Source organism: Candidatus Methanogranum gryphiswaldense, assembly GCA_019262145.1.
Classification (GTDB): domain Archaea; phylum Thermoplasmatota; class Thermoplasmata; order Methanomassiliicoccales; family Methanomethylophilaceae; genus Methanogranum; species Methanogranum gryphiswaldense.
Genome location: CP076745.1, coordinates 114,081 through 228,376 on the forward strand (window position 1 = coordinate 114,081; position 114,296 = coordinate 228,376).

At 43.8% G+C, this 114,296-nt stretch carries 128 protein-coding genes and 1 tRNA gene (2 of these 129 cut by a window edge); 93 read left to right on the forward strand and 36 right to left on the reverse strand.

Annotated features, from left to right (window positions below; all coding sequences use genetic code 11):
* The 4 genes from KRP56_00620 to KRP56_00635 all read left to right on the forward strand — a co-directional run.
* Positions 1-617: the 3' portion of an NDP-sugar synthase gene (locus tag KRP56_00620; protein ID UAL07805.1), read on the forward strand. Its footprint begins 421 nt before the window's first position; the window shows 617 of its 1,038 coding nt (coding positions 422-1,038); its start codon lies off the left edge, out of view; it ends in the stop codon at positions 615-617.
* A complete protein-coding gene (locus KRP56_00625) occupies positions 617-1,627 on the forward strand; it encodes a kinase (protein UAL07806.1) in 1,011 nt (336 codons plus the stop codon). Before KRP56_00620 ends, KRP56_00625 begins: the two co-directional genes overlap by 1 nt.
* A complete protein-coding gene (locus KRP56_00630) occupies positions 1,620-2,651 on the forward strand; it encodes an HAD-IIIA family hydrolase (GenBank protein ID UAL07807.1) in 1,032 nt (343 codons plus the stop codon). The genes KRP56_00625 and KRP56_00630 overlap by 8 nt, the downstream gene beginning before the upstream one ends.
* Positions 2,652-2,721: 70 nt before the next feature.
* On the forward strand, positions 2,722-3,456 hold the full coding sequence (locus tag KRP56_00635; GenBank protein ID UAL07808.1) for a glycosyltransferase: 735 nt from the start codon (positions 2,722-2,724) through the stop codon (positions 3,454-3,456).
* Positions 3,457-3,458: 2 nt separating this feature from the next.
* On the opposite strand, the gene KRP56_00640 is transcribed toward KRP56_00635, so the two are convergent.
* Positions 3,459-4,493, reverse strand: a complete 1,035-nt coding sequence (locus KRP56_00640) for a kinase (protein UAL07809.1) — start codon at positions 4,491-4,493, stop codon at positions 3,459-3,461.
* Positions 4,494-4,707: 214 nt separating this feature from the next.
* Here KRP56_00640 and KRP56_00645 point away from each other — a divergent pair, with 214 nt between their 5' ends.
* Together KRP56_00645 and KRP56_00650 are read left to right on the forward strand one after the other, a co-directional pair.
* Positions 4,708-5,070, forward strand: a complete 363-nt coding sequence (locus KRP56_00645) for an acetolactate synthase (protein UAL07810.1) — start codon at positions 4,708-4,710, stop codon at positions 5,068-5,070.
* A gap of 34 nt (positions 5,071-5,104) precedes the next feature.
* Positions 5,105-6,031 (forward strand): branched-chain amino acid transaminase, encoded by a 927-nt coding sequence (locus KRP56_00650; GenBank protein UAL07811.1) that lies wholly within the window; start codon positions 5,105-5,107, stop codon positions 6,029-6,031.
* A gap of 39 nt (positions 6,032-6,070) precedes the next feature.
* Here KRP56_00650 and KRP56_00655 read toward each other — a convergent pair whose 3' ends face one another.
* Complete coding sequence (locus KRP56_00655; protein UAL07812.1) at positions 6,071-6,517, reverse strand: GtrA family protein; 447 nt, start codon at positions 6,515-6,517, stop codon at positions 6,071-6,073.
* Between the two features lie 106 nt (positions 6,518-6,623).
* On the opposite strand from KRP56_00655, the gene KRP56_00660 reads away from it, so the two are divergent.
* On the forward strand, positions 6,624-7,211 hold the full coding sequence (locus tag KRP56_00660) for a hypothetical protein (protein UAL07813.1): 588 nt from the start codon (positions 6,624-6,626) through the stop codon (positions 7,209-7,211).
* On the forward strand, positions 7,211-7,888 hold the full coding sequence (locus KRP56_00665) for a hypothetical protein (protein ID UAL07814.1): 678 nt from the start codon (positions 7,211-7,213) through the stop codon (positions 7,886-7,888). The genes KRP56_00660 and KRP56_00665 overlap by 1 nt, the downstream gene beginning before the upstream one ends.
* Here the strand turns inward: KRP56_00665 and KRP56_00670 are convergent, their stop codons facing one another.
* Positions 7,889-9,001 (reverse strand): glycosyltransferase family 4 protein, encoded by a 1,113-nt coding sequence (locus KRP56_00670; GenBank protein UAL07815.1) that lies wholly within the window; start codon positions 8,999-9,001, stop codon positions 7,889-7,891. It lies immediately after the preceding gene.
* Positions 8,998-9,582: a hypothetical protein gene (locus tag KRP56_00675; protein UAL07816.1), complete on the reverse strand. Its 585-nt coding sequence runs from the start codon at positions 9,580-9,582 to the stop codon at positions 8,998-9,000. The genes KRP56_00670 and KRP56_00675 overlap by 4 nt, the downstream gene beginning before the upstream one ends.
* A gap of 112 nt (positions 9,583-9,694) precedes the next feature.
* Between KRP56_00675 and KRP56_00680 the strand changes: the two genes are divergently transcribed.
* From KRP56_00680 to KRP56_00730, 11 genes are all read left to right on the forward strand, one after another.
* Positions 9,695-11,062, forward strand: a complete 1,368-nt coding sequence (locus KRP56_00680; protein UAL07817.1) for a hypothetical protein — start codon at positions 9,695-9,697, stop codon at positions 11,060-11,062.
* Positions 11,052-12,098: a hypothetical protein gene (locus KRP56_00685; protein ID UAL07818.1), complete on the forward strand. Its 1,047-nt coding sequence runs from the start codon at positions 11,052-11,054 to the stop codon at positions 12,096-12,098. Before KRP56_00680 ends, KRP56_00685 begins: the two co-directional genes overlap by 11 nt.
* Positions 12,099-12,106: 8 nt before the next feature.
* Positions 12,107-13,504 (forward strand): glycosyltransferase 87 family protein, encoded by a 1,398-nt coding sequence (locus KRP56_00690; GenBank protein UAL07819.1) that lies wholly within the window; start codon positions 12,107-12,109, stop codon positions 13,502-13,504.
* 103 nt (positions 13,505-13,607) lie between these two features.
* Positions 13,608-13,973 (forward strand): 50S ribosomal protein L7Ae, encoded by a 366-nt coding sequence (gene rpl7ae, locus KRP56_00695; GenBank protein ID UAL07820.1) that lies wholly within the window; start codon positions 13,608-13,610, stop codon positions 13,971-13,973.
* 11 nt (positions 13,974-13,984) lie between these two features.
* Positions 13,985-14,200, forward strand: coding sequence for a 30S ribosomal protein S28e (locus KRP56_00700; protein UAL07821.1), 216 nt, complete (start codon positions 13,985-13,987; stop codon positions 14,198-14,200).
* A gap of 5 nt (positions 14,201-14,205) precedes the next feature.
* Entirely contained in the window at positions 14,206-14,424 is a 219-nt protein-coding gene (locus tag KRP56_00705; protein ID UAL07822.1) for a 50S ribosomal protein L24e, read from the forward strand.
* Positions 14,425-14,435: 11 nt separating this feature from the next.
* Complete coding sequence (gene ndk, locus KRP56_00710) at positions 14,436-14,885, forward strand: nucleoside-diphosphate kinase (GenBank protein ID UAL08404.1); 450 nt, start codon at positions 14,436-14,438, stop codon at positions 14,883-14,885.
* 41 nt (positions 14,886-14,926) lie between these two features.
* Positions 14,927-16,672, forward strand: a complete 1,746-nt coding sequence (gene infB / locus KRP56_00715; protein UAL08405.1) for a translation initiation factor IF-2 — start codon at positions 14,927-14,929, stop codon at positions 16,670-16,672.
* 100 nt (positions 16,673-16,772) lie between these two features.
* The gene (locus KRP56_00720) at positions 16,773-17,180 is read left to right on the forward strand and encodes a 30S ribosomal protein S6e (protein ID UAL07823.1); all 408 of its coding nucleotides are present in this window, start codon (positions 16,773-16,775) and stop codon (positions 17,178-17,180) included.
* Positions 17,177-18,415, forward strand: coding sequence for a translation initiation factor IF-2 subunit gamma (locus KRP56_00725; GenBank protein UAL07824.1), 1,239 nt, complete (start codon positions 17,177-17,179; stop codon positions 18,413-18,415). The genes KRP56_00720 and KRP56_00725 overlap by 4 nt, the downstream gene beginning before the upstream one ends.
* A 5-nt stretch (positions 18,416-18,420) precedes the next feature.
* Complete coding sequence (locus tag KRP56_00730) at positions 18,421-18,780, forward strand: twitching motility protein PilT (protein UAL07825.1); 360 nt, start codon at positions 18,421-18,423, stop codon at positions 18,778-18,780.
* 1 nt (position 18,781) lies between these two features.
* On the opposite strand, the gene KRP56_00735 is transcribed toward KRP56_00730, so the two are convergent.
* The 3 genes from KRP56_00735 to KRP56_00745 all read right to left on the reverse strand — a co-directional run bounded on the left by KRP56_00735 (position 18,782) and on the right by KRP56_00745 (position 20,937).
* The gene (locus KRP56_00735) at positions 18,782-19,261 is read right to left on the reverse strand and encodes a peptidylprolyl isomerase (GenBank protein ID UAL07826.1); all 480 of its coding nucleotides are present in this window, start codon (positions 19,259-19,261) and stop codon (positions 18,782-18,784) included.
* Positions 19,262-19,340: 79 nt separating this feature from the next.
* Positions 19,341-19,841, reverse strand: a complete 501-nt coding sequence (locus KRP56_00740) for a hypothetical protein (protein UAL07827.1) — start codon at positions 19,839-19,841, stop codon at positions 19,341-19,343.
* Between the two features lie 172 nt (positions 19,842-20,013).
* Positions 20,014-20,937, reverse strand: a complete 924-nt coding sequence (locus KRP56_00745) for a magnesium transporter CorA family protein (protein UAL07828.1) — start codon at positions 20,935-20,937, stop codon at positions 20,014-20,016.
* 415 nt (positions 20,938-21,352) lie between these two features.
* Here KRP56_00745 and mfnA point away from each other — a divergent pair, with 415 nt between their 5' ends.
* Together mfnA and KRP56_00755 are read left to right on the forward strand one after the other, a co-directional pair.
* Positions 21,353-22,504, forward strand: a complete 1,152-nt coding sequence (mfnA, locus tag KRP56_00750) for a tyrosine decarboxylase MfnA (protein UAL07829.1) — start codon at positions 21,353-21,355, stop codon at positions 22,502-22,504.
* 44 nt (positions 22,505-22,548) lie between these two features.
* Positions 22,549-23,769, forward strand: coding sequence for an ATP-grasp domain-containing protein (locus KRP56_00755; GenBank protein ID UAL07830.1), 1,221 nt, complete (start codon positions 22,549-22,551; stop codon positions 23,767-23,769).
* A 6-nt stretch (positions 23,770-23,775) separates the two neighbouring features.
* On the opposite strand, the gene msrB is transcribed toward KRP56_00755, so the two are convergent.
* A complete protein-coding gene (msrB, locus tag KRP56_00760; GenBank protein ID UAL07831.1) occupies positions 23,776-24,765 on the reverse strand; it encodes a peptide-methionine (R)-S-oxide reductase MsrB in 990 nt (329 codons plus the stop codon).
* A gap of 199 nt (positions 24,766-24,964) precedes the next feature.
* Positions 24,965-25,038: transfer RNA gene (locus KRP56_00765), tRNA-Lys, on the reverse strand.
* 276 nt (positions 25,039-25,314) lie between these two features.
* On the opposite strand from KRP56_00765, the gene KRP56_00770 reads away from it, so the two are divergent.
* The gene (locus KRP56_00770; GenBank protein UAL08406.1) at positions 25,315-25,770 is read left to right on the forward strand and encodes a CBS domain-containing protein; all 456 of its coding nucleotides are present in this window, start codon (positions 25,315-25,317) and stop codon (positions 25,768-25,770) included.
* 7 nt (positions 25,771-25,777) lie between these two features.
* Positions 25,778-26,533 (forward strand): MBL fold metallo-hydrolase, encoded by a 756-nt coding sequence (locus KRP56_00775; GenBank protein UAL07832.1) that lies wholly within the window; start codon positions 25,778-25,780, stop codon positions 26,531-26,533.
* On the opposite strand, the gene KRP56_00780 is transcribed toward KRP56_00775, so the two are convergent.
* A complete protein-coding gene (locus KRP56_00780; GenBank protein UAL07833.1) occupies positions 26,534-27,409 on the reverse strand; it encodes a hypothetical protein in 876 nt (291 codons plus the stop codon).
* A gap of 77 nt (positions 27,410-27,486) precedes the next feature.
* Here KRP56_00780 and KRP56_00785 point away from each other — a divergent pair, with 77 nt between their 5' ends.
* The 6 genes from KRP56_00785 to KRP56_00810 all read left to right on the forward strand — a co-directional run bounded on the left by KRP56_00785 (position 27,487) and on the right by KRP56_00810 (position 31,335).
* The gene (locus KRP56_00785; GenBank protein UAL07834.1) at positions 27,487-27,783 is read left to right on the forward strand and encodes a DUF167 family protein; all 297 of its coding nucleotides are present in this window, start codon (positions 27,487-27,489) and stop codon (positions 27,781-27,783) included.
* Positions 27,780-28,166, forward strand: a complete 387-nt coding sequence (locus KRP56_00790) for a Toprim subdomain protein (protein ID UAL07835.1) — start codon at positions 27,780-27,782, stop codon at positions 28,164-28,166. Before KRP56_00785 ends, KRP56_00790 begins: the two co-directional genes overlap by 4 nt.
* A gap of 54 nt (positions 28,167-28,220) precedes the next feature.
* Positions 28,221-28,583 (forward strand): hypothetical protein, encoded by a 363-nt coding sequence (locus KRP56_00795; GenBank protein UAL07836.1) that lies wholly within the window; start codon positions 28,221-28,223, stop codon positions 28,581-28,583.
* A gap of 117 nt (positions 28,584-28,700) precedes the next feature.
* Entirely contained in the window at positions 28,701-29,294 is a 594-nt protein-coding gene (gene tmk, locus KRP56_00800) for a dTMP kinase (protein UAL07837.1), read from the forward strand.
* Positions 29,294-30,478, forward strand: a complete 1,185-nt coding sequence (gene coaBC, locus KRP56_00805; GenBank protein ID UAL07838.1) for a bifunctional phosphopantothenoylcysteine decarboxylase/phosphopantothenate--cysteine ligase CoaBC — start codon at positions 29,294-29,296, stop codon at positions 30,476-30,478. The genes tmk and coaBC overlap by 1 nt, the downstream gene beginning before the upstream one ends.
* Positions 30,475-31,335 (forward strand): pantothenate kinase, encoded by an 861-nt coding sequence (locus tag KRP56_00810; GenBank protein UAL07839.1) that lies wholly within the window; start codon positions 30,475-30,477, stop codon positions 31,333-31,335. The genes coaBC and KRP56_00810 overlap by 4 nt, the downstream gene beginning before the upstream one ends.
* On the opposite strand, the gene KRP56_00815 is transcribed toward KRP56_00810, so the two are convergent.
* Positions 31,319-31,624 carry a DUF357 domain-containing protein gene (locus KRP56_00815; GenBank protein ID UAL08407.1) on the reverse strand — a complete coding sequence of 102 codons (306 nt, stop codon included), beginning with the start codon at positions 31,622-31,624 and terminating at the stop codon, positions 31,319-31,321. The two genes, KRP56_00810 and KRP56_00815, sit on opposite strands and share 17 nt — an antisense overlap.
* A gap of 79 nt (positions 31,625-31,703) precedes the next feature.
* Between KRP56_00815 and KRP56_00820 the strand changes: the two genes are divergently transcribed.
* Genes KRP56_00820 through purQ form a run of 6 tightly spaced genes read left to right on the forward strand, consistent with a single transcriptional unit; the run spans position 31,704 to position 38,182 of the window.
* Complete coding sequence (locus KRP56_00820; GenBank protein UAL07840.1) at positions 31,704-32,564, forward strand: ribose-phosphate diphosphokinase; 861 nt, start codon at positions 31,704-31,706, stop codon at positions 32,562-32,564.
* A 2-nt stretch (positions 32,565-32,566) separates the two neighbouring features.
* Complete coding sequence (gene proS / locus KRP56_00825) at positions 32,567-33,970, forward strand: proline--tRNA ligase (GenBank protein ID UAL08408.1); 1,404 nt, start codon at positions 32,567-32,569, stop codon at positions 33,968-33,970.
* A 5-nt stretch (positions 33,971-33,975) separates the two neighbouring features.
* Positions 33,976-34,746: a tRNA (adenine-N1)-methyltransferase gene (locus tag KRP56_00830; GenBank protein ID UAL07841.1), complete on the forward strand. Its 771-nt coding sequence runs from the start codon at positions 33,976-33,978 to the stop codon at positions 34,744-34,746.
* A gap of 52 nt (positions 34,747-34,798) precedes the next feature.
* Positions 34,799-35,038: a phosphoribosylformylglycinamidine synthase subunit PurS gene (gene purS / locus KRP56_00835; protein ID UAL07842.1), complete on the forward strand. Its 240-nt coding sequence runs from the start codon at positions 34,799-34,801 to the stop codon at positions 35,036-35,038.
* A 4-nt stretch (positions 35,039-35,042) separates the two neighbouring features.
* The gene (purL, locus tag KRP56_00840) at positions 35,043-37,376 is read left to right on the forward strand and encodes a phosphoribosylformylglycinamidine synthase subunit PurL (protein UAL07843.1); all 2,334 of its coding nucleotides are present in this window, start codon (positions 35,043-35,045) and stop codon (positions 37,374-37,376) included.
* Positions 37,373-38,182: a phosphoribosylformylglycinamidine synthase subunit PurQ gene (purQ, locus tag KRP56_00845; GenBank protein UAL07844.1), complete on the forward strand. Its 810-nt coding sequence runs from the start codon at positions 37,373-37,375 to the stop codon at positions 38,180-38,182. The genes purL and purQ overlap by 4 nt, the downstream gene beginning before the upstream one ends.
* 51 nt (positions 38,183-38,233) lie before the next feature.
* Here purQ and KRP56_00850 read toward each other — a convergent pair whose 3' ends face one another.
* The 3 genes from KRP56_00850 to KRP56_00860 all read right to left on the reverse strand — a co-directional run bounded on the left by KRP56_00850 (position 38,234) and on the right by KRP56_00860 (position 39,960).
* Positions 38,234-38,890, reverse strand: a complete 657-nt coding sequence (locus tag KRP56_00850; GenBank protein UAL07845.1) for a DUF120 domain-containing protein — start codon at positions 38,888-38,890, stop codon at positions 38,234-38,236.
* Between the two features lie 97 nt (positions 38,891-38,987).
* Positions 38,988-39,356: a hypothetical protein gene (locus KRP56_00855; protein ID UAL07846.1), complete on the reverse strand. Its 369-nt coding sequence runs from the start codon at positions 39,354-39,356 to the stop codon at positions 38,988-38,990.
* 7 nt (positions 39,357-39,363) lie between these two features.
* On the reverse strand, positions 39,364-39,960 hold the full coding sequence (locus tag KRP56_00860; GenBank protein ID UAL07847.1) for a DUF998 domain-containing protein: 597 nt from the start codon (positions 39,958-39,960) through the stop codon (positions 39,364-39,366).
* Positions 39,961-40,055: 95 nt separating this feature from the next.
* Between KRP56_00860 and KRP56_00865 the strand changes: the two genes are divergently transcribed.
* Positions 40,056-40,820 carry an ATP/GTP-binding protein gene (locus tag KRP56_00865; protein UAL08409.1) on the forward strand — a complete coding sequence of 255 codons (765 nt, stop codon included), beginning with the start codon at positions 40,056-40,058 and terminating at the stop codon, positions 40,818-40,820.
* Between the two features lie 46 nt (positions 40,821-40,866).
* Here KRP56_00865 and KRP56_00870 read toward each other — a convergent pair whose 3' ends face one another.
* Positions 40,867-42,069 (reverse strand): proteasome-activating nucleotidase, encoded by a 1,203-nt coding sequence (locus tag KRP56_00870; protein ID UAL07848.1) that lies wholly within the window; start codon positions 42,067-42,069, stop codon positions 40,867-40,869.
* A 105-nt stretch (positions 42,070-42,174) separates the two neighbouring features.
* Between KRP56_00870 and KRP56_00875 the strand changes: the two genes are divergently transcribed.
* Positions 42,175-42,669 carry a multiprotein bridging factor aMBF1 gene (locus tag KRP56_00875; GenBank protein UAL07849.1) on the forward strand — a complete coding sequence of 165 codons (495 nt, stop codon included), beginning with the start codon at positions 42,175-42,177 and terminating at the stop codon, positions 42,667-42,669.
* Here KRP56_00875 and KRP56_00880 read toward each other — a convergent pair whose 3' ends face one another.
* The gene (locus KRP56_00880; GenBank protein ID UAL07850.1) at positions 42,670-43,206 is read right to left on the reverse strand and encodes a DUF2240 family protein; all 537 of its coding nucleotides are present in this window, start codon (positions 43,204-43,206) and stop codon (positions 42,670-42,672) included. It abuts the gene before it with no gap.
* A gap of 146 nt (positions 43,207-43,352) precedes the next feature.
* Between KRP56_00880 and KRP56_00885 the strand changes: the two genes are divergently transcribed.
* Genes KRP56_00885 through KRP56_00900 form a run of 4 tightly spaced genes read left to right on the forward strand, consistent with a single transcriptional unit; the run spans position 43,353 to position 45,637 of the window.
* Positions 43,353-43,523, forward strand: a complete 171-nt coding sequence (locus KRP56_00885; GenBank protein ID UAL07851.1) for a DNA-directed RNA polymerase subunit K — start codon at positions 43,353-43,355, stop codon at positions 43,521-43,523.
* Between the two features lie 13 nt (positions 43,524-43,536).
* On the forward strand, positions 43,537-44,160 hold the full coding sequence (gene rpsB, locus KRP56_00890) for a 30S ribosomal protein S2 (protein UAL07852.1): 624 nt from the start codon (positions 43,537-43,539) through the stop codon (positions 44,158-44,160).
* A gap of 48 nt (positions 44,161-44,208) precedes the next feature.
* The gene (gene amrB, locus KRP56_00895; GenBank protein UAL07853.1) at positions 44,209-45,024 is read left to right on the forward strand and encodes an AmmeMemoRadiSam system protein B; all 816 of its coding nucleotides are present in this window, start codon (positions 44,209-44,211) and stop codon (positions 45,022-45,024) included.
* A 46-nt stretch (positions 45,025-45,070) separates the two neighbouring features.
* The gene (locus tag KRP56_00900; GenBank protein UAL07854.1) at positions 45,071-45,637 is read left to right on the forward strand and encodes a hypothetical protein; all 567 of its coding nucleotides are present in this window, start codon (positions 45,071-45,073) and stop codon (positions 45,635-45,637) included.
* A 60-nt stretch (positions 45,638-45,697) separates the two neighbouring features.
* On the opposite strand, the gene KRP56_00905 is transcribed toward KRP56_00900, so the two are convergent.
* The 3 genes from KRP56_00905 to KRP56_00915 all read right to left on the reverse strand — a co-directional run bounded on the left by KRP56_00905 (position 45,698) and on the right by KRP56_00915 (position 49,120).
* Positions 45,698-46,600 carry a glycerol dehydrogenase gene (locus KRP56_00905; protein UAL07855.1) on the reverse strand — a complete coding sequence of 301 codons (903 nt, stop codon included), beginning with the start codon at positions 46,598-46,600 and terminating at the stop codon, positions 45,698-45,700.
* Positions 46,597-47,925, reverse strand: coding sequence for a single-stranded DNA-binding protein (locus KRP56_00910; protein UAL07856.1), 1,329 nt, complete (start codon positions 47,923-47,925; stop codon positions 46,597-46,599). The genes KRP56_00905 and KRP56_00910 overlap by 4 nt, the downstream gene beginning before the upstream one ends.
* Before the next feature lie 100 nt (positions 47,926-48,025).
* Positions 48,026-49,120 carry a hypothetical protein gene (locus KRP56_00915; GenBank protein ID UAL07857.1) on the reverse strand — a complete coding sequence of 365 codons (1,095 nt, stop codon included), beginning with the start codon at positions 49,118-49,120 and terminating at the stop codon, positions 48,026-48,028.
* A 95-nt stretch (positions 49,121-49,215) separates the two neighbouring features.
* Between KRP56_00915 and KRP56_00920 the strand changes: the two genes are divergently transcribed.
* The 7 genes from KRP56_00920 (at position 49,216) to KRP56_00950 (ending at position 56,870) form a co-directional block, all read left to right on the forward strand.
* Positions 49,216-50,289: a formate--phosphoribosylaminoimidazolecarboxamide ligase gene (locus tag KRP56_00920; protein ID UAL07858.1), complete on the forward strand. Its 1,074-nt coding sequence runs from the start codon at positions 49,216-49,218 to the stop codon at positions 50,287-50,289.
* Positions 50,290-50,333: 44 nt separating this feature from the next.
* Positions 50,334-51,491, forward strand: a complete 1,158-nt coding sequence (locus KRP56_00925; GenBank protein ID UAL07859.1) for a pyridoxal phosphate-dependent aminotransferase — start codon at positions 50,334-50,336, stop codon at positions 51,489-51,491.
* A 121-nt stretch (positions 51,492-51,612) separates the two neighbouring features.
* Positions 51,613-52,680, forward strand: a complete 1,068-nt coding sequence (locus KRP56_00930; GenBank protein ID UAL07860.1) for an alanine--glyoxylate aminotransferase family protein — start codon at positions 51,613-51,615, stop codon at positions 52,678-52,680.
* Position 52,681: 1 nt separating this feature from the next.
* A complete protein-coding gene (gene serA / locus KRP56_00935; protein UAL07861.1) occupies positions 52,682-54,274 on the forward strand; it encodes a phosphoglycerate dehydrogenase in 1,593 nt (530 codons plus the stop codon).
* Positions 54,275-54,278: 4 nt separating this feature from the next.
* Entirely contained in the window at positions 54,279-54,680 is a 402-nt protein-coding gene (locus KRP56_00940) for a hypothetical protein (GenBank protein ID UAL07862.1), read from the forward strand.
* A 7-nt stretch (positions 54,681-54,687) separates the two neighbouring features.
* A complete protein-coding gene (locus KRP56_00945; GenBank protein ID UAL08410.1) occupies positions 54,688-56,565 on the forward strand; it encodes an ATP-dependent DNA helicase in 1,878 nt (625 codons plus the stop codon).
* A gap of 41 nt (positions 56,566-56,606) precedes the next feature.
* Positions 56,607-56,870, forward strand: coding sequence for a hypothetical protein (locus tag KRP56_00950; GenBank protein ID UAL07863.1), 264 nt, complete (start codon positions 56,607-56,609; stop codon positions 56,868-56,870).
* Here the strand turns inward: KRP56_00950 and KRP56_00955 are convergent, their stop codons facing one another.
* The 5 genes from KRP56_00955 to gdhA form a co-directional block, all read right to left on the reverse strand.
* Positions 56,871-57,494: a tRNA 4-thiouridine(8) synthase ThiI gene (locus KRP56_00955; protein UAL07864.1), complete on the reverse strand. Its 624-nt coding sequence runs from the start codon at positions 57,492-57,494 to the stop codon at positions 56,871-56,873.
* Positions 57,491-57,667 (reverse strand): hypothetical protein, encoded by a 177-nt coding sequence (locus KRP56_00960; GenBank protein ID UAL07865.1) that lies wholly within the window; start codon positions 57,665-57,667, stop codon positions 57,491-57,493. Before KRP56_00960 ends, KRP56_00955 begins: the two co-directional genes overlap by 4 nt.
* Positions 57,664-58,224 carry an exosome complex RNA-binding protein Csl4 gene (locus tag KRP56_00965; protein ID UAL07866.1) on the reverse strand — a complete coding sequence of 187 codons (561 nt, stop codon included), beginning with the start codon at positions 58,222-58,224 and terminating at the stop codon, positions 57,664-57,666. The genes KRP56_00960 and KRP56_00965 overlap by 4 nt, the downstream gene beginning before the upstream one ends.
* Before the next feature lie 6 nt (positions 58,225-58,230).
* Positions 58,231-58,827, reverse strand: a complete 597-nt coding sequence (locus tag KRP56_00970; GenBank protein ID UAL07867.1) for an METTL5 family protein — start codon at positions 58,825-58,827, stop codon at positions 58,231-58,233.
* A 78-nt stretch (positions 58,828-58,905) separates the two neighbouring features.
* Positions 58,906-60,255 (reverse strand): NADP-specific glutamate dehydrogenase, encoded by a 1,350-nt coding sequence (gene gdhA, locus KRP56_00975; GenBank protein UAL07868.1) that lies wholly within the window; start codon positions 60,253-60,255, stop codon positions 58,906-58,908.
* 291 nt (positions 60,256-60,546) lie between these two features.
* Here gdhA and purH point away from each other — a divergent pair, with 291 nt between their 5' ends.
* Positions 60,547-62,097, forward strand: coding sequence for a bifunctional phosphoribosylaminoimidazolecarboxamide formyltransferase/IMP cyclohydrolase (gene purH, locus KRP56_00980; GenBank protein ID UAL07869.1), 1,551 nt, complete (start codon positions 60,547-60,549; stop codon positions 62,095-62,097).
* 62 nt (positions 62,098-62,159) lie between these two features.
* Here the strand turns inward: purH and KRP56_00985 are convergent, their stop codons facing one another.
* The 3 genes from KRP56_00985 to KRP56_00995 are packed head-to-tail and all read right to left on the reverse strand — an operon-like array spanning position 62,160 to position 64,441.
* Entirely contained in the window at positions 62,160-62,357 is a 198-nt protein-coding gene (locus KRP56_00985) for a hypothetical protein (protein UAL07870.1), read from the reverse strand.
* Between the two features lie 24 nt (positions 62,358-62,381).
* Positions 62,382-63,209: a carboxylating nicotinate-nucleotide diphosphorylase gene (gene nadC, locus KRP56_00990; protein UAL07871.1), complete on the reverse strand. Its 828-nt coding sequence runs from the start codon at positions 63,207-63,209 to the stop codon at positions 62,382-62,384.
* The gene (locus KRP56_00995; protein ID UAL07872.1) at positions 63,206-64,441 is read right to left on the reverse strand and encodes an MBL fold metallo-hydrolase; all 1,236 of its coding nucleotides are present in this window, start codon (positions 64,439-64,441) and stop codon (positions 63,206-63,208) included. The genes nadC and KRP56_00995 overlap by 4 nt, the downstream gene beginning before the upstream one ends.
* A gap of 235 nt (positions 64,442-64,676) precedes the next feature.
* Between KRP56_00995 and KRP56_01000 the strand changes: the two genes are divergently transcribed.
* The 8 genes from KRP56_01000 to KRP56_01035 all read left to right on the forward strand — a co-directional run bounded on the left by KRP56_01000 (position 64,677) and on the right by KRP56_01035 (position 71,531).
* The gene (locus KRP56_01000) at positions 64,677-66,062 is read left to right on the forward strand and encodes a hypothetical protein (GenBank protein ID UAL07873.1); all 1,386 of its coding nucleotides are present in this window, start codon (positions 64,677-64,679) and stop codon (positions 66,060-66,062) included.
* Positions 66,063-66,217: 155 nt separating this feature from the next.
* Positions 66,218-66,922, forward strand: a complete 705-nt coding sequence (locus KRP56_01005) for a hypothetical protein (GenBank protein ID UAL07874.1) — start codon at positions 66,218-66,220, stop codon at positions 66,920-66,922.
* On the forward strand, positions 66,909-67,286 hold the full coding sequence (locus KRP56_01010) for a transcription factor S (protein ID UAL07875.1): 378 nt from the start codon (positions 66,909-66,911) through the stop codon (positions 67,284-67,286). Before KRP56_01005 ends, KRP56_01010 begins: the two co-directional genes overlap by 14 nt.
* Before the next feature lie 23 nt (positions 67,287-67,309).
* The gene (gene pcn / locus KRP56_01015) at positions 67,310-68,047 is read left to right on the forward strand and encodes a proliferating cell nuclear antigen (pcna) (protein ID UAL07876.1); all 738 of its coding nucleotides are present in this window, start codon (positions 67,310-67,312) and stop codon (positions 68,045-68,047) included.
* Between the two features lie 10 nt (positions 68,048-68,057).
* Positions 68,058-68,885 (forward strand): transketolase, encoded by an 828-nt coding sequence (locus tag KRP56_01020; GenBank protein UAL07877.1) that lies wholly within the window; start codon positions 68,058-68,060, stop codon positions 68,883-68,885.
* Positions 68,828-69,841: a transketolase family protein gene (locus KRP56_01025; protein UAL07878.1), complete on the forward strand. Its 1,014-nt coding sequence runs from the start codon at positions 68,828-68,830 to the stop codon at positions 69,839-69,841. Before KRP56_01020 ends, KRP56_01025 begins: the two co-directional genes overlap by 58 nt.
* Positions 69,838-70,482: a fructose-6-phosphate aldolase gene (gene fsa / locus KRP56_01030; protein UAL07879.1), complete on the forward strand. Its 645-nt coding sequence runs from the start codon at positions 69,838-69,840 to the stop codon at positions 70,480-70,482. The genes KRP56_01025 and fsa overlap by 4 nt, the downstream gene beginning before the upstream one ends.
* 23 nt (positions 70,483-70,505) lie before the next feature.
* Positions 70,506-71,531, forward strand: coding sequence for a class I SAM-dependent methyltransferase family protein (locus tag KRP56_01035; protein ID UAL07880.1), 1,026 nt, complete (start codon positions 70,506-70,508; stop codon positions 71,529-71,531).
* Here the strand turns inward: KRP56_01035 and KRP56_01040 are convergent.
* Positions 71,528-73,033 (reverse strand): hypothetical protein, encoded by a 1,506-nt coding sequence (locus KRP56_01040; GenBank protein UAL07881.1) that lies wholly within the window; start codon positions 73,031-73,033, stop codon positions 71,528-71,530. The two genes, KRP56_01035 and KRP56_01040, sit on opposite strands and share 4 nt — an antisense overlap.
* Positions 73,034-73,117: 84 nt before the next feature.
* Here KRP56_01040 and KRP56_01045 point away from each other — a divergent pair, with 84 nt between their 5' ends.
* The 9 genes from KRP56_01045 (at position 73,118) to KRP56_01085 (ending at position 82,699) form a co-directional block, all read left to right on the forward strand.
* Positions 73,118-74,050, forward strand: a complete 933-nt coding sequence (locus tag KRP56_01045; GenBank protein ID UAL07882.1) for a ribose 1,5-bisphosphate isomerase — start codon at positions 73,118-73,120, stop codon at positions 74,048-74,050.
* A gap of 1 nt (position 74,051) precedes the next feature.
* Positions 74,052-75,290: a ribulose 1,5-bisphosphate carboxylase large subunit gene (locus KRP56_01050; protein UAL07883.1), complete on the forward strand. Its 1,239-nt coding sequence runs from the start codon at positions 74,052-74,054 to the stop codon at positions 75,288-75,290.
* A complete protein-coding gene (locus KRP56_01055; protein UAL07884.1) occupies positions 75,287-76,804 on the forward strand; it encodes an AMP phosphorylase in 1,518 nt (505 codons plus the stop codon). Before KRP56_01050 ends, KRP56_01055 begins: the two co-directional genes overlap by 4 nt.
* On the forward strand, positions 76,801-77,625 hold the full coding sequence (locus KRP56_01060) for a polysaccharide deacetylase family protein (protein UAL07885.1): 825 nt from the start codon (positions 76,801-76,803) through the stop codon (positions 77,623-77,625). Before KRP56_01055 ends, KRP56_01060 begins: the two co-directional genes overlap by 4 nt.
* 34 nt (positions 77,626-77,659) lie before the next feature.
* Positions 77,660-78,547, forward strand: a complete 888-nt coding sequence (locus tag KRP56_01065) for a bifunctional 5,10-methylene-tetrahydrofolate dehydrogenase/5,10-methylene-tetrahydrofolate cyclohydrolase (GenBank protein UAL07886.1) — start codon at positions 77,660-77,662, stop codon at positions 78,545-78,547.
* A gap of 4 nt (positions 78,548-78,551) precedes the next feature.
* Positions 78,552-79,235 (forward strand): RNA 2'-phosphotransferase, encoded by a 684-nt coding sequence (locus KRP56_01070; protein UAL07887.1) that lies wholly within the window; start codon positions 78,552-78,554, stop codon positions 79,233-79,235.
* A 1-nt stretch (position 79,236) separates the two neighbouring features.
* On the forward strand, positions 79,237-80,187 hold the full coding sequence (locus KRP56_01075) for a DUF1743 domain-containing protein (protein UAL08412.1): 951 nt from the start codon (positions 79,237-79,239) through the stop codon (positions 80,185-80,187).
* Between the two features lie 75 nt (positions 80,188-80,262).
* Positions 80,263-80,976, forward strand: coding sequence for a di-trans,poly-cis-decaprenylcistransferase (uppS, locus tag KRP56_01080; protein ID UAL08411.1), 714 nt, complete (start codon positions 80,263-80,265; stop codon positions 80,974-80,976).
* Positions 80,977-80,992: 16 nt separating this feature from the next.
* Positions 80,993-82,699, forward strand: coding sequence for a TIGR04190 family B12-binding domain/radical SAM domain protein (locus tag KRP56_01085; protein ID UAL08413.1), 1,707 nt, complete (start codon positions 80,993-80,995; stop codon positions 82,697-82,699).
* Between the two features lie 46 nt (positions 82,700-82,745).
* Here the strand turns inward: KRP56_01085 and proC are convergent, their stop codons facing one another.
* Positions 82,746-83,555: a pyrroline-5-carboxylate reductase gene (proC, locus tag KRP56_01090; GenBank protein ID UAL07888.1), complete on the reverse strand. Its 810-nt coding sequence runs from the start codon at positions 83,553-83,555 to the stop codon at positions 82,746-82,748.
* Between the two features lie 117 nt (positions 83,556-83,672).
* Between proC and KRP56_01095 the strand changes: the two genes are divergently transcribed.
* The 14 genes from KRP56_01095 (at position 83,673) to KRP56_01160 (ending at position 96,322) form a co-directional block, all read left to right on the forward strand.
* The gene (locus KRP56_01095) at positions 83,673-84,035 is read left to right on the forward strand and encodes an NADH-quinone oxidoreductase subunit A (protein ID UAL07889.1); all 363 of its coding nucleotides are present in this window, start codon (positions 83,673-83,675) and stop codon (positions 84,033-84,035) included.
* Complete coding sequence (gene nuoB, locus KRP56_01100) at positions 84,026-84,589, forward strand: NADH-quinone oxidoreductase subunit NuoB (GenBank protein UAL07890.1); 564 nt, start codon at positions 84,026-84,028, stop codon at positions 84,587-84,589. Before KRP56_01095 ends, nuoB begins: the two co-directional genes overlap by 10 nt.
* Before the next feature lie 4 nt (positions 84,590-84,593).
* On the forward strand, positions 84,594-85,067 hold the full coding sequence (locus KRP56_01105) for an NADH-quinone oxidoreductase subunit C (GenBank protein UAL07891.1): 474 nt from the start codon (positions 84,594-84,596) through the stop codon (positions 85,065-85,067).
* Positions 85,064-86,209 carry an NADH-quinone oxidoreductase subunit D gene (locus KRP56_01110; protein ID UAL07892.1) on the forward strand — a complete coding sequence of 382 codons (1,146 nt, stop codon included), beginning with the start codon at positions 85,064-85,066 and terminating at the stop codon, positions 86,207-86,209. Before KRP56_01105 ends, KRP56_01110 begins: the two co-directional genes overlap by 4 nt.
* Positions 86,210-86,213: 4 nt before the next feature.
* Positions 86,214-87,386 (forward strand): NADH-quinone oxidoreductase subunit H, encoded by a 1,173-nt coding sequence (locus KRP56_01115; protein ID UAL07893.1) that lies wholly within the window; start codon positions 86,214-86,216, stop codon positions 87,384-87,386.
* A 62-nt stretch (positions 87,387-87,448) separates the two neighbouring features.
* Entirely contained in the window at positions 87,449-88,183 is a 735-nt protein-coding gene (locus KRP56_01120) for a 4Fe-4S binding protein (protein UAL08414.1), read from the forward strand.
* On the forward strand, positions 88,183-88,512 hold the full coding sequence (locus KRP56_01125; GenBank protein UAL07894.1) for an NADH-quinone oxidoreductase subunit J: 330 nt from the start codon (positions 88,183-88,185) through the stop codon (positions 88,510-88,512). Before KRP56_01120 ends, KRP56_01125 begins: the two co-directional genes overlap by 1 nt.
* Positions 88,505-88,804 carry a hypothetical protein gene (locus KRP56_01130; GenBank protein UAL07895.1) on the forward strand — a complete coding sequence of 100 codons (300 nt, stop codon included), beginning with the start codon at positions 88,505-88,507 and terminating at the stop codon, positions 88,802-88,804. The genes KRP56_01125 and KRP56_01130 overlap by 8 nt, the downstream gene beginning before the upstream one ends.
* On the forward strand, positions 88,791-89,093 hold the full coding sequence (nuoK, locus tag KRP56_01135) for an NADH-quinone oxidoreductase subunit NuoK (protein ID UAL07896.1): 303 nt from the start codon (positions 88,791-88,793) through the stop codon (positions 89,091-89,093). Before KRP56_01130 ends, nuoK begins: the two co-directional genes overlap by 14 nt.
* A 2-nt stretch (positions 89,094-89,095) precedes the next feature.
* A complete protein-coding gene (locus KRP56_01140) occupies positions 89,096-91,144 on the forward strand; it encodes an NADH-quinone oxidoreductase subunit L (protein ID UAL07897.1) in 2,049 nt (682 codons plus the stop codon).
* A 1-nt stretch (position 91,145) separates the two neighbouring features.
* Positions 91,146-92,657: an NADH-quinone oxidoreductase subunit M gene (locus KRP56_01145; GenBank protein UAL07898.1), complete on the forward strand. Its 1,512-nt coding sequence runs from the start codon at positions 91,146-91,148 to the stop codon at positions 92,655-92,657.
* 1 nt (position 92,658) lies between these two features.
* Positions 92,659-94,155, forward strand: coding sequence for an NADH-quinone oxidoreductase subunit N (locus KRP56_01150; protein UAL07899.1), 1,497 nt, complete (start codon positions 92,659-92,661; stop codon positions 94,153-94,155).
* Positions 94,156-94,311: 156 nt separating this feature from the next.
* Positions 94,312-95,220 carry a polyprenyl synthetase family protein gene (locus KRP56_01155; GenBank protein ID UAL08415.1) on the forward strand — a complete coding sequence of 303 codons (909 nt, stop codon included), beginning with the start codon at positions 94,312-94,314 and terminating at the stop codon, positions 95,218-95,220.
* A 4-nt stretch (positions 95,221-95,224) separates the two neighbouring features.
* A complete protein-coding gene (locus KRP56_01160) occupies positions 95,225-96,322 on the forward strand; it encodes an NAD(P)/FAD-dependent oxidoreductase (GenBank protein ID UAL07900.1) in 1,098 nt (365 codons plus the stop codon).
* Here the strand turns inward: KRP56_01160 and KRP56_01165 are convergent, their stop codons facing one another.
* Positions 96,323-96,781, reverse strand: coding sequence for a nucleic acid-binding protein (locus KRP56_01165; protein UAL07901.1), 459 nt, complete (start codon positions 96,779-96,781; stop codon positions 96,323-96,325).
* A gap of 77 nt (positions 96,782-96,858) precedes the next feature.
* Here KRP56_01165 and KRP56_01170 point away from each other — a divergent pair, with 77 nt between their 5' ends.
* Genes KRP56_01170 through KRP56_01185 form a run of 4 tightly spaced genes read left to right on the forward strand, consistent with a single transcriptional unit; the run spans position 96,859 to position 99,283 of the window.
* Positions 96,859-97,431, forward strand: a complete 573-nt coding sequence (locus KRP56_01170; GenBank protein UAL07902.1) for a CDP-2,3-bis-(O-geranylgeranyl)-sn-glycerol synthase — start codon at positions 96,859-96,861, stop codon at positions 97,429-97,431.
* A 4-nt stretch (positions 97,432-97,435) separates the two neighbouring features.
* Entirely contained in the window at positions 97,436-97,972 is a 537-nt protein-coding gene (pyrE, locus tag KRP56_01175; GenBank protein ID UAL07903.1) for an orotate phosphoribosyltransferase, read from the forward strand.
* Positions 97,969-98,502, forward strand: coding sequence for a uracil-DNA glycosylase (locus KRP56_01180; protein UAL07904.1), 534 nt, complete (start codon positions 97,969-97,971; stop codon positions 98,500-98,502). The genes pyrE and KRP56_01180 overlap by 4 nt, the downstream gene beginning before the upstream one ends.
* A 22-nt stretch (positions 98,503-98,524) precedes the next feature.
* Positions 98,525-99,283, forward strand: a complete 759-nt coding sequence (locus KRP56_01185) for an HAD-IIA family hydrolase (protein ID UAL07905.1) — start codon at positions 98,525-98,527, stop codon at positions 99,281-99,283.
* 6 nt (positions 99,284-99,289) lie between these two features.
* On the opposite strand, the gene KRP56_01190 is transcribed toward KRP56_01185, so the two are convergent.
* On the reverse strand, positions 99,290-99,703 hold the full coding sequence (locus KRP56_01190) for a universal stress protein (GenBank protein UAL07906.1): 414 nt from the start codon (positions 99,701-99,703) through the stop codon (positions 99,290-99,292).
* A 216-nt stretch (positions 99,704-99,919) separates the two neighbouring features.
* On the opposite strand from KRP56_01190, the gene smc reads away from it, so the two are divergent.
* From smc to glmM, 9 genes are all read left to right on the forward strand, one after another.
* On the forward strand, positions 99,920-103,504 hold the full coding sequence (gene smc / locus KRP56_01195) for a chromosome segregation protein SMC (protein ID UAL07907.1): 3,585 nt from the start codon (positions 99,920-99,922) through the stop codon (positions 103,502-103,504).
* 14 nt (positions 103,505-103,518) lie between these two features.
* Entirely contained in the window at positions 103,519-104,376 is an 858-nt protein-coding gene (locus tag KRP56_01200) for a chromosome segregation protein ScpA (GenBank protein UAL07908.1), read from the forward strand.
* The gene (gene scpB, locus KRP56_01205; GenBank protein ID UAL07909.1) at positions 104,377-104,877 is read left to right on the forward strand and encodes an SMC-Scp complex subunit ScpB; all 501 of its coding nucleotides are present in this window, start codon (positions 104,377-104,379) and stop codon (positions 104,875-104,877) included. It abuts the gene before it with no gap.
* Positions 104,878-104,983: 106 nt separating this feature from the next.
* Entirely contained in the window at positions 104,984-105,205 is a 222-nt protein-coding gene (locus KRP56_01210; GenBank protein ID UAL07910.1) for an RNA-binding protein, read from the forward strand.
* 54 nt (positions 105,206-105,259) lie between these two features.
* Positions 105,260-106,891 (forward strand): iron ABC transporter permease, encoded by a 1,632-nt coding sequence (locus tag KRP56_01215; GenBank protein ID UAL07911.1) that lies wholly within the window; start codon positions 105,260-105,262, stop codon positions 106,889-106,891.
* The gene (locus KRP56_01220; protein UAL07912.1) at positions 106,884-108,014 is read left to right on the forward strand and encodes an ABC transporter ATP-binding protein; all 1,131 of its coding nucleotides are present in this window, start codon (positions 106,884-106,886) and stop codon (positions 108,012-108,014) included. The genes KRP56_01215 and KRP56_01220 overlap by 8 nt, the downstream gene beginning before the upstream one ends.
* Positions 108,014-109,099, forward strand: a complete 1,086-nt coding sequence (locus KRP56_01225) for an ABC transporter ATP-binding protein (GenBank protein ID UAL07913.1) — start codon at positions 108,014-108,016, stop codon at positions 109,097-109,099. Before KRP56_01220 ends, KRP56_01225 begins: the two co-directional genes overlap by 1 nt.
* The gene (locus tag KRP56_01230; GenBank protein UAL07914.1) at positions 109,092-109,766 is read left to right on the forward strand and encodes a DUF47 family protein; all 675 of its coding nucleotides are present in this window, start codon (positions 109,092-109,094) and stop codon (positions 109,764-109,766) included. Before KRP56_01225 ends, KRP56_01230 begins: the two co-directional genes overlap by 8 nt.
* A gap of 2 nt (positions 109,767-109,768) precedes the next feature.
* Positions 109,769-111,178, forward strand: a complete 1,410-nt coding sequence (glmM, locus tag KRP56_01235) for a phosphoglucosamine mutase (GenBank protein UAL07915.1) — start codon at positions 109,769-109,771, stop codon at positions 111,176-111,178.
* 8 nt (positions 111,179-111,186) lie between these two features.
* Here the strand turns inward: glmM and speB are convergent, their stop codons facing one another.
* The 5 genes from speB to mtnA form a co-directional block, all read right to left on the reverse strand.
* Positions 111,187-112,050 (reverse strand): agmatinase, encoded by an 864-nt coding sequence (speB, locus tag KRP56_01240; GenBank protein ID UAL07916.1) that lies wholly within the window; start codon positions 112,048-112,050, stop codon positions 111,187-111,189.
* 10 nt (positions 112,051-112,060) lie between these two features.
* The gene (locus tag KRP56_01245) at positions 112,061-112,444 is read right to left on the reverse strand and encodes a translation initiation factor IF-5A (GenBank protein ID UAL08416.1); all 384 of its coding nucleotides are present in this window, start codon (positions 112,442-112,444) and stop codon (positions 112,061-112,063) included.
* Positions 112,445-112,581: 137 nt separating this feature from the next.
* A complete protein-coding gene (locus KRP56_01250; protein ID UAL07917.1) occupies positions 112,582-113,676 on the reverse strand; it encodes a ribosomal biogenesis protein in 1,095 nt (364 codons plus the stop codon).
* A 4-nt stretch (positions 113,677-113,680) separates the two neighbouring features.
* Positions 113,681-114,286: a class II aldolase/adducin family protein gene (locus KRP56_01255; GenBank protein UAL07918.1), complete on the reverse strand. Its 606-nt coding sequence runs from the start codon at positions 114,284-114,286 to the stop codon at positions 113,681-113,683.
* Positions 114,283-114,296, reverse strand: the final stretch of a protein-coding gene (gene mtnA / locus KRP56_01260) for an S-methyl-5-thioribose-1-phosphate isomerase (protein UAL07919.1). 985 nt of this gene lie beyond the right edge of the window; 14 of the gene's 999 nt are visible here — the last part of the coding sequence; its start codon lies beyond the right edge, outside the window; the stop codon is at positions 114,283-114,285. Before mtnA ends, KRP56_01255 begins: the two co-directional genes overlap by 4 nt.

A 114,296-nucleotide genomic window follows, 5' to 3' on the forward strand; every position in this document is an offset into this window, starting at 1 on the left:
ACCCATCTGAATTTGGTATAGCTAGATTAGATGAAACAGAACGTATAATTGAATTCAAGGAAAAGCCTAAACCTGAAGAAGTTTTTTCCAATCTTGTTAATGCTGGGGTGTATGTGATCAACAAAAAGGTCGTCGCGGACATCCCTAAAAATCAATTTTATGATTTTTCAAAGGACCTTTTGCCGAAACTCATGGCAAGAGGAGACAGGATACAAGGTTATGTCATCAATGGCATATGGAGGGACGTAGGTCGTCCCTCAGATTTATTGGGTGCAAATTTGGCGATGGCCTCTCTCAAATATGGTGAATATCTATGGGGGGGCAAGAATATTCAAAGGTGTGATATTAGAAAACCATTCTATCTTGGCAAAGGTTCTCAGATGACAGATACTAATATCACAGCATCTGTGATTTTGGCAGGATGCACCATTAAGAATAGCAAGGTGACAAATTCTATGATGATGGATAATTGTAAAGTGGATAGTGCCAAGATAGACAACAGTATTCTTGGAGAAGGGTGCATTGTAAAAGCAGGTGCAACACTTTCAAATTGCGTTCTCGGGGACGGGGTAATCATCAAGGAGAATGAGGTCGTCACAGAAACCAAGGTGGCTTAATGGTCGAGTATATAAGGGCGAGGGCGCCCCTCAGAATTGGATTCGCAGGGGACGGTACTGACCTGGAACATTATACAATTGAAAATAAGGGATGTGTTGTAGGTGCTACAATCGATAAGTTCGTTTATTGTACACTGATGTCTCGCAATGACCATACAATGTCTGTTCATTCTACTTGTTATGGCAGATATAAGGCACCTTTGAATGGTCATTTGGAACTTGATGGAAAAAATGATCTGATAAAAGCTGTTGCCAACCATTTTGATATCAGGAATGGTTTTCAGATAATATTACATACAGATGTGCCTGCAGGATCTGGGCTTGGAGGTTCTTCTGCAGCACTGACGGCGGTCATTGCTGCCGTCTCCAATTGGATAGAATCAGATATTACAAAAAATGATATGGCCAAATTAGTGTACGATCTTGAGAAGGAAGTAATAGGGGTAGCTGGAGGAGAGCAAGATCAGTTCGAATCAGTATTCGGAGGATTTAATATGCTCGAATTTGAGAATCATCACGTCGACGTGGAGCCGTTGGGAATGGACCCCGATATCCTTAACGAATTGCAATGCAGGTCGGTTCTTTGTTATGTAGGTAGACCTAAGCAGTCCGAAGAGATAATAAAGGCTCAGGTGAACGATTATGTCAACGGCATCAATGTTGAAGCTCTTGCCCATTCGAAGCAACTCGCAGTACAACTGGCAAATGCAGTCAAAGTAGGTGATTTTGATAAAACTGGCGAGTTGATCGATAAATCCTGGGAGTGTAAGAAAAAGCTTTCTAGGAATGTTACCAATCACGATGTTGATAAAATGATAAGGGTCGCAAAAATGAACGGTGCCATCGGAGGAAAACTTACAGGCACTGGTGGAGGTGGATTCATGTACCTTCTTTGCGAATATGATTTAAAGGTGCAAGTCGTGGAGGCATTGAAGTCCAAAGGCGCGATGGTAACAGACTTCATGTTCGAGCCGAATGGGGTAAATAGTTGGAGAAGTAGAAATGAATGATCTTATTTTAGCCGAATTAAAAAGAAGTTCAGAAGTAATTGCTAACATAGATCCCGTCCATATCAGAAAAGCAGCTGATATGGTACTAGATTCGGTAAGACAGGGAGGTCAGATAATATTCATGGGCAATGGTGGATCATCTGCTGATGCTCAGCATATCGCGGCCGAATTCTCTGGTAAATATGCTTTTGACAGACCGGCAATGGCAGGGGTATGTCTTTCAAATATCGCGCCCGTGACAGCAATAGGTAACGATTATTCATACGATCTTGTTTTTAAGCGTCAGATAGAGGCCATATGTAGGAAAGGCGACATCGTTGTTGGGTTATCCACTTCAGGTAATTCTAAGAATGTGATACTGGCAATGGAAGCAGCTAAGAAAAAGGGTGCCAAGACGATTTCTTTTACAGGAGACCAAGGTAAGATGAGAGAGATGGCAGATTTGGCCGTAATCATCCCAACAAAGGAAACTCCCAGGGTCCAGGAAGGATATCTTGTCGCTTGTCATACCATGTGCGGCATTGTTGAACGTGAGATGTATGGCGAAAAGACGGTGTTAGTGGATCGAGACGGCACCATCGTCATGGATGTTCCATATTGCGCCGATCCAGATAAGATTCAACTTTTACCGGGTTCAGCTAAGGGCATTAAACAGCTTAACGATGCTGGATACAAAGTCATTGTTGTGACAAATCAGTCAGGCATAGGAAGGGGCTTGGTAACTCATGAGGATTTGGCAAAGGTCCACGAGAGACTTTGTCAGCTCATAGAGGCCGAGGGAGGGCATCTTGATGGCATATATTATTGTCCGCACCATCCTGATGATAATTGTGGATGTCGTAAGCCTGCCATAGGGATGGGAGAAAAAGTTTTCATAGAACATCCTATCAATCCAACTGCATCATACATGATTGGAGATTTTGATCGTGATGTTCAATTTGGAATGAAATTGGGTTTAAAAACATTCTTAGTGGATGAAAAATTCACATTTGTAGAGGCTGTAAAAGAAATCCTTAAAGATTAATTCTCGATCGAGGAATTTTTTTTATCGCAGATATAAAATAATGGTTCCATGTTCCTACATTCGGTATTTTATGGTCGGAACATGTACAGTGGTCATTCCAACATATAACGAAGAGAAGAACATCGTTAATATGGCTAAATGTCTCAGGGAACAATATCCTGATTTTTATATAACATTCATGGATGACAATTCCACTGATCTTTCCAAGCAATTGATAGAGGAATTGGCGGATCCGAAAACCAAACTTGTGACCAGAAAGCCCGAGGAAAGAGGATTGGCCGCAAGTGTATTGCAGGGTATTGTTGAATCGGATACAGATTATTTTATGACGATCGATTGTGATTTTCAGCACCCTCCGAGTGCATTAGGGGAAATGTTCCAGAAGATGGAATGCGGATGTGATCTCTGCATCGGTGTAAGGGAAGACAGATTTGCACTGGGATTTGTTCGTTGGGCTGGTTCCTGGGGATTTAACATCTTTGCAGATCTATATCTGTTGTGTCACAGAAAGAAGATTTCCAGGGATGTTATGAGCGGGCTTATCGCAGGCAGGACGGATATTTTTATTCCCGTCATAAAAGAGAATTGGGGAGAATTAGAGATGCAGGGGTGGAAAGTACTTCTGGATCTTCTTAAGTTTGGGCCTCGTGATTTGAAAATTTCAAAAATATATTATAAGTTTGGTAAAAGAGTAGAGGGAGAATCTCATATAAGCCCTCGCGTTGTAGCCACCACTTTTCATCAATGTGGTGTGTTTGGGAGATTCTGTTCAAAGGTGTATTGTAAGATCAAAAAGATAAAATGAAATCATAATGTCGATTCTGGGGGTTTATGATCTTTTCCCCTCCAGGACCTGACACCATCTGGATCGAACATAAAGTCTGTAAGTTCGGCTCCTGCTTTCTTCAGGGCTTCTGCGACTATTGGTTTTTTATCGTATTTACAAATGAAGTACATGAATCCACCACCGCCGGCACCTGATACTTTCCCTCCGATGGCTCCGTTATTTTTTGCTATGTTATAGAGCTTATCGATATGCTTATTCGATACATTGCTGGAAAATTGTTTTTTATATCCCCAAGATTCGTCGAGCAATTTTCCTGTTTTCTCAATGTCTCCGCTTCTTAGGGTCTCGCCTATATCAACGGCTAATGCTTTTGAATGGTCAAGGGCATCGATATTGGATCCTTTTATTGACGATTCGACCTGTGTATTGATAATGTCTGCCGATTCTCTGGAAATCTTTGTATAACAGAGTACCGAACGGCATTGGAGTTCATTTACTATGTTTCTCTCTATGTGAACAGGTCTGACCTTTACACAGTTCCTATCAATGTCTATAAAATTGAATCCTCCGAAAGCGGCCGCATATTGATCTTGTTTGCCGCCTTTGAGTCCGATCACTTCTCTTTCTAGATGATAAGACAAGCCAGCTATCTCATCTTTGGTCATATCTTTGTCAATCCAATTGGCAATCGCGGAGATCATGGCCACCATCATGGTGGATGAGCCACCTAAACCAGAGCCAGCCGGTACATCAGAGTGGATAAGCATTTTAAAACCATGATCAAGTTCAAAATAGTTAGCGACGGCCTTTATAAGATCCATATTTCCATCTAGTTTAAGTGGTCCGTTCTTTAACGAGGCTTTGTATCTGCCATAATAGCGAGATTCAACCGTCATTTCTTTACCGCTGACCGGTGTTAAGGTGCAATACGCATACTTGTTGATAGTGGTATTAAAAACGCATCCTCCTTTTTCTGATGCGTAAGGATCGACATCCGTCCCCCCTCCTGCAAGACCTATCCTGAGTGGTGCTTTTGACCTTATGTATTCCGTCATCTGATTCCCATCCAAATTAGGAGGCGGCGTCTGAATGCGAGGGCCTCCATGCATCCCATTTATTGTGCCTGTATGGCTAAAGGTAATAAAGATTATTGCTCAAAATATTCTTTTAATTATGTCCGTTTTTCAATGATATTATAATTTTAAGATTCCTAGAAGAACGACTATATCAAATACGGGCACGAATATTCGCGTCTAGGAGAGTGTGAATATGCACGTAATTTCCTTGATAGTCAAGAATGAGTTCGGCGTTATGCAGAGAGTAATGGGTGAGTTCACCCGCAACAAAATCAACGTCGAGACCATAGTAGTTGGAAAATGTGAACTTTCCGGAAAATCAAGGATGGTGCTCTCTGTGATAGGTAAAGAGGCAGCAGAGACCGCAATCGGTAGGCTTCAGAAACTTCAGGATGTTTATGAGGCTGAACTGATCCCCGAGTCGGGGCAGTCAGCATATGCCCTTATTTCCACTTCCAATGGCAACGTAGGTGTTGTTGGAGGTTCAGCACAGGTTGAGGAGATAATCGATCGTAGTAAGCCTGAAAAATACGTTAAGGCTTTGAATGCACTTTAATTTAGGTTAATATAGTAATCACGGAGGAATAGTAATGGATAAAACAGAGTTTATCTGGTTAGATGGAAATCTTGTTAAATGGGAGGATGCGCGCGTCCACGTTCTTGCTCATGCTTTGAATTATGGAACTGGGGTCTTTGAGGGGATAAGGGTCTATCAGACACCAAAAGGTCCTGCCATATTTAGATTAAAGGACCATGTTAGAAGACTTATGGATGGTTGCAAGGTCATGGGTATAGATCTTGAATTCGGAGGTAAGACATATGGGTTCGAAGATCTTATGGAAGTTATAAAGAACACAGTTAAGGCGAACAAGAATGTCGATTATGTTAAGCCTTGTGTTTTCCTTTGCGGGGAAGAGGTTGGACTTAATCCGGTCGGTGTTCCTGCTAGTCTTGCGATCACTTGCATCCATATGGGTGCCTATTTGGGTAAGGCAGGAAGCGATGGAGCGAAGGTTATAACATCCTCATGGCAAAGGCCCGACAATCTTTGTGGTCCTGCAGGAGCCAAGGTCAATGGCGCCTATGTCACATCATGTCTTGCAAAAAGAGAGGCCGTTCGTCAGGGAGCCAATGAAGCAGTCATGCTGAACTCGGTTGGTCATGTTGCAGAGTGTACGGGTGAGAACATTTTCATCTACAAATATGGCAAGATCCTAACTCCCTCTTCTGCAGAATGTATATTGGAAGGAATAACCAGGAAGTCGATAATAGAGGTCGCGCGCGACATCGGCTATGAGGTTCAGGAGACAGAGGTCACAAGAACCCAGCTTAACACAGCTGATGAAGTTTGGATGACCGGAACCGCAGCGGAGGTCGTTCCCGTGACAATGGTCGATGGAAGGATCGTTGGAGATGGAAAGGTCGGAGATGTTGCAAAGAAGATCCATTCAAAGTTTCACGACATTGCTACAGGCAAGGCTCCCGAGTATGCCGACTGGTTAGACTACATAAATTGAAATTTAACTAAACCACTTAATTTTTTTGATTTAATTATCTCATGAGATCATGTCTTTAGGATTACGTTTGAAAACATAATATTTACTAAAGATCCAATTCAATGCTATCTCGAGTATGCTGGTGGTAATCTTTGCCATGAATCCTGCAGTTCCAAACAGACTTTGATCAAGTCCGAGATCGTACAGTATCGGGAATAGGATTATAGCTATGACACCAGTAAAGATTCTTGCTCCGCAAAATGAACAGAATTCCTTTGCCAATACTGTTTTTTCTGTACATCTGCTACAGAAAACAATCCATTTGTTAACTGCAAAAGCGAAAAAGAGTCCGCAAATCCAAGAAAGTATGTTACTGACGTTCAGTTCCATACCGAGCCATACAAACAATGCGTAGGTCAGCCATGCTACAAGTGTGGTAAATCCCCCACATATTATGTAGAGTATGGCTTCTCTATGTTTTTCCATAAGACCGCCTGTATAGTTCATTCAGTGGCACCGCCTTAGGTAGCAGATACAGTCAACCAATAAAAGACATACGTTCACATGTCAAGACGGAATATATTAATCGGATGTCGTCATGACACGAGACAGTATGGACAGAAAAATCGGCCTGGTAGTAGCTCTGGTGATTTCGGCGATAATGGTCATCTTCGGAGTGATCAATGTGTTGCCAATTATTTCCACAGTTGCATTAATAGCAGCGATATGCATGGTTTTTCTTTTGTCCTCCCGTGATGTTGTTGTGGATCCGACTATTGCATTATTGGCGGTAGCAATGATCGTAGTAGTATCGATAATCTCTTTTGCATATCCATATGTTCCAGATACAGTTAATCGGACTATATGGGGCCATGTAATGGGCATATTTTATTGGATGGCGGCATATCCGGTCTCTTTCCTTATACTCGAGGTATTGGTTGTAAAAACTGGAGCAAGGTATAATTTCCCGCTGCTTGCAGGATTACCTATATTCCTTACTTGTGCTCAGGAGGCAATAGCTTGGGTCATAGTATCTTTCCTTTGTCATTCACAAATTGATGCTGGGCAGTTCTCAGCTATCGAACTCATAACATCAATGTTCATGAGCATTGTTTTGTCGGCCTTAGCAGCGATTGTTGTTTGGAAAGTTGTAAGGAAGAAACATTTTGTTCTGAATGATGAGACCATTGGGGTGAAATAATGAAAGTTTATACTGAAGAAGATGGTAAAAAAGCAAGTCTTCTGATGTTATTGATGATAATTTTATCGTTTGGATTTTTCCTCATAATGGTAAAACTTGGGTTAGCTCCAGGATTGGAGGCAGGGCATCCTCCAGAGTACCTTACGGCGACATTCATCGCAGTAGGGTTTGTCCTTTCCGCTCTTCCGATTATGTGGTATTTTGACATAGTAAGGATGCCACTTTGGTTCACGGTATTACTTACGGCTAATTTGTATTATTATGCAGTGTCGATGTTTTTTGGAATGTATCTGCGTATTGTATGGTGGGGAGATGTGGCACATTGCATATCATCGGTATGTGTATGTGCTTTGGTGTTTTTGTCTCTCTGCATATTGCAGGCAAATTCTCCCAAGCATGTGACCCTGGGATCAACAAAAGGTATTCTTGTTTTAGTTCTTTTGATTGGAATATGTTTCGGTGGTCTGTGGGAGGTCATGGAAGGATATGTTGATATAATAACGGGTACAAGTTATATGGTGTACGGTATCTGGGACAGTCTAATGGACATCAGGGCAGACACAGGTGGTGCAATAATAATGGCCATTATTGGTTATGTGTTGCTCAAGAAGCATACTCCTGAGGAGATCGCTTCGACGACTAAGGTACGTTTTGCACGCAAAAAGAAATTGAACTGATCATTTGATATTGTGTGAATTTCTTTTGTCATATTCCCCGGACAATACTTTTGAATAGACACATTCTATTTTTGGAATAAGGTCATCCCATCTGTATATTTGAGATTGTTCAGCGGCCATTTTTCCCATTATTTTGCGTTTGTTTTCATCTGAAAGTAAGGAATTAATGGCATTTGCAAGGGCTTTCGGATCCTTAGGTGGGACCGGAATCCCGCAATTCTTTACAGTATCCGGAAGTCCATTCACGGTTGTGTACACTATTGGTTTTCCATATGAGATAAGTTCAATAGCAGCAAGTCCAAGGGATTCGAATATAGAGGGCATTATAAAAAATTTACAAGATCTCATCAATCTTTCTTTTTCCTCATCGCTCACCCATCCTTTCATTTCAATTTTATTTTCAAGACCCAGCTTTTTGATCTGTTTGAAAAGTCTGTCTGACTCAGGTCCTTTTCCACACATGATAAGCTTACAGTTCACATCCTTCATCGCCGTGACGAGGTATTCTAAGCCTTTGGTTTTGACCTGTCTTCCTAGGGATAGGATGAAATCACTTTCTGAGCTATCATCAAGTTCTGGATATTTGGATAATCCAGTTTGTATTGTAGTAACGTGTTCCTGTGAATATCCGCGAGAGACAAGATCGTTTCTCACGAAATCACTAACAGCGATAATATGATCGAATGTGTCAAGACACGACTTGAATCTATTATCATTTATTTTTGAAAGGTTTGCCTGAAATCCAATTCCTTCTCCCCAGACATTATGATATGTAAATACCTTTTTTCCGTCATATTTTTTCAAGTCATTCGTGTAGCTGGGGGCCCATCTGTAATTAAAGTTTACAATGTCTGGATCTATCGTATTTATGGCTTCTAAGATTCCTTTTGATGTAACAAAAGGTGGATTGTATATGTTGACATATCTTGATTTTAGACGAACTATCCTGTAACCGTCTGCGGTCTTCTCTTCATCTGGTGTATTTGGAAGTTTGCTTGTTAGAATTGTGACATCATGACCGTTTTTTGCAAGTAATCTGCTTGTATCATGCATTCTATGTTCAATTCCTCCTTCGAATGGGTAGAAAAAGGGGTTGATGTCAATTATCTTCATGTATCTAAGCCTTCTTTTTTCTTATAAATCATTGAAATGATGAAACTAACGGCTATGACCATAAATATGAAGACCAAAGTAATGGTGGATGCCATTTCACTACTGAAATATTTGTAGAATATATTGCTCATCAACATTATCAGTCCGTATTTGACCACGCATCCTATTATGATGTATGCCAATGATTTTTTTAGATTCCATTTCATTATTGCAATAAATGCTCCAGCAAACGGTATCATTGGGGCTACACGGTTCAGAAGTAGAAGTCTTTCATCTCCAAGTACAAGAAATCCAGTATATTTGGTCGCAATCTTTTCTATTTTTGCTGGTATCCTTATATTGCTGACAATTATGTAAAGCACCATTATGCCAATTACTTCAGCCAGAACAGCAACGCCCAAAAGTTCTAAACCATAGGTCAGAGTAGGCCTGTACATACAGCCCATGGCAAAGAATAGTTCCGGCAATGTGGGGAATACTAGTGCGTCAAATAAGAATATTAGGAATATACAAAGGAGCATTCCCCATTCGTTATTCCCGAACAAATCATAGAGCCATTCGCCGATATTGATCATTTTCATTCCTTTGAGATCGACTATAGGTAGGTGAGAGAAGAAGAGCTGTTATAAAGGTTGTCAAAGACTCTTTCCTTACAAGATAAATAATAGAATACCATTCTTAAATACGATCAAGTTGAACATGAACCTTCAGTCGATATCATCTTTTTTCAGGAGGCCTCTTGTTCTTATTGTATTTGTGGGGTTGATAGTAAGATTTGTATTGATGCCTTTGGTGACGTATGATTTTGACATATACCATTGGGCACTTATTATTGAGAATATAAACAGTGGAAACAACCTCTATGACTTAGATGGTTATTATTACACTCCCGTTTGGGGATATATACTCGGAGCGCTGTCAGCTTTGGCCAATGGTATCCTAAGTATCGATATCATGGGAATAACTTTCACCGATATGCTTCCGATCGAAGATCTCACATATCGTTTTCATATAGCTACCATAACCAGCATTCAGTTCAACCTATTCATGAAAGTCCCATTGGTAATATGTGATATTATCGTAGGATATATCATATACAAACTTGTTCTCGAACGTACTGGGGATAAAAAGAAGGCAACGTATGGATTTGCACTTTGGTTCCTTTGTCCAATAATAATATACATGTCAGCAGTACAGGCAATGTTTGATACCCTCTCTGCTCTCTTTTTGTTATTGACAGTGTTCATGGTTTACAAAGATAAATGTTTTTTAGCGGGTATGCTTTTTTCAGCTGCGATCCTTCTTAAATTCTTCCCTGCATTCTGTATCTTGGTTTTTATCGGATATATACTTGTTAAACACAAAGAAGACGGTCTTGCAAAAAGGAAATTGTTCGAGGCCATCCTTGGAGCAGCTATCATGCTTGTCGTATTGATAGTGCCACAGATAATAAACGGCCAGGTGGATGATGCATTATCATTCGTTATCGGAAGAGCGTCCAATTCGACGATATCTTCGATGTTATTCACTTTATTCGGTACTACGATCGCAATCTTGGGGATGTTCTATTTCGGATACAGGATGTTCAAAACAAGGACCGAGGATGCGGACAAGGCGCTTTTCCAGAACATATTCATGTCAATATCTTGTGCAATGTTAATATCGATAACACCTCAGTATGTGATCGTCATGATCCCATTCCTTATACTCTACATACTGACCACCGATATACACTATCGTAAGTGTTGGATATTGATCAGCGTGGGTGCAGTCGTTGGAGCGTTCATATTGAACAATTATTCTCTTCTCTGTTCACTTTCCGAATATACTTCCATCGTGGCACCTGATTGGATAATATCCTCGATGCGTGCATTGGAGGGAACTTTATTCGGTGTTACGTATATGAATATCATGAACTCAATTGCGAATATGACACAATATATCGGAATATTGCTAATACTCGTATTCTATTTCTCTGATAAAATTTATGAAAAATACCCTAGAATCGGGTCTATTATCCTCAGATTCAAGAATATGGGAGTGAAGAAAAGTGAGATTTGACAGAGTCATGGAGGTCATTGCGGTCATCGTATTGGCGATGATCCTTATCGGCGAAGTAGTGGTATACACTACAGGTCAGGATAAATATTCGTCAGGTGCTGAATTAGAGAGTAATTCAATATCTTATTCTGTATCTGCTGATGGTTCTGAAACATATTCCATTCTCATTATGGATAATGGTTCAATGGATGCAATGACTGAGATATACATCTATTATGACGAGAGCTACAAGTCGAACTATGAAGAGGTCGAAGTGGCAATAGGTGCGAAGGCTTTGGACCAAGAATATTACATAGAACAATTGATCAAGCAGCTCGAGTATAGAGGTGCAGTCAAGATCACCGTTCTGAACGCAGAAGAGCTCGAAGCAGCGCTGAAGGCGGACATAGCTGTTGGCGATTATACAAAAGGACTGGTAGTAATATCAGGTGCTTTGCCTGACACAGTATACACAGGGAACGAGAGTGACACGATCTTCGAATGGATGGAGAACGGCGGTAGGTTGTATTGGCTTGGAAACCTTATCGGTTCTTGTTATGCGACCGAAGATGCACTTTATGATGTGGATGATTATCAGAATCTCTTCTTTGGTACCGAGTGTCTCAATACAGATGGAACGGACAATGCATTTTCTGACGTCTCTGATAATGATCTCAGGTATGCACTTTCTTTGAGTAACAATTCTGTGAAATACGGTATCGATGTAGATGCACTCATAAGTGTAAAGGGTGCTGAAAATGTCCTTGCTATTGGATATTCTGAGGATGGTTATGCAAGTATTGTAATGACCAGTTTTGGTAGCGGGATGATATGTGTTATCGGGGGAGATTATTCCAACGATCAACGCGGTGATCTGGCACAAATTCTTTCTTCGCAGGTGTGTTATAGTACGGATCTGATCGAGAACATAACAGGGTCTGTAACAAGGGAAACAGTATCAGGAAGTTATGAGCTTGAGGGAACGGCCGACAATATTGCAGTTTACATCTATTTGGGTGGTTATTTCCCTGTTTATGGTGATTTCTTTTCATTTTGAGGTAACAAATGACCGAGAACGTCGTTATAGTTGATGGATCAAAGGAAAGATCGCCAATTGTAAGGGGATTTCTTAAACACCCTTTGTTCTGGGCAACGATAATCGGCATGTCTGTAAGGATCATCTTGGGAGTTTTATTAACATATAATTTTGACGTCACTCATTGGGCGCAGGTAATCGAGAATATAAGATCTGGAAACGGACTCTATGAGTTAGACGGTTACTATTACACTCCGCCCTGGGGATATATGCTCGCATTCATATCCTCTGTCGGGGATTTCATCGGTATCGGTGATTTTGGAGCAAGGATACTTGATGCTCTTTCTGTTGAGCAGTACACAGATTGGCATATAACAGCGACACTTACGACCATTTCTTTCAACATGCTCGTAAAGATTCCACTTTTTCTATGTGATATTGCGGTTGCGTATGTAATTCGCTGGATAGTACTCCAGAGAACTAATGACAAGAAAAAGGCGAATTATGCGTACATATTGTGGTTCCTTTGCCCTCTTGTGATCGTGATCAGTTCTGTTAACGGTATGTTCGATACTTTTTCTGTTCTAATGGTTTTGCTATGTGTTGTTTTTTTGATGAAAGATAAATGTTTCATGGCAGGAACGATGTTCGGTTTGGCAGCTCTGACTAAATTTTTTCCTATATTTTTCGTATTTATCCTCGTTGCTTATATCATGGTTCGGCACAAGGAAGACGGTACCGCGCTTCGTAAATTGGGCATGGCGATATCTGGTGCTCTTTTGATTTCTTTCATAATATTGTTACCGAATATCATCGAGGGTACTGTAGCAGATGCATTTTCATTCCTTATCAACAGGGCAGATTCAGGATTGGGTGCAGGATTGGGTGCCATAGAGACGTATGGAACCATGCTGGTCTATGTTGTTTTCATCATCATATCGATTCTCATATCCATTCGTCTTTATAGAGGAAGAAAGAAAGATGAGTCTTTGGATCACAGATTCATGTTCCTTTTGTTCTTGAATACAGCTGTTCTTTTCCTTTATCCTTCTACTCCTCAGTATGTCTTGTTGCTTCTTCCATTTTTGATATATGCAGCAATCACAGTAGATCGTAGATTCAGGTGGCCTTTCATCCTTCTTTCAATAGGATCGACCATCTTCGCCCTTTCATGCAATTTCATGCTTCTTCTGTCGGCCGGAGCATTCACGGATATTACGACAGTTGACGCGCTCATTCCATTGATAGATATGTTCCAGCAACCTATACTATTTGGAATGAACGGTATGGACATATTGTATTACTTTGGAGGAATTGTTCAGTATTTAGCTACGGTTTACATATTCTATTTATTGTACAAGATCAGAAAAGAAAAACAATCTGATGGACAATCGAAATCACATATCAATCGTATTTTAGAGCCGTGAATCCTCCAGACCTCAAATAATATATACTAACAGGAATTAGCTTGAATGCTCTTTAAGAGCCGATGAATGATGACGGTGCTAGCACCGGAAAGAGGTAATTAAAATGTCCGTATTTGTTAAATTTGAGACACCCAAGGCACTTTCCGATAAAGCCTACTCTCTCGCAGAGATTGCAAGAGATGGCGGAAAGATCAAGAAAGGAACTAATGAAGTTACAAAAGCAGTAGAGCGCGGAGCCGCTGCGATTGTTATCATGGCTGTCGATGTAGATCCTCAGGAGATACTTGCACACATGCCTGCTCTTTGTGAAGAGAGGAACATTCCTTACGTCTATGTTCCCAGCAAAGCAGAGCTTGGAAATGCAATCGGACTTGAGAAGCCGACCGCTTCTATCGCGATTGTTGATGTTGGAAAAGGCAAACCCCTCTGTGATGAGATCGCCCAGGCAGTCAAAGCCCTTAAGAAATGAAGGTGAACTGAATGGTTGACACTGACAGCATTCCCTCTGAGGTGGTCGAGATTATCGGCCGCACAGGGATGACCGGTGAGGCTACCCAGGTCAAAGTCCGTGTTCTTGACGGCCGCGACAAGGGAAGGATCATCACAAGAAATATAATGGGTCCAGTTAGAATGGGTGACATACTCATGCTCAGAGAGACTTCCAGAGAAGCAAGGAAGCTTGGAATGGGAAGGTGATTTGGATGGTAGAGGAGAAGAAATGCTCGTTCTGCGGTCAGATCATTGAGCCTGGAACAGGCAAAATGTACGTTAAGAAGGATGGAACAGTCTATAACTTTGATAACAACAAATGTTTCAAAAACATGATTGTTCTGAAGAGAGTCGCAAGGAAAACAACCTGGACCGAGAAAGCGGCAATCGAAAAGGAAGCTCACAAGAAGGCAATGGAAAAGAAGGAGTGATCCCCATGACCATGGAGAGAACCTATCTTATGATCAAACCCGACGGAGTACAGCGTGGACTCTGCGGGGACATCATCGCCCGCTTTGAGAAGAAAGGATTGAAGCTTATCGCAATGAAGTTCATGCACATCTCAAAAGAGGTCGCTGAGAATCATTATGGTGAGCACAAAGGGAAGAAGTTCTACGATTCCCTGATCGCATACATCACATGCGGACCCGTACTTGCAATGGTATGGGAAGGCGAGAACGCGGTAGCGGTATGCAGAGGCATGATGGGAAAGACAAATCCTCAGGATTCTCCTCTTGGGACGATCCGTGGAGATTATGGAATGGTAACAGGAATGAATCTCATTCATGGTTCCGATTCCCCCGAGGCCGCTGCAAAAGAGATCTCGATCTTTTTCAAACCAGGAGAGCTGATGTCTTATGACAGAACTCTCGATAAGTGGATTTACGAATAAACCTTTTTCAAACCATTTCTTATTTCCGAAAGGTGATCATGATGGCTATAAGACAACCTGTTGTAAGTGTTCTTGGGCATGTTGACCACGGTAAGACTAAACTTTTGGATAGGATCAGGGGTACTTCTGTTCAGGCCAGAGAGGCCGGGGCGATCACTCAGCACATAGGTGCGACGGAAGTTCCGATTGAGCACATTTATAAGGTGTGCAAAAAACTTATAGGAAATAAAAAATTCGACGTTCCAGGATTGTTGTTTATTGATACTCCGGGGCATCATTCTTTTGTAACGCTTCGTGCCAGAGGGGGATCTTTGGCCGATCTCGCGGTGCTTGTTATTGATATACGTGAGGGACTCATGCCTCAGACAATCGAGTCTATACACATCCTCAGACAATACAAAACACCTTTTGTAATAGCCCTCAATAAGATCGATACCATACAGGGGTGGATCAGTGAAGAATGGCGTCCTTTTATAATATCTGAAAAGACCCAGCAGCAACATACTCTTGATGCCTTTAATGAAAAACTGTATAACATAATGGGGCAGCTTTCTCAAGAAGGAATATCAGCCGATAGATACGATAGAATCGACGATTTCACAAAGACAATTGCACTTGTTCCAATCAGTGCCAAGGAAGGAGAGGGTGTGCCAGATCTTCTTCTTGTGCTAATAGGTCTTGCGCAGCGTTTTCTCGAACAACAGTTGGCAAAGGGAGAGGGACCTGGAAGGGGAACGATCCTTGAGATCAAAGAGGAGAAAGGCCTCGGGATCACAATGGACATGATATTGTATTCTGGAACCATAAAAAAAGGAGATACAGTTGCATTGGGTACTAGAGGAGCGCCATTGATCACTAAGGTGAAAGCGATCCTCAAACCAAAACCATTGGATGAGATCCGCGACCCTAGGGACAGATTCGATTCTGTAAAGGAGATCACAGCAGCTGCAGGTGTGAAAATATCCTGTCAGAACATGGAAGGAGTGATCGCTGGGGCACCCATAAGAGTCGTGAAAGGTGCAAATGATCCTGCAATATCTGAAATGACCGAGGAGACCAGTATCAAGATCGAGACCCAGGAAAAGGGAATAACGATCAAGGCAGATGCTATCGGATCACTTGAGGCTTTGGCGTTCGAAGCCAAGGCTGCGGGCATACCTATAAGGAAATATGGTGTGGGCGACATAAACAGAAGAGACATCGTCGAGACTGCATATGGTGACAAGGTCAACAGCGTGATACTCGGGTTTAATGTCGACATATCGAAGGATGCTGAAGAAGAGCTTTCAAAATTGAATATCAAAGTAATGACCAGTCAGATAGTGTATGCTTTGATAGAGGATTATCAAGATTGGGTGGATGAGTCCAAAAGGAAAACGAATACAGACCTCAGGTCGGAGTTCGCTTTTCCTGCTAAATTCAAGATACTTCCAAATTGTATCTTCCGTGTAAGCAAACCCGCAATAGTCGGAGTGCGTGTGTTGGCTGGACAAATAAGGATCGGAGAGCATCTGATAACGGTCGACGGTAAAGATGCCGGAAAGATAAAGAGCATTCACACAGGGGAAGACGCTCTCAAAGAGGCCAAACAGGGTGACGAGGTGGCCTTAGGTATAGACGGAGTCACTGCTGGTAGGCACATCAACGAGGAAGACATCCTTTACGTGGACCTGATAGGTTCTGCAGTAAAGCAATTGGCGAAGTTGGATCTTACGGAAGACGAAAAGATGGCAATGAGCGATATTATCGGCATCAAGAGAAGAGATGAACCATTCTGGGGAATGTGAGCTCAGGTTGTTTTAATTAGAAAATTGTTGTTCAGGATGCTTCTGTACACACCAAACCTTTATAAACGCTCTTAATATAGGGCGGTTTACAGGTGTTCAAATGGTAGAATTTAAAACTATCGTAAATGATGTTAAGACCGGCAAATCTTATAATGTTACCGTGTCTGGATACCACGCGAGCTCTCTGGATGGAAAGAACATCGGAGACGTCGTGGATGGAATATTTGTTGGACTTCCCGGATATAAGCTTATGATAACGGGCGGAAGCGACGGAAACGGAACTCCGATGAGAGCAGACCTTCCCGGAAAGAAGAGGAAGAAACTTCTCTTGTCCAACAGTCTCGGATATCATGAGGTCTATCACGGTGAGAGGAGAAGGGTCGCTGTTCGCGGTTCCACAGTATCCTCTGAGATCGTGCAGGTCAACATGAAAATTACAGAGTACGGACAAAAATCCATTGAGGAATCTTTTGCCTCAGCAGCTGAGACTCCCACGGAGCACAAATGAAGGTCCCTAAGCAACCTGAGATCAATATCGGAATGATCGGACACGTCGATCACGGAAAGACAACGCTGACAAAGGCACTTTCCGGCGAATGGACCGATCGTCACTCTGAGGAAGTAAAAAGAGGGATTTCGATTCGTCTCGGGTATGCAGATGTAGCTTTCTACAAATGCCCTAACTGTCAAGGTCCTGCGGCATACGGTACTTCTAGCGAGTGTAAGAACTGTGGTGCTAAAACAGATTTCCACAGAGCCGTATCATTCGTCGATGCTCCTGGTCATGAGACCCTTATGGCAACCATGCTTTCTGGAGCAGCCCTCATGGACGGTGCGCTCCTATTGGTGGCCGCTAACGAGAAGTGTCCTCAGCCCCAGACCAAAGAACATCTTATGGCATTATCGATCATAGGTATCGATAAGATCATAATTGTTCAGAACAAGATAGATATCGTCACCCGCGAACAGGCGGTTGAGAATTACAAACAGATCAAGGAGTTCGTTAAGGGAACGGTCGCGGAAAACGCACCGATAATACCAGTCTCAGCCAACCGCGGCGTCAACATAGATATGCTGATAGAGGCGATCGAGGAGAACATAGTATCCAAGATACAGAGGGACGAGAAGGCACAGCCTTTAATGCATGTCGCACGTTCTTTCGATATCAATTCTCCTGGAACCACTCCTGATAAAATGAAAGGCGGTGTGGTCGGAGGTACCCTTATACAAGGTAAGTTGAAGATCGGTGATGACATCGAGATCGTACCGGGAAGAAGGGTGGAGGTCGCAGGTAAAGTTACCTACGAGAAGATCACTGCAAAGGTCATGTCCCTCGAGGCAGGCGGAAGGAGTGTGAAAGAGGTTCTCCCAGGAGGCCTTATCGCTATCGGTACCGGCCTAGATCCCTCGATAACAAAATCAGATGGACTTACTGGAAGAGTAGTTGGAAAACCTGACCATCTTCCGTTGGTTACCCATGATTTCATCATGAAGACCGTTCTTCTTGAACGTGTGGTCGGTTCTTCGGCGGATCTGATGGTCGATGAGATCAAAAGTAACGAACCTTTGATGTTGAGCGTCGGTACTGCTACCACCGTAGGTGTCGTAAAGAGTGCTAGAGGCGGTTCAGCAGAGGTTGTCCTGAAGATCCCGGTGTGCATACTTCCAGGTCAGAGGGTGGCAATCTCGAGAAGGATATCCAACAAGTGGAGACTTATCGGATACGGGATCATAGATCAGTGAAGTCCATGCAAACAGTGGTTCTTGATACAAACGCTTTACTAATGCCTTTTGAAATGAATCTTAACCTTGATCTTTTAGTCACAGATGTTCTCGGTGAGGCTCGCATGGTCATTCCAGAACCTTTATTGGGAGAACTCGCTCGGTCAAAGAATAAGTATGCGAAGGTAGCACTTGCGCTTTCTAAGAAATATGAGGCGATACCAGCTGGATCACGCGGTGATGATTCAGTCATAGAAGTAGCATTGAAGACCAGAGGAATAGTGCTTACAAACGATCGCGAGCTCAGAAGTAGGTTAAGAATGTTAGGGGTCCCGTTGCTTTTTCTCCGCTCGGGGACCCATTTGATCCTTGAAGAACACGACTGAATTATTCAACGATCTCTGCCTTTTCGATGACGACAGGGGTCAAAGGTTTGTCGTTACAATCCGTGCTGACCTTGCTTATCTTGTCGACTACGTCCATGCCTTTTAGAATGGTCCCGAAGACAGGATGGGCATAAGGTGCGCGATGATCTTCTTTGTCAAGATAGGTGTTGTTTACCAGGTTAATGAAGAACTGGGATCCTCCAGAGTTAGGACGTCCTGTGTTGGCCATGGAAATTGTCCCTCTAATGTTGGAGTGTCCTTTTCCGAATTCATCCTCTATTGTGTATCCTGGTCCGCCCATCCCGGTTCCGTCAGGATCTCCACCTTGGATCATAAAATCTGGGATAATACGGTGGAAAATGATCCCATCGTAGAAACCTTTTTTTACAAGTTTTAAGAAATTGCCTGTGGTTATGGGCATATCATCATGCATTTTGATGGTTATGTCTCCCATTGTTGTATGAAAGATGACCTTTGTCATGTTTCCTGATTCCCAGCGATGGTTAATAAATGTATCCGAATAATAAATGTGTGTTAACAGGGCTTTATGCCCAGTTATTTCAATTAAGGTATTTCACACAGTCTTCAATTCCCAGGTCGGCACCCTTTTTCATAAGCTTTAATCCCAATTCTTGTCCTTGAAATGAGGATTTTCCTGTGCAAAGTGATTCTGCCACTTCGTATAGAAGATCCGGTACTTTTTTGAGGTCGTCCGCATCCTCATATTCAAAAAGTTCAGATAGAAGGCCCGTAGTCTCTTCTTCGTCGAATTCCGGGTCGTATCCCTTTATGTAAATTTTTGCCAGGTATAGTGCGGCCACATAGCATCCATCGTCAACAGAGTCTGAATACCAGGATACGGCTGCATCAAGGTCCTTGGGTGCCCCTACACCAGTTTCGTACATTCTAGCGATACAGAATTCTGCGGCTTCGTTTTCCATTTCTGCGGCTTTCATCATTATTTCAAATGCTTTAGCATCGTCCTTATCACGGTAGGATATACCTTCCTCGTACAATTTTGCAGAGATCTCGTTTGTTTTGTTTTTAGAGAAAATGCCCATGTTTGCCATATTGAACATTGACCGATATATTGTTTGTCTTTTTTGTAATGAAAAATATCAGTCCAATCTAAAAATTTTCATCTTATTTTTCATTCATATATGAAAACGTTGTAATTTTTGAAAGAGTAAAATGAGTTTAATTCTGCATTCATGGATTTGATGCACCTGTTGGTCATATTAGTTTTTTTAACCTTAGCAATATGGTAACAAGCATGCAAATGATGATCGTCACTATGATGATCGTAATGAACGCTAACGGACTGGATGCTATCGGGAGATGTACATTCATTCCGTAAAGGCCTACAATTATCATTGGGATGGACAGAATGATTGTTATTGCCGTTAGCCATCTCATATTGACGTTAAGTTTTATGGTTATTACTGTTGAGAATAGGTCTCTTGTGCTGTTCACAATCTCACGATAGATAGTGGCCATTTCGATGGCTTGTTGATTCTCGATTATGACCTCGTCCAACTTTTCTATATGTGCGGCATTGGTTTTTTCTTTAACATACTTGCTCATATTATTGAGTACTAGATTGAATCCTTTCAGAGAAGTGACGAAATGCACGAGTCCTATTTCCATACGGTGCAGTTCTAACATATCGGAAGTGTCGATAGCTGAATGCAGCCTGTCTTCCATTTTTTTACGGGCATCGTTGATCTCTATGAGATTTTGCTGATATTCCTCGGATATCATGTACATGAGACGAATGGCGAATCCTACAGCATCTTCGAGACCGGATTCGTTGCACATTTGAGGAAGACGTTTTTCTGCTATTCTCGGGTCCGCGCTGCAGACAGTGACTATCTTATTATCGCTGACTATGACCGATAGAGGAACGGTGATGAATCCGCTGTTATCGGTCTTATAAGGCACGTCGATTATCATTGACATTATATTGTTGTCAGATTCCCATCTGGAGCTTTCCTCGGAATCCGTGGCAGCATTTAGGAGATATGGGCTGATGTTGAGCTTTTCTGAAATTGTGTGAAGCTCAAATGCTGTGGGTTTGGTTATTCTGATCCAAACACCATTACCAATTTCGGTTACGGGTTCTATTTCTCCCCCTGCAATTTTGAAAAGCTTTATCATCAGACGAAGATAGGAAAGATATTATAAATCGATTTTCAAAATATTTCTACAATACCTATGATTTAAATTCAAATTATTACTTGTATTTTTGAAGAATTATTTTTGATCAAGAAGTAATTACGTATTTACAATTATGATTTTACTGAATTGTTTAAGGTTCACGAGAGTTTATAGTTTGAAAAAAGATCGAATTAGAGCACGTTACATTTTTTGTAAACGATATATGAAAAAATAGGTAAATTTTTTTTTACAATATTTGTTATGAAGTCTTTTTGAATTTGAACATATTCATTTATTATCTTTTAGGACGATCCTCTATTGTTATGTATTGTTTGCACACATGATTCCTTGAGAATGTGGGTTGGAGATATGTAAAATTGTTGTTGGACCATGTTTGGGATGATAGGAAAGCTATATGCGTGAAAATGGGTTAAGTGAGAAAGAAGTGTGCACAAGGCTAGATCAGGCTTATGCACGTGATATCAGATATGATAGCGGTAAGATATTATGCTCAATGTGCACGAATTCGCATCAAGTTGCAAAATTAGCTCAGGAATTATTTGTGGATTCAAATCTGGGGGATCCTGGACTTTTTCAAGGATCCATAGGGTTGGAAAAGGAAGCCATTTTCGAATTAGGTTCCTTGTTGCATTGTGATTCATGTGTGGGCCACATTGTTTCAGGCGGTACGGAAGCGAATTTGTTAGCTATGTACGCTGCAAGAGAAATTGCAGAAACTCAAACGCCAGAGATCATTGTTCCTGAATCGGCGCATTTTTCGTTCAATAAGATATGCAGTATGCTTAGGATAAAGATGGTACCGGCCAGTGTAGATGAGTCGTATAGGGTTGACATCTTGGATGTAAAAAGACACATCAACAAGAATACGATCGCGGTTGTAGGCGCAGCAGGTACAGTCGAATTAGGTGTCATAGATCCGATAGAAGACCTTTCGTCGATTGCTTTGGATCACGGAGTCCCATTACATGTTGATGCAGCTTTTGGTGGTCTGGTAATTCCATTTTTGAAGGATATTGGTTATTCGGTTCCAGATTTTGATTTCAAATTAGAGGGTGTTCAATCCATTACTGTGGATCCTCATAAGATGGGTCTGTCGATAATTCCAGGTGGCGGAATATTGTTCCGTGATAGTCGCATGATGAAAAAGATCAGAACAGAGACGCCATATTTGACAGCACAGTATCAATGTACCTTTGTAGGGACTAGACCAGGAGCTTCAGCCGCAGCAGCATGGGCAGTTTTTTCTACAATGGGTCGTGAAGGATTTAGGAAAAACGTCTCTTATTGTATGGAACTTACAGATTATTTGCAAAAGGAACTGGAAGATGCAGGATTTGAGGTATTGATCAAGCCCACGATGAATGTTCTAGCATTCCGTAGTAAGAACGCGAAAGCGTTGGTAGGCGTGTTGCGGCAAAAAGGTTGGTATGCGTCATATGTTCCTCGTATCGATTGTGTTCGTATCGTACTCATGGCTCACACGACAAAACAGCACCTATTAGATTTCATGGAATGTTTGAAAGAGACGGAAGCAAATGATATTTGATCGAATAAAAGGGTATAGGGCTTTAATTAATTTCGGTGATCATATTGAACATTTTAATTTATGAGCATGTCTCGGGCGGCGGTTCTGTAAACGAACCGATGTCTTCTAGTTCGTTGAGTGAGGGATTCGCCATGCTTCGTGGGGCGGTATCAGATTTCAAGGCGGCAGGTCACAACGTCATTGTTTTATTGGATCCACGTTTTGCAGTAATAGATCCTCCATTGGACGCTGATCGTATCATATTCGTTAAAGGTGATGTTCGTAATACATTGATCGAGGCTTCTAAGGATGCGGAAGCTGCACTTATAATTGCACCAGAAACCGAAATGACCTTGTCTTCCATGGTAGAATTTGTAGAGAGTATTGGATTGTTATCATTGAATTGTGATGCTGATGCCATCACGGAAGCAACAGACAAAGCATCGCTTTACAAACACATGAATCGTATCGGAATACGTGTTCCAGATACTTTTCTTTATAGTGTGAAAGATTTCGCGTATATCGTGCAGGCAGGTCGGAACATAGGTTTTCCTTTGGTGATTAAGCCTGTTAACGGTGCTGGTTGTAGGGGTATAAGCATTGTCAAAGACGAGCAGGAGATCATGGCAGCTGTTGATAAGATACAGGCAGAATCTCCAGACACGCAGATCCTGGTCCAGAAGTTCATCGAAGGTACTTCTGCCAGTGTTAGTTTGGTATCTACCGGTAAAGTGGCTGTGGCGATCAGCCTCAACAAACAGCAGATAACATTAGCGTCTCCGAATGGGACTTCAAGTTACAATGGCGGAGAGACACCGTTGGAGCATTCTCTTAAGGCCAAAGCGTTCGAGATCAGCGAGCGTGTGATCGAGTCTTTTCCAGGACTCAAAGGATATGTGGGGGTCGATTTGATTCTTTCAAAAGAGGAAGTATTTGTGATAGAGGTCAACGCCAGGCTCACATCTTCTTATACCGGGCTAAGAAAAATAATCAAAATCAATGTTGCAGAGGCCATAATGGATGCGATACTCAAAGGTAAGCTTCCAGAGAAAATAGATTACAACGGATATTCGCGGTTCTCGAAGATCTCCATCGAGGGAATTACTCCTAATGCATACACTAGAACATACAATATGATCGGAATCGCATCACCTCCCTTTCCTACAGGAGAGGCCGTCGTTTACTCGATGGTCGTGTCCAAGGGCCCCACTCCAGAGTTAGCGTTAAAAAGGTTCAACCAGGCAGAAAGGAAGATTCAGCAGATATGCCATGAAAAGATCGATTGAGGGTTATTAGAAAATGGATTTCAAATGCCCGTATCCTTCTTTTTCCATCGAATCATATGGTATGAATCTCAATGATGCGCTATTTATGCAGAAGCGTGTACCATTAGGTGACTCAGGGTCATTGTAGAAAACATGACCGAGGTGCGAGTTCCCTGCACGACTGCGTGCTTCTATCCGATGCATGCCATGACTGTCGTCCTTCAACATTACTATTGTGTTGGCATCTATGGCTGATTTGAATCCTGGCCATCCGCAGGAAGTATCGAATTTGTCTCTAGAGGAGAACAGGGGTTCTCCAGTTACCACGTCGACATATATTCCTTTTTCTTTTTTCATATGGTATTCATTCACGAACGGACTTTCTGTATTTCCTTCCTGTGTGATGGCATATTGTTCCGGCGTTAGGGTTTGTCTGATATCCATTTCAGAAGGTCTTTGGTAATCGGCAGGGTTCACGATCATTTTCGCTATTTCATTCATTTTTTCTTCAGATATATGACAGTAACCTCCGGGATTTTTATCCAGGTAGTTTTGATGATATTCTTCTGCGTTGTAGAATGATCTCAATGGTCCGATCTCTACTGTGAAGGTCGTGTGACGCTTCCTCTCGATATTCGATATGCGTTCAACAGTAGCTTTCGATCCTTCATCCGTATAGTAAATGCCGGTTTGGTACTGGGTTCCTTTGTCATTCCCTTGTGCGTTCATCACCGTGGGGTCTATTATGCGGAAGAAGGCGAACAGAATAGCATCCAAACTTATCTTATCGGGGTCGTATTCAATACGCACTGTCTCGCGAAATCCTGTTTTTCCTGTACAAACAGATCTGTAATCTGCGCAATCTTCGGATGATCCATTGGCATATCCGTTGGTGGCATCGATTACACCAGGGATCGATTGCATAAGTTTTTCTAATCCCCAAAAACAGCCACCTGCTAGATAGATCGTATTTGTGCTTTGTTTTCTATTATGACTGTAATCATCGGATGAGATCATATTTACTCAAACACATATTGTAATCTCTTGTATTAGACCTATTGATTGAATAAATTTTAGATTTTAGTAAGATAAAAGTATGATCTGTTCACTGATATCTTATTAAAGAATCATATGAGGCATAATTCAAATTGCTAAAATGTCGTTTTCTTTATTAAAAAAATGTACTAAAGTGCAAACTATGTTTAAAATTCGCAGGCGGGCCTGAAGGGATTCGAACCCTTGGCCGCTCGATTAAGAGTCGAGCGCTCTACCTAGCTGAGCTACAGGCCCACGTATCGGACCTCTTCATTGCTTTCTCATAAATAAAACTGTCTGTTGAATTCTTGTTCAGAAGCATCATCCAACGGGTAAAGGTCTAGCCAATTGATTTTTTTGTTAGGATCATGTAATGCTGATCTTTACATGACATCTGTTCTATCAATGGTCGTTTGCATTTGCATCATTCATATTGGTTGTATTGTACTATTTTCTAGATCAACGCAAATTAATATATCGCCCTCGCATATTCTGATATCGATGATGAAGACACTCAGGGTTAGGGATCTGATGACCACGCAGGTCGTTACGGTCAAACCGACCGATTCACTGAAACAGGCCACAATAAAATTTGCTGTTGACAATGTGACAGGGGCACCTGTGGTTGACAATAGGAATCACGTGGTCGGTATAATCACAGAGAAGGACATCCTTAATCTGATTCTGAAGTATCAAAGTAAATTGGCAAATGATGTAGATCCCCAGTTCCTCCTCGCTGTGCCTATGGACGGAGAAGCAGAGGACCCGAAGGTCAATGAGATAAACAGGGCCGTATCTGAGACGAAGGTAGAGGACGTCATGAAGAGGAGTGTTCTTACGACCACCCCGGACGCAGAGATCATCGAGGCGTTAAAGTCCATGATGGCAATGGACGTGAACCGTTTGCCAGTCCTTGAGAAAGGAATTCTTGTGGGGACCATATCCAGGTCCGATGTAATATTTTTCATCTATAAGAGGAAGGTCTGAGCTTCAGATGTTCGAGGTCCACGTACTTGCCAGTGGCAGCGACGGTAACTGTACGGTGATCCAATTCGACGATGAGGCTGTGATGATAGATGCAGGGGTCAGTTTTCGCAAGATAAAGACCTATATGGATCAAGAGGGTGTAGATCCAAAAATAATCAAGGCCCTTTTGATAACGCATGAACATTCAGATCATATTTTGGGTGCAGGGGCAACAGCAAGAAAGTTGAATTTACCTGTGTATTGTAATAAACCTACTTTCGATGCCAGTAATTTGGGGGCTGTCGAATATCATGAGATACGTACAGCGGATTTCTTTCAGATAGGTGGTATGAAAATAATTCCTCTACCTACTTCACATAATGCTGTTGAGCCCAATGCATTTCTTGTAGAAGAAGATTGTAAAAAAGCGTTGTTGGCGACAGACACAGGAAAAATGACATTCCAGATAGAGCATGCGTTGGCAGAGGCCGACATAGCAGTCATAGAGTCGAATTACAATAAGAAAATGTTAGTCGATGGTCCATATCCAGCATATTTAAAAAAGCTAATAGATAGTGACCAGGGGCATCTTTCCAATGTAGATTGTGCTGCAGCGATAAAACGTACCACCAATGATAAGAGGCAGATTTTTTTGGCACATCTTAGTAAGACCAACAATACACCAGATACGGCCAGAGAAGAGGTCGCTAATCTGACCGGTATAAGACGCATGAAATTAGATTGTTTGGAATTCCAAGGGGATACCAGGACCTTGAGATTTTAATCATGCAGAAGGGGTAAGCAGTATTGCCTTTTCTCTGTGAATCAATACGTTTGCCATTACTTTGGGCATCATTATGACGTCTTCCTTTGATAATTTATAATCGCGGTCCGGTCCGGAGAATTCTGGGAGGTCTTCTGTGATACGTACGAGTACTAAGTCCTCCTCATCTTTGATCAATTCCACGGTCTCGATAACAGGCGGTATATCGACTGAAACAACGGGCTCTTCTTTTTTGACAGTACGTATCGGAGTAAAGACCCCATCTTCCTGTGCCATCAGATTCTCATTCGGTTCTTGATCCTCATCGGGGAATTCATCAAAAAAAGGTTCTTCCGTTTCAGGTTCCGGTTCGTAATGCACTTCCTCATCGGATTTAAATTCCACCGGTGGAGGAGTCAGTACCTTAGCTGGTTCAGGAGGGAGGGGTACTTTCTTGATCTCCACAATCGGATCTATTCTCAAGGTATCGTATTTTTTATCACCTGTCATGCGGGAGATGATGCTACCTTGTCTTCTGGAGGTCTCGAGTATACCATTGTAGTACTCTTTCTCTTCAACAGTCAGTTGTTCTATCATGTTCTGTGCACCCATTGCACCTCTCAGTGCTAGTGAGCAGATCTTTTGCATGCGTAATTCAACGATCTCTTTTGATAATTGTTTGGCTTTTTTCCTGCGTTGGTTGGCACCCTCACATATAAGGGAGTCAGGGTCCATTGACAGTTGTTTACTATATTCTGTGTTGAGTGCCATTAGCAGTCCAGCTATGGCGGGGTAGAGATCCTTTCTTACGGCAGAGAGAGTGGGGGCTTTCTTCTCCACCCTGTAGAGTGCAGTAAGATCCTCGAAATCGAGGGGGTCTTGAACAGAATTTAACATCGATACCCCATTTTCATGTCGATATTTGATTGTATTGGAACCAAAAAGACGATATCATCATTGGTCCATGTATCCGTATGGAACTTCGAGACGCATCTCGTGTTGTAAAGGACGGATTGGAGGTAGATGTTCTCGTGTCTCCACGTTCAAACAGATCGGGTTCAGAGGGGTTCGATGAATGGAGAAAGAGATTGATCTTGAGGATCAAATCACCGCCGCTTGATGGAAAGGCCAATAAAGAAGTTGAAGCCATGATGAAAGAGATGTCCGGTTGCTCTTCTCAGATAATAAGCGGTCATTTGAACAGACAGAAGACGGTTCATATACACGGAGACGGTGAAAAGATACTTTCTGTCATGGAAGGTAAGATATGAACGATGCCGAAAGACTGGAGGCAATAGATAGGGTCTTGGAGGATCTCTCTACAATGTCTGAGGACCATATGATCCTCGTCGAGGGAATGAATGACGAGAAGGCCCTCAGGGCACTAGGCATACATGGCCTATTTGGACATATACAATCAGAAGGTGGACCGATAAAAATCGCGGAACGCGTATATGAGCGCAATATGAAGGCAGTCATCCTTACGGATTGGGATCGTAAGGGAGGAATATTATCCTCTGAGTTGGGCGATCAGTTGTCTGCCTTGGGCGTGAAATTTGACAGTACCGTTAGGAAGAGACTTTCTATTTTGTGTTCCAGTTACATCAAGGATGTTGAGTCGTTAGATTCCTTTATTCGTCGTCTTTACGAGTAGATCAATAGGTTTTCCTAATGTTATTATTATAAACCCCTGGTGCGATATTAATTCATGTCTAACGACAAGGCGGGAAGGCCTTTATTTGTTACGATCATAGGTATATTATACCTTTTGATTGGTGTTTTGGCATTGATCTTCGGTATCGCTGTAGCCGCTGGAATTTCCATCGGAGATGATACGATTGGTGTTGCATTAGGTGCAGTCGGTGTTGGTATCGCAATCATCTATGCTGTAATAGGGTATGGTATCCTAAAAGGATGGAAGATAATGTGGTACCTAGGAGTGATCTTCGCGATCATAGGAATCATCATCGGTATTCTTGCATTCCCTATAGGTCTTATTGCATTGGTAATCGATCTAGTGATTCTGTACTATTTGTTCCGTCCTGGAGTCAAACAGTTCTTTGGTGTCTGAGAAAACAAATCCCGCCTTCGGGCGGTGTTCTTTTATTTTTGCATGATTAGGATACATGCAATCTTTACACCTTTGTTCCACAGGTCTGAAATACTCTGAATACTGTACTGCAATCGTATGACTGGGGCATTCATAGTCTTCGAAGGAATAGACGGTTCTGGAAAGACTAGCATTTGTGAAAGGGTTCGTGTGGAATTAGAGAAAAATGGCAAGCACGTCATGGTCACTCAGGAGCCCACGCACGACGAGATAGGGACGTTCATCAGAAGTGGCATTGTATCAGGCATATCTCAGAGAGCAGAAGCGTTGCTTTTTGTGGCTGATAGGGCCGTTCATACGGATAGAATAAGAAAACTCATTGAAGATGAATACATTGTCATTTGCGATAGGTATTTTGCTTCCACGGTCGCATATCAATCCGCACCATTGGACGGCGTTGCTCTCGATCAAGAATGGCTGTTACAGTTGAATTCTCCGGTAATTCGTATGCCAGAGATCACGTTCCTTCTGGATATCGATGCCGAGAAGAGTATGAAGCGCGTCATCAATAGAGGGGAGAAAAGTAAATTCGAGAACATCGAATATCAACGCTGCGTACGTAGCAATTATATCAAACTTGCAAAACAATTCAATTTCGTCATAATAGACGCTGATCGTATCCAGGACGAGGTTCTGGAAGATATCATGAAAGTAATATGGGAGGTTATTTGATGCACCCGTCCGAAGAAATATACTGTGAGAAGAGCAAAAGACTGAGAGGAAAGACCATTGTTGTGGGAATGACAGGAAGCATTGCGATAACGGAATGTTTCTCTATGATAAGAGAGCTTATAAGGCATGGTGCCAAGGTCATTCCGGTAATGACGCCGAGTGCTGTAAAACTTGCGGCCCCTGATGCGATCGAGTTCGCTTGTGGTATGAAACCCATAGTCGAGTTAACTGGCCAGACAGAGCATATTAGATATTTGGGCGATTCTACAGCCGATCTTTTTATGATATTTCCCGCAACTGCAAACACGATATCCAAGATAGCGAACGGCATCGACGACACGGCTGTAACATCATTTGCCACAGTTGCACTCGGAAGTAAAATACCGATAATTGTTGCACCAGCGATGCATGAACATATGTATAACAATCCAGCCGTTAGCAAGAATATCAAAACATTGGAATCTTTGGGGATACATATGATCGGGCCTCACTTGGATGGTGTGAGGGCCAAGATCGCATCAAAGGATGAGATTGTTGAATGGACGATAAGGTGTCTTTCAAGAGCGGACCTTAATGGAAAAAATATACTCATTATCGGAGGGCGCAGTGAAGAACCACTTGATTCAATGAGAATAATAACAAATCGTTCTACAGGATTAATGTCTCTTGTATTGGCATTGCGTGCATTCGAGCGTGGTGCTAAAGTGGAGCTTTGGATGGGAGCTTGTAATGTACCTCTTCCCGATTATGTAAAAGTAAGGAGATTCAACACAGTTTCAGATCTGGTATCCATGATAGATGCGATAGACCACGATTATGTGATCGTTCCTGCTGCATTGGCAGATTTTGCACCGGATTTCACTCAAGGAAAAATACCCAGTGATCATAAGTATGATATGATGCTCAATCCTGTTCCTAAGGTATTGCCTATGATCCGTAAGAAATGTGAGAAGGTCATAGGATTCAAAGCTGAATCGGGATTGGACGCGAATCACCTGGAAGAAAAGGCCAGACAACGTATGGACCTTTATGGATTGATGGCAGTAGTTGCAAATGATATTGATTCTGTAGGAAAGGTCTCTACATCTGCCTTATTGATAACCAAAGATGGTTCAAAGGACATAACTGGTTCCAAGACAGAGATATCTGATGCAATTTTGAATCTTTGTACGGAGAAACAATGATAAGTGCCTTTTGTCCAGCACATATAACCTGTTTCTTTCAGCCAGTGGATGCTCCAGATATAATATCTAAGGGATCCAGGGGCGCAGGAATACGTTTGGACAAAGGTGCCAAAGTATCACTGAGCGAGAACAGGTCTCCGCATACGCAAATAATTATGGACGGCATTGTTTCTAATGCACCTGTAACAAGAAAGCTGCTAGATCTGGCACTTCCAGGCAGGGGATTCGAGGTCACAATAGAGAACGACCTCCCTACCGGACAGGGATTCGGGATGAGTGCTGCGGGTGCAATAGCAGCGGCACTTTGTGCAGAGGAGATTGAAGGGTTTGGAAGACACGAGGCATATGCTTTAGCCCATCGTGCTGAAGTAATGATGGGCGGGGGATTGGGGGATGTATCGGGTATAATGGGCAATGTTCCTCAGCCTGTTCGTATACGTGCAGGGTTGCCGCCGATAGGAGAAGTGATAGGAACAGATGTGGTGTTAGGAAGCATGTCCGTTGTTATCTTAGGTCCAAAGATGAGTACGTCCCAAGTATTGAACGATCCAATGAAATACAAGGCAATTTGTGAGGCAGGACGTTCTGCTGTCGATGATTATCTATTATCTTTTTCAAAAGAATCGCTTTATAGCATATCCAATAGGTTTTCTGGACTGATAGGTCTCCAGAGTATAGAGATGTGCAAGGCTATGAAAGATCTTAAACTACAAGGTATAAGCTCAGGAATGTGTATGTTGGGGAATAGCATTTTTGTGGATTCTTGTCCTGATGTGGTTTCAGAGATCGTCGGAGATATTCCGGTGTTCGGGATAGAACCTACAGGCAGGCCAGCCGAGGTCATTCAAAAAGTGTGAAGAGAACGTCGTCACCACCAACATCGAAAAGACCGATCCTGGCACCGCAATCGAGCCATCCATGGGCATAATTGACTGCGGCAAAGGCTGTAACAAGATCGCCCTCTTCTCTGAAATGCTTGGCATCATTGTAATAGGATGTGGCCATTTTGAGAAAATCATCAGCCAATCTTTTATTATAGGAACGATCTGGAGCTGCGATCTTTAGTTTATCTAACGCTCTGCGAGTTATGTCGAGATATCTGTCGATCTTCTCATCGGTGATCGTGTCTTGCATGTGTCCATTGATGTATGTGGGTTGATAAAATCCTATTGTAACCTTCAATGTGTGGAAGCGAATTTATTATAATGCTTTGCGATGACCATATATGATAGTTATTGGGGGTTCTTCTTCCAGAGACCTCGCCAAGGAAACGGCATCGATCATTGGCTGTCCATATGTCCAGTCTGCTTCGATGAGATTCCCTGATGGTGAATGTTATGTTAGGATCGATAGCGAATCGTTAGATGATGATGTCGTGATCATCCAGAATACCTATCCCGATACCAGTATGATAGAGATGTTTCTTCTCCAGAATGCTGTAAGAAATATGGGCGCCAGGTCGATAACAATAGTGATTCCTTACTTTGGTTACGCAAGACAAGACAGGATATTCAAACCAGGAGAGGCAGAGAGTGCGAAGGTAATGTGCAAGCATCTCAATCTTTATTGCGATCGTGTATTGACAATAGATCTTCACAAGGAGAGTACTTTGGATCACTTTACTTGCTCGCATAAGGATCTAAAGGCGGCTGCAGCCATAGCTGATTATTTTTCGAAGAAGAATATAGACCTCGTCCTTTCTCCTGACGTAGGAGCGGCAGGACGTGCAAAGGACGTAGGAGAAAGAATGGGCGTACAATACGATCATCTCGAGAAGACCAGACTTTCTGGGTTTGAGGTACGTATTGCCCCTGCAAAAATGGATTGCAGTGGGAAGAACGTCCTAATAATAGATGATATGATCTCCACAGGTTCTACTATAGTTGCCGCTAAACAGGCATTGGTGGAGGCAGGGGCCAAGAGTGTGTCGGTAGCATGTACACACGGGGTTTTCGTAAGCAATGCTTTGGAGAAGCTGAGAGGAAATTCTTTGGATGTTGTCATGTGCTGTAACACCATCGAAAATAGTGCATCCCTCATTTCTGTCGCCCCTATTGTGGCGAAGGCACTTATGGAGAAGTGGTGAGAATGAAGAAAGAAGAGAATTTCAACGATTGGTACAACGAGATCGTGGAAAAGGCCAATCTTTCCGATAAGAGATATCCCGTCAAGGGAATGAATGTCTGGACCCCTTATGGATGGAAGATCATGAGGATGATAGACACGTACATCCGGGAAGAATTAGATGCAACAGGGCATGACGAGGTATATTTCCCGTTATTGATCCCGGAGACGGAATTCAAGAAGGAGAAGGAGCACATTAAAGGATTCGATTCCGAGGTATACTGGGTAACTCACGCGGGACTGAATGAATTGGATGTTCGTCTCGTCATAAGGCCAACATCTGAGACGGCAATGTATCCTATGTTCTCATTGTGGATAAGGTCTCATCAGGACCTTCCACTCAAGGTATATCAGATAGTCAATACGTTCCGGTATGAGACAAAACAGACCAGGGCTTTCATCAGGGTCCGTGAGATCCATTTCTTCGAATCCCATACATGTCACGATTCTGAAGAGGATGCACAGAGGCAGATAGACGAAGATACTGAGATACTCGCGAAGATAGCTAAGAGACTTTGTCTTCCATACACTTTGTCCGTTCGTACAGAATGGGACAAATTTCCAGGGGCATATTACACAGTGGGTATAGATACAGTGATGCCGAACGGTAAGACCTTGCAGATAGGTTCCATACATCATTATCGTACCAATTTCTCTGAGCCATATGAGATCACTTTCGAGGATGATAACGGAGAGCACAAGTTCGTACACCAGACAACTTATGGTATGAGCGAACGTCTTCTAGGGGCGGTCATCGGTGTGCATGCTGATGACAAAGGGTTGGTCATGCCACCGGAAATAGCATCGTTCCAGATCGTGATAATCCCTATTCTTTCAAAGAATAATACGGATATGGTTACTGCAGAGTCTGAGAAATTATACAGGACCCTCGTAAATGCTGGCCTTCGTGTCAAATTGGATGATAGAGATGCAAGACCAGGTAGCAAATACTACGACTGGGAAATAAAAGGAGTACCTTTACGCTTAGAACTCGGGGGCAGGGACATCGAGAACAGCGTTGTGACCTTCGTTAGAAGGGACACTGGTGAAAAAGGAACAATGGATCTCGAATCCGTAGCAGACGGGGCCAAATTGATGTTGGATGTTATTGCGGATTCCATGTATGCAAAAGCAAGAGTGATACAAGAATGCCATATGCAAGACATAGAGAGCATGGAGAATGTACCAGAAGATAAGATCCTACGGTTTGGATGGTGTGGATGTCCAGAATGCGGTCACGCTTTCGAAGATAAGTATGAAATCAAGATCCTGGGTCATGCATACGGACACGATCAAAAATTCAAAGGTAAGTGCATTGTTTGCGGTAAACCCACGGATAAACAAGTGCTTGCTGCGCACACGATGTGATTTGAATGTCAATAGAAGAGAATGAGTTCGTGTATCTTCTGGATCCTAACGGAAAGAAGATATGGCTTAGGACCGAGTCCAAGATGCTTAAGATATCCTCTCTAGGTACTTTGGACGGTTCTAGGATAATAGGGTTGGAAGACGGTTCCCGCATTAATATCGTTGGAAAGGAATATACTGTTTTCAGGCCAGGTGTTATCGAACTCATCGAATCTCTTGACAGGGGAGCTCAAATAATAACTCCGAAAGATGCGGCTACAATAATTATGAACTGTAGTATCAAATCAGGAGATCTAGTACTAGAGGTCGGTGCTGGGTCTGGAGGATTGACAACTGCACTTTTGAATTCAGTAGCACCACTGGGCAGGGTTCACACGATCGAGTTCAAAGAAGAGAATGCTCAGCGCGCACTCAAGAATGTTCGTCGCACGGGCCTGGATAAGTATTGGTCGTTCACGATTGGCGATGCCCGGAATGTCCAAATAGATAACATTATTGCCGATACCCTCACTTTGGATATGCCAGATCCATGGTTGGCACTAGATAATCTGCTACCCAATCTAAGGAACGGTGGCAGGTTGTGTGCTTATGTTCCGAATGCAAATCAAGCAGAATCGATAGTCAATGCACTTCGCGAAAAGGATTTTGCGGACGTTTATGCTTTGGAGAATCTACAGCGTGGTTTAGAGGTCCATCCAGGTGGAGTAAGGCCTTCATTTGAGATGCTGGGACATACAGGATATCTTATATTTGCAAGGAAAAGGGTACCTCTGTGAGGCATCTGTTCCTTCGCAATATTTTATTTACGCGCTCGTAATACAATCAGTAATGGCAGTAATCGAGATCAGAATCGAGCTCAAGAAAGGCGTTGCCGATCCTGAGGGAATGAACACAAAAAAGACACTCGAGTCCCTTGGTTTCGAGGGTATCGAGAATGTCAGGACCATAAAGATGTTTGAGGTCACACTTGACATGCCTGCGGACAAAGCAAAACAGAAAGGAGAGGAAATGTGCAAAAAACTTCTCGCTAATCCTGTTATACAGAACTACTTTGTAACCGTGAGATGAGCAGATGTCCAAAGGACCAATGATCAAAAGGGATGTACCATTCTCGCTTTATGAGGTTGACATCCTAAATGCTGATGATAAGGACCTGAACAAGATCTCTAGAGATATGAGTCTCAGTCTTTCTTTGGAAGAGATGAGGACCATCAAAGATTATTTTGTAAGAGATGGAAGGAATCCGACGGATGTAGAACTTCAATCGCTTGGACAGGCATGGAGTGAACATTGTTGTTATAAGAGTTCAAAGCCGATCCTCAAGGAGTTTGTATTCGGTATCGAACGTGATGATGTTCTTTCCAGAGGTGATGCTGGAGTAATGGTGTTCGACGATGATTATGGGTATGCGTTAAGGGTCGAGAGCCATAATCACCCATCTGCAATTGAGCCCTATGGAGGGGCGGCAACAGGGATCGGAGGAATATTGAGAGATGTCGTCTGCATGGGTGCCCAGCCCATTGCATTGGCCGATCCTTTATGTTTCGGTCCGATAGATACCAAAGAAGAACTGCCAAAAGGTATCAAGCACCCCCGTTATCTAGTGAGCGGTGTGGTTGCGGGCATAAGAGATTATGGTAACCGTTGCGGTATACCCACTGTCACCGGGGGATTCTTCTTTGATGAGAGGTACACCGGGAATTGCCTGGTAAATGTTGGATGTTTTGGTATAGTCAAAAGGAAGGACCTCGCGAAGAATTATGTGGGGGGCCCAGGAGAGGTAATGATCCTCATCGGTGGACGTACAGGAAGAGACGGTATACACGGTGTTAATTTTGCATCCAAAGATCTCACTTCGACCTCTCAGGATGATTCGAGAGGCGCTGTTCAGCTCGGAGACCCCATAACCAAGGAGCCTGTGATACACGCATGTTTCGAGGTAAATGCGAAGCATCTCATTACGGGAATGAAGGATCTTGGAGGGGGCGGTCTCAGCTGTGTCATAGGTGAGATGGCACTGGGGGCCGGATGTGGAGCCGATGTGGACCTGGAGAACGTTCCCCTTAAGGAGACGGGGCTTGCTCCGTGGGAGATATGGGTTTCCGAATCTCAGGAACGCATGATGTGCAGTTGCAAGCCAGAGAATGTTGAAAAGGCACTCGAGATATTCAAAATGTGGGACGTGCTCGCAACGCCAATTGCAAAAACAACAGACACGCCTCGCACTCGTATCTTCTGGAAGGGAGAGTTAATATTTGATATGGACCTGGAATTTCTTACTGGTGGACCGGTATATCACAGGCCTTATGTGCTTCCCAAGGTCTATAAGAAGGAGAACGAGGTCTTCCCTAAGATTCCCAATGATAAAGATGTCATTCTTACACTGCTTTCAGATTTGAATGTAGCATCAAAGGAATGGGCGATAAGACAATACGATCATGAGGTACGTGCATCTACGGTCATACACCCAATGGTGGGAAAGATGAATGAGACCGGGCCTGGAGATGCGGCAGTTCTGATGCCTGTACCAGGCAGGTGGAAGGGACTTGCTATTGCAACTGGATGCAATCCTTGGTTCACAGCCGGAGATCCATATAATGGTGGTATGTCCAGTATAGATGAGGCGTGTCGTAATCTTGTGGCTGTAGGCGCTAGACCTAATGCTTTCACAGATTGTCTTAATTTTGGCAATCCTGAGAAACCAGAAAGACTAGGAGAACTGAGAGAAGCTGTGAGAGGAATAGGCACCATTGCAAAAGGTCTCGGGATACCAATTCCTTCAGGAAATGTCAGTTTGTATAACGAAGCCCCAGGAGGCATATACATCCTGCCAACTCCCATGATAGTTGGATGTGGGCTTATTGATGATCTCAGAAAGGCAATAACTGCAGATATGAAGAAAGTAGGTTCATGTCTTTACATTGTGGGGGAGACCAAAGATGAGATGGGGGCATCTCTCCTTTTCCGTAAATTTGGAGGAAAAGAAGGGCAGGTGCCTGCCGTGGATATTCCTCACCTTAGGGCGGTCATGGATAAGCTTTTGGATGCAATGGATAAAGGGCTCGTTATGAGCTGTCACGATTGTTCTGATGGAGGTTTGGCCGTTGCTGTTGCCGAGATGTGTATATCAGGTCAGATAGGAGCAGAGGTCGATCTAACTGCGTTAGGGGATCTGGACATGAAAGTCAAGCTCTATTCGGAAAGCAATTCCCGTTGGATCGTAGAGATCGATGGGAAGAAAGCAGATAGATTCGAGACGATCTTGGGCGATGATGCGAAATGCATCGGAATTTCTAAAGGGGACACTCTCAAGATAAAGGGAACGAAAATAGCAATTCCCATATCGGAGATGAGGAAAGCTTGGAATGATCCAATATGGAATATAATGGGGGGTGCGCATCAATGAAGGATATAAAAGTGTGTGTGCTCAGAATAGAGGGGACCAACTGCGAGGATGAGATGGCCGAAGCCTTCAACATGGTTGGTGCAAATGCAGAGAAGGTCCATTTGAAACAGTTAAGCGGAGACGTCTCTGGTGACCTTAGAAGGGATTTGGAAGACTACGACATACTTGCGTTGCCTGGTGGGTTCTCTGCTGGAGATTATGTCCGCGCAGGAGCGATATTTGCCGCAAGGATAAAATCTTCAGTGGGGACTCAACTAAGGAGATTTGTGGAAGAAGAGAAACCAGTTTTAGGTGTCTGTAATGGATTTCAGATATTGGTGGAATTAGGGTTGCTTCCCGCTTTTGATGATATAATGTCTGCAGAACCTACGGCTGCATTGTATACGAATGATTCTGCGAGATTTGAATGTCGTCCTACCGTTCTTAGAAATGACAATAGGGGGAAATGCATATTCACCTCTGAGGTCGCTCCTAAGAAGCTTTTGACAATACCTTCCGCTCATGGAGAAGGGAAGCTAATGAGCATGGACCCCGAATTCGTTCAGAGATTGGAGGATAACGATCAGATCGTGTTCAGGTATGTAGAACCGGATGGAAGTTCTCCGGATTACCCATGGAACCCTAACGGTTCGCCTTCAGATATTGCAGGCATATGCAATCCAGCAGGTAATGTCTTGGGAATGATGCCCCATCCTGAGCGTGTTATGACAAGATTTACACACCCTGATTGGACTAGAGGATACGAATCCGAATACGGGGACGGCAGGGTCATATTCACATCAGTGATGAAAAGTCTTGTGAAGTGATGATCATTGGACGGCCAGATGTACTGGCCGTCTCATTTTTAATTAATGATATCAGATACTGACCCTGACGTCCACACGGTCGCCATTACCGATACTAAGTGTTCTTCTTAGGTGGTAGTGGCATATGATCTCGATGACATCTGCGTAATGGGACCTTTCTGGTACAACAATTGCACAATCGATATTCCTTATCTTTGCCTTATATGCAATAACATTCCCAAAACTTCTGCCTTCGCTAATAAATCCATCTATGGTCTGTCCAGACGTGCTTCTGATGACATCAAGTTTACCAATATCGTCTTTATCAACCGTTATGTTAAGTGTTCCTTCAAACGGTCTGAATCCGAGTTTCTTCTCAAATTGATCCATGTATCCAGGTTGACAGATGTAATAGCCGCCTTCGCCCATTCCTTCTGTGACCTTTCCATGGATCGTTATGTGGTCCGTCAGTTCAAATATTCTGCGATACTCGTTATATTCTTTTTTGAGCTCTTCGACTCCGCGAGGAGTAAGTTTAATTCTTTGTCTTCTTGCTCCTAGGTCACGTATGATGAGCTTTTCATCAAGCAGTTCGAGTATCCTTTTTGACGCTGACTGTTGGCTCATCTCTAACGTATCGCCGAGTTCTCTGGATGATACGGCGATATAGTCGTCGATACCACCGAGAAGTGCGATCTTCCTTAGTGCGAAAGTGTATTTTTCGTCCACATTCACGGTCAATTCATTTGAGGATTTAAAATTACCGTAATTTTGGTAATTGAGATAAATATGGTTAAAAGGAAAAGGCCCTAAAGGGCCAATTTTTTTAAAGTTTAGCGTTCAACCATTTTTTAGACGATGGGAGGGTCTCGAGGATTACGATACAGACATCGAAGATCAATAGGACGATTCCTGCCCACAACTCAAAGTATCCAGCCGCCATGCAACCTGCAATTATGCCTAGATTGATGAAGGATACAAAAAGTGCAACTCTCCAGTTCCACTGGCTATTTTTTACAAATGCTCCGGCCAGTGCGAAGAATAGGGCTGCGGTTAGCATATAGAATGCAATGGTCGGGAGGATATTGTCCTCGGGTTTGTAGAACAGTGCAAGACATGCTACACTGAAAACTCCTCCGAGAAGCCCCAGTCCACATGCTGTTTTGATTCCATTAGGTGTGACACTCATTTTCATACTTCCTTTATGCAATATCCTTAATGTTTGGTTTTGATAACATCATGTCGGTTGCCGCTACGATAATCCAGATCATCGCACCGATAGCAGCCCATGCCTCGAATGTGGCCAGATTATATCCCACGTATATTCCCATGAGTGTGATGACGATTACAATGGGTACGGCCGCAAAGACCTCATGTCCATTCATCCAGAATCCTCCAGCATACAGGCAAACTGCTATGAAAATAAAGAATCCCATTGTGTACGCGACAAGGTTATGAAGATCACCGTTTCCAACGTCCTTCGTTATGATCCCTACAAGGAAAAGAAGAACTGCACCGATCACTAGGAGGATCCCCCCAGCGGAAATACATTTGTTGTTCGAATATATCGTTGATGCAAATCCGAAGATCGCAAGGAATATGGCGGTCAGCATGCAACAACCGTAGTTGAAGAAGTATTTGGCATCGGTGTCAGAGACTCCAAAATCGGAAAGAGTGTTCTTTCCGAATACCCATGCAGGGTCGAGTGCAGCCGCACAGATCCAAGAGATCGTGAACACAGCGATGGCGATGATGCCAAACCAGGCGAACGCAACGTTGTGTGGTTTTTTCACTAACATGAATCCTGAATCCTCATTGGGTTAAATTAGGTTTGCGTACGCGCGGGATAAAAAAGTGTATATCGTTATACCATATGGGACTGTACGAGGATAAAATGAGGAATCTATTCTTTGTTGGAACCGCAGGTAGCGGAAAGAGTACATTGGTTGGAGCATTCAAAACTTGGCTCGAAGATAACGGAGTGGATTCTATCGTAATCAATTTGGATCCAGGAGCGGAAACGCTACCATATACGCCTAACATCGACATAAGGGAGTGGATATCTTTGGACGAGGTCATGAGTGAATATGGGCTCGGACCGAACGGTGCGCAGATCGTTGCAGCGGATCTGATGGCGGTAAACATAAGGAAGATGATGGATGTCGTGGAGACGTTTAAAACGGATTATGTGTTGATCGATACGCCTGGACAGCTTGAATTATTTGCATTCAGAGAGTCATCTGATAGGATCGTCACGGCATTCGGCAAGGATAAGTCCATGCTGGTGTATCTTTCGGATCCCACACTCTGCAGAAGCCCAAACGGTTTCATTTCTTCCATGATGCTTTCATCCATAGTAGAGTTTAGACTCCAGCTCCCCACGATCAATCTGCTGTCAAAATGTGATATGTTCAAAGAGGAAGAGACTGACAGAATGATAGCATGGTTCGAAAATTCCGATGTCCTTTACAGCGATTTAATGGACGATAGGCGTAATTCAGAGTCAGTAGTAGGTATGGAATTGCTCAAAGCTCTTGATAATATGGGAAGATTTGGAGAGATACGTTCTGTTTCCGCACAAGAGGACATAGGTCTAGGGGACATCTATTCAGCAGCTCAGTTGGAGTTCTTTGCAGGAGAAGACACGTCCAGAGAGTGATTTTAGTTAGAATAAAAAGGTAAAGTGTTTGAATAAAGATGTTTGATCATCCGAACATGTATGCGGGCACTGACTTGATCTTCGCTCTTCCCGCTTCCATTACTTTTTCTTTTGCAGCTACGAAATCGTCCATGGTTATTGTGTCGCGATTGTCCCTTATGGCTAACATTCCAGCTTCTGTGCATATGCTTTTGATCTCTGCACCAGATGTACCGTCTGTCATCTCTGCGAGCTTTTTCACTTGAACGTCCTTAGTGATACTCATTTTTGCCAGGTGTATCTTGAATATCTGCGTTCTTCCATCAACATCAGGCAGACCGATCTCGATGATACGGTCGAATCTTCCAGGTCTAAGTAGGGCATCGTCCAAGATATCTGGTCTGTTGGTGGCACCTATTATTTTGACGTCGCTCATGGGAGTGAATCCATCAAGTTCGGAAAGAAGCTGCATCAGGGTTCTTTGGACCTCGCGGTCACCTGATGTCGCAACATCCATTCTTTTTGCTCCTACCGAGTCAAGTTCGTCTATGAAGATGATACTCGGGGCTTTTTCTTTCGCAAGCTCGAACAATTCGCGTACTAGTCTTGCGCCTTCTCCGATATATTTCTGGACAAGTTCCGATCCCACTAATCTTATGAAGGTGGCTTTTGTAGCGCTAGCAACGGCTTTTGCCATCATCGTCTTACCTGTTCCCGGAGGACCCACCAGTAAAACTCCCTTCGGGGGTTCCACACCTACCTTTGCATATAGCTCAGGCCTTAGTAGGGGATCTTCAACAGCTTCGCGGAGTTCCAGCATCTGTTTGGAGAGTCCACCTATGTCCTCATATGTGACATTAGGTTTATCGATGATCTCAGCGCCTGTCACTACAGGGTCCAAAGGTGCAGGAAGCACACTCATGACTGCAAGCGATTGTTTGTTGAGGGATACCCTTACGCCGGGAGTCAGTTCTTTCGGGGATATGTATTCGGAAACAGACACAATGAAGTCCGGTCCGGTCGAGCTTTTTACGACCACACGGTTGTCCGGAAGTATGTCACGTAGCGAACCGATTATCAGCGGCGGGCTTTTTAGTCTCTCATTCTCTGCCCTAACGCGTGACAGTTCTTTCTGAAGCCTGAAATTCTCTCCTTCAGAGTAACGTTTCTCGTTCTCTGCATTCTGGAGGTCTTCCATTAGTCTAACGTTCCTTTCTTCGAGCGTGACTAATTTGGTCTTCAGTTCCTCAATTTGAGTCTCGTCGTCCATAGTATCCCTTTTAGGGATTATGCCCTCCCCTTTTATTACTTTTCCGTGTCAAAAGTAATTGAGCGTGCGGTAGACTTAATAACGGCCTCATCAATGACAATAGCAATGATCTGCGAAATGTGTGGAAATGAGTCACCTGCAACCAAAGCGATGATGGTCGAAGGAACGAAACTTATGCTTTGTCCCAATTGTGCCAGATTCGGGGACGAGTATAAGGCATCGTCCAAAGTTGGCGTTTCAGCCCCTAATAAGGCGGTCATAGAACAAAGGTTGGATAAACGTGAGAGAAGAATGCAGACACGCGACGTATATGCTACAGCGGGTGTTGCGGAGATCATAGGCAATTACGGCGTGGCCGTTCGTGAGGCTCGCGAGAAAAAAGGGATGGACCTGGAGCAATTTGCCGCATCGATATCTGAGAAGAAAGGAATACTCGCCAAGGTAGAGTCCAATAATCTTGTTCCTGATGATAAATTAAGGGCAAAATTGGAAAAAGCGTTGGACATAAAGCTTACTGAGATCGTTATTCCTGGGGCTACAGTCGGCAGTGGAAAAACCAACGGTTCGATGACCCTCAGTAATTTCATAAAAAAGGAATGATCATTTCTTCGACGCGGAGATGTATACCAGATCATAGTATCTTGCTATATCTGCGCCCCGGTCTCTGAGGACGATAAGGGCGGCAACTTCCGTGTCGATGTTCAATTTTTTTACGATTTTGTTGCATTCAGAGATAAATGTACCTTTTTGCATTCCTATAGACGTTGCAATTTCCATAAGTTTTGGAAGTAAAGCATCATCGTCCTTTTTCATTTTCTCTTTTTTGATCTGAGTCTTGGGTGAGGCTTCTTTTTTATCAGGAGATGCGGTTCTTATGAATTCCAGAAGTTCTCTGGATGGTTTGTAAGCGACAGGCACATCGATGGTGGTCAGATCCCCAGTTGCTTTCAAGAGTCCATCTGGAGTAGCAGTGACCAGTTCTTCAGATACAATCAACTTTACGAATCTGCTTGCTGTGGTGGCATCCATCCATCTGAGGTCAAGTGATATGGTCATTATGAGTTCCATTACTGTAATCACTTCTTTTCCTTTGTTACGGAAGAAAGCAGCGGTACAGATCTTGAGTTCAGCGTTCACGTTTGCATGATGTACGTCGTTAATAAAAAATGTTGTCCTCGCTATACGCGCGGGCGTTATTTGTATTTCACTAACAAGTAAAAATAAAAAGAGGCAAACATTTATAACCGACATCAGTCTACCTCGATTCTTGTATGGTGAGTCAAATGAACTACACTAGATTCGAAAAAGCAAGGATCATAGGTGCGAGGGCACTTCAGATCTCGTACGGTGCACCAGTCCTCATAGACTATCCTGAGGACATGCTAGATCCAATCGATATCGCCATGCTGGAGTATGAGAAGAATCTCATCCCCATTACAGTTGTTAGAAATTAATCGAGGAATTTAAATGAGTGAAGAGGAAAGCATCGCAGGAAACACCGAATTGCTGGTCGCGGAGGAAATCTACCTTACATCTGGAGTCCACATCGGAACACAGCAGAAATCTGCCGATATGAAGGACTTCATCTATAAGGTGAGGCAGGATGGACTTTACGTCCTCGATGTAAAGAAGACCGATGAAAGGATCAGAGCAACAGCCAATTTCCTCGCTCACTATGACCCAAAGAGAATCCTTGTGGTGTCCGCAAGACAGTATGGACAGAGGCCCGCAAGGGAGTTTTCCAAGAACATCGGGGCACCAGCATTTGCAGGTCGTTTCGTTCCTGGAACACTTACCAACCCCGCTAACCCTGGATTCATGGAGCCCGAAGTTCTCGTAGTAACAGACCCAGCCGCAGACAAGCAGGCACTCAATGAGGCCCTTAATCTAGGAATCCCCATAGTTGCTATGTGCGATGCAAACAATGAGACCCGCAATGTAGATCTCGTAATCCCTACCAACAACAAGGGAAGGCGTGCTCTTGCATGTGTCTATTGGATCCTCACCAGGGAACTTCTTCTCGCAAGGGGAGATATAAAGGACCCTGCAGATTTCAAGATGGAAATCGAGGATTTCGAAGCAAAGCTCTGAGGTCATCCTCAGGCATAAACACTTTACCTACTAACTCCTTTAATCTTTATGCGTTATCCTGCTGTGGCGGGTCGTTTTTATCCTGCGGAAAAGGAAGATTTGAAAGCGACCATTGTTTCTTGTTTCAAGCATCCTTTAGGCCCAGGTCTACCATCAGATATTGTTGGAGAAAGAGGCATTTCTGCGGTTGTATGTCCTCATGCTGGATATCAAGCATCTGGAATGATCGCAGCACATTCTTTCAAGGCAATAGCTGAAGATGGTCTTCCTGAGGCATACATTGTTATTGGGCCGGACCACCACGGAGTGCCATATGAGGCAGTCATGTGTAGCGAAGAATACCTAACGCCTTTGGGCCCCTGTAAGATACATGATGAGATCGCGTCCAAATTGCGTGAGCTCATTCCAGACAACGTAAGGGCGCATAGGGCGGAGCATTCTGTTGAGGTGCAGGTTCCTTTTTTACAATTCATTGATCCGGATCCGCACATAATACCAATTATCATGGGCAATCAAGATCTTGGTTCAGCTAGAAGATTGTCGGAAAAGATAAGGGTCGCATGCAAAGGTCACGATGTCGTTGTAATAGCATCAAGCGATATGGCACATTATGTTCCGAAAGCTATTGGTAAGGAACTGAATTCACTTGTTTTGGAAAGATACGTTGCTAAGGACCTCGAAGGTATGTATCATGAGATAATGTCCAAGAGAATTACGGTCTGTGGATACGGTCCGATGGCTGTCGCCATGCTTTCCACAGATCCTTCCAATGTGAGTTTGTTGAAATATTCAGACTCTTGGGATTCTTTGAAATACGACATGGAATCGGTGGTAGGATACGCATCGATTAAGATGACCAGATGATCTGTTCGCATAACATTATTAATCGCGTAGACCAATGTTCCCTTTCATGACAGATCAAGATTTCTGTGCAAAATGCGGAATCAAGTTGAACAGTGATGTTTACTATTGTCCTTCTTGTGGATATCATATACCTGGAAAGAAGGAGGCAGAGGTCAAGGTTGAGAAAGATCTTGTTCGTACAACCTTGCAGTCCCGTGCTAAATGGGCTGGTTATTTGATGTTGATATATGGTATTCCTTTGTTGATCATGGGGGTATACTATGTAGTTGCATCGGGAAGTATTGCGGATGCATTGTGGAATGATCCGAACGTCCATAAACAACTGGTTGATTGGGGTATAACTTATGATGAATTGGTCAAATATCTTCAGTATTGGGGGATTGGATGGTTAGTATCTGGGGCTATGGCGATATTGTCCTCGTTGCTCTGTATAAAGCGTAAGAGCTACGTGCTTGCACTCATCTTATGTATTGTCTCAGTTATCTTCTCGATTACTGGATTTATAACATTCCTTTTTGGACTGATTGCGTTCTGGCTAGTTGCATCATCTAAGCTCGGATTCGAGGAGTACAAGGACGATCTAGAGGAATATCTGAATTCAGAGATCCAATAAAACTAATGGCGACCCGCGGTCGTTCATTTCTTAATAAAAAAGAACGGGCGAAATGCCCGTTCAAATACGTTTCAAATATCTCAAATTAGGTTCATAGACAAGTCCCTTATCCATTAGTATGTTAGAGATTTCTTCTAGTTCCATGCTTGAGATTCCCTCTGCTTCCGCTCTTCTTTCAAGTTCGTCACGAGGAGCGCCCTTGCCGTCAACGTCGAGTTCTTCGAGTAACCTAAGGATCGTATCCTCCATGTCGGCACTGTTGTGTGCAGTATCTCCTGGTTCGATTTCAATTTCATCAGGCAGGTCCGATACATCTTCAGGAAGACCAAGGTCGATATTGTTGTCGGGCAATATTGTTCTAAGTGCGTATTGGATGGTCTTTAAGTATGTGGCTGAATTGGGCACATCATAATGGTCAAGAGCAGTCACAATTCCTTTTGCATCTCTTTCACAGAATCCAAGGCCGATCAGGTCTTTTTCTGTTGCATTCTCTAAGGATGTGGCTTTTTTCATCATTTTAAGTCTTGACCATGTGGACTGCGCAGTTTCAAGCATCCATTGTTTACGTGTCTCCTCATCAATTTTTATAATACGTTCTGGACGTACAGAAACGAAGACCCGTTCATCATTAGCAGTGTATGTTCTGACTTTTCCTATTATTGCTACATATGCAGGAGTATCCATATTAGCGATGGCTGCTGCGGCCTCAGGCTGATATTTGCCGATGTTAATGTAGAAATTACCAGAGGAAACGTCTTGTACTCTGCCTCTCCACATTGGTTCTTCCCCAGATCCAACATTTTCTTTTTCTGTTAGGACACCAGCAATGAGAACTCTATTGACCATTGCACCAAGGTGCGTCACAATATAGGAAGGAGATTTTTCATCTGCACCTTTAATTTCGTATGTGGCGGTATTGAGTTCAGAGGAAAACAATCTCCAGGCTGTTTCTCTAGCGTTCATAATGCCCCCTCCATTTCCTCATATAGCTTTTTTGCTTCAGTGACCACATCCACATCATCTATGGATGCTTCTTTAACGATCATCATCGGTCCATAATCATCGCTCATCACATTACCTTTTATTGTGATTCTCTTCATTATGATCATTTGTGCAATTTCTCTGCTGACAGAATCCATGTCACTCTGTGCTTTGGCAAGTTCTTCTGCAGCAGCCAAAGTGATTCCTGTGAGTTTTTCAGTGTCGCTACGATTTACAACAGCACTTAATGCACCTGTACCATCGTCTACAATGAGTTTCATTCTGAGATCGAATACAGGTTCTATTTTTCCATGCGCACTGCATTCATCATTCAGTATTGAACGGTTGCACTGTGGACACCTTTTTATGAGTCCGCTTCCGGTCCTCAGGTCTACAACTGTGCCGAAGACAGCGACATCGAGTGCGCCCCCTATCTTGACAATGTCGGAGATGGTCTTTTTGGATGTGACTTCTTGAATCTGTCCAAAATTGTCTGTGACTCTACTGACCTCGCACCTGTCTCCCATGTTAAGTTGAGGTATGCCTCTCCATGCACGTACGTATGCATTCTTCACGCATATGGTCTCTCCATCTTTTAGTGAATAGTCATTCCATGCAGAATATTGGATCTTTCCAGAATCGTCTGCAATTATCCCTGCGTATACGACCTTGGATTCTCCTTTGACATTGATATTTCTTGTTTCAGTAGATATTATGCGTCCTGTAACTGTAATGTTGCCCACGCCTTCTTTGATGTCTCCGATTTTAATTTCACGAGACTCGGATGTAGGAATTGTTCTTTCCGGAACATCTACAGTAGAATCAGCTTTCTCTATTTTTCCGCGAGTGCCGAGATTTATCTGTACACGTTCGTTCCACATTTTTGTGTAAGCATTTTTGAAGTGATACGTTTCACCTTTGATAAGGTCTACGCTTTCTCCTTCCCAAATTGTGAATGGACAGGTTCCAGTTTCATCTCCAAGGATTCCAGAGATAATGATTTTCTTGGTTCCACGGATGTTAACTTCTTTTTTGTCAACATAGATCGCTTTTACAATGACATCTATGTTCATTTCTGACCCCTTTAGAGCATCAATTTTTTTGACGATGGAGTCTGCGGTTACAAAACTGGATGTTGCATCAGTATCATATTTCTTGATGATGGCCCTTTTTGCACGGTCTACATCGATTCCATAGTCCTCGACGTATTTTTTGACCTCTTTCATTAGGGTATCATCGTCTATTTTTCCTTCAAGCACCTTTTTTAATTCTTCAAACAGAGGTGTTAGTTGGTTGTTATTGCTCATGTTTTCGACCTCTTCGTTGTAATGTTAACGAGGCATATGAGGTACCCTTTGTGAATATAAAAGATTATTATCAGGTACACCGAATAGGTAGAATGTGTGATTATGTTCTGTAGGGATCAATCTCAAGGGCGAATATGTTTTTTACAGAATTGTATGCCATTATGATCCCAACAATAAGAATCGGGACCCCAACCATCCAGTATATGATGTTTCCGTCGAAGAATGGATATATCGAGAATCCGACAAAAACGAGTAAACCAATCATAGAGGCTGAAATATTTTTTTCCTTATACGCAACAACACACGCCATGAGCATCCCGATACCAAACATCACATCTGCGACTTCCAGTCCACCTAGTCCCGCAAGAGCACAGGCAGAGAATGTGAATGTTGACGAACCAAAGAATAGTGACATCATTCCAGATGTAATTGAACCGTCCCTGATCGCGACAGCAGCATAATAAAGTATTACGGCCGACATCAATATTTTCGCCACATTGTATGTTATAGGGTCCATTGTAAAAATTCCAAGATTGAAATTGATGTAATACAGGCCTATTAAGATGGAAAGTATGCCCATTATCATGAATCCAGCAGTTCCAACAGCATTGTCTGCTGCTGCAGCCTTTCCATCTTTTTGCCAGGCATAAGTCTCCTTGTCAATGCATACGCTGTACCAAGCATGGAACCCGTAGAAGAGGTACATGAGGCCCGAGATCTCCAGCGCCATACCAACGAATATCAAAGAGGCCTCTCCGAACAGAGGATACAGGATCAAACCAAAGGCAGCGGCAAAGGTTCCGATAGCAAGGGGCCAATCTTTTCTTGTGTAGAATGCTAGGGCAACTATTAGAAGTCCAATGCCTAAAAGAAAATCCAATACATGCAGTTCATCGTTACCGCCCAACATATACGCAGCCGTGAAAGAAATAGCAGATATTCCGATCAATATCATGGATATCCCTTCCATAATGGCTTTCTGATTAAGGGCGTATAAACCGATACACAGGATAAAAGACATCATTATTACTGTGGTCAGACTGTACGTATCTTTGTCTGTCGCTAATATGACATCCGAGTTCATATAGAATATGCCGAGTATTATCATCAGCATGCCAAAAAGAGACGTTCCTGCAATAATCGCACCAATGCTGTATCTGTTATGATATGGATGTGGTACGAATAGATTAACCATTTTGTTCTCACATATGGTTGCTGAGTCATATACTAATTGGTCTAAAATTTGTTATCGAGTAGATATATTTAAAAGGGGGAAAGCTATCAGAGGATATGGTTCCCAAGAGTAAGATCGATCAGATTTTGGAAGGGTATGACAAGAGCGACATAACCATCGCGACACTCTGCTCACATTCGTCGCTCCAGATCTTTCACGGAGCCCGTAAAATGGGTTTCAGGACGTTGGGATTGACCGTTAAGGATAACACCAAGTATTATGATGCGTTCCCTCTGGCCAAGCCGGACAACATTATCAAGTATAGGGATTTTGACGAGATGGAGGAGCGCGTCGACGAGCTCATTGATCAGAATACAATTCTTATTCCGCACGGATCTTTCGTTGAATATATGACGCCTTCTAGATTCGAGGATCTAGGTGTACCGTCCTATGGTAATCGTGCAGTTCTCCAATGGGAGTCCAACAGAGACAGTCAAAGACAGTGGATAACATCTGCTGGGGTTCCAATGCCACGCTTGATCACCGATGCAAGGGAGATAAATGAGCCAGTGTTGGTGAAGTATCACGGTGCTAAAGGTGGACGCGGTTTCTTTATTGCGAAAGACTATCCGGATTTCAAGATGCAGATAGATAATTCTCAACCATATACAATTCAAGAATATTGCTTGGGTACCAGATATTACCTTCACTTCTTCTATGATCCGTTAAAGAAGGACGGCTATCGTTGTAAGCAAGGCGGCTCTTTGGAATTGTTATCAATAGATCGTCGCGACGAGAGTAACATAGATGAGATGTACAAGCTTGGATCCATAGAGGATTCAAAAAGGCATGGTCTCTATCCATCATTCGTGGTCACTGGAAATACACCGGTAGTTATTCGCGAGTCTCTTTTACCGAAGGCGTTCGAGATGGGCGAGAATGTCGTGAATCGTTCTTATGAGCTGTTCGGTGGTATGTGGGGACCGTTCTGTTTGGAAACTGTAGTTACAGATAAACTGGAATTCAAGGTCTTTGAGATCTCAACCAGAATAGTTGCCGGGACCAATCCGTTCATCTCAGGGTCACCTTATGCGGATCTAATATATCCGGGTATGAGCACCGCAGCGAGAATGGGTATGGCACTTAAGACTGCTATCAATGCAGGTAATTTGAGCATATTGCTCAGTTAAGAGATTTAAAAAATATATATGTGAAGAGGGTTAGGCTGGGAACGATGGTATCAAAAAGGGTTCAGAGTGTGCCGGCGTCGGGTACAATAGAGATTTCCAACATTGTAAGTCAGCTTCAGGCATCTGGAATTGACATAATCTCATTTTCAATGGGAGAACCAGATTTCTCAACACCTTCCAATATCGTGGAGGCTGCAGTGGATTCACTTCATGAAGGATTCACGCATTACACGCCTTCACTTGGGATACCAGAACTCAGACAGGCAATTGCCAAGCGGGCGTTGACCTTCAATCACATAAATTGTGAATCGAAAAATGTACTTGTGACGCCATGTAAACAAGCTATTTTCATGACAGCTCTGGGGTTCCTTGATCCAGGGGATGAGGTCATACTTCCAGATCCAAGCTGGGTCTCCTATGAGGCATGTATAAGGTTGGCAGGAGCCATTCCGGTTTATGTGCCTACAAGATACGAGGATGATTTCGTGGTCAATCCCGAGCTTATTGAAGCAGCGGTAACTCCTAAGACCAAGATGATATTCCTTAACACTCCCGCAAATCCAACAGGATGTGTTTATCCTTTAGAGACAATAAAGGCCATTTCTGAGATCGCCATAAGACACAATCTTCTTGTAATGTCCGACGAGATCTACGAGAGTATAATATATGAAGGCAAGCACGTTTCCATCGCGTCTTTGCCAGATATGTTCGACAGGACGATAACTGTATCAGGTCTATCGAAAACGTATGCGATGACGGGATGGAGGCTGGGTTGGGCGATCGCATCTGAAAATAGCATTTCAGCTCTTAATAAATTGCAATCGCATTCGATATCTTGCTGTGTATCATTTACTCAGACTGCGGCGGTCGAGGCGTTGAATGGACCTCAGGACGCTATGCATCATATGATAAGGGAGTTCAAATCAAGGCGTGATCTGGCACTAGACCTTATAAGTGAAATAAAAGGATTAGAATGTAATGTTCCCAAAGGGGCTTTCTATCTGTTCCCAAAGTACGATTCACAGATGAAATCTGTTGAACTTACGGCAAATCTTCTGAAGCACGCTCACGTGGCCGTTACCCCCGGTACAGCATTTGGGCCCTCCGGAGAAGGATTTTTCAGAATATCTTACGCCACAAGTGAGAGTCAGATAAGAGAAGGATTTGAAAGAATCAGAAAGTACATGAACGATAATTTGTGATCTGTTCGCTCTTGTTTTTTTATTGCTGTCTCATGCGCGTGCGTGCATACTAAGATATATACGGGTTAGTTAATCACGGTTCAGCCGTCTTTTAAGGGAGCGAGGCGGACGAGGGATTATATTGAGCAGAAAATTGTTCACGGTAGGACCGGTTAATGTTGAAAACGAGGTCCTTCAGGCTATGACTAAACCGATGATCACGCATCGTTCAAAGGAGTACAAGGTCCTTCACGGTAATGTCATCGAGAAGATGAAGAAAGCACTGGATACGGATCAGGACATATTCTTGGTCGCAGGATCTGCAAGCATATTCCTCGAGGGTGCAATAAGGAACGGCGTACAGAACAAGTCTCTCGGAATAACCAATGGTTCATTTGGGAACAGGTCCATAGAGATCGCGGAACTCAATGGAAAAACCGTCGAAGAGATCCAGGTCCCTTGGGGGATGGCCATGAAACCCGAGAATATAGCAGGGAAGGTCACAAAGGATGTGGAAATGGTCCACTGGGTCAGCAACGAGTCCTCCACAGGAGTTTTCAGTAATTCCACTGCATTGGCCAAAGAGGTAAGGTCGCAGAATCCAGACGCATTGGTCATGGTGGATGCCGTTACATCAGCATTTGCAATGGACCTCAAAATGAAAGAGCTTCAACCAGACGCAATGATATTTGGAACCCAGAAAGCACTTGCATTACCTCCTGGACTTGCGATGATCGCGGTATCGGAGAGAATGATGATGAAATCCAAATCCGTCAAAAACAAAGGATTTTACACAGATCTTCAAAAGCTCAAGAAGCAGAATGATGAGAACTACGCCCTCACAACACCCCCCGTTTCCCTAATGTATGCACTTGATTTTCAACTCGACCGCATCTTAAAAGAAGGAATGCCAGCAAGATATAGAAGACATCAAGAGATGGCGGACCTAGTTAGAACATGGTCCAAGAAAAATCTCGAGGGCATGTTCCCAGAGGAGGGTCACCAGTCGAACACCATTGGTGTTCTGAACCGCGGCAAACTAGATTTCGATGCATTCCATACAAAGTTGAAATCGAAAGGATACGAGATATCCAGCGGCTATGGTGATGTTAAAGACAATACATTTAGGATCGGACACATGGGAGATCTTACACCTAAAGATGTAAAAGAGTTACTTTCCGTTATGGAAGAGACAATGGGAGAGATTTAAAATGACAGCTAAGATTCTTGTTTCAGATTCGTTAGACAAAGAAGGACTGGACATCCTGAAACAGTCCGGATTTCCAGTTGATGATAGGTCAGATCTGACGGAGGACCAGCTTTGTGCAATTATCGGGGATTATGATTGTTTGATCATAAGGTCCGGTACTAAGGTCACAAAAAGAGTTTTGGATGCCGGAAAGAAATTACGTGTAGTAGGACGCGCAGGAGTAGGGGTGGACAATGTGGACGTCCCATATGCAACGGAGAAAGGTATTCTTGTAATGAACACCCCTTCTGCAAATATTCTCTCTGCCGCTGAGCACTCATGCGCAATGTTGCTGGCACTAGCAAGGAACATACCATTTGCTCACGAATCTATGCACAAGGGCGAATGGAAGAGATCCAAGTATACAGGTGTAGAGCTAAATGGAAAGGTTCTTGGAATCATAGGTGTGGGACGTGTCGGCGGAGAGGTCGCGAAGAGGATGAAGGCCTTCAATATGACAATGATAGGATATGACCCATATCTTCCTAAAGATGTGGCAGATCAGATCGGAGTCAGGCTTACCACTTTAGAAGAGGTCATCTCCACAGCCGATTTTATGACCATTCACACGCCACTGCTTCCTGAGACCAAGAATATGATAGGTCTTAAACAATTCAAGATGATGAAACCTAATGCGAGAATGGCCAATGTTGCTCGCGGAGGCATCGTCGATGAGAATGACCTTTACATCGCACTCAAAGAAAAGATCATTGCAGGTGCTGCATTCGATGTATGGTGCAATGAACCGTTGACAGATGATGAGAAGAAACTTCTGGAATTGGACAATCTTGTAACCACGCCTCATTTAGGAGCAAGTACCGTAGAGGCGCAGGAAAGGGTCGCCATCGAGGTTGCTGTTGCTGTGGTCAAATACCTTAAGGATAACGTTATAACCAACGCCATCAACGCACCGCGTGGAAAGTTAGATCCTGAGACCGAGAACTACATGCCTCTCGCTGAGCATATGGGATCTTTTATCCATCAGATGAATGGAAACAATCCAATAGAGGCGCTGGAGGTCACGTATTGCGGAGAACTCGCATCCAAACAGACAAAACTTGTGACAATAAGTGCTGTGATCGGATTGTTGAACAACATAGTCGGAAAGGGAAATGTGAATATGATCAATGCTATGCCAATAGCAAAGACAAAAGGGCTCAGTATAAAGGAGTCGTCTACAGATAAATCTGAGGAATATTCCAATATGATCGAGATGAAGATCGTTTCCGGTGGCAAGATCACAGTGTTACGCGGAACAGTTTTTGGAGACAATCCAAGACTTGTCGGTTTCAACGAGTATTCTTTCGATATACCTATGACAGGGGACATAATAATGATGACATACAACGATGTTCCCGGAGTGATAGGAAAGGTCGGATCTGTTCTCGGTGACGCCAATGTAAATATAGCTCAGATGACGGTTGCGAGGAATGGCAAGAAAGCGTTAATGATCCTAACAGTGGATCAGAACGTCTCTACAGATGTCCTTGCGAAGGTCACAAAGGCCGCTGATGCGGTCACCAGTGCTAAATTCATAGATCTGGTAGAGAACTGAGTTGATGATGATGACGGTTACAACAGTGACGGTTGATGATCTTACTTTAGCGATAAAGAATAGTATCAACAACAGCATGGGAATGGAGGATGAGCAGGCATATTCGCTTGCTCATCACGTCCTTAATTTCTTCGGATATTCCGATAGGATAATTGATAATGTTTTAGAGCCGGAGGACCGTGATGCCTTCTACATGCTCGAAGATGCAGGTATCCTCACCACAGAGAGGGAAGAGACCACGCTCTATGACGGTAGGGAGTGGAGGATACACTACTGGCTCTTTAGAAAGGAGAAGATCGGCGAGCTCATGGCCCGTGCGCGTTCGTCTTCTACGGAAACGGACGGTGAAGAATCCGTATACCGCGATCTGCCTGATGACATTTGGCGCAACAGAGGCGGAGAATAAACTTAAGATGGACCTTTTCCCGTACACTTATAGGGGTGAACAGGAGGCGATAGTACGTCAGATCCGCGATGCGGTGACTGATGGCATGTCTCTGGTCATCGAATCAGGTACGGGAACTGGAAAGACAGTAACGTCGCTTACAGGAGCATTGGAAGCGGCCCTCGGTACAGGTAAGAAAGTCATATACTTGACGAGAACGAAATCCCAACAGAAACAGGTCATACAGGAGATCACAAAGATCTCGGAGAAGAAAGATATTGTTTGCATCGGTCTTCAGGGAAGAAGCAGCACGACATGTCCTTTGATGAAGGATGATCCAGAACTTTTGTCCGGAACGTCCGAGGAATTGTCTAAACTCTGTTCAGAATATAAGAAACGAGAATCAGGCAGTTCTTCACATTGTATCTATTTTGATAATCTTGAAGAATTGGATCCATCGACCTATGTCGATTACATAAGGAAGTGCCATCCTCAACCAGAGGAGTTCTTCGATCGATGCTTAGAAAATCGCACATGTCCTTATGAATTGACAAAACGTCTTCTACCACATGCAGACGTGATCGCCGTTCCATACCCTTTCATATTCTCCCCTCATGTGATCCAGCATTTCACACAATGGATGGGGGCATCTCTTTCAAATGTTGTTTTGATAGTGGACGAGGCCCATAACCTTCCTTCGTATCTAAGGGAGGTAATGACATGTGAATACACAGCAAGAGCATTGGAACTCGCAGAGAAGGAAGCTTTGGAATGGAATGACCCCGAGATATTCAGGGGATTTAAGATAACGGATATCACCGCGGTATTCAGGGAATGTATGGACAACGCTCTTGAAAGGTATATTGGTGCAGATGACGGCTTGTTGCCATACGGTTTTCTTCAAGATGAGATGATGGAAAGATTGGGTGTTTCGTCTCTGTCCTTAGATGCAATATACAAAGGTATTATTGAGCAAGGAGAGATCATAATCTCTCAAAAAAAATCTGAGCGTAAACTTCCACGTTCTTATATCGGTTCTTTTGGGGCATTCATGTTAGCATGGAATACGTGTGATGAGAACATATATGTCAGTTTGATAGTCAGTGGGAAAAATCCAAAGTTTGAAGCATTCTGTTTAGACCCATATGATGCCGCATTCCCTCTTAGGGAATGTTGGTCGTCTGTCAGTATGTCTGGTACATTGAACCCATTAATTGACTATTCACATGAATTAGGAATGGAAAATGCGATTGAAAAAGTTTTTCCAACTCCATTCCCCAAGGAGAATCTGAAGGTTTTGTATGTTGATGATGTGTCAACGAACTATGAGGAAATGAACAGTGGGCGGGAAGCGTATGATAGAATCGTTGATTATGTCATAAGATTGGTTCGTTGTACAGAAAGGAACACAGCGGTCTTCTTTCCCTCTTATGGTTTAATGGACAGATTCATTCATGACAATATACCGGAAATTTTGGAAAGAGAGATCTATTTTGAGAAGAGAGGAATGCTACAATCCGAATTAATGAATGTTGTCTCCGAATTCCGTTCTTCGGAAAAAAGTGTTCTGTTCTGTGTCATGGGAGGTAGGATCAGTGAGGGACTTGATTTTCCAGACAAGGAACTGGAACTCGCCATTCTAATAGGGATACCTTTTCCGAAACCAACTGCAAAACAAGAGGCTTTGAAGAGATACTGTGAATATCGTTTTGGTAATGGGTGGGAGCATGCAATAAAGGTTCCTGCTCAAAGGAAGATGAGGCAAGCAATAGGCCGTCTCATAAGATCGGAGACCGATAGAGGTGTTGCAGTGATATTGGACAGAAGAGCATCTACAATGAATGGTCTTGATGCTCGTCTGACACATGACCCTGTTAGCGATGTACGGGACTTCTTTGAAAAATGATTTTCAGCAATTATATAAATGATGTAAGTCTGGGGTAAAGCATGATCACGGTCGATGAAGATGTCGTCAAGATGATTGAGTCTGAAGGACAGGATTACAGAGTATGTACGGCATGTATCGGACCTGCACTCGTTCCTGTTAAGGTAAAAAAACCCAAGGACACAGATATAAAGATCCTGATTGGGAAAAATACCTTGTACATATCTCGAGTACAGGCACAATATATTGACAGAGTTTCAATGGATATGCTTTATGATGAGGAAGAAATCGATTCTTGTCCAGCATTCTATTATAGCAGGCATTGATCAGATAAGAGAAGCATTTGAAGCTATACGCTCGGCTAAAATCTCAGTTTCTGTAGTAATATCAAATGTGCATATCTTACCAGGATCGGCCTCTGTTATGGGTTTGAAAGGTACGAGTTTGCATCCAGATATTTGTTCCACGGAGATGTCGTAGGTGCCAATTTCCTTTGATATAGCTTCTATCTCAAGTTTATCATAGCCAATGAGGGGCCTTACTACGGGGAAATTCAAACCCGTATTTTCAGACCTTATGTTCTTGAGGGTTTGAGATGCCACCTGTCCAAGAGAATCCCCCATTATTATGCCGCTGCAGTCTAGTTTCTTTGCAAGTTCTCTTGCAGTCCTCTGCATCATTCTTTTGCACATCACACATTGATAGTTGTTATCACAGTTTTCTTTGATTTTTTCCTGTGAGATGTAATGTGGAGCGGAATAAAGGGGCATTTCTTGTCCAGTGACCTCCCTTAGTCTCGCAGCGAGACGTTTAACATGATCGATTATGGCATCATCAGCATAAGGGCGATTGTCCATGTGCAAAAGAATGATGTCTGCACCAGCATTCGCCATCATGTATGCTGCTACTGGGGAATCGATGCCGCCTGATAGAAGTGCAATTAGTTTCATGTGTTGTATCTGCCTACTTCAGCACCGCCGGGAGAGTCACCACAGAGATAATCCTCTTCCTCTTCGTTGATCAGACTGTATACGGCTCTGATGAATTCTTTCAAATCTTTGACTTCTGATCTGAGGGCCTTTACTTCGGTCCTAAGGGACTCAATGTCCTGGATCTCATTCATATCTTCACATCACCGTAGTCATCTGCGATCTTTCTAGGGGAGGAACGTTCGCATTCAGGACAGTAGAGGTTCTTACCTTTTCTTACCAGTTCTGTTTTACACGTTCCACATAGAGAACGGATAACTCCGAGATGATCCTCTTTTGTAGTCAATTGCAGGGACGGGCTGACGTCGATAACACGAGCGCGTATAAAATCTCCTTTTCTGAGTTCTTTGGAAACATCATCGGTATAGCCTTGGGAGATCTTAGAAACATGTATTGTAGCATTGGTATCGCTTGCAATATCCCTTCTTGTACCTTCCTTTGCAACTACCTCGGCCGTTGCCATTGTCTTTCTAATATCGCCTATTATTCCGTAGACTATGTCTCCGATCTTCAATGTGTTTGGAGGGTTTGGGGAGATGACTCTGGCGACACATTCATCATCGTCAAGTTCGAGCAGGCCGATCTGTGATGCGTAGATTTTACCATCGCATGCAAATGTTCCGTCTGAAGCGAGATATTCTTCTTCTTCCGCGACTTCGTCACCGGGAAATACTTCAATTTTTTTTGTCATTATGAATCACCTTATGTTAACAACCACGATGTCAACGCTCTGTTTCTCTTTTTTATGGAATTCAAAGGTATGAGGGATATCGTACTTATACGTTTTATTATAAACTATGTTCCTTTCTTTTTTATCCACGTATTCTTTGATAAAGTCCAATGTATCTGCCTTATGTATCGAGTATACGCATTCAGAGATCTCCATGGCCTTATCTAGAAAAGCCCTGTCAGCTTTGCGATTCTGACATCCGAATGGAGGGTTCATGAACACGGTATCTGCCCCATCATCGATGTTTTTTACATCAGATAATTTGAAATCAAGGTTGGCGTTGAAAGATTTGGCGCATTCTTTTGCAATATCGAGTGCAGACTCTGAGACATCATATCCAACGACCATCCCAGCTCCTAAAAGCCAGGCGCCTATTGAGAATATTCCGGTTCCGCATCCGAGGTCTATGATCTTAAGGCCATCGACATCTCCGTTTTTGTACGCGTGAAACAAGATATCTGCAGCTATGTTTGCAGGAGTGGGATACTGTTCTAGCGCAGGGTCCGGGTCTTTGAAGGGAAGCACTTTTTCGAGTGCGATTTCCAAATCTTTCTTTTTCATCATTGCACAGGGATATGTCTTTGATGGATAAATCTGTTTGAAAATAAAATCGGGTGGACATCGAGGTCCACCCTGTAAGTTTTAATAGCTGATGCCTTGCCAAAGCATAGCATCGGCGACTTTTTTGAATCCAGCGATGTTGGCTCCTGCGACAAGATTGCCTCTAACACCGTATTCTTCTGCTGCTTTAGCCGAGTTATGATATATTCTGATCATGATCTGTTTTAATTTATCATCGACTTCCTCGAAGGTCCAAGACAGCCTCTGGCTGTTTTGGGACATCTCCAATGCAGAAGTTGCGACTCCGCCAGCATTGGCTGCTTTTGCAGGACCGAAAAGAACCTTATTTTTCTGGAAATATGCGACTGCACCCGGTGTGCTGGGCATATTGGCTCCTTCTGCTACAGCCTTGACCCCGTTCTTCACAAGTATCTTTGCGGACGCCTCATCTATCTCATTCTGCGTGGCGCAAGGCAATGCAATATCGCACGGAATGGTCCAGATATTTCCACATCCCTCATGGTACTCTGCGTTTTTGACATAGTTGAGATAGGTACTAATCCTGTCTCTTTTCTGTTCTTTGATTATCTGGATTGTCTTATAGTCGATTCCAGCTTTATCGTATATGTATCCATTGGAATCTGATAAGGCAACGACCTTGGCGCCAAGTTGTGTTGCTTTCTGACAAGCGTATATGGCAACATTTCCTGAACCAGATATGACAACGGTTTTGCCTTTGAAGGAGTTGTTGTTATCGTTCAACATTTCCTCTGTGTAGTAGCAAAGTCCGTATCCTGTAGCTTCTGTTCTCGCAAGTGATCCACCGTACGAGAGACCTTTTCCGGTCAGAACACCAGTGAATTCATTTCTGAGTCTCTTGTACTGGCCATACATATAGCCGATCTCTCTTCCTCCGACACCGATATCTCCGGCAGGTACGTCTGTGTCTGCGCCGATATGTTTTTCTAATTCTGTCATAAATGACTGACAGAAACGCATGATCTCATTGTCAGACTTTCCTTTAGGATCAAAATCCGATCCACCCTTTCCTCCTCCAATGGGAAGTCCAGTGAGACTGTTTTTGAATATCTGTTCGAATCCAAGGAATTTTAAAATCGACAGGTTGACGGACGGATGAAGCCTCAGACCGCCCTTATATGGTCCGATCGCGGAATTGAATTGTACACGGTAACCGCGGTTCACTTGTACTTTTCCGGAGTCATCCATCCAGGTCACACGAAACACTATGATCCTCTCTGGTTCGACAATACGTTCCACAAGTCCTGCTTTTTGATATTCAGGATGTTTTTCGATTACAGGTTCCAGCGATTCTAGAACCTCTTCTACTGCCTGTAGAAATTCGGGTTGATCTTTGTTGCGCTCGGCGAGGCCGGCATATACGCCTTTAAGGTATGCATTTTTAATCGTCATTCAATTCACCCTTCGTCATTGAATCGTATTTGTACAATTCAATTGAAGATATTGTACAAATTCTTTTGTAGAATAAAAAGGTAATGTTCCTTGCTGGCGTAAAATATGGAGCAATATGTATGTTACATAGTCAATATAGATTATTGTACAAAATATTAACTGTAAAGCCAATGAAAAAAACATACGCCGGGCGATAGCATCATTCTTTGCAGAATATGTTTATCTAACATTAGTCAATATGAGCGACAGTAGCGGCTAAGGTCCGTCATCCTCAGGAGAGGAGGTATTATCATGGCAAAGATAAAAAGAGCAATAATCAGTGTTTCCGATAAAGCAGGCATTGTTGATTTTGCGAAGGAATTGTCATCGCTAGGCGTGGATATCATTTCCACTGGCGGAACATACAAACTTCTGAAAGAGAACGGTCTTAAGGTGACGGAGGTGTCAGAGGTTACAGGTTTTCCCGAGATGCTCGACGGTCGCGTGAAGACACTCCATCCAAAGATCCATGCAGGGATTCTGGCCAGAAGAGACCTTCCAGAACACATGGAGGCCATAAAGGAAAAAGGCATAGAATCCTTAGACATGGTGGTCATAAATCTCTATCCGTTCAAACAGACGGTTTTGAAGAAAGGAGTAGAGTTCGAAGACATTGTTGAGAACATAGACATCGGTGGCCCCAGTATGATTCGTGCTGCTGCCAAGAATTACAAATCGGTGGCAGTCCTAACAAATCCTGATCAATATTCTGCTGTATTAGGACAACTTAAAGATAAGGGAGAACTGGACGAATCAATCTTGGAAAGATTAATGGCCGAAGCCTTTGTGGTAACTGCAAATTATGATGCCATGATAGCTCAACAGATGAGTAGAAGATTCATAGACGGTTTCCCTAAATCCTATCCCATACCGATGGAAAAAGTTGAGGATTTGAGATATGGAGAGAATCCAAATCAAAAGGCAACGTTCTACCAGGAACCGTTTACACCAGGTATAACTGTTGCAAAAGCCGAGAAGTTACACGGAAAGGAACTCTCATACAACAATATTTTGGATCTGGACAAAGCATTGGACATTGTGATGGACTTTGACAGACCAACTGCAGTGGTTATGAAACATACAAATCCTTGTGGTCTTGCATCAGCAGATACGATATTCGAGGCATTCAAGACTGCATACAACGTCGATCCAATATCTGCGTTCGGATGTGTCATATGCCTCAACAGGAACTGTGATATGCAGACCGCAGATATGATCTCTCAGTATTTTGTAGAAGCTGTGATTTGCCCAGATTATGAAACGGGTACAATAGAGGTATTGGAGAGAAAGAAGAATATTCGTCTTTTGAGAACAAATGTATCAATTGGACCCTCTGGCAGATGCAGGGAATACAAAATGAGAAAGGTACAGGGTGGGATACTGGTGCAGACGGATGAAGATGTTTCCGTCAATCGCGGTAATCTTAAGATCGTTACGAAGCGTGCACCCACTGATGAAGAGATCGATTCTCTTCTTTTTGCGTGGAAACTTGCAAAGCACGTGACCTCAAATGCCGTAGTTTATGTTAAAGGTGAACGTGCGGTCGGCATAGGGGCAGGACAGATGAGTCGTGTAGATTCGGCGAAGATCGCGACGATGAAGGCCAATGAGCCCACAGAGGGATGTGTAATGGCCTCTGATGCCTTCTTTCCGTTCAGAGACGGTGTGGATGAGGCAGCAAAGGCTGGCGTCACAGCAATAATACAGCCAGGAGGCAGCATCAGGGATCAAGAGGTCATTGATGCTGCGAACGAGCATAATATCGCAATGGTATTCACAGGGTGCCGCGTATTCAGGCATTGATATTTGGGGTCGCTTTGCGACCCTTCTTTAATGTCTTGTCCAGATATCGTAAGAAAGAGCGGTCATTTAGGTCTGCATATATCTTCTGGCGTAATGGGCTTTCCTTCTGCTTTTCTTTTCATATGTCCGCCGGGCCCACCACGTTCGATCCTCGCTTTTTCAATGCATTCGGGATCGTCGCATGTAAATGCTGCAAAAACAAAATTGGTGCAGGGCTTTCCACAAAATTGACATTTGTAATCGTTCAAATCTATTGCCATGTATGGAGAATAGGTGATTGTGGATTAATTCTTTATGGGGTCAATATCCAAAGAAAAATCGATAGCTTTTACGGAGTGAGTGAGAGATCCCATAGATACGATATCAGCGCAACCTGCATATGAAAGCACGTTGTCTTCCGTAATGTTACCAGAGGCTTCAATTTTTGTTTTTGGAGAAATCATATTGACGTATTGTTTGAGACTTCTTGTATCTTCTGGGGACATATGATCCGCCATGATAATATCGACAGCGTATCCGGCTACGATTTTTCCTTGTTCCAATGATACGACCTCAACATCGACCTTTACCGTCGGATCAATGTTCTTTAATTTTTTCATGGCGTTCTCAATATTTCCGCACGCGGCAATGTGATTGTCTTTGATCATGATCATATCATAGAGACCCATTCTATGCGGCCAGCCTCCGCCGAGTTCTACTGCTTTTTTTTCGTAATATCTGAAACCAGGTGTAGTTTTCCTTGTTGCAGCTATCATTAAATGAGGGTCTTTTGTCCTGATTATATTGGTGATCCTGGCGGTTTTAGTCGCTATGCCAGACATCCTCATAAGTATGTTGAGTGCGACTCTTTCGCCAGTGGTTATGGCCCTGAGTGGGCCATAAATAGACATTACTACAGTATTTTTTGTTACTGTGTCCCCATCTCTGCTTATGAGTTGACATTCCGCGCCCAATGCTTCGAAGACCTCTCTAGCTTCTTCTAGTCCTGCAATTACGGCTTCTTCCTCGCATAAGATAGAGGCGGTGCCCGTTCTGTCAGGCACAAACATTTCAGTGGTTATGTCTCCACTTCCAACGTCTTCCTCTAGAAAGCGCTTAATGTCCTTTATCATACGTCTAACTCGAATTCTTCTCCTGTGTTTGGTAGGATCACATTGTAATCTTGCAGATCAGGGAGGAATAATTCTCTTGTCTCGGAGTGCATTATTATAACATTCTCAGGGTCGCATCTGTTGATAAAGTTGATGAGCTCATCATGTCCAGCGTGTGCAGAGAAGTCGAATTTTTGTACTTCACATTCAATTTTGACGATCTCTTTGTCAACAACAATACATCCTTGTTCCATCAAGAGCCTTCCGTTGGTGTTCTCTGCCTGGTATCCAACAAGTAGTATGGCGTTCTTAGGATCGTTTTTCAGATCTCTAAGATATCCGAGTACGGGCCCTCCATCTAACATTCCACCTGTAGTGACGATGATCTGTCCCTTATTGGCCTGTTTCCTCATACCTGAGTTCCTAACCTCAGTGAATGCCCTTCTCGCGGATTTGAGTGCCCTCGGATCTCTTAGGTATTCCGGGTAATCAAGGAACAAACGTGTAACTGAACGTCCCATGCCGTCAACCCACATATCATATCCGAGGTCTTTCAGGAGTATCATGATCTCTTGTGTTCTTCCAACCGCGAAGCAAGGAATGATAACAGTTCCACCGCGGTCTATTACTTCATCGACTTTGGCAATAAAATTCTCTATTGTGGTTTTTTTATCTGGATGATTGCGTCCACCATATGTTCCTTCAATGAACAGATTGGTGCATTTTACTGGTTTCGCACCTAGTACAAGTCCTTGATCCGCGGTGTGTATGTCGCCTGTGTAGACAGTACTGCTGTCACACGCAAATTCGAACATGGCCGCTCCTGGAACATGTCCTGCGGAATGAAATGTGACGTCTGTTTTTCCCAATTCTATTGTATCTCCGAATGTTAGGGGTGCCACGCATCTCATTGTTTTTTCAATATCGGATTCACTGTATGGCTCATTATATCCTTCTGCTTTAGCGATCTTTAAGCTGTCATACATCATTAGTTCGGATACTTCAGCAGAAAGCGGCGTGGTAAAAAGCTCGCACCCATCTCTACCGCATACTGCAGGTACCATTCCACAGTGGTCCAAGTGGCAGTGTGTCAGGAAGACATGGTCGACCCTAGGGGCCACGATTGGGTATTCTGGAGGTTTTGTCGGACTCATTCCATACTCGACGAGTATTGTCTTGCCGTCACCCTCTATTGTCATTCCCATACGGCCTACCATTTCTGCGCCACCGAGGAATCTAAATTTCATTAACATAGTATTCTCCTTTTCGTAATTTTTTAACCTTCAAAGATGAAGGATTTTGTGAAAAGAGGTAGTGTACCTCTTTGACATTGATGAATGATGGAGGGCGAAATATCGCCCCACATTATAGGTGATGACGTAGGTTACATACTCGGCATATATTTAATTTCTCATAGATAGATGTTGAACTGCAATTTGGGGAAATCAAGGAAAAACTACTAAAACAAGTATGTGGGTATCTTGTGTTATGGGAATAAGTTTTAGTGACGGCAAAGTCTTGGGTACTTTGGGGCTTTTAGCTGCGCTTATATATGTGATTGCGTTGTTTGCGGCTGCTCTTACCACTAGTGGGTTTGAGATCGGAGTAAACAACATTACAGACTTGGGTGAAACCTCTGTTTATACAGCAGGTTGCATAGTGGCTGGTCTACTGGGTCTGATCTTTGGTGCGGGCATACTTATGCGCAACATCAAAGGAGTATTCATTGCGAAGGTCTACGGCATTCTGATATTGGTCGCAGCCGTTGTCCTTATAGTATTAGGTGCAACAAAATCTGATAGTACAGTTGTAATGATTTTTGAGATTGTAGCTATTATTGCTGTGATTTCTGAGGTAGGATTCAATTGGATCTCAGAACAAAAGGCATTGATGGTGGTATCTGCATTTTTTGCAATATTCATGATTGGAACTGCAGCACTTGATGCCATTCTTGGATTTGGATTTGCAGTATTCACAGCATTATGGATAATACTCACTGCTGTATCATATATCTCAGAAGGACAATGTGAAGCATGTACCAAGAAAACGAGTAAACCGATTAACAAAAAAGATAACAAAAGTGTTGGTAAACAAAAACAGCAAGCTTCTGTAAAAACTACCGAAAAGGTCCCCTCGAAGAAAGTAGAGGAAACAAAGAAGTCTGCCACCGTTACTTTGAAAACCGATGCATCCAAAGCAGAAGTTAAGGCAGAAGGCCCTAAAGTTGAGCCTAAAAAGAACGACGTTCAGAAGGAAACTCTCAAAGTAGAGGAAAAAAAGGAAGAGCTTCCCAAATTGAAGGTCATGAGTTCAAGGGAAGCGGCTGTTGTTCGGGATACGAAAAAAGTGGATGATGTCAAGGTTGAAGTTCCAGTCGAGAAGACTACCAAACAGCCTGCCGAATCTGTAAAGGATATGCCGGTCAGCAATGTGTCGGAAAACAATGTCGAACCAATTGAAAAAGTTAAGGTAGAATCTGTTTCTATTGTGCAGGAAGAAATAAGAATAACAGATCCGGACGATGAAGTTGAAGAGCTCGAAGGAGATCTCGAAGAGGTTAATATCACTGAGGATACGCCAGATGCTTTGGTCAGGAGGGCTGCATGGAATAAAGGATTGAGATGCAGAAGGAATTATGGAGAACATAAGATTCCAGTTGCATTTGTCAAAGGTAAGGTGGCTGTATACATTTCCTCTGAGATTGGAGATAAGGCCGAAGATGAAGCACTCATAGCCGAGGGATGGGTCGTTCTACATTACGTGGAATGTGACATAACAGATGGAAAATCACAAGGTGAAGAGATTGCCAAAGCTTTGAAGGAGAATCTCAAGGCTGAACGCGCCTCTAAGAAGAAAAAGAAATTTAGAAAGTGAAATTCATTCAAACCCTTTATTAAACCATTTTCTTTAAACAAATTTATAAACAGGCATCTCTCTATTAAGGGTCGGGGTGCATGATGGCCATCAGTGGTTTTAGTGGGTTAATCGGTAGGGCAAAGTCCGTTAGCTTTGGAACTTACGATGTACGTATGGCAGTTGTTATGTGCCTCTTTTTGTCAGCGGTACTTTGGTGGATCCCAATCATTGGCCCTGCTATAGCTGGGTATGTTTGTGGAAGGAAATGCGGTTCCATGACCAAAGGCGTCATTTGTGCCTTGTTAGCTGGTGTTCTTTTGGTATTCGTGGCATGGGGGCTATCGCAATTGATCCTTTCTGCAGGTGGATTCCCAGAGGTATCAGCAGAGGAAGCAGCAGGAAATCTAGGGGGGTTGTCCGGTCTTATTGGATCGTATCTGACATCCTTCTTTAATCCGGGAACATCTGCACTGGCACTTTCCAAGTTGGGCTTAGTTATTGTCTTTGGCCTAGTTGGTGGAATGCTGTCTAGACAGATCAGAAAAGAGACGACCGATCTTCTTGCTACTGGTGCTGTTGAGGGTGCAATCAGACCTACAGCAAGATCCATGGAACTGTACTATCGTAACAAGACACTTGGGTTTGAGTCATTTGATGACTGCATTGAATCTCAGGGCATGATTGTCAACAATAATCCCGATTCAAAGAAATCAGAGCCTTCAAGGGCAACGGCCCGTGATAAGCCTACTGGAACAACAGTTCAAACGGTTACGACCACTGTATCTCCCAGTTCATCCACGTCGACAGAGGATGAGTCGCCCAATCCATTCTCTGATATTTTGGACAGGTCAGCTCGTAAGAAAAATGGTTCCCCTTAATGGCGCGCGTGTGTGTGGCAAGTTATTAATATGGACACCCAATGTAGGAGTGTTAGAGGCTGATAGCTTGTTTTGCTCATGCGGTTCAATGATGTTTCCTAAGGATGGCAAGTACGTGTGTAATGCGTGCGGCGCTGTGAAAGAGATCGGCAGTAACAGCCAGGTTGTCAAGACCGAGTCCAAGGACAGAGAGACAACAGTCATTAAGGAGAACATAGCGACACTCCCCAAGACGCGTATAACCTGTTCGGAGTGTGGTCACACGGAAGCGTATTTTGTCATTAGACAGACTCGTGCAGCCGATGAACCTGAAACAAGGATATATCGTTGCTGTAAATGCAACCACTCGTGGAGAGAGTACTGAACTCTTGGACGGAAGGTAAAATTATGTTCAAGGCAGAAATTAAGTCGGAAACGTTGAAAGGGCTCGTAAATATAATTTCCACTCTTATCGATGAGGTTAAGTTCAATATCGATCAGAATGGCATGAGTTTAAAAGCAGTGGATCCAGCACACGTTGCTATGATAGAGCTTAATGTTGGTGCTAAAGCATTCGAGTCATTTTCTGCAAGTGAGACGGAGATCGGTTTGGATCTCGATAAGGTCAAGACAGTTCTGAAACTTGCTGGTCCAGGTGATATCATAATCATGGAACAGGATGAAACTCAGGGAAGACTTGTGTTCAAGATAGGAAATATTACCAGACGCATGAATCTCGTGGACACATCAAGTATGAGTGATGCAAAGGTCCCGCAACTTACTCTGTCTGCAAAGGTAAGTATATCCATCGATCAGCTTCAGAGAGGAATCCGCGCAGCGGAGTCCATTTCAGATCATATTTCGCTCAAGGCCGATCCAGAGGGATTTGAGCTTTCTTGTGAGGGGGATACGGATTACGCAAGTCTGAGGGTCGAGAAGGCTCAGCTTGTGAGTCTTAATACACCATCGGCGGTGTGCAGTCTTTTTCCTCTAGATTACTTTTCCAATCTTGTTAAGGCCGTACCAGCAGGAACAGTAGTTACTGTTGAGTTGGACGACGATTATCCAGTTAGGATGTTATTCACATTGGCCAACGGAGAGGTCAGTGTCTGTTATTTCCTCGCACCCAGAATTGAAAGCGATTAAGAGGGATTCGATGGAGCACAGCGTCGACGAGATCAAGAACATTGCTAACATCCTTAGGTTGGATGTTATTGAGATGACGACAGTAGCAAAATCTGGACATCCTGGTGGTTCTTTATCTTCGGCCGATTTTATGGCGGCCTTATATTTTCATGTGTTGAAACACGATCCATCCAATCCTAATTGGGAGGATAGAGACAGATTTATTCTTTCGAAGGGGCACGTTGCGCCAATATTGTATGCGACTCTTGCGGAGGCAGGTTATTTTCCAAAGGAAGAACTCAAAACTCTTAGGAAATTGGGCTCGCATCTGCAGGGCCACCCTGTGCGTGGAAAGGTTCCGGGAGTGGAGATGTCCACAGGGTCTCTTGGACAGGGATTGAGCATGTCTTGTGGAATTGCTCTTGCTGGTAAAAAGGATGGTAAGGATTACAAGGTTTTTTGTCTGTTGGGGGATGGAGAACTTCAGAGTGGACAAAATTGGGAAGCGGCAATGTTCGCCCATCAGTATGGACTTAATAATTTGATTGCTGTTGTTGATCGTAATCGTTTGCAAATAACAGGGAATACAGAGAACATAATGTCTTTGGACCCTCTGCCTGAAAAATGGAGTGCATTCGGGTGGAATGTCATTATTGTCGACGGGCACAATGTTCGTCAGATAATAGAAGCATGCGACAAGGCCAAAGAGTCAAAAAAGAACCCCGTAGTCATAATAATGAATACAATAAAAGGAAAAGGAGTGTCCTTCATGGAAAACAACACAGATTTCCACGGTAAGGCATGCAATTTCAACGAATACGAAGCTGCCGTAAAAGAAATCAAGGATGTGATCCATTGACGACCGGAAAGAAGATCGCACAGCGTAATTATTTTGGTAAGGCCTTAGTGGACCTTGCTGAGAGCAAGCCCAATCTTTTTGTTATTGATGCAGATCTGGCGGGATCTACGAAAACATCGGATTTCAAGAAAGTAGCGCGCGACAGGTTCATAGAGTGTGGTATCGCAGAGCAGAATATGATCGGTATATCATCTGGTCTAGCGGCATCAGGTAAGATTGTCTTTGCCTCCACCTTTGCGGTTTTTGCTACCGGAAGATGTTGGGAGCAGATCAGACTCGCAGTGGCATACCCTAGGTTAAATGTCAAAATTGTTGCCACACACAGCGGTATAAGTGTGGGGGAAGATGGAGCGTCTCATCAGGCTTTGGAAGACATAGCTTTGATGCGTTCTCTTCCGAATATGACGGTGATATCTCCTGCGGATGCTTTCGAGGCATACCAAGCCACTATGGCCATTGCAGATTTTGATGGGCCCGTTTATATGAGATTGGGGCGCGCAGAATTTCCATGCGTAACTAATGAAGGAGAAGCATTCGAGATTGGAAAGGCTAAAGTCCTTAAAGAAGGAAAAGACGTCACACTTATCGGTACTGGACAGATGGTTTCCAATTGTTTGGAGGCAGCAGGTACACTTGCAAAAGAAGGGATTGACGCTGAAGTGATCAACATGTCCACAATAAAACCTCTTGACAATGAATCTGTGATGAGGTCAGTTAGAAAGACCAAATGTGTTGTCACAGCCGAGGAGCATAGTATTATCGGTGGACTCGGATCTGCGGTTGCTGAACTTCTTTCAGAAGAAATGCCAGTTCCACTGAAAAGGATAGGTACGCGTGACACTTTTGGTGAATCTGGAACCCCAGATGAACTTTTTAAGAAATATGGGCTGACTGCAGATGATTTAGTTCAGGCAGCCAAAATTATTATTCAGAAGAAAAAGGAGATGATATTATGAAGATTTTTATTGACACAGCGAATCTTGACATGATTAGAGAGATCAACAGCTGGGGGATTCTGGACGGAGTGACCACAAATCCCAGTCTGATAGCAAAAGAGGGAACAGATACACCAACTCGCGTGAAGGAGATCGCGAAGATCGTCGACGGTCCCATTTCCGCAGAAGCAATGTCTCTTGATGCAGAAAATATGATCAAGGAAGGACGTGAACTTGCGGCCATTCATCCCAATATCAATGTTAAGTTACCCATGTGTATCGAGGCTTTGAAGGCAACAAAAGTACTGTCATCAGAAGGCATCGATGTCAATGTGACGCTTATCTTCTCTGCGCAACAAGCGCTTCTTGCAGCAAAGGCGGGAGCGAGATATGTTTCGCCATTTATTGGTCGTCTTGATGATATGGGCATTCACGGTAGCGATCTGGTTGGCGACATAATGCAGATATACGTCAATTATGATTTTGATACAGAAGTAATTGCTGCATCCATAAGAGGGCCTACTCATGTTTTGGAAGTAGCTTCAATGGGCTGCGATATAGCAACGATTCCATATAGTGTTCTTAAGTTGATGGTTTCCCATCCAAAGACGGATGAAGGAATTCAGAAATTCATAGAGGACTATAGTAAGATCAAGAACTGATCCAAATCTTCGGGGTCGAGGACATGAGGACCGTCAATTTAGCGAAGATCCCGGTGTCAGAGGCTCCGAAGGTAATTCCAAAATTTCTTCAGTTAGGATTTATTGATCCTTCAGCCAAGATAACGAAGGTTGAAGGATATTGTCTTGTGCCCATTGTAAGTGGTAAAGAGGATATATTTTTGAAAAATGGATATGCACTGACAGAAGGTCCTGCTTATACGATGGAAAGAAGGTCTCCCCAAGAAAGAATATTGGATAAAATGAGAGGAATTCCGGATGAGGTCCTTCGAATGCTCCCTATGAAATGGGAATATGTGGGGGATATTGTAATTTTAAAGTTAGATCCTGCATGTGAACCATACAAAAATCATATCGGGGCGGTCTATGCGGAGGTTCTCGAAGCAAAGACCATCTGTGCGGATATCTGTGGTATATCAGGAGAATTGAGAAGACCAAGCATCGAGGTACTTTACGGTACAAATACAGAATCAATAAGATCAGAGAATGGGATAAAATATTCTTTCGATGTCTCAAAGGTGATGTTCGCCTCAGGTAATATAGACGAGAGATACCGCATGAGGAATATGGACTGTAGAGGAGAGACAGTGGTTGATATGTTTGCGGGTATTGGCTATTTTACTCTTCCAATAGCTAAATATTCGGGTGCTAGAAGGGTGTTTGCTTGTGAGAAAAATCCAGAGTCATATGAATTCTTGCTAAAAAATATAATCCTCAATGGGGTGGAGGATAAGGTCATTCCAATCTTGGCCGATAATAAATATCTTCAAGGAAAAGATTTTGCAGATCGCATACTTATGGGTTATGTGCAAAGGACATCTGATTTTCTTCCCAAGGCATTATCAATGATAAAGAAGGGCGGCGTGATCCATTATCATGATACGTTCTATGTCAACGAATACAGAGAGAGATTAGACTGTATATTCAAAGAGAAATGTGGAGAGAATGGTTTCCGGATAGAGAATGTGCATGAAGTAAAATCATTTGCTCCAGCAGTGTCCCATTATGTTGCTGACGTTCGCATATTTTAAACCGATTCTCCGGAGCCGCAAGCGGTCAATAATGTGTTCATGGAATCTCTGTATTTTTCTCCATTCGACTCAATCACCATTTTTACGAATGGTACCAAGAATTGTGTGAATTCCATTTCATCCGCAGAAATATTGATGGGTGGTTTTGCCTTTTTATCACATGCGATCACAAATGCACCTGCTAGACAACGTTCTTTTGAATTTTTGAGTGTTTCCGAATTTATTACAGTTATGACGAAATCCAACCCATTTACCTTAGCAGCCTTGGCTAAAGTATCTGCAAGTTTTGTCATAGGTTTGGGTTTTTTAAATTCCGGTAGACTTGCTACAACATCTTCGGAAATATGTCTCTGATATGTTTCGTTCAGAACTATCTCATGAGAGGATTTGGGGCGTTCTTTGTATGACGATGCAATCTTTTCAGACGTATGTGCCGTTATTATTTCACGCCAATCGTTTTCCCACAGGGATATGAACGCCTCACTTGTCCTACCGTTCTTTAGTATCAGTGACCTAGGATTATTTTCCAAGAATTTTTTGAGAGTGGTCTTCTCTTGTTCTGTACCTGTGAGGGCCGAAACGAATTCATTGATATTTGAACCGTAATTTTTATTACCGATAAGATACGTGGATTTATCAGAGCATTTTAGACAGCCAAGTTTATCTTTTTTGACATTTAGAAGCAATGTGCGATCATTTAACTCACCGCGTAGGTATTTTTGTAAGACCTCACCTTCGATCTTTGTTTCTCCGCTTTCACCTTCCTTGTGATATTTGTGAATTACTTTTATTTCGATATCATCCATTGGATCTATCGCACAGATCCTTGCAATAATGAATTGGATAGTGGACACATCTTTGGCGCAATCTTCACAGATGCGAATGATCTCGTTCATAGACTTTATTCTTATATTAAGCACAAGTGAGGACTCGTGTCCACAGTCAAGACCATCATCTTTGAATTCATAAGGTGTTTCCCAAAATGTCTCATAGAGGTAATCCTCTGGCATATTGGGGGTGTCGGAGCATACCAATCCGTCCTCGAAAGAGTAAAGGTGAAGTTTGTTCTTTTTTATGAACTGATTGTATAGGAGCAATCTGATCTTGGGATCAGTGTAATATTGGCAACCAATAAGTTTGTCGTTGCCGACAGCACCTCTGACCGCAAAGGGTACCTTTTCACCAGCCAGTGTAGCAGTTGCTAGAAGTGGTATCTTTCCTGCGGCAGAGAGTGATATTGTACCGGCATAGGCCTTTGCAATATCGTCGCTTCCTCTGGCAGCTAATTTCAAAAGGGCGGACTCGTCCTGTTTGTATTTGGAGATGGCATCAATATCTTTGAATGTTTTATCGAATACACATTTTCTGCAGTTGCCCGCACACATAGGCCTGAGGATGCTGGGGGTATCAGCTATTTTTTTTGAACGGCTGATGATCTCATCCTCGAGTCTCTTAGGGGTCTGTTTGACGCCTTTCATTCTGAGACGCTTCTTGCCTACCATAAGCCTCCGTATGTAATTTTTCGATAAATAACTACTGAGGAGGATAAGCACATTATTTAATGTGTGCAATGACATCCTGGGTTCGTGTCAGACATCATCGTTCAAACGGCATCTGCGATCAAAGATATGCGCATACGTGGTGCTGGAAGGATAGCACGTGCAGGAGCATTCGCTCTAGGGACATTTGCAGATGATTACAAAGGTATCGGGTTGGACGATTTTAGAAGGGATTTGGATTCTGCCACAAGAATATTGTTGGATTCTAGGCCGACAGCCGTATCTTTATGGAACGGGGTTCATGCGTGTGTCAAAGATGTGCCTAATGTAAAGACATTGGATGAGGCAGTGAATTCTGTTTCTGTTAACGCAAAGCGGTTCGTGGAGATGTCATCCGACGCCGTGGAGATCATAGGTAAGATAGGAGCAAAAAGGATCCAGGATGGAGATGTCATAATGACACATTGTAACAGCAGTGTTGCACTGGAGGTTATTAAGGAGGCCCACCGGCAAGGTAAACAGTTCAAGGTATATGCGACCGAATCACGGCCTTGGAGACAGGGCATATTGACGGTCAATGAGCTTGCTGATGCTGGAATAGATGTTACATTGATAATTGACAGTGCAGTGCGTGCTGTTATGAAAAAGGTCACAAAGGTCTTTGTGGGCGCGGATACCATAACATCCAACGGAACGCTCATAAATAAGATAGGGACATCGCAGTTGGCTCTTTCTGCTAATGAGGCCCGTGTACCATTTTATGTTTGCAGTGAGACGTATAAGTTCTCCCCAATGACACTTTTTGGCGACACGGTTACCATAGAAGAGAGAGGATATGAAGAAGTGGTAAAGCCAGGCGAGATACCGAAATCAGTAGGTATTTTCAATCCTGTATTTGACTCCACTCCGGCGAAGTATATCGATGCAATAATAACCGAGATCGGAATGATATCGCCTGGATCTGTGTATGACGTTATGGTAAGACAGCTTGGCGACAGTATATTCACACTGAGGGATTGAAATGAAATGTTATTCGTATATGCACCTTGGAGAGTCCGTCGATCTAGACAAATATGTTGTTTGTAAGTATCGTGTCACAACAGATCTTTCCATGGAAAAAGCTTGTGAAGCCATAGCTGCAGAGCAATCGACCGGTACATGGACTGGTATCTCTACGCTGAGTCAAGAGATATTTGAAAACTACGGTGCGAGAGTAATTGAGATAAATGGAGACATGGTCACCATAGCCTACCCAGAAGAAGATTTCAGTATTGAGAACGGAGGCATTCCTCAAATACTCAGTGTCATCGCAGGAAATCTATTCGGATTGGATGCATTGAAAGGAGTAAGACTGGAAGATGTTGCTTTTTCGAAAGGGATCATGGAGATGTACAAAGGTCCTAAATTCGGTGCAGACGGCCTTAGGGAAATATTACACCGTCCCGAGAAACCTCTGGTCGGTACGATTGTAAAACCAAAGATCGGGCTGAATCCTAGGGACACAGCGAATTACGTCTATGAGGCTGGAAGTGGCGGGCTCACCAACAGTAAGGATGATGAGACCCTTGTTGATCAGAAGTTCTGTCCTATAGAGGACCGTACAATTGCTATTGCTGATGTTTTGGACAGACTCAAAGAAGAGGGACACTATATGGTCCACGCTGTGAATGTCAGTACGAATGGTGATAAGATAGTTGAATTGGCCGAGAAGGTCCAATCATGGGGAGCTAAACAGATAATGGTCGACGTGATCACATGTGGATTTGGCGCTGTTCAAGCATTGTCAGAGGATAGGTCGATAAAAGTACCGATACATGTTCATAGAACAATGCACGGTGCGATGACAAAAGACCCATTACACGGTGTTTCCATGCTTGCGATGACAAGACTTGTACGTATGTGTGGAGGAGATGCGCTTCATATCGGTACGTTAGGGGTCGGAAAAATGACTGGAAACGTCAAAGGAGATTATGACAATCTTCAAGCGTGCCTCAATAAATCAGAATATTACAAGACAGTAATGCCAGTTTGTTCAGGTGGTGTATATCCAGGTATGATTGGGAAACTGATCGAGGAAGCAGGGAAGAACATCCAGATACAGGCGGGTGGCGGTGTTGCTGGACACCCAGGTGGTGTAAGAAAGGGGGCAATGGGCATGTGCCAAGCTGTTGACGCAGCATGTCTTGGTATTCCGCCTCAAGAATATGCGAAAAGCCATCCTGAATTGCAGGCAGCTCTTGACAAGTGGGGAATGAAATGAAACTAAAAGCTAAACTTATGGATCTGGATGCGCCAGAGGTCCTTGTCGTCCTCACCGTCGCAGACGCAGGTGTTCTCGGAGTAAAAGAAAACGATCGCGTGCGTGTCGAGGCTAACAAGGAATCGGCGACCGCGGTTGTAACGATCTCAGATGCATATCTCAATTCTGGGGAGATCTGCATCATAGATGAGACCATGAGGAAACTCAATTTGAAGGAGGGAGACACAGTGGACGTGTATTACTCCGTAAGTCCTGAATCTGTTAGAAGCATTCGCAGAAAGATGGACAATGAGAAGTTAGCACCAGACGAGATCAGAAGTATCGTCCAAGATATAGCAGACAGTAAGTTGTCAAGGATCGAGATATCTGCCTGGCTCACTGCATTATATATTAACGGCATGGACATCAGTGAGATAGCTGCATTCACTCAGTCAATGGTGGATACAGGAGATAAGATACAATTTGATCGCACTCCAGTTTATGATTTTCACAGCATGGGCGGAGTTCCAGGTAATAAAGTGACGCCCATCGTTGTATCCATCGTAGCATCTGCCGGAATGATGATACCAAAGACCTCTTCTCGTGCAATAAGCAGTGCATGTGGAACATCTGATTTTGTAGAGACCTTCTGCAATGTTGAATTAGATGCTTCGGAATTAAAGAGGATCGCCGAGTCCACCGGTGGGGTCTTGGCATGGGGAGGTTCACAGAATATTGCACCGGTCGATGACATTGTTATAAAGGTCGAGCATCCGTTGGGCATCAATCCGCGGGCGCAGATGCTTGCATCGATCCTAAGCAAAAAGGTCGCCATCGGGGCGACGCATCTCGTTATGGACATCCCTACGGGCGCCGGTACCAAGGTGCCGACGATAGAAGTGGCTCGTGCATATGCAAGGGATTTCATGGACCTGGGAGAGGCATTGGGCATACACATAGAATGTGCGATCACATATGCTGATCAACCGGTTGGTAACGCGATAGGGCCAATCTTGGAAGCAAGGGAGTGCATTAGTATACTTGAAGGAGCAAAACACCCATCCAGCGTTATCGAAAAGTCTTGCGATCTCGCTGGTATAATACTTGAGATGGGCGGTTATACAAATGGTTCTGTGAAGGCCAGAGAGATCTTGGACTCAGGAGAGGCTCTTAAGAAATTCAGAGAGATCGTTGCGGCGCAGGGAGGAAATCCCGCTCTGAAATCCACAGATATGGTTCCTGGAAAATATATTCATGATGTCATCTCAACCTCATCAGGATATGTCCATAACATAAACAACAAGGACATTGTGTCTGTGGCAAAAGCATCTGGAGCACCGTCTGATAAAGGAGCAGGGATCCTGTTGTATAAGAAAAAAGGTCAGAGGGTAGAGGTTGGAGACCTTTTATTCCAGATATATGCAGACAATGAAGCTAAACTGAGTCGTGCCAAGGATCTTGCGATTAAGTATAAGCCTTTTGAAATAGAGGGCATGCTCATAAAAAGAGTAACTGCTACAAGGGTTAGAGGATGAAGAGAGCATTCTGTTTAACAGTGGATCTGGACAGAGACGTCAATATCTGTATAGATGGTCAGTTGGCCGCTGGTTCCTTTGACAGGGGTAGAGGTACTTCGCCCAGGTTCGATTCTACAGGCAGGGGTTTAGTACTTTTGTCCGATCTTTTAGATGAGTTGGAGATAAAAGCAACATATTTTGCTGAGGCACGGACACTTGAGAACATAGAGTGTGCTCAATATCTAAGTGGACATGAGGTAGGAATGCATGGTCTTGACCACGAGGACCTTACCGGATGCAATGATGTTATTCTGAGTGCAGAGATGATCGCTGCAATATTGGAAAGGTCCTCAGAGATCGTTACTGACATAACAGGAAGGATACCGAGGTGTTTTAGAGCACCATATATGAAGATCGACGATCTTGTAATCGATATGCTTCCTTCGGTTGGTGTGATCTACGATTCCTCGATGTATGCACCAATACAGGTAAGTTCGCACCCTTCTATGTGGGAGAACGGAATAATTGAGGTGCCTATACCTGAGGATCAAGATTTGAATGGTAATAAAATGGCTGGGTATTTGTGGCCGATGCATGAGGGAAAAAGGACCCCTAAGGATTATTTGGATCTTTCAGATCATGTAAAAGAAGGTGTTTACACAATAGCTACGCATACCTGGCACATGTGTGAGTCGAGAAAAGGCGGATTTATGAGTGACAGTTTGGTAGCAAACAATATGGAGAATTTAAGAAAAATCCTCGTAGGACTTATGGACTCAGGGTTCACACCTATGACGATTCCAAAGGCTGCAGACAAGTTCTCTCGCGCGCTAGGCTAATATAATAAGAGGGCCTTCAAAGTTCGGTGTGGGTTTGACCGCTCGTTTGATATTAGGCAAGGAAGTTTCCGAGAGTATCTATTCGGAGCTCAGAGAGAGGATCGAGACATTGAAGGCAAAAGGAGTCACTCCCGGTCTTGCAGTGGTGTTGGTCGGCGAGGACCCAGCTTCTCAAACATATGTTAGGATGAAGGGTAAAAAATGTGAGGAGTTGGGAATGCATTCCGTCACAATCATAATGCCTGAAAAAACAACGGAAGAGGAGCTTCTTTCAAAGGTCAGAGAACTCAATAAAGATCATTCTATCCACGGATTCCTTGTACAGCTCCCCCTTCCCGAACACATTAACGAGGATATGATCATAAATGCCATAGATCCTAAGAAGGATGTGGATTGTTTTCATCCAGTCAATGTTGGAAAGATGTTAATAGGCAATCCAAGTTTTCTTCCGGCCACACCTGCTGGAGTTCAGCAGATGCTAATAAGGTCAGGTATACAAACGGCCGGTAAGCATGTCGTTGTTGTAGGAAGGAGCAACATAGTAGGAAAGCCAATGGCGGCCATGATGTTCCAGAAAGGAAATGGTGCCGATTCTACAGTTACGCTGGTACATTCAAAAACAAAGGATCTTGCATCTATGACACGTCAGGCAGACATCCTTATAGTGGCCATAGGAAAACCAATGTTCATAACTAGGGACATGGTCAAAGAGGGGGCCGTCGTTATCGATGTGGGTACCAACAGGATAGAAGATCCAAAATCGAAGGATGGTTTCAGATCGGTAGGGGACGTAGATTTTGAAAATGTTAAAGAGGTCGCATCTGCGATAACACCCGTTCCCAAAGGTGTCGGTCCTATGACGATATGTATGTTGATGGCTAATGCAGTTAAAGCGGCAGAAAATGCCGCTTCTTCCAGGTGATACGATGATAAGAGATTGCGAGAACCACGGATATTTCCGCGCAGAGTACTGCCCGATCTGCGGAGAAGAGGGCAAATTCATAATGAGCGATTATGAGGTTGAAAAGCTAGGAAGGACCATGGCAGGGATCCTTAGGCATGGAAAATTCGAACTCGAGATGGATGAACAAGGGTTTGTTGACATCAGGGATATAGTTTCTGCTGTAAAAGAGAGAAATCCACGTATGAAATGGTTGAGGCCCCATCATATCGAGGCAATGGTCGAGACAGATCCTAAAGGAAGATATCAGATATCTGGTGCAGACGTCAGAGCCACTTATGGACACACAATAAAATTAAATCTCAATTTGCCAACGGACAATATACCATACACACTTTATTATCCAACGACCGATGAAGAGTGCGACATCATCAGAGAGACAGGAATTCTTCCATCTGACAGGTCAATGGTCCATCTTTCTAAGACCTACTGGGATGCGGTCAGAGTAGGTTCGATCCGTACAGAGGATCCCGTGATATTGGAGATTGATGTCGTAGGTTGCGAGGAGGCAGGTATAAAGATCGGAAGGGCTGCAAAAACTGTATTCCTCTGTGATAATGTTCCTCCGGAGTTCCTCATAATCGTCGAAGAAGAAGATATCGACGGCGAGGACGAATACGACGATGAAGATGGAAAAGGCGAGGATTGAGATGGTACAGATCCTGAGACCAGATGAGGTCAAGGCCAAGTACGGGCAATTATTCTGTCAGGGATTTCTCACGATGGTAGATGAGGAAAAGGGTATTGCACAGGTAGTTGAGAAATGTATTTCACGCGGTCCAGGAGAATGGGATATTGTCAACAGAAGGCGCACAGGCGGTGTCATCGATGATATCCGCATGGAAGGTCAAACGTTGATAATGAATACCATAATTGGTGAAAGGGAATTGAAGTTTGGACCAGCGTCTGTTGATATGGGTGGACAGGGGCTTTCCGCGTTAAAGGTCGAAGGCAATGAGGTACGTACCACATGGTATGGTATCGCTGGGGCTTCTGTTGGAATAGGTGCTTGCATACCCCAATGTAAAGATGTGATAAGGACCGAATATCCAGATGATTTTAGGATCGGCGGGGCCTTTAGGGCACATGTCGATATCATAACACCAAAGATGGTCAGGGTTATCATCGGATTAGACGATACGGATACTAAAGAGAAGGGGGCTTCTTGGGTGGTCGCACTTAGACTCGGGACGTCATGCCCAATAGGTAGGTTCATAGATCATAAGATAATTCAATTGAATCCAAAGGTTCCAAACAAGACAACCAACTGTTGTTCAACGGCTGTTTCTTTTGCTGTGAAAGAGGAAGACATTCCGTCACTCGTTGAATATTGCAGAGATTTCATAAAAGAAAACTCTTATTCCGAGGATGCAGTAATGACTGTTTACAAAGGGCTTAAGGTGCCAGAAGCCGTCATGAAGTTCGGTTGGGACGCAAAGAGCATTATTTTCAATATAGATGACGCGATAAAGATCGCAGAGGAAAACGGCATCCAAATAATATCTGTAACAGGTATGAAAGGCGTTATAGGCGCAGTAGCTGCGATCGGATGCTTTGATTATGGGGAAAAGGCCGCAGGAATACCTGAAGATTTTGAGTGATTGCTTATGTCCGTACCTACACTGATCACGAAGACTGCATATTCTAAGTATGAGAAGCAGTTGTTAAAGGAAGTTATGGAAGGGGGAACCATACCTAATCATCTTGCCATAATAATGGATGGAAATCGTAGGTATGCGGAAGAGATACTCGATACCGAAGCAAATGTCGGTCATGGACTAGGGGAATTGAAACTCGAAGAGCTTTTGGATTGGTGTCTCGGGCTTGGCATAAAGTACGTCACGGTCTTTGCTTTTTCGACAGAGAATTTTTCCAGGGACTCACAAGAGGTCGAATACCTCATGGATCTTTTCGAGGCGTCACTTTACAAGGTCGCAGATCTACCCAAGACCCATCAGGAAGGCATGAGAGTTAGGGTGATGGGGGACCGTAAAATACTTTCTGACGGTCTAAGGGAAGCAGTAGATTATGCTGAAAGCAAGACCAATATGTATGATAAATTCAACTTCACAATAGCAATGGCATATGGTAGCAGACAGGAGATAATCTGTGCTGTGAAGGATATAGCACGTAAGGTAAAGGACGGGGAGATGACCTTGGAGGATATCTCTGAGGAAACGTTCTCGCAACATCTTTACACATCAGAACTTCCGGATCCGGATCTGATACTTCGTACCTCTGGAGAGATAAGGATCTCAAATTTCCTTCTTTGGCAGATAGCATATTCGGAACTTTATTTCACGGATGTTTATTGGCCAGGGTTCAGGTATATCGATCTTTTGAGGGCCATAAGATCGTACCAGCAGCGTATCAGGCGTTATGGGGTATGAGATGTCTTCAGACGTCATTTTCTTACATGCACCCAGTGTTTATGATTTTAGGAAGAAGCCGATATTCTATGGACCGGTAAGCGATGTAATTCCCTCATCGCCGGTGTTTGAATGTTATCCGATCGGATTCATGACAATTTCTTCTCATCTTGAGGCTGCAGGGTTCAAGACCAGGATAGTGAATATCGCGGTCCAGATGCTACAGAGTGAAAAATTCGATGTTGAAAAGAAGATAAAATCACTTGAGGCGGATGTATTCGCCATAGACCTTCATTGGATGCCGCACGCGCACGGAGCGATAGAGCTCGCGAAGATAGTAAAAAAATATCATCCTGAATCCAAAGTTGAGTTTGGAGGATTCACATCTTCTTATTTTTGGGAAGAGCTCATCAATAGGCCGGAAATAGATCTCGTGATGTGTGGTGATACGACAGAGGTGCCCACAGTAAAATTGATGGAAACATTGAGCAGAGGGGGAGATCTATCAGAAGTTCCGAATCTTGTTTGGAAGGATAAAACTGGAAAGGCTCACAACAATGGTCTGACATATTCTCTTGAATCTTTGGATGAAGTGATATTTGATTATGGAGATATGATCAGATGTGTGATGAGGACGATGGACATCAAAGGCGCGCTTCCTTGGTATGGGTGGGATAAGACCCCATTGACATCGGTTTTCACTGTCAGAGGATGTTCTATCAATTGTGCGGAATGCGGCGGATCACATTTTGCTAATGAAAAAGTTGTATGTAGAAGAGCACCCGCATACAGAAGTCCTGAGAAATTGGCCGAGGATCTAGAGGGTATACAGAATTATCTGAAATCCCCTGTATTCATTGTCGGGGACCTAAGACAACACAGCATGGATTATGCAGACAGGTTCCTGAAAGAGGTCAAGGAGAGAGGTATACAGAATCACGCTGTCATAGAATTATTCAATGGTGCCAACGTAGAATATTTTAAAAAGGTCGATAGGGCCTTCGAAGGCGGATGGAGCATTGAATTCTCCCCAGATTCATATGATGAGGAGGTCAGGATGGCATTGGGTAAGGGTTATACCAATGAGAATATAGACAGGACTGTCGAATCAGCATTCAAAAGTGGATGTGATAGAATGGACATGTTCTACATGAACGGCCTTCCTTTTCAGACTATTGACAGTGCCATGGACAGCGCTAAAGCATCCAAAAAATTATGGGGGCTTGTGAAAAAAGAAGATAGGTTCTTCATCTATAACGCACCATTCGCACCATTCGTAGATCCCGGCAGCAGAGTATTCGAAGATCCTGAGAGATGGGGATACAAACTTTATGCAAGAACATTGGAAGAGCACCGTCAGAGGTTGGACAATCCTTCTTGGAAATATGTCTTGTCATATGAGACCAAATGGATGAATCGTGACGATATCGCTGAAGTATCATACGATGCCGCCAATGTATTGGCGACAATGGAGTACGAAAGCGGACGGATATCAGAAGATACACTAAATGCTAGGAAGGGAAGAACCGAGACCGCACGTTCGCTCATGCATGATATCGATCAAATAATGAAGATCGAAGACAGAGAGCAGCGTGAAGCGAAGCTTTGGGAAACAAAGGACAGAAGTAAAGATCTTGTCAATTCGACGATATGCAACAAGAACGATCTTGATTGGAATGCGGGTTCGATATATACCAACGGATTCCGTGTGGTATCAGGGCTCATGAAAAGAAGAAGACATTGATCTGTCCATTCTACATTGTTAGTATAATATAAGAGAGGGCAAGCCCTCATTTGGTTTTTCCCAGTTCAATGGATCTTCTTATTGAGGAGTTAACAGCCTCTACGACAGTAGACTCAAATCCTTGGTCATTGAGAACTTTAACACCTTCTATGGTGGTCCCTCCCGGTGAGCAAACTCCGTCGATCAACTGTTCAGGGGTCATTCCGCTTTCAAGTATCATTCTTCCAGCACCAATCATGGATTGTGCTGCAAGTTCAGTGGCAGCTTTCCTAGGCAGTCCAGCTAATACACCTGAATCAGATATCGCTCTGATCATCATATACATGAATGCAGGAGAACTTCCACTCACACCTGTGACTGCATCTAGATCGCATTCTCTTACCTCAACAGCTAAACCTAGTGCTGAAAATATGGTGTTTGTTGTGTGCATATCTTCATCAGTGGCATTTGTTCCTCTAACGTATCCTGATGCGCCTTCGAGAACCATGCAACAATGATTTGGCATAACTCTTATAATTCTGCTGTCTGGCACATATTGATTTAAGGTGTTTATTTTTACCCCTGCGGCAATGCTTATCAATAGGTGGTTGTGACCTAATTTTAAGTGTTCTTCTTCAAAGAGTGCAGGAATCTGTTTCGGTTTAATAGCAAGTATCAGGATATCTGCTTTTTTTGCCACCTCGGCTGCGTTTTTGTATGTATCGATGCCGTACGATTGAGATATTTTATTACGGGTATCTTCGGTCGGGGCGCAGGCGATAATTTCATCAACATCATAGACCTTTTTTTCAATAAGTCCCTTGATCATAGCGCCTGCCATTCTGCCTGCTCCGATGAATCCAATCTTAGTCGTCATTTTATCTGCCAGATATATTGTGTTTTTACACATTAAATAGGTTCCTCTCCCTATAATAATATTAATAAAAATGCGTGCGTGAAACGTTATATATTAACAAAACATGCAGGACCACCAATGTCACTAATTATGACCTATCTACCATTGGTCGTCGTGAGCATAATCGCTCTCGGTTTCGCACCTTTGTCGTGGTTAGTATCGAGGTTCATCAGACCTACTAAAACGACCGCGTGGATGGAGACAACATATGAGTGCGGTTCGGAACCAATCGGAGAGGCTCACGTTCAGTTCAAATTCCAATATTATTCTTTTGCAATTATTTTTGTAGTTTTTGATCTGGTCGCAACTTTCCTCATGGTTTGGGCCGTTGCTTTTGGAGGCCTTTCAACAATGGCCACCATATGGATGCTCATCTTCTTCGCGATCATGATATTGGGTGTGACATACGCTCTCAAAAAGGAGGAACACGTATGGATATGAGTCTCTACCCCCACGCCGTTGCAATGAGTGCAGAGGAGTTCACGACATGGTCTTCAGCCATGATCAACGATCTGCTCTCTGCGGGTACGAAAAAGACCGTCGACAAACTGACTGGACCAATTTGGTCCTGGGCAATGAAAAATTCTATGCACCCTCTGCACTGGGGCCTTGCATGCTGCGCTCTTGAGATGGCAGCGGCATCCGCACCTCGTTTTGATGCAGAAAGGTATGGAATGATCTACAGGTCTTCTCCTAGGCAGACTGATATCCTTCTGGTAAATGGCTGGATCTCTAAGAAGATCCGTCCAGAGATCAGACGTCTTTACGAACAGATACCTAACCCCAAGTGGGTCGTGGCAATGGGCGAATGTGCAATATCCGGAGGACCCTGGTACGATTCATATAATACCGTTCAGGGACTGGATCAGATCCTTCCTGTTGATGTATATATCCCAGGATGTCCCGCAAGACCTGATGCAATGATCGACGGATTCATGCTTTTACAGAAGAAGATCGATGACTACTTCGCAAGAGGGGTTTTCCTGGAGGACTGAGTAAATGGATACAAATGCTGTTTATCAGAAACCTTCTGAAGATGAGATCAAGACTCTGCTTTCCGAGAAATTCGGAGATTCGGTTCAAGTTACTAAGACAGAAACTAGAAGAGTTTATGCAATTGTTAAAAGGGAAAGCATACACAAGGTTTGCGAGTATATTCATGACAATTTGACGTTCGAACATATTTCGACTGTCATCGGTGTTGATATGGTAAGTAATATGCGTGTTGTTTACCACATTAACAATTATTTTAACGGATGTGTCATAGAGTTGACCGTCGATGTTCCTAATGAGGATCTTCATATAGCTTCCATATCAGACATCTGGGTCGGTGGAAATTGGCATGAGAGAGAGACATGGGAATTGTTCGGAATATTCTTTGACGGACATCCAAAACTAGAGAGACTTCTTACACCTGATACATACGAGTTCTATCCGTTCAGGAAGTCTTATAAGATGAGGGGGCAGGAATGATGGAAAGAGATCTTATGGATATAAGAGCAGAGACCGATGAGCTCACTACCGATAAGATGTGGGTCATCATGGGTCCTCAGCACCCGTTCTCTCACGGACTGTGGACGCTCAAAGTTGAGCTCGACGGAGAGATCATCACTGATGCAGAGCCGATAGTAGGATATCTGCACAGGGGATGGGAAAAAGAGTGTGAGAACAGACCATATGCGAAAATCGTTCCGATGGCCGATCGTCTTTGTTACGCGGCCTCGATGACATATTCTCATCTTTATTGTATGACCGTTGAGAAAGCTCTCGACATTGAAGTACCTGAGAAAGCGCAGTACATCAGGGTAGTTTCTGATGAGATATGCCGTATCAGTTCGCACCTCATGTGGTTGGCTGCCGTTGGTACTGACCTTGGAAACTTTACGGTTTTCCTTTGGTGCATGAGGGAAAGAGAGTATTGGATGGATCTTTTTGTTAGACTTTGTGGAGCAAGGATGACAACTAACTACCCCCGTATCGGAGGAGTGAGGAATGACATTACAGATCTTTTCGACAGAGATGTTGACAGATGCACAGAGCATTTTGAGAAGTCCTTGTGGGACATTATCACTTTGATCGATGATTCTTCAATATTCGTCTCAAGAATGAAAGGTACCGGAATTCTTACGCGTGAGCAGTGTGTAAACCTCGGAATAACGGGACCTGCCATGAGAGGAAACGGCGTGGACTTTGATATTCGCCGTGACGATCCGTACGAGACTTATGGTAAGATTGATTTCGAAGTACCCGTCATGAATGATGGAGATTCATACTCCAGATACATGGTCAGGGTCGAGGAGCTTTTCCAGTCCTGTAGGATCATAAAGCAGGCAATGCAGAAGATCAGGGCAATAGGAAAGAATGCGCCATATAGACTCAAAGTACCTACTAATGTACCAGCTTGTACTGCAATGTGTAGACTCGAAGATCCACGTGGAGAGTCTCTGATGTACCTTGTGGCCGATGGAAGCGGAAAGCCTTATAGGTTGAAAGTACGCAGTCCGATATTTACGAACGTTTCAGCATCTAAACCGTTGGTCGTTGGAAGCAGGATCGCAGATGTTCCTGCTATAATGGCCATGATAGATATGTGTCTTGGAGAGACTGACAGGTGATAATATGGCATATAGTAGTATTCTTAATTGGATCACCTTCAACGACTTGATGCAGAATCCTTGGTACCCTTATGGTAACACATACAATCTTCCTTTCGATATAGCCTATAAGCTGTGGGAAATAATCGGCGGAGCCATAGCCTGGCTCATTAACCTATTGATTCCTGGCAACGCGGTTTCCACATGGCTTATTTCAGATGGAGTTTGTGTGGGTGGAGCGCTCATCATTTTCATGATCGTGATCTTCCTGGTGGTCTTCATATGTACTCTGATATCACTTTGGATGGAGCGTAAGGTCCTCGGAAGGGTCATGGACAGAAGGGGAACGATGATTGGAATGAAGGGATTCCTTCAGTGTGTAGCTGATGGACTTAAGACCTTCATGAAAGAGAACACAATCCCCAAGAAGGTCGACAAGATGACCTATATGTGGACGCTTTCACTGGTCATTGGTGTATCTGTGCTCATAGCATGTATGATACCCTTGTCTGGAAGATGGTTTGTAGTCAATTACGACACAGGTCTTCTAATAATCATGGCGTTCTTTGCCCTGGCACCCTTCTTCATCCTTGTTTCAGGATGGGCACAGAATAACAAATATTCTTTGATCGGTGGTATGAGAGCTGCAGAGCTTATGATCTCTTATGAGGTCCCAATGCTCATTATGATATCATCTGCTTGTTTACTGGCAGGCAGCTTCAACATCGGAGATATCGTCAATGCACAGCGCGATGTATGGTTCATCATACCCATGATCGTTGGTTTCATCACATTCCTTTTCTGCGCTACAGCGGAAGCAGAACGTACACCGTTCGATATCGCGGAAGCAGAAGCTGAATTAGTCGAAGGATGGCAGACCGAGTACGCAGGAATGAAGTGGGGATTAATCATGCTCGGTGATTACTTCAGAGGATACGTATCATGTGCAATGATAACCATTATCTTCTTGGGCGGATGGAATATACCATTTGTATCGGATAGCGTGAATAATTTCTTGCCAGAGGTCGTGTTCTTGTTGAAGACATGGTTTGTGTTCTTCCTCATGATCATGATAAGGGCGGCACTCCCAAGGGTCAGGACAGATCAGATAGTCAATATCGGATGGAAGGTTTTCATGCCATTGTCGGTAGTTAACTTTGTGATAGTTCTTCTTCTAAAGTTAGGAGGGATATACTGATGGTTAATTCAAAAACAAATGACGATTACAAGTATTCCTCTGACAGAGGCAATGTTGAGAACATGCCCTTTATGAAGGTTTACCCCAAGAATCCAGCTAGGTCTCTTTGGGTCATGAAGCCTCTTGTAAAGATGTTCAGGTTCTTAGGAAAGACCATCGTGCACAGGCCGGTATGTATACTATATCCATATGAGAAAATGTGGGTGCCTGATAACTATCGTGGACGTCCAGGACTCGATTTCAACATGTGTGTCGGTTGTGGAATGTGTGTCAGAATGTGTCCCACATCAGCAATTGTGCTGGTTGATGCACCTGATGATAACGGGAACATAGTCAAAAGGCCTCAGATCAATATGGGAAGATGTGCATTTTGTGGATATTGTGCAGAATACTGTCCAATCGATGCAATGACCGTTACGCCCGAGTTCGAATTGGCTGAATATACAAGAGAGGATCTCATCTACGGACCTCGCAGGCTTGCCTACAAGGGAACAAACGACATGATGAAGATCCAGATAGAGGAGACGCTCATATCTGATATCAAGAACGGAAACCCCGAGAGGCGTGTAAAACCGTTCATGATCGACAGACCGGAGCTCGAATCCGCAAAATGTATCAGCTGTAAGAAATGTGAAAAGGTCTGTCCTGTTAGCGCCATAAAAATGGTGGAACACGGAGTTAACGCGAAAGGCAGACCGATTCTTTGGCCTGAGATCGATGACAGCAAGTGTATTTGCTGTGAGAATTGCGTGGATGAGTGTCCCAAATCAGCTCTCCACATAAAAGAGGTGCTATAATGGGATCAATTGGAGATATCTGGAACGGATTGATCGATGTCCTTCATTACATTTGGAGCAACGGTGATCTCGTCGCATTCCTTGTACTCGCCGGCATTGCAATAGCTGCCGCCGTGTATGTGGTAACGGTCAAAGAGGTCGTCCACAGTGCATTCTACCTCGCATTGGTATTCGTATGTGTTGGATTCACGTACTTCTTCCTTGAGGCAGAGTTCATAGGTGTGATTCAGTTGCTCGTGTACGTCGGAGCTATCACGATCCTGTTCGCATTCAGTATCATGCTTACCAGAAGGTATATAATGAAGACCGGAGGCGACAAAGATGAATAAGAAGGTCGCAATCGGCGTTGGAGTAACAGCGCTCCTTATGGCTGTCTGTGTTGCAGGAGTGTTTGCCACAGAATGGAATGACTACATGAACTATGATGAACCTCAGGAGGTTCCATATACAGATGTTGTTGATGATCAGGGCGAGATCGATGAGAGTTCGCTCAATTACAACCTGTTTGAGGTCTATGGGCCAGTATTATTGATATTGGCGATCCTGATGTTCGGTGCCATGATAGGCGGAATATGTATTGCTAGAGAAGATTGGGAGGGTGAACAAGATGATTCCGATTGAGTTCTTCCTCGCTTTTGCAGCAATACTGTTTGCAATAGGCGCATATGGTGTCATGACAAAATCGAATACGATCATTGTTTTGATGTGCATAGAGCTCATGCTCAATGCGGCAAACATCAACTTTATCGCATTCTCAGCATTCCTAGGAGATGCCACAGGACAAGTATTCGTCATAATGACGATATCTGTTGCAGCTGCAGAGGTCGCGGTCGGTATTGCGATCCTGCTCAACGCTTATAAGATCAGAAAAACGACTGAGACCGATGCTCTCACTTCGATGAGGTGGTAAAGATGTTTGTAGAATATACGTGGTTAGTCCCGCTTGTACCTGCCATCTGCTTCATCCTGGTGGGATTCTTCGGAAATAAATTTGATAAGCACAATGGTGGAGGTTACCTCGCAATATTTGGTGTGGCCTTTGCCTGTGTGTTATCTGTACTCATATCTATCGAGTTCTTCACATCCGAGGCTTATTCCGATCCAGGGTATGTAACGCAACAGTTCACATGGTTCGTTTTCCCTGGTGGGTTTGAGATCAATATCGGATATTACGTCGATACCCTCGCATGCTTGATGATGATGTTCGCATCTTTCATCTCGATGCTCATCTTCATCTATTCACTCGGATACATGCACGGAGAGGGCAAGAGGAAGAGGAGATATTTCGCAGAAGTAGCACTTTTCGTCACAGGTATGCTGGGTCTCGCAATTTCAAGCAACTTCTTGGAGATGTTCATCTTCTGGGAGATAATGGGATTGTGTTCCTATCTTCTCATCGGATTCTGGAGCTTCAGTCATCCAGATGGCGATGATAAGGCTGACAATGCTGCTTCAGCAGCAAAAAAGGCATTCCTGGTCACAAGATTGGGAGACGTATCTCTTATGGCAGGTCTGTTCGTCCTGCTGTTCGCATTCAAGAGTCTTGATTACACAGTCGTATTTGATGCTGCAAACATTGCATCGGTCGATCATAACCTCATCATATTGGCAAGCTTGTTGATCTTCGGAGGAGCTATCGGTAAATCCGCTCAGTTCCCTCTGCTCGATTGGCTTCCTGATGCGATGGCAGGTCCTACGACCGTATCTGCTTTGATCCACGCAGCAACAATGGTCAAGGCGGGAGTGTACCTTGTCGCAAGGTGCTTCCCCATATTCTGTGAGGCGTCCAGTGTTTTGCTACTTGTAGCGATCATCGGAGGAGTCACAGCGTTCTTCGCCGCAACAATGGCTTTGAACAATATGAACATAAAGAAAGTCCTGGCTTATTCCACACTTTCGCAGTTGGGATACATGTTCCTTGCATTAGGTGCAGGCGGATACATGATCGCCCTGGGTATTGAGACCGGAGATACCGCACTCATTGCGGCCGGTTCTCTTGGATATACTGCAGGATGCCTGCACATGGTGAACCATGCTTTCTTCAAAGCATTGCTATTCCTATGTTCCGGTTCGGTCATACATTCTACAGGAACAGAGGATATGCGTGAGATGGGTGGGCTGGATAAAAAGATGAAGATAACATCGATTACGATGTTGATCGGTTCTCTTTCGATTGCGGGATTCCCGTTCTTCGCCGGGTTCTGGTCCAAAGATCTGATTCTCGAGCAGACGTTACATGCAAGTCAGTTTGGAGCTGCGGGGTGGGTGTTCCTTGTATTGTGGATACTTGCGATAATCACAGCTTTCATGACGGCATTCTACATGTTCCGTATGTGGTACATGACCTTCCGTGGACCCGAGGGCAAAAACTCGAAGCATTGCCACGGCGAATCACCCAGGTCTATGACCATTCCGCTCATGATCCTGTCCGTTTTCGCATTCGGTTTCGGTTTCGTCCTCTTCTTCGGTTTCGACAGCTTGCTGTGTATCGAGATCGAACATGGACAGTTCCGTGTTGGAGGCGGCGAGGCAGAAGGATTCGAGTATCTGGTTGATTTCTTCACCAATGTCTGGACATATGTTACAATAGCCCTTGTCCTGTTGGCAATATACATTGCAAGAGCAATGTACTCGAAGAGAACGATCGATCCAGCAAAATTCAACAAGAATGGAGAGTCCTGGCTTTATAAGGCACTTACCAAAAGATGGTGGTTCCCCTATATGTATGACCAAATCTCCTGGAAACTCGGTTACGGTGTCGCACGTGGTGTCGAATATGTCGATAAAAATATCGTTGACGGTACTGTGAACGGACTTTCCAATGCAGTAGTAGGAAGTGGAGATTTGATGAGTAAAGCTCAGACAGGAAATGTAAATAATTACGCAGCAGTGGTCATGGGAGGCATAGTTGTGCTCTTCGTCGCGATCATTGCATTGTTCTTCTTCATGGGAGGGTTGTAAGATGTTCGATCTACCCGAGATACCCTATCTTCTTACACTCTTGGTCCTGATCCCATTGATAGGTGCGATAGTAGCACTTTCAATGGGAGGAGAGAAACAAAAGTACGCTAAAACAGTGTCAATAATCTTCAGCGCGATCACATTGGTCCTTGCTGTCTACTTGATGCTTTCTAGTGACTATGGTCAATACACAGAGAACTACACATGGATCGAGACAGCCGGTCTGAAGATGTCATACATTTTGACGGTCGACGGATTGAGCATTCTGATGGTATTCTTGACTGCATTATTGCTGTTGGTAGTATCCATCTTCTCGTCACATCAGACGGACAAGCCCAATTACTTCTTCGCATTGCTTTTGGCAATGGAAGTAGGTTTAATGGGCGTGTACATGTCAGCGGACTACTTCCTGTTCTACATAATGTGGGAGGTAACACTGATCCCAATGTACTTCATGATCTCGTGGTTTGGAGGACCCAGGAGGCATTATGCCGCCATCAAGTTCTTCATCTACACTCATGTGGCATCATTGGTGATGTTGATCGGTATATTCGCGCTTGCATTCCAGGCATCCCAGGGCGGGGTCGTCGACTTCTCCTTCGCGGCTGTTCTTGCAGGTTCAGTGGCATTCAGTGCGACATTCCAGACATTGGTCTTTGGGCTTATGTTCTTCGGATTTGCCGTCAAGATGCCTATTGTGCCGTTCCATACATGGTTGCCGGATGCGCACACAGAGGCACCCACAGCAGGATCCGTTCTGTTGGCAGGTGTAATGCTTAAGATGGGTTCCTACGGTATAATCAGGGTCTGTCTCGAAGCATTGCCCGATGGGGCTGTAACTTGGCAGCCAATAATGTTTGTAGTTGCGATCGTTGCGATCATTTACGGTGCATACGCATGTATTGCCCAAAAGGATCTCAAGAAAATGGTTGCGTTCTCATCCATCAGCCATATGGGAATGGTCATGCTAGGTATTGCTTGCCTCTCAGAGATAGGATTGGAATTCGCTATATTCCTGATGTTCGCGCACGGACTTATCACGGCAGTATTGTTCATGACATGTGGTCTTGCTCACGATCTTTTCGAGACAAGGGAGATCCCCTTACTCGGGGGGCTCGCCTCAAAGGTACCTGTTTATGCTACGTTCATGATGTTTGGTTTCATGGCTTCCTTAGGTCTGCCTGGTCTCGTTGGATTCTGGGGAGAATTTGGTATCATATTCGGATTCTACGAATATGCGGAGTCAGTCAACATGATATGGTTGATCGTATTCTGTCTGTTCTCTCTATTGTTGACCGCGGGTTATTACCTGTGGGCAATGCAGAGGACCTTGTTCGGAAGGCTTACCAAAAAGCTACCTGGTGAAGTAATGGAACACATGCGTGACGTGAACAAGACTGAAGGTATAGCAATGGGGATCATGTGTCTCATGATCGCAATATTTGGACTCTGGCCTGATCTTGCGCTCAACATAATCTCTCAGTACTCATCTGCATTGATGGGGGTGATTTGAGATGGATGCTTCAATAATAACTAACCTCTTCGGGGAATTCAGTTCAATGGCGCCAATGATCATATTGATCTTGGGCGTCCTACTGATGCCTGCACTGTACTTCACAACGAAAAACAGGAATGTTGTAAGCGTAGCGATGCTGTCATTCATCGTCGTTTCCATGCTTGTAAACGCGGTCCTTCTCTTGGGAAGTTACCAGGGAGATTATCTGGGGCTATTCGAGTACGATGCGTTCTCAGGTTTAATGATCCTGTTGTTCCAGATAGTAATTCTATTGGTTGCCATCGTATCTGCTTCCAGTGTTGAGGTCACCCATCTGCATTATGGTGCGTTCGCATCTTTGTTGATGGCAGCTACAACCGGAATGATGTTTGTAGCAACAGCGACCGATCTTATCGTGATCTTTGTCGGTGTTGAACTGGCAAGTATCTCCTCGTATGTCCTTGTGGCCATGAAGAGGAATGATCCCAGAGCATCTGAGGCTGCTGTAAAGTACGTCATTATCGGTGGACTTTCCACAGCTTTGACTGTCTATGGTATCTCAATGCTTTACGGAGTGACAGGCACTACAAATCTTCAAGAGATTGCAGTATCACTCTCTACACAAGGATTCACATGGGCATTCGGAATCGCAATGATCACAATGATCGCTGGTTACGGATTCAAGATCGCGGCAGTGCCGTTCCATATGTGGGCGCCAGATGTATACGAGGGAGCACCAACACCCGTTTCCATGTTCCTCGCGACAGGTTCAAAGAAGATGGGAATCGTTGTATTCTTCAAGATCTTCCTTATAATGTTCGTAGCGGGAGTATCTGTTGCCTCATTCGCAACAGTTGAAATGCAGTACCTGTTCGCCATTATAGCAGCAATAACGATGACAGTGGGAAATGTCGTTGCGATTTCTCAGACCAATATCAAAAGGATGTTGGCATATTCGAGTATCGCACAGGCAGGTTACATACTGATCGTAATGGCCGTAATGAGTGAGTATGCTTTGACTGGTGGTATCTTCCACATGTTTACGCACGTTTTCATGAAAGGAGGAGCATTCCTGGTCGTTGGTGCACTCATCTGTGCGGGCATTGGTGAAAAGATAACGGATTACAGAGGTCTGGCAAAGAGGGCACCATTCCTTGCATTTGCAATGATGTTGTTCCTTTTCTCGTTGGCAGGAATTCCGCCTTTGGCAGGATTCACCTCGAAGTTCGTTCTGTTCTCATCGGCAATATATAGTGACGGCGGAGCAACTTCTCAATGGGTCTGGCTTGCATTCATTGCAATATTGAATTCTGCGATCTCACTTTACTACTATGCAAGGGTCGTCAAGGTCATGTATGTAGAGAAGGGAGAGTCGACAGAGAAGATCAAGGTGCCAAAGGCATTCCTTGCAGCGATATTGATCTGTGTCGTAGCAGTGATAGTTCTCGGTATATTCCCTCAGATCATACTGGGACCTGCGGCTGATGCTGCAGCTGCATTCTTCTCGGTCGTTTGATCAAGTCCAAGTATTCAAACCTTTTAAAAAACAATTTTTTTTATTATACCCATTTTTGTATGAGATAAATATTAAGTACGGTCTTTCCATCTCTCATTAATGGTCGAGGCGTGGGACACCTGTATTAACGAGGACCTGGCGAAGGTAGAAGGACTTATGATGGACATCATAAGGTCCGATAATCTCGAACTTACAGAGATGTGTAGCTATGTCCTGAATGTGCATGGTAAAAGGATAAGGCCTGCGATCTGTCTTCTAAGTTATCTTGCATGCGGCGGTAAGGATATGGATAACCCCATCAAGGTGGGTGCCGCGCTTGAGATAATACACAATGCCACGCTTGTTCATGATGATATAAATGATGAGGCTGAGCTCAGAAGAGGCAGGAAAGCGCTCTACAAGGAATATTCGCTCAGCAAATCAATAGTTGCTGGTGATTTTCTTTTTGCGGTCGGCTTTCAGTTAATAGGGTCTTCTTCTCACAAGATCGTTGAATACGTCGTTGATGCAGCCGCATCTATGGGAGCCGGAGAATTCAATCAACAGGATTTTGAGCACAAAGGAAAAGTTTCAGAATCTGATTACATGAGGATCGTCAACGGTAAGACGGCCAAGTTCATCGAATGTTCTGCGAAGTGTGGATCCTTCCTTTCAGGTGCGGAATTCAACAAAGTGGAAGCACTAGGATATTTTGCGGATAGGATAGGTATAGCATTCCAGATCATAGACGATACATTAGATATCATCGGCGATCAAAGTAAAACAGGAAAACCGATCGGGAATGATATCTTGGAGGGAAAGCCTACACTTCCCATAATCTATGGAATGCAGGACCCTGTACACGGGGAATCCATTAGAAAGGTCTTTGAGAAAGAAACTCCGACCATGGATGAGGTACAGGTTGCTATCGATCTGATAAAAAGGACCGATTCTATCGATAGATGCAGACGCGTTGCAAGGTCCATCGTGGATGAGGCCATGAACTCGCTTGTAATCATTGAGGATTCGATATACAAGGATTCGCTCATTGCGTTGGCGGATTATATTGTCAGACGCGACAGGTGATGAAGTGACAGATAGGCTTAAGACAGACATCCTTGTCGTAGGTTCTGGGCCAGCAGGAAGTACAGCTGCAAGATATGCTGCTGAAAAAGGTGCCCAGGTCACGTTCATTGAGCGTCGTTCGGAGGTTGGAGTACCCGTAAGGTGTGGCGAGCTGATACCTTCCAATGAGGAAATAAAAGGCATGTTCCCCCATTTGAAAGATGAGGATTCATTGTTCAATCTTCCATCTCAGCTTCGTTTGAAGGAAATTCAGGGTATAAAACTTGTCAATCCTAAAGGTAAATCCACTGTTTTGGATTTTACAGGATATACTACAGACAGAGACAAATTTGACCAGTATCTGGCAGAAGAAGCTCAGAAGGCAGGCGCAGACCTGATCAAGAATTGTCTTTTCAAGGAGATCAAGGAAGGTCACGCAGTCACTTCTATCGGTGACATAGAGTATAAAGTGATCATAGGTGCAGATGGACCAGGGTCCCGTGTGGCGCAGAGCCTGGGACTTCCAAGGAATAAAAACCCATATCCTGCGGTAACTGCACAAGCTAAAGGGGATTTTGATCCATATGTAGTGATGTTCTTTGGAGATATTGCTCCTGGAGCATATAGTTGGATAATCCCAAAGACAGGAAAGGCAAACGTAGGCGTAGGATTCTCTCCGAATTTTGCAAATGGGACCCTTGGAGATTATTTCAATACATTTACAACAAAACGTGGATTTGAGATCATATCGCCCAAACTTGAAGGTAAATATGTACCGAGTGAAGGCGCGATATGTAGAACAGTTTCAGGTAACGGAATGGTCGTCGGGGACGCAGCAGGGCATGTGATATCGGTCAACGGAGGAGGAGTTCCTTTAGCACTTATCGCGGGCCGTATATGCGGGCAGGTCGCCGGAGATAATGTGAATAACGGCCGTTCGTTGTCAGATTACGAAACAGAATGGAGAGATATACTTTACAAACCTCTGAAGATAGCTGCCAATAATAAGAGGTTAGCAGATATATTTGCATTCGGATCTGAAAGACGTACGGTCCTGTGCATGTCGATTCTTGGGGAAAGACGGATGGGCAAGCTCATACGCTGTAAACATCTCTTCCCGTGATCATCTTTTTCTGCAAGCTTTCATAGAGGAACCGCAAATAGGGCATTCTGTCATTTTTTCTTTATACCATTTTTTGCATCCTATACATTGATAATTCCATTTTTCTATTTTTTTTATTCCTTCTTGTCCGACGCCTTTGAATGGAAGGTTCATCAAACGCGCTACATTTTGTATGGAATAATCATCAGTAAGGATAGTTCCCTTTACATCAATGGCTAGTGCCAGCACGGTTATGTCAACGGGGGATAATTTTCCAAGGTCACCGCTTTTTTTTGCAATTTCCTTTACTTTTTCCACTGATTCTTTTGTGCAATCGAACACTCTGAGCAGGTCTCCCCACAGGTCTAGCCTATTATCTTTGTATTTGGTAAGTTCATCAACGACACCTGGTGGACAACAGGATTCCTCTTCAGGTAATTGAGCCATAGTAAAAAGTGCCGAACTGTCTAATACCAACATATAGGATTTATTGGGATCACTGTATTTCATGTTTCCGAAAGCTTAAACGATGATGCGCATATAGGTGACTGATAAGAATGGATGCAGTAACCCTCCTTGTGATTATGCTCAATGGTCTTTGGTTGTTCCTACCTGCAATGGTTCCCAATTCAGCGGCGGCCTTGTTTGGCGGTGGGACCACCATGGATTTTGGGAAGAAATGGAAAGGAAAAAGAATATTCGGAAGTGGAAAGACCTGGAAAGGTTTCTTCGGAGGCGCCATTGTCGGTATCATCTTAGGTGTGATAATGATCGATATAGCCTATTTCTTCGATCCAAAGAACTTCTGGGGATATGGGCCATTCTGGAGCAATGTAGGAATAGTAATCTGTTTGGCTTTTGGTGCAGTATTAGGGGATCTTCTCGGAGCATTCATAAAGAGAAGGTTAGGTCTCAAAAGGGGTGAGAAAGCTCCAATATTGGACCAGTATGATTTTGTCTTTGGTGCTTTCCTTATCACGGCCATATTCTTCCCCGATTGGGTGTATTCAACATACATAGAAGGTTGGCATCTGGCCGCTTTGTTGTTCATTTTATTGATAATGTTCTTTTTACACCGTGTTGCGAATATAGTTGCCTACAAATGGGGCGTTAAAAAAGAGCCTTGGTGAATTTATGAGCGAGATATCAAAAGCATTGGAAGAATGTGGTGCATTGCAATTCGGGGATTTCACCCTCGCATCAGGGGTTAAGAGCAATTACTATATCGACATCAAGAAAGCAAGTACGAATCCTAAGGTCCTTTATCTGATCTCTCAGCTTATGGCTGAAAGGATGCAGATGGATAACATTCATCCTGATAAGATCGCTGGAGTGGTTCTTGGTTCCATACCTCTTGCGGCAGCACTATCATTGGCAACAGGTATTCCGTATGTCATGGTCAGAAAAGAAAAGAAGGACCACGGCACTGGAAGGCTGATAGAGGGGGATCTTAATGCAGGGGAGAAGGTCTTGGTCGTCGAAGACGTCATAACCACTGCTGGGTCGAGTATCAAAGCGATCGAGACATTAAGGTCCGAAGGTGCTGATATAATCGGGGTCATATCAGTTATTGACCGTGAAGGCGGAGGAAGAGAGAATCTGGAACATGTTGGTGTTCATCTGAGGGCCCTTGTTAAGGGATCCGATCTCTTGAAGGCTCAAAAGTCATGAGGCCAGATTCAGATTGTAGGCTTTGCGGGCTTTGTGAAGGCCGCATCAATATGGTCCTTCCAAGTGGAGATCTCGATTCCAAGGTGGTATTTGTGGGTGAAGCTCCCGGTGAGAAGGAGAATCTATGTGGAAAGCCATTCGTAGGACGTTCCGGGCAACTTTTGGATAAGATCATGGAAGAAGAGGGCCTCGATAGGTCAAGTATAATGATAACCAACACAGTAAAATGTCGTCCTCCGAATAATAGAGACCCTACGAAAGAGGAGATGGCGGCCTGCCGTCCATTTTTAGATTCAGAGCTTTATGATAAGCACTTGATAGTCGGCCTGGGAAAGTCATCATGTAGAGATCTTATGGGTTATGAAGGTAAAATGTCGGACATAGTCAATACCATTCAGAAAATAACAATTGGGGACAGGGAAGTAATTTTCATTCCTACATATCATCCGGCCGCGTGCATATACAGCAAGGATGCCAGACAGGGATTGAAAGATACGATGAAGATCGTAAAAGAAAATTATTTGAGGTGATAGACTGCATTTCTCTGGTTTCATGATCGATATGGATGGTACGGTCTACAAAGGCGGTAATGTTATTCCTGGTGCCGTGGAATTTATAGAATTTCTTGTAAATAGTGAAATGCCATTTGTTTTTCTGACGAATAATTCTTCAAGTCCCAGATCATATTATTTCAATAAGTTGAGGAAAATGGGATTCAGGGTTTTAGAGGAAAATGTGATAACCTCCAATATCGCAACGATCAGATATGTGCTAGAGAAGTATCCAGGTAAAAAGGTCTATCCAATAGCATCTGAAGATGTGATCGAGGAAATAAAGAACGCAGGCATAAATATCACAGATAAAGACCCAGATGTAGTCTATCTAACATTCGATAAAACTATAGATTATGCCAAGATCAACGCAGGGTTCCATTTCATATCTAAGGGTGCAAAGCTGGTCGCGACACATCCGGACGATGTTTGCCCGACCGAGGATTCTTATGATGTTGACATAGGACCATTCATACGGCTTTTCGAATCGATATCTGGATGCAAGGCAGAGATTGTAGGTAAACCCAACAGGCTAATGTTGGAGATGGCAGCAGTCGAAATGGGGGTACAGATAGAGGAAGCGGTCATGATAGGGGACCGCCTGTATACAGACATAAAAATGGCCTCAGAGGCCTGCATCAGCTCTATCCTCGTATTGACAGGTGAAACTTCCAAGAAGGATCTGGAGACATCGGAGATCAAGCCTACATATGTCCTGGAATCTGTGTCTGATATCCCCAGGTTTTTGTGTGAAGATTGATTGTTCTTATTTAACCACGAGAACAGGACACTTCGAGAGTCTGACGACCTTCTCCGCTACGCTTCCCATGATCGCATGTGAAAGTCCAGTACGTCCGAGTGTACCCATGACAATAAGGTCATAGTTTTGGGATATGTCGATGATACCTATGGCAGGGTCTCCTGAAGATATAAGTGGTTCTACCTTGACCCCTATTTTTTCTCCCATTTCGACTATTTTGTTGACATATTCTTCAGATATTTTTTGAATGTACTGTGCTTCATTCGGATATTCGATGGAGCTGATACTGTTCAAGTCGAATACATGGATCGCGAAGACCAAAGCATTCGTGCTCTGTCCGAGTTCCAATCCGTATTCAGCTGCTACAAGTGCAGAATCGCTTCCGTCAGTAGGTATCAGTATGCGTTTTATTTTCACCATAAGATAAAAACAGATTTGGGGATTTATATAACATGCACTCGAAAAACCTGTGATGAGATTTTTGAATACTGCGTTCTCGGAGAGCCAAGAAGGCTTCAAATGTACATTTCTGGGCGCGGTATTTATATATCGCGCATATTTATATAATGTTGCCTTTCGAGGCAAGTGGGATGCATACGAGTTCGAGCGCTCGCGTTGCCCTAGCAGGGGTGTAACGTGTACTTAAAGCAGATAGAATTAGAGAATTTCAAATCGTTTGGCGGTAAATTAACCATACCGATGATGGAGGGCTATATGGCGGTCACGGGACCGAATGGCTCGGGTAAATCGAATATTACAGATGCCATCCTATTTGTTCTTGGACCAAAGAGTTCGAAGGCAGTCAGGGCGGGAAGGTTAACCGATCTAATTTTCGATGGCGGTAAAGCAAAGAATAAAGCCAGTTTTATGAAGGTTTCCCTCGTATTTGACAATTCTGACAGAATAATGCCCTGGGATGATGATATTGTAAGGCTTACACGTCACGTCAAGGTAGCCGATAATGGTACAGATTACAATTCATACTTCTTTGTGAACGATCAGAAGTCAACACTCACTGAATTTGACAGTCTTCTTACAAAAGCGCGCATAAGTGCAGATGGATATAACATGGTCCAACAGGGAGATGTGACCAGGATAGTCCAGATGGGCAACTTGGAGAGAAGGCGCATATTAGATAGCATATCCGGAATAGCGAGTTATGATAACGATCTCGAAAAGGCCAATACTGAAAAGATCGAGGCACAGGCCAACTTAGAGCGCATAAATATAATAGTAGGCGAGCTGGAGTCACAGCTGAAGAAGTTGGAGAAGGATAGAGAGGAAGCCAAGAAGTATCTTGAGACCCAGTCTTATAGAGATGTTGCGAAAGCCCAACTGGTCCACAGACAATATCAGATCGAGGAGGCAAAGCTCCAGAGTCTCAATGAGGCCATCGCAAAGATGGCAGAAGACATAACATTGCTAAAGGCCAGGAAGGAAGAGCTCAAGACAGAATACGATCTCAACGAACACGCAATACACGATAAGGAAGAAGAGATCGCTGCCAAGATCGGGCCTGAGTACAAAGAGATCAAGGGAAAGATAGAGGGTGCGAAGATATCACTCGCTACCCAGAAGGATCGTATTGAGCGTGCAAGGGATGACAAAGAGGAACAGAACGGGTTCAAGACCAATTTCGAAGAGTCCATTTCTGAGAATAAGAAAGAGCATGCAACCTCAGTTGAATTATTGGCGGACGTCAATATAAAATTGGAAGAGGTCTCCAGGAAACTGGACGTGGCCAGATCAGAGGATGCTAAGATCAGCGAAGATATGGCTAGGAGCGGCGGAGAATACACAGAGCTCCAAAATAAACTCCTGAAGATCGAGAGAGAGATGGATGAGACCGAGACCAGAGAACAGGCAGCTCAGGTTTCATTTGCCAAGGCCGAGGCAATAGCGGAGGAGAATGCGCGTTCGAAGGCATCTTTGGACGAGAGACTCCAGTCAGCAGCATTCGATATAAAGGATGCAGAGTGGAACATTCAACAGGTAAAGCAGGAACTGGGCGGCACATCCGTAGAAGATTATTCCCAGAAGATCTTGGCAGCAAGGAAGAAAGAGGCCGAACTGGAGAAACAGGAAGCGGAACTCAGAGAAGCCATAAGGAAATTCGACGCGGATTACAATCAACTTGCTGCCGAAAAGAGGGTTTCAGATAACGTCAACGGTGGTAACAATGCTGTAAAAGTGATACTCGGCCTTAGAGACAAGGGTGAGATGACTGGAATATACGGTACGATACAGGAGCTTGCTACCGTCAAACCAGGGTATGAGACAGCTCTATCCATAGCTGCTGGTAACAAGATGCAGGCCATCGTGGTCGGTGATGATCAAGTGGCCTCGGATTGTATCAATTACCTCAAGAAGCAGAAGCTTGGAAGGGTCGCTTTCCTCCCATTGAGCAAAATGATAGGTGGGAAACCCAAGGCCAAGGCCATAATGATATTGAAACAGACAGAGGGGTACGCCACGGATCTCATAGATTATGATTCCAAATATGAAAATGCATTCTGGTATGTTTTCCAGGATACATTGGTAGTGGACAATCTAGAGAATGCCCGTGGCCTAATGGGGGGTGTCAGACTTGTGACCAGGGCCGGAGAGCTTATTGAAGCATCTGGTGCAATGGTCGGAGGTACTATCAATCAACAATCCGTCATGAAGTTCGGGGCTTCTTCAGAATCCAAGCTCGAAGAAGTGGGTTCAAAGTTGAGGGCGGCAAACGCTTCTTTAGATATTTTGGTCTCCCAGCTTAGGGAGATGAGGAACAACATACGTGCGATGGACGATGAGATGAGAAAGGCCAATGCAGCAGGTATGGGAAGCCAGGCCAAGATGGGACAGCTCAACGCACAACTTTCGGAGCTCAAGAAAGTAAAACAACAGCTTTCAGATCAATTCGAAGCTAAGAAAAAGGAAAGCATCCAGGTAGAGAAGTCCTTGCAGGAAGCAAAGGATGAATTTGGAAGTATATCTGAAGCGCTGGAGAGTCTTAGGAGCAGCAGGTCCTCCGTAAGGGACCGTATCGAGGAGATCGCGCCTGCAGAGATACAGGAAAAGATCCAGAAGGTAAGGGACAAGATCTATCGGTTGAGGGAAGAAGTTTCAGATCTCTCGTCGCAAAAGAACGCGCTATCGGTAGAGATCACAGGGCTCGCCAATCAGAAAGAATCATTGGAAATACAGCTCGCTTCCGTGGTCAAGAAGATCAAAGATAACGAGGTTTCGATCAAAGATAACGAGGAAAAGTGCAGAACGATCGAAATCGAGTTGGAAGCGTTAAGAAGTATAGAGCGCGACATGGAAAAGGGAATAGAGGGCCTAAGAAACCAAAAGGATCTGCTTCTGGAAAAGAAGTACAGTTTGGACAATCAGAGATCGTCCACACAGGAGAAGATCGAGGTAAAGGAGGGTATGAAACTCTCCCAAGAGGCGCAGGTCGGTATCGTCCAGGCGAATATAGCACAGTTGAGGATCGATATCGATGCGATAACGATCAAGGTCACAATGCCGATCCCGTCGGAGGAAGAATTAAGACGCACCATAAAATCTTGCGAGAATATACTTTCTAAGATCGGTAATGTGAATCTTCGGGCGATCGAAGAGTATGATGAGAAGAAGGGAAGATATGACACATTGATGTCTGATGTCTCAACTCTCAACAGACAGATCAAAGACCTTGAGAATTTGAGAGAGTCCTTGAACTCTCAAAAGAAAGTTTTGTTCATGAGGTCATATGACGCAGTGAACACGAATTTCAAAGCCACGTATGCTCAGCTTTCCGGAGGTGGAGAAGCATTTATGGACCTTGAGTGCCGGGATGACCCGTTTATCGGGGGCCTGTCTATCAATGCAAAGCCAAGGAATGGAAAGCTGTTGAAACTGGAGTCCTTGTCGGGGGGAGAGAAGTCCTTGACCGCCTTGGCATTCATCTTTGCTATTCAGGAATACCAACCTTCTCCTTTCTATGTATTGGACGAGGTCGATATGTTCTTGGACGCAGTGAATGCAGAGATGGTTGCCAAGAGGATCAGGGAAAGCTCTCGTAAGGCACAGTTCATACAAGTATCCTTGAGGAAAGTGACCTTGGCGATGGCCGATCATCTGATTGGTGTCACAAGGCCGCCGTCAGGGATAAGTAAGGTGATCATACAGCCCGATTTCGATGAGGTCGCAAAGTATGAGGAAGAGGCTGTCAAGATGCAGCACCAGGATTAAAGAAGGGATGGGAAATGGAAAATATACAGATGTCAGAAATGGAGCAGCATTTGCTGTTCCACAAGGCGCTTGCGGAGGACGTGGGGTCCTTCGACAGGATCAACGGTTACATGAAGATCCTGAACAGCACGATGGGCGAGAGGCTCAACGATCCAGTGGATGAATCCATAAGATCGGTGTTCAGTCTGGTCTTGGAGAACGGTATAGATCCGTGGGAGATAGACCTCAGAGAGTTCGTTAGGATGTATTCCAAGAAGGTCTCGAACAATACGTTCGACATGATCGTTGCCGGAAAGCTACTGCTTATGGCGTGGAAGATCCTAAGATTGCAATCTGAAGCAACCTATGGAAAGGGAGCAGAACCAGTTGCGGAAGAGGAAGTTTTCACCTCGGATTTCGATCTGGAAGATGAGGATGCGCAGATGGCAGTTCCAGAGGTATCCTTCATGAGGGCATTTCAGAGGGAAGCAATGCGCCCCGTTACCATGTATGAGTTGATCGATGCATTTGAGGATGCACGTGCAGAGATCGAGATACAGCAGGAGAGGGAACGCGTAAAGGTCGAATTGAATGCCAAGGAACCGAGGAAGTTCGAGAACAAGGCACACGATGAGGACGATGAGAAGGATGTTGAGCACGTCTGGGAAAGGATCCAGAGATTCGGAACAGGGGCGATCCAGGTCAACGACCTATACATCCACAGTCTGATGGAAGACCTTAGAACATTCATATCGATATTGCATCTTGTCAGAGAAGGCAAGTTGGATGTATGGCAGGACGTATTACCATATGGACAGGTCTTCATCGAGATCAAGATCCCAGGGGCATCTGGAATCTTGGAAGAGAGCACAGGCATCGAGGCGGTGAACTGAGTGAATGTCAAAGGAGCGGTCGAGGCAGCCCTCTTCTCCTCCGCAGACAATATAACGGTTCAGGGGATCGTTGAAAGGACCGGATTGCCAGAATCTGATGTCAGGTATGCCATCATGGATCTGAGAAAGGAATACGAGGAACGCGATTCTGCCATAATGATAGCTAAGATAGGCAATGATTATCGCATGATGCTGAGGACCGAGTATTCTGATTATACGGGCAAATTTGCTAGGGCGGAGATGACCGGTGGAATGATGAGGACGTTAAGCACTATTGCATATAATCAGCCCGTACTTCAGTCCGAGTTGTTTAAGACCCGTGGTGCCCGTACATATGATGATGTCAAGGCCCTTATGGACATGGATCTGATATCCGGAAAGAAGGCCGGACAAACCATCGAACTTACGACGACCAAAAAATTCTCTGAATATTTTGGGATAGGGAGTACCAAATTGGCGGACATCAGGATTTGGATCGAAGCCCAAGCGAAGAATATGTAATGATTTTTAAGGTGTACGATCCGTTTTTTGCGGGTCGTTACCTTCTTCTTCTATATAGACTATGTAAAAGTTTTTATTTAGAGCAATATATGGGCATTTGATATTTATGGTAATGCCACAAGCCCTTTTGGAAAAATCCGTGGACAAACGCGTCTCCCTTCTTTTGAAGGATGGGAGAATATTGGAAGGTAAACTCACTGGATTTGACGAGTACATGAACATGGTGCTCGAAGAGACCGCTGAGAATAATGCGGCCGGTGGAGAGGAGAGACGTCTGGGAATGGTCGTCCTTCGCGGAAACAATGTAGTAAGCATCTCGATCCTCTGAGATGGGCTTCTCAGTAAAAACACCGTTCGTTCGGTGAACGGAAGGTATTCTCTGATGTCCCTATTCAAAAAGATCAATGAGGTATCCAACAATGACGGGGCACGCAAGGCTTGGTTCGGCTTTGCGGTAGCCGTACTCATCTGTTTGATCATTTTACCTTCGATCTTTGTGGTCACAAAGCTGTTCACCGATTGGGGACTGGTCAGTCAAACGTTTGCAGACTCTGCAATGATGTCCACCATATATGGTGCGGTCTCGAATTCTTTCAGTATTGCTTTAATCGTTACAGTTCTTGACATTTTTGTCGGTATTCCGATGGCCTGGATCCTGGTAAGGAAGAATTTCAGGGGGAAACGATATCTTGACACATTGATGGATATGCCTTTGGCATTTCCGACTGCAGTTCTAGGCATATCGGTGGTCATATTCTGGGGTGCACCCGAAGGCATATCCATTCCGGGATTAGGTCTGATCGTTTCCCCATATGTGATGGTCATAATGTTGCATATCATCTTCACATATCCTTACATGGTAAGGTCTCTTTCAGCAATCTTAGAACAGATAGAACCGAATTATGAGACAGCGGCCATGACGCTCGGGGCATCAAGATTCACTGCCGTTAGAACAATAACTTTGCCACTTTTTCGTGCCGGTCTCGTAACAGGGTTCATTCTCTGTTTTGCGAGGTCTTTATCCGAGACCGGAGGAACGTATATCGCCCTGTCTTTGATGGGTGATGAGAGTTCATTTTTCACAGGACCAACATTCATCGCCTTCATGAAATCGCAATCGACAGAGGTTGCGATGGGCCCGATGATACTGATCAGTATAATAATGATAGTTTTAGCGCTCATCCTGTTATTGTTGGTTAAAAGGTTAATGACAAAGATCAAATTACCTGTGACCAAGGTCTGGCCACAGATAGGTAGGAAGCTTAGTAACGGATTCGCTCCCAAAGCAAAGGACATTTTCTCCATTGTTTTCCTCATGGTCATCGTGTTGATACCGTCCTTCTACATCTTTGCATATCTGACTCAACCGATAGCATCTGTGGATTATGGTTCGTTGATGTCGTCGATCGGCATATCGTTCTTTGTGGCAGGTGTAGCGGTTGTTTTCGATATAGTGTTCGGGATACCTGTCGCCCTTTACATCGCAAGGCATCGCAATACAAAGTTCGGGCAGGCGTTGGATAATATCGTGAATATACCTCTAATAATTCCAACTACAGCTTTGGGATTTTCTCTTGCTTTATTCTGGGGGAGTCTTGGTGTCGGTGGCGCCATGTCCATATTGCTTGTGATCTTGGGACACATATCTTTCACGTATCCTCTGGTTGTCAGGAATATAGTCGGTGCGGTGGAGGAAGTGGACCCGTCTTATGAGGAAGTAGCTCTCACATTGGGGGCAAAGCCATTCCAGACATTTACTAAGGTTTTAATGCCAATAGTGAAAGCTTCGATGATCGCAGGGGCAATATTGGCATTTACAAGAAGTCTCGGAGAGACAGGCGCAACACTCGCAATAACCAGCAACATCCAGACAGTCCCTATCTACATTACCAATCTGATAAAGGCAGGATTGTACTCCGAGGCAGCGATGTGTTCTATTGTACTGATCCTAATATGTTTCATCTTCATGTTCGCTGTAAGGATGGTCACGCACAGAGGTGATAAGAATGCCTGAGATCGTTCTCGATAAACTCGTTAAGAGGTACGGTCACACAGCGGCTGCAAACGGGCTTAGCCTTACTGTCAAGGATGGTGAGTATCTCTGTATACTGGGGCCAACAGGTGCGGGTAAAACGACATGTCTTAGAATGATATGTGGACTTACGAAACAAGATTCAGGAACCGTGTCATTTGACGGTAAAGAGATCGACAAGATGCCAGTATCTGAACGTCAGACCACTATGCTGTCTCAGGTCTATTCTCTGTTTCCTCCACTTACTGTATACGAGAATGTCATGTTTTCTCCGACCATCAAGGAATGGCCTGAAGATGATAGTAAAAAGTTAGTAAAAAGCATGATAAAAATGGTCCATATGGACCACAAAGTGCAACAATATCCGCATGAACTCAGCGGAGGGCAGCAGCAGCGTACCGCACTCGCAAGGGCCTTGGCATCAGATTCCAAAGTATTGCTATTGGATGAGCCTCTAAGGGCATTGGATGCCCGCCTTAGATTGGAGCTTAGGAAAGAGCTCAAATCAATGACCAAGGAGTTGAAACTTACTGCTATTCATGTAACGCATGACCAGGATGAGGCGTTGGAGATGGCTGACCGCATCGCTATCATCCGCCATGGGAGTTTCGTCCAAGTAGGGACTCCGATAGAGATATTCCAAAATCCTGCAACGCCGTTCGTTGCGAATTTCGTAGGCAGGTCCAATATATTCACAGGAAAGATAAGGTCCACATGTGAAGGATATACCGAAGTCGAGATAGGTGATGGAAAGATCATAAAAGCTAGAAAGACAGACATCCCCGTCGATACAGACGTAGTGGTCGCTATCAAGATAGGGTCTACAAAAATAGAACATATGTACGACCCGACCGAGGAAGATCTCGAAGAGATAATACCTGAAGGGTATTTTGAGGGTGAGATAGAAAGGATATTGTATGAAGGTGCTACGGTAACCGTCGAGATGATATCAGATGGTGTTGGAAGAGTAATCACAAAAATCCCTAACAGGAAATATGATGATTATGCAATCAAGGACCGTGTAATGATAAACTGGGTTCCAGACATGGCAGTGATATTCAACGTTCCAGAATGTGGCATCGAAGAAGAACTGAGGTTAGACTGATGGCAAAGATAGAACTGAAGAACATATCAATGAGGTTCGGTGATTTTTTCGCTGTTAGGAATATCAGTTTGCAGATCGAAGAGGGCGAATACATCACAGTTCTAGGCCCATCAGGATGTGGAAAGACAACTCTGATCAAGGTCATCTCTGGTATATGGAAACCGACAGAGGGAAGGGTTTTCGTTGACGGAGTGGATGTAACGGATGTTCCCATCGAGGACAGAGACACAGGTTACGTGTTTCAGAATATAGCTTTGTTTCCCAATATGGACATCAGTGAGAATGTTGGTTACAGCCCTCGCGTGAAGGATAAAAAGAAAGATGAGATCGCTGCGATATCACAAGAATATCTGGAACTCGTCAAGATGCTGGATCGTTCAGGAATGTTCCCAAGGGAGCTTTCAGGCGGAGAACAACAGAAAGCAGCCATAGCAAGGGCATTGGCATCTGGTTCCAGGATGTTGATGTTGGATGAGCCCCTGTCTGCACTGGATGCGCGTGTTCGTGTTGAATTGAGATACGATATACGTAGACTTGTTAAGAAATTAGGGATAACTGTGATGCATGTTACGCATGATCAGGAAGAGGCAATGTCGGTCTCCGATAAGATAATACTGATGAGGGCAGGCGGAATACATGAGATAGGTTCTCCTTTGGAAATGTATAGAGAACCAAAATCCATCTTCGCGGCTTATTTCATCGGAGAGACCAGCCTTCTCGAATGTACCGTTATCGAGAAGTCGAAAACGGGTAAAACCACTGTACGTTTAAGAGGGGGCAGAAATGCAAAGGCTGCCAGATCTCAATTGGAAGAAGGGGATGCTGCGGTAATATCAGTACGTCCTGAGCATGTTTACACTGCGAATGACGGGTTGAAGGCAAAAGTTCTGAATGTTGTTTTTATGGGTACATATTGGAGGGTAAGAACAGTCACCGAGACAAAGGATTACGTTGATTACAATGTCTCCGCGAGTGATGAGATACCCAATACTGGAGACAAGGTGCATCTTGTCTTCAATAAGAAGGCGACAAAGGTCTTCAAAAGACCTGATGAGGGATTGATAGAGGCGATTAAGCTTGAGTGAAAAAGGAATGTTAGATTGGTTCTCAAAGAGAACAGAGGATTCTGTACGTATGGGGTCGAGAAGTCATGGGATCGTGGTACTTGATGCCGTGTCAGAATTGAATTTGGCCCTTAAGGCCATGGCAGATGGGAAGAAAGATGTGGCCCTAAAATGTTTGGAACGTCTTTTCTTGAGTGAGCATGAGGCAGATCGCATAGAGGACAAGCTTTGTGTGGAGATCGTCGGCGGGGAGTTAAGTGTACAAGAGAGGGAAGATCTCATTCATTTTGTTCGCCAGATGGATCACATTGCAAACTGGGCAAAAGAGGCAGCATTATATATCCAGCTTATTTTAGAAACACGTTCTGAAGTGCCTCAGGATATATGGAAAGCAAATGAGAAGATGTCATCCGAGATAATGACGGCCGTAAAATATCTCATCAAGGCGATAGAATCTTTGGGAAGCGATTCCAAAGAGACCGTCAAGAATATCGATGCTGTAAATGATCAAGAAATGGTGGTCGATATACTTTATTTCCAGAATATAAAACAAGCCCACCTTTCTGATATGGATCCAAGGGCGATCATGTTGGTACGCGATCTTGTCCATGCACTTGAAATGACGGCAGATATTTGTAAGACGTGTGCTGATACCATTACTATACTTTTGACGTCCAGGAGATTATGAGAATGGCAGAGAGGATGTTCGGGACGAATGGTGTTCGCGGTGTAATCAACGAGTACCTTACCTGTGAACTTTCCCTGCAGATGGGAAAGGCCATAGGTTTGGCCATGAAAGGAAATATTGTGATAGCTACGGATACGAGGGTATCTGTCGACATGATTAAGACCTCCGTGGCCGCGGGTATTATGGCTACAGGATACAATGTCATCGATCTAGGTATCGTCCCGACACCTGCACTTCAATTCTTTGTAAAGACGCACTCTGAAAAAGTAGCGGGAGGAGTCATGATCACAGCTTCTCACAATCCTCCGCAGTTCAATGGTATCAAATGCATATCCAGTGATGGTACAGAGGCAAGCCGTGTTGAAGAGGTCAAGGTAGAAGAACTTTACAATACGGAGATAACATGTGTTCCATGGAATAAAGTTGGAAAGATGGAGAGGTTTCTTGGCGCAGGTGAGGAATATATTGACAGTGTCTTGTCATTTGTTGATCGCGAGGCGATCCGTAACGCCAATCTGACAGTATGTTTAGATTGTGCTAATGGTGCTGCTTTTCAGACAACTCCCTTACTTCTTAAAAAATTGGGTGTAAGAGCAATCACGCTAAATTGTAATGCACAAGGGGAATTTCCTGGACACCAAAGTGAACCAGTGGAAGAGAATCTCATCGATTTGATGTCCTTGGTAAAAAAGACCGGGTCGAATATCGGTATTGCCCATGATGGTGATGCAGATCGTTGTGTTTTCATTTCATCTGAGGGAAAATATGTAAGCGGGGATAAGTGCTTAGCAATCCTATCGAAATATATACTTTCAAAGAAAAAGGGAATCATTGTTACACCTGTAAGCTCTTCATTATTGGTCGAAGAAGTAGTGAATGCTTCAGGTGGAAGTATTGTCTATACTGCTGTCGGCTCTCCAATAGTTGCAAGAAAAATGATGGAGAATGGTGGCGTTTTCGGTGGAGAAGAAAACGGAGGTATGATCTTTCCCGATCAACAATATTGCAGGGACGGTGCAATGGCGATTGCCGTGATGCTTGAATGTATCGTTAAGACTGGGCCGTTGAACAAGCAGCTGGCCGGCCTTCCTGTTTATTATACAGAGAAGAAAAAAGTTGATTGTCCGAATGATATGAAAAAGAAAGTATCAGAGTATATTCAGCAGATCAATAAAGATGTAAAGGTTGATGACACCGATGGTCTGAAGTTCATATACGATGACGGTTGGGTTTTGGCAAGACCGTCTGGTACGGAACCTATATTCAGAATATATTCAGAATCAAAGAATGAGGTCACTGCTAAAGAGAGGGCAGATAAGTTCGAGATAATGGTTTTGGATTATCTTGACCCAGAAGGCATTCATGAGATAGAGGCAATAGCACCGAAGAAGAAAAAATCAGTTAAGGATTAATCGTAAATTTAACCCTTAGAATGTTTTGCGTAGACCGCTAACGCCTCATTGATGAATCTGGCTGCAAGTATGGATGTTATCCCGGACGGATCTGCAGGGGGACAGACCTCAACTACATCGAATCCTGCTAGACGCTCTCCAATGATGTTTATGATCTTTTTTACGTCCATAGGCATGAGTCCGAATGGTTCTGGGGTCCCTGTTCCAGGGGCAAAGGCGGGGTCTATACCATCAATATCGATCGAGAGGTATATGTTATCATTACGTACTTCGTCCATTGCTTTTTTTATTGCCCATTCTGCACCCTTATCCATCATCTCAAAGGAAGTAATGAATGGTACAACATCTTCTCTATCCAATTCCTCTGCGCTTATTGCGCGTACGCCCAATGCATACACGTTATCAAGACCCAGATGTTCGGATGCCCTTCTTGTTACACATGCATGACTATACGAACTTCCCAGATATTCATCTCTTGAATCAAGGTGGGCGTCTATCGTAATAAGGGCAATATCACGATTGTCGTGGTTCTGTATGATAGGCACTGTAATAGAATGCTCTCCACCCATCGCTATTGTGAATTTCTTATCCCTTATTGCAGGTTTCACTGCGAAGTTCACTTCTTCGATCATATCCTCAGGTAATACGAAATCATCGCAGTTACCATAATCGTAAAGTTCCAGATGAGGCTGGTTAAGTCCATGTTCGAAATGGATCTCTTCAAAATTGTATGATGCTCTTCTTATTGAGAAGGGCGCCTCTCTTGCACCAGCCTTGAAACTGGCAGTGTGGTCATACGGAATCCCAAAAATCACAGCGTCTGCCGAGTTATAATCGGCCTCTGCGCCTGCGTATGAGATTCCGTATGGCATGTGGATACCTTTAGAGCAGTTTGCTTCTTCCCATTGCGACAATGTACATTACTTCTGCGCCTTCTGCGATCACACATTCGTGGTCGGAGTTGATGCCAATAGAGAATGTCTCGAATGTCTCAAGGTCCATGATCTGGATCTCTTCTCCTTGAATGGAGATGATCTGTCCTTTTCTTCTGTCGATCTGGGGGACTTGAACTTTTGTGCTGACAGGTCCATTGATGGATTTTTTTGCACCTGTGAATATATCCGTTGCTTCAATGGCAGCTTTTGCCGATCCATGTTTTCCAGGTTTGGACATGCTGATCGAAATGATTTTGCACGGTGACTCATCAATGTTCACATATCTTCCAATTTTCAATTCTCTGATTTCTTTCATCTCCCACATGACAATTACCTTCTTTGTGTTAGCTCATGCTATGAATATCCGTTTGTTGTGTTCCGCCATTGAGGCAGGAATGTACTTTACAAATTCGCATATCGACTGCATGATATCTAACATCCCCAATGAGACTGTACATAAATATATTTTCACTGCGGGCGCGATCTTCCACCGCTATGTTTTTTCTTTTTATGGTTAGACGGTCCTGAGGTTTTTTTCTTAGGGGGATCTGGATATTTGCGTTTTATCTCTTCAACGCGGGCTTTGAAATCATTGTTGAGGGTATCTCCTCTAAATTCACCTTTATATGCATCGATCTTTGCAGCGATAAGTACTTTTCCTGCAAGTGCCCTTGAGATATTTCCTCTCTGCCAATATGGGGCACGGTGTACATCTGGGTATTGATAGATTATACCATGTTTCGGAGGTTTTTTTCCAGTCTTCAAATGTCTAAACATGGCTTTTTCAGCACCAAGTAATTGAACGGTCGATGAAGGCAATGAAGCAAGTCTTTGTAGGCCTCCTGCTAGGGATATCAGTCTTGCAGAGAGTGGACCACCGAGGATGGTGCACATGTTTGGACAAATATCAATGACCATTTCATTGATGTATTCCTCAATTCTTTGTTTATCCTCATAGATCCTGCAAAGAGTGTCTGCGAGGTCCTGGACAGCCTTCATGTCCTCGTCCCTGAAATCTGTTCCGATCGACTGTAGATCCAGACCAAGTTCTTCTATTATATTTTCACGTTCGCCATGACTGGCAATAAGCATAGCATATCTCTGGTCTGTGGCAATATCCGCGAGTTCTGGAAAATGCATACCGTACCATTCGTGAAGTCTTTCATTGAGGAGATTTGCGGTGGATATTGTGTCATCTAAGTTTCTTATGGCCTGGACAAGGCTGTTGTCAGGTGGCATGGGCTCGGAGGTCCTGAGTTTTCCAAGGCCTAGCATGACCTCGTGCATTATCGAATCATTAAAGCCATATGATTCTGGCTTTATGAAGGACGCATCATAGAACATTGGTTTTCCAAGTTCTGATTGCCTTCTATCCAATACGTTTAGTCTGGGTATGTCTCCTGCTAGTTCTCTTTCTTCAGGTAGTATATTTCCTCTTTGGACCTGTGCTAATTTTTCTGCTGTTTGCACTGGGTCTTTGGGCATTAATCTTTTTTCTAGGATCTTATCTGTTTTTTCGTCGATCAGAAATACGCCAAACCATTTTGTTACTAATATGGTCATTGTTTTACATTCCCCTTATCTTGTCGATCTCTGCAGACGGGAGTTCTCTGGTTCTACCAACAAGCAATTGTAGTTTTGCTTGGAACTCCATTTCCTCCATGCGATTATACGCCTCTTCCACGGTTTTTCCTTGTGTCAATGCACCATGTTTGCTCATCAAAATCGCATTATATGAGGAATATTTGCTGATCTCATCAACAAGTTCTTGAGACCCAGGAGTGAAATATTTTATCAGCGGGACTTCTCCTAAAAGCAACACCCCTTCTGGAGTTAGTGCACTGCGTATCTTTTTTTCCTGTACGGCCAATGCCACACAGTAAAGAGGATGACAGTGTATCACTGCGTTTGTGTCGGAATTCTTTTTATAGAGCTCTAGATGGAATTTATGTTCGATTGAGGGTTTTCCGTTCGAGAGGATATTTCCATTAAGATCGACTTTCACCATATCTTCTGGTTCCAACATACCTTTGTTTCTTCCGGTGGGAGTTATTATGACTTCCGCGTCATTCAGTCTTAAGCTCATATTTCCCCCTGCTGATACTGTAAGGTTGCGGTCATAGAGCAACTTGCATATCTCTGCAAGTTTTTGGCGGGCGTATTCTTCATTCATTCTCTCACCT

Excerpts from the sequence above, each read along its gene's own strand:
- tmk (UAL07837.1), top strand. The coding sequence starts at position 28,701 with ATGACTGGGGCATTCATAGTCTTCGAAGGAATAGACGGTTCTGGAAAG.
- amrB (UAL07853.1), top strand. The coding sequence starts at position 44,209 with ATGCGTTATCCTGCTGTGGCGGGTCGTTTTTATCCTGCGGAAAAGGAA.
- fsa (UAL07879.1), top strand. The coding sequence starts at position 69,838 with ATGAAGATTTTTATTGACACAGCGAATCTTGACATGATTAGAGAGATC.
- KRP56_00720 (UAL07823.1), top strand. The coding sequence starts at position 16,773 with ATGGTAGAATTTAAAACTATCGTAAATGATGTTAAGACCGGCAAATCT.
- KRP56_00625 (UAL07806.1), top strand. The coding sequence starts at position 617 with ATGGTCGAGTATATAAGGGCGAGGGCGCCCCTCAGAATTGGATTCGCA.
- KRP56_00660 (UAL07813.1), top strand. The coding sequence starts at position 6,624 with ATGGACAGAAAAATCGGCCTGGTAGTAGCTCTGGTGATTTCGGCGATA.
- KRP56_00885 (UAL07851.1), top strand. The coding sequence starts at position 43,353 with ATGAACTACACTAGATTCGAAAAAGCAAGGATCATAGGTGCGAGGGCA.
- pyrE (UAL07903.1), top strand. The coding sequence starts at position 97,436 with ATGAGCGAGATATCAAAAGCATTGGAAGAATGTGGTGCATTGCAATTC.
- KRP56_01180 (UAL07904.1), top strand. The coding sequence starts at position 97,969 with ATGAGGCCAGATTCAGATTGTAGGCTTTGCGGGCTTTGTGAAGGCCGC.
- KRP56_00940 (UAL07862.1), top strand. The coding sequence starts at position 54,279 with ATGATGATGACGGTTACAACAGTGACGGTTGATGATCTTACTTTAGCG.
- KRP56_00735 (UAL07826.1), bottom strand. The coding sequence starts at position 19,261 with ATGACAAAGGTCATCTTTCATACAACAATGGGAGACATAACCATCAAA.
- speB (UAL07916.1), bottom strand. The coding sequence starts at position 112,050 with ATGCCATACGGAATCTCATACGCAGGCGCAGAGGCCGATTATAACTCG.
- KRP56_00860 (UAL07847.1), bottom strand. The coding sequence starts at position 39,960 with ATGTTAGTGAAAAAACCACACAACGTTGCGTTCGCCTGGTTTGGCATC.
- KRP56_00970 (UAL07867.1), bottom strand. The coding sequence starts at position 58,827 with ATGATGAAAAAGAAAGATTTGGAAATCGCACTCGAAAAAGTGCTTCCC.
- KRP56_00995 (UAL07872.1), bottom strand. The coding sequence starts at position 64,441 with ATGTTAATGAAATTTAGATTCCTCGGTGGCGCAGAAATGGTAGGCCGT.
- KRP56_01035 (UAL07880.1), top strand. The coding sequence starts at position 70,506 with ATGAGGACCGTCAATTTAGCGAAGATCCCGGTGTCAGAGGCTCCGAAG.
- KRP56_01155 (UAL08415.1), top strand. The coding sequence starts at position 94,312 with ATGATGGACATCATAAGGTCCGATAATCTCGAACTTACAGAGATGTGT.
- KRP56_01255 (UAL07918.1), bottom strand. The coding sequence starts at position 114,286 with ATGAATGAAGAATACGCCCGCCAAAAACTTGCAGAGATATGCAAGTTG.
- KRP56_01110 (UAL07892.1), top strand. The coding sequence starts at position 85,064 with ATGATGGAAAGAGATCTTATGGATATAAGAGCAGAGACCGATGAGCTC.
- ndk (UAL08404.1), top strand. The coding sequence starts at position 14,436 with ATGGAGAGAACCTATCTTATGATCAAACCCGACGGAGTACAGCGTGGA.
- KRP56_00955 (UAL07864.1), bottom strand. The coding sequence starts at position 57,494 with ATGAAACTAATTGCACTTCTATCAGGCGGCATCGATTCCCCAGTAGCA.
- KRP56_00820 (UAL07840.1), top strand. The coding sequence starts at position 31,704 with ATGATAGTTATTGGGGGTTCTTCTTCCAGAGACCTCGCCAAGGAAACG.
- mfnA (UAL07829.1), top strand. The coding sequence starts at position 21,353 with ATGCGTGAAAATGGGTTAAGTGAGAAAGAAGTGTGCACAAGGCTAGAT.
- KRP56_00855 (UAL07846.1), bottom strand. The coding sequence starts at position 39,356 with ATGAAAATGAGTGTCACACCTAATGGAATCAAAACAGCATGTGGACTG.
- KRP56_01145 (UAL07898.1), top strand. The coding sequence starts at position 91,146 with ATGTTCGATCTACCCGAGATACCCTATCTTCTTACACTCTTGGTCCTG.
- KRP56_00920 (UAL07858.1), top strand. The coding sequence starts at position 49,216 with ATGGTTCCCAAGAGTAAGATCGATCAGATTTTGGAAGGGTATGACAAG.
- KRP56_00790 (UAL07835.1), top strand. The coding sequence starts at position 27,780 with ATGAACGATGCCGAAAGACTGGAGGCAATAGATAGGGTCTTGGAGGAT.
- KRP56_01165 (UAL07901.1), bottom strand. The coding sequence starts at position 96,781 with ATGTTGGTATTAGACAGTTCGGCACTTTTTACTATGGCTCAATTACCT.
- KRP56_01005 (UAL07874.1), top strand. The coding sequence starts at position 66,218 with ATGGCAGTTGTTATGTGCCTCTTTTTGTCAGCGGTACTTTGGTGGATC.
- glmM (UAL07915.1), top strand. The coding sequence starts at position 109,769 with ATGGCAGAGAGGATGTTCGGGACGAATGGTGTTCGCGGTGTAATCAAC.
- purL (UAL07843.1), top strand. The coding sequence starts at position 35,043 with ATGTCCAAAGGACCAATGATCAAAAGGGATGTACCATTCTCGCTTTAT.
- KRP56_01075 (UAL08412.1), top strand. The coding sequence starts at position 79,237 with ATGGTACAGATCCTGAGACCAGATGAGGTCAAGGCCAAGTACGGGCAA.
- KRP56_00870 (UAL07848.1), bottom strand. The coding sequence starts at position 42,069 with ATGGACGACGAGACTCAAATTGAGGAACTGAAGACCAAATTAGTCACG.
- purH (UAL07869.1), top strand. The coding sequence starts at position 60,547 with ATGGCAAAGATAAAAAGAGCAATAATCAGTGTTTCCGATAAAGCAGGC.
- KRP56_00785 (UAL07834.1), top strand. The coding sequence starts at position 27,487 with ATGGAACTTCGAGACGCATCTCGTGTTGTAAAGGACGGATTGGAGGTA.
- KRP56_00640 (UAL07809.1), bottom strand. The coding sequence starts at position 4,493 with ATGACGGAATACATAAGGTCAAAAGCACCACTCAGGATAGGTCTTGCA.
- KRP56_00910 (UAL07856.1), bottom strand. The coding sequence starts at position 47,925 with ATGAGCAATAACAACCAACTAACACCTCTGTTTGAAGAATTAAAAAAG.
- nuoB (UAL07890.1), top strand. The coding sequence starts at position 84,026 with ATGGATATGAGTCTCTACCCCCACGCCGTTGCAATGAGTGCAGAGGAG.
- KRP56_00905 (UAL07855.1), bottom strand. The coding sequence starts at position 46,600 with ATGAACGCTAGAGAAACAGCCTGGAGATTGTTTTCCTCTGAACTCAAT.
- coaBC (UAL07838.1), top strand. The coding sequence starts at position 29,294 with ATGCACCCGTCCGAAGAAATATACTGTGAGAAGAGCAAAAGACTGAGA.
- KRP56_00650 (UAL07811.1), top strand. The coding sequence starts at position 5,105 with ATGGATAAAACAGAGTTTATCTGGTTAGATGGAAATCTTGTTAAATGG.
- KRP56_00740 (UAL07827.1), bottom strand. The coding sequence starts at position 19,841 with ATGGGCATTTTCTCTAAAAACAAAACAAACGAGATCTCTGCAAAATTG.
- KRP56_00965 (UAL07866.1), bottom strand. The coding sequence starts at position 58,224 with ATGACAAAAAAAATTGAAGTATTTCCCGGTGACGAAGTCGCGGAAGAA.
- KRP56_00915 (UAL07857.1), bottom strand. The coding sequence starts at position 49,120 with ATGGTTAATCTATTCGTACCACATCCATATCATAACAGATACAGCATT.
- KRP56_01190 (UAL07906.1), bottom strand. The coding sequence starts at position 99,703 with ATGGTGAAAATAAAACGCATACTGATACCTACTGACGGAAGCGATTCT.
- nuoK (UAL07896.1), top strand. The coding sequence starts at position 88,791 with ATGATTCCGATTGAGTTCTTCCTCGCTTTTGCAGCAATACTGTTTGCA.
- KRP56_00795 (UAL07836.1), top strand. The coding sequence starts at position 28,221 with ATGTCTAACGACAAGGCGGGAAGGCCTTTATTTGTTACGATCATAGGT.
- msrB (UAL07831.1), bottom strand. The coding sequence starts at position 24,765 with ATGATCTCATCCGATGATTACAGTCATAATAGAAAACAAAGCACAAAT.
- KRP56_01125 (UAL07894.1), top strand. The coding sequence starts at position 88,183 with ATGGGATCAATTGGAGATATCTGGAACGGATTGATCGATGTCCTTCAT.
- KRP56_00945 (UAL08410.1), top strand. The coding sequence starts at position 54,688 with ATGGACCTTTTCCCGTACACTTATAGGGGTGAACAGGAGGCGATAGTA.
- KRP56_00900 (UAL07854.1), top strand. The coding sequence starts at position 45,071 with ATGACAGATCAAGATTTCTGTGCAAAATGCGGAATCAAGTTGAACAGT.
- rpsB (UAL07852.1), top strand. The coding sequence starts at position 43,537 with ATGAGTGAAGAGGAAAGCATCGCAGGAAACACCGAATTGCTGGTCGCG.
- KRP56_01140 (UAL07897.1), top strand. The coding sequence starts at position 89,096 with ATGTTTGTAGAATATACGTGGTTAGTCCCGCTTGTACCTGCCATCTGC.
- KRP56_01010 (UAL07875.1), top strand. The coding sequence starts at position 66,909 with ATGGTTCCCCTTAATGGCGCGCGTGTGTGTGGCAAGTTATTAATATGG.
- nadC (UAL07871.1), bottom strand. The coding sequence starts at position 63,209 with ATGATAAAGGACATTAAGCGCTTTCTAGAGGAAGACGTTGGAAGTGGA.
- KRP56_00745 (UAL07828.1), bottom strand. The coding sequence starts at position 20,937 with ATGATAAAGCTTTTCAAAATTGCAGGGGGAGAAATAGAACCCGTAACC.
- KRP56_00730 (UAL07825.1), top strand. The coding sequence starts at position 18,421 with ATGCAAACAGTGGTTCTTGATACAAACGCTTTACTAATGCCTTTTGAA.
- KRP56_00705 (UAL07822.1), top strand. The coding sequence starts at position 14,206 with ATGGTAGAGGAGAAGAAATGCTCGTTCTGCGGTCAGATCATTGAGCCT.
- gdhA (UAL07868.1), bottom strand. The coding sequence starts at position 60,255 with ATGACGATTAAAAATGCATACCTTAAAGGCGTATATGCCGGCCTCGCC.
- serA (UAL07861.1), top strand. The coding sequence starts at position 52,682 with ATGACAGCTAAGATTCTTGTTTCAGATTCGTTAGACAAAGAAGGACTG.
- KRP56_00875 (UAL07849.1), top strand. The coding sequence starts at position 42,175 with ATGATCTGCGAAATGTGTGGAAATGAGTCACCTGCAACCAAAGCGATG.
- KRP56_00925 (UAL07859.1), top strand. The coding sequence starts at position 50,334 with ATGGTATCAAAAAGGGTTCAGAGTGTGCCGGCGTCGGGTACAATAGAG.
- KRP56_00670 (UAL07815.1), bottom strand. The coding sequence starts at position 9,001 with ATGAAGATAATTGACATCAACCCCTTTTTCTACCCATTCGAAGGAGGA.
- KRP56_01050 (UAL07883.1), top strand. The coding sequence starts at position 74,052 with ATGAAATGTTATTCGTATATGCACCTTGGAGAGTCCGTCGATCTAGAC.
- KRP56_01170 (UAL07902.1), top strand. The coding sequence starts at position 96,859 with ATGGATGCAGTAACCCTCCTTGTGATTATGCTCAATGGTCTTTGGTTG.
- KRP56_01025 (UAL07878.1), top strand. The coding sequence starts at position 68,828 with ATGCAATTTCAACGAATACGAAGCTGCCGTAAAAGAAATCAAGGATGT.
- KRP56_00675 (UAL07816.1), bottom strand. The coding sequence starts at position 9,582 with ATGAAAATGATCAATATCGGCGAATGGCTCTATGATTTGTTCGGGAAT.
- KRP56_01095 (UAL07889.1), top strand. The coding sequence starts at position 83,673 with ATGTCACTAATTATGACCTATCTACCATTGGTCGTCGTGAGCATAATC.
- KRP56_01220 (UAL07912.1), top strand. The coding sequence starts at position 106,884 with ATGCCTGAGATCGTTCTCGATAAACTCGTTAAGAGGTACGGTCACACA.
- KRP56_00775 (UAL07832.1), top strand. The coding sequence starts at position 25,778 with ATGTTCGAGGTCCACGTACTTGCCAGTGGCAGCGACGGTAACTGTACG.
- KRP56_01225 (UAL07913.1), top strand. The coding sequence starts at position 108,014 with ATGGCAAAGATAGAACTGAAGAACATATCAATGAGGTTCGGTGATTTT.
- KRP56_00810 (UAL07839.1), top strand. The coding sequence starts at position 30,475 with ATGATAAGTGCCTTTTGTCCAGCACATATAACCTGTTTCTTTCAGCCA.
- KRP56_00780 (UAL07833.1), bottom strand. The coding sequence starts at position 27,409 with ATGTTAAATTCTGTTCAAGACCCCCTCGATTTCGAGGATCTTACTGCA.
- KRP56_01070 (UAL07887.1), top strand. The coding sequence starts at position 78,552 with ATGATAAGAGATTGCGAGAACCACGGATATTTCCGCGCAGAGTACTGC.
- KRP56_01040 (UAL07881.1), bottom strand. The coding sequence starts at position 73,033 with ATGGTAGGCAAGAAGCGTCTCAGAATGAAAGGCGTCAAACAGACCCCT.
- KRP56_01000 (UAL07873.1), top strand. The coding sequence starts at position 64,677 with ATGGGAATAAGTTTTAGTGACGGCAAAGTCTTGGGTACTTTGGGGCTT.
- KRP56_01105 (UAL07891.1), top strand. The coding sequence starts at position 84,594 with ATGGATACAAATGCTGTTTATCAGAAACCTTCTGAAGATGAGATCAAG.
- KRP56_00770 (UAL08406.1), top strand. The coding sequence starts at position 25,315 with ATGACCACGCAGGTCGTTACGGTCAAACCGACCGATTCACTGAAACAG.
- KRP56_01215 (UAL07911.1), top strand. The coding sequence starts at position 105,260 with ATGTCCCTATTCAAAAAGATCAATGAGGTATCCAACAATGACGGGGCA.
- KRP56_00865 (UAL08409.1), top strand. The coding sequence starts at position 40,056 with ATGAGGAATCTATTCTTTGTTGGAACCGCAGGTAGCGGAAAGAGTACA.
- KRP56_01185 (UAL07905.1), top strand. The coding sequence starts at position 98,525 with ATGATCGATATGGATGGTACGGTCTACAAAGGCGGTAATGTTATTCCT.
- KRP56_01055 (UAL07884.1), top strand. The coding sequence starts at position 75,287 with ATGAAACTAAAAGCTAAACTTATGGATCTGGATGCGCCAGAGGTCCTT.
- KRP56_00690 (UAL07819.1), top strand. The coding sequence starts at position 12,107 with ATGACCGAGAACGTCGTTATAGTTGATGGATCAAAGGAAAGATCGCCA.
- KRP56_00665 (UAL07814.1), top strand. The coding sequence starts at position 7,211 with ATGAAAGTTTATACTGAAGAAGATGGTAAAAAAGCAAGTCTTCTGATG.
- KRP56_01250 (UAL07917.1), bottom strand. The coding sequence starts at position 113,676 with ATGACCATATTAGTAACAAAATGGTTTGGCGTATTTCTGATCGACGAA.
- proC (UAL07888.1), bottom strand. The coding sequence starts at position 83,555 with ATGACGACTAAGATTGGATTCATCGGAGCAGGCAGAATGGCAGGCGCT.
- pcn (UAL07876.1), top strand. The coding sequence starts at position 67,310 with ATGTTCAAGGCAGAAATTAAGTCGGAAACGTTGAAAGGGCTCGTAAAT.
- uppS (UAL08411.1), top strand. The coding sequence starts at position 80,263 with ATGGAAGGGGGAACCATACCTAATCATCTTGCCATAATAATGGATGGA.
- infB (UAL08405.1), top strand. The coding sequence starts at position 14,927 with ATGGCTATAAGACAACCTGTTGTAAGTGTTCTTGGGCATGTTGACCAC.
- KRP56_00630 (UAL07807.1), top strand. The coding sequence starts at position 1,620 with ATGAATGATCTTATTTTAGCCGAATTAAAAAGAAGTTCAGAAGTAATT.
- KRP56_01115 (UAL07893.1), top strand. The coding sequence starts at position 86,214 with ATGGCATATAGTAGTATTCTTAATTGGATCACCTTCAACGACTTGATG.
- KRP56_00985 (UAL07870.1), bottom strand. The coding sequence starts at position 62,357 with ATGGCAATAGATTTGAACGATTACAAATGTCAATTTTGTGGAAAGCCC.
- purS (UAL07842.1), top strand. The coding sequence starts at position 34,799 with ATGGCAGTAATCGAGATCAGAATCGAGCTCAAGAAAGGCGTTGCCGAT.
- KRP56_00645 (UAL07810.1), top strand. The coding sequence starts at position 4,708 with ATGCACGTAATTTCCTTGATAGTCAAGAATGAGTTCGGCGTTATGCAG.
- rpl7ae (UAL07820.1), top strand. The coding sequence starts at position 13,608 with ATGTCCGTATTTGTTAAATTTGAGACACCCAAGGCACTTTCCGATAAA.
- KRP56_01060 (UAL07885.1), top strand. The coding sequence starts at position 76,801 with ATGAAGAGAGCATTCTGTTTAACAGTGGATCTGGACAGAGACGTCAAT.
- KRP56_00725 (UAL07824.1), top strand. The coding sequence starts at position 17,177 with ATGAAGGTCCCTAAGCAACCTGAGATCAATATCGGAATGATCGGACAC.
- KRP56_00950 (UAL07863.1), top strand. The coding sequence starts at position 56,607 with ATGATCACGGTCGATGAAGATGTCGTCAAGATGATTGAGTCTGAAGGA.
- KRP56_01200 (UAL07908.1), top strand. The coding sequence starts at position 103,519 with ATGGAAAATATACAGATGTCAGAAATGGAGCAGCATTTGCTGTTCCAC.
- KRP56_00830 (UAL07841.1), top strand. The coding sequence starts at position 33,976 with ATGTCAATAGAAGAGAATGAGTTCGTGTATCTTCTGGATCCTAACGGA.
- KRP56_01130 (UAL07895.1), top strand. The coding sequence starts at position 88,505 with ATGAATAAGAAGGTCGCAATCGGCGTTGGAGTAACAGCGCTCCTTATG.
- purQ (UAL07844.1), top strand. The coding sequence starts at position 37,373 with ATGAAGGATATAAAAGTGTGTGTGCTCAGAATAGAGGGGACCAACTGC.
- KRP56_01120 (UAL08414.1), top strand. The coding sequence starts at position 87,449 with ATGCCCTTTATGAAGGTTTACCCCAAGAATCCAGCTAGGTCTCTTTGG.
- KRP56_00700 (UAL07821.1), top strand. The coding sequence starts at position 13,985 with ATGGTTGACACTGACAGCATTCCCTCTGAGGTGGTCGAGATTATCGGC.
- KRP56_01150 (UAL07899.1), top strand. The coding sequence starts at position 92,659 with ATGGATGCTTCAATAATAACTAACCTCTTCGGGGAATTCAGTTCAATG.
- KRP56_00655 (UAL07812.1), bottom strand. The coding sequence starts at position 6,517 with ATGAACTATACAGGCGGTCTTATGGAAAAACATAGAGAAGCCATACTC.
- KRP56_01210 (UAL07910.1), top strand. The coding sequence starts at position 104,984 with ATGGTAATGCCACAAGCCCTTTTGGAAAAATCCGTGGACAAACGCGTC.
- proS (UAL08408.1), top strand. The coding sequence starts at position 32,567 with ATGAAGAAAGAAGAGAATTTCAACGATTGGTACAACGAGATCGTGGAA.
- KRP56_00960 (UAL07865.1), bottom strand. The coding sequence starts at position 57,667 with ATGAATGAGATCCAGGACATTGAGTCCCTTAGGACCGAAGTAAAGGCC.
- KRP56_01020 (UAL07877.1), top strand. The coding sequence starts at position 68,058 with ATGGAGCACAGCGTCGACGAGATCAAGAACATTGCTAACATCCTTAGG.
- KRP56_00635 (UAL07808.1), top strand. The coding sequence starts at position 2,722 with ATGGTCGGAACATGTACAGTGGTCATTCCAACATATAACGAAGAGAAG.